Consider the following 115,343-nt stretch of genomic DNA (forward strand, 5'->3'; position numbering starts at 1 on the left):
GTAATGGCCAATACAGCATCTGTAACACCGCAGAATTTGAGCGCATACTATCAGAGAGAATATATGGAATGGGGAGAACCGCTGGATACCATTACAAAATCAACCCATGTGACTTTATCGGCAGCGCAATATGATGATCCGTCTGAGAAATATGCAGTAAAAATAGTTTCTTCAAGTAATCCAAATGAGATATTTGTAGTGGAATTTCGAAATTTGTCAGGAAATGATCAGGTATTGTCTTCCTATTGCACTGGCGGTTTGCTTGTGTATCGGATGGTAAATGATGTGAAGCTTGGGGTGTTTGCATCATCGGGAAATGCAGGAGATTATGATGCGATGTATGTGTTCCGCCCAGGGGAGACTGGATTGAATGCAGGAAAGGGCAATATCTATGATGCAGCTTTATCAGCACATAAGAGCAGCTGGAATTCTATTGGAATTGAGAAAGGGAAAGAGGGTATTGATGAAGGAACGGCCTTAACATACTATGATGGCAGCAATAGCGGTATTTGCATAAAAAATGTAACACTGGGTTCTGCAGATACAATTTCTTTTGATGTGGAATTTACAGAAGAGACAATAGAAAAACAGCCAGAGTTTGATGTGACTGTAAATAGTAGCGGAACTGGATTCACAGGAATATTAAAGAATTATAAGGCGCAGATTAACGAAAATGTAAGTGTGGGTGTGTGGAGTAAAGAAAATGGACAGGATGATTTGAAATGGTATGAAGCAAATCTGCAACAGGATGGAATCTGGAAAATAGAAGTAGATATTTCTGACCATGAGAATAATTCTGGCATATATTATTTCCATGTATATGTTGGGAACGGAACAAAAAAGCGTTTTCTTGCAGGAACAATTGCGTCTATTGAAACGACAGTGCAGCCTGTCTTGGATGTGCAATTAAATGCGGAAGAATCCGCAGGAAATTTAACTTTAAAATATTTAAAACAGGAAAGTGACGCAGATGTACGTTTTGCAGTGTGGAGCCAGACCGGGGGCCAGGATGATTTAAAATGGTATCATGCTGAAAAACAGTCAGGAAAATGGGCGGCTTCTTTTCAAATTAAGAACCATAAAAACGATACAGGTATTTATTATATACATGCATATCAATATATAGGTGGCAGCGCCAGATTTTTGGCAGGCGCGGCAATGAATATTGAAGGGATAAAGGCTGAAACAGTTCATCTTCAGTCAGGCGATGCCTATACAGGGAAAATTCTCTTAAAAGCAGGACAAGTAAAGTCGCCTGCAAGCGTTCAAACTGTAAAAGTTGCAGTATGGACGACTGCGAATGGCCAGGATGATTTAAGATGGTATGAAATGCAGAAGAATGGAGATGACTGGCAAGGACAGGTCAATTTGTCAGATCATTTTTATGAGTGGGGAACTTATAATTTTCATTTTTACGCGAAAGATGAGCGCGGAGTAGAAAAATGTATTGGAACATTATCAAAGGATATAACAACTCAAAAAACGAAATTAAAAATACAGCTGAATGACAGTGAGTCCCGAGCTGACATTTGCTTGGAAGGAGGAATGCCGGCAGGAGTAAAAAAAATAAAATATGCAGTATGGAGTGCTATAAATGGACAGGATGATCTGCAGTGGTATACGCCGGAAAATCTGGCATATTTATCATCGGCTGATATTTCAAATCATAATAATGATACAGGTGCATATTATGTGCATACTTACGTGACAATGGAGAATGGGACAAGTCGCTTCCTTACAGGAGGAAGTTTTGCTGTAACTGGAATTAGTTGTGATTCTGTTAATATAGAGAATAAAAATGAGCAAGATGGAACTTTTGAGGTGAAAATTAAAAATGTAAAGTCTCCGGCAAACATTGAGCGGGTCAGAGTTGCGGTATGGACCAAAAGAAACGGTCAGGATGATATTTTATGGTATTTTCCGATTGTTGATGAGAATGGAAACTGGAATGCACATATAGACACTTATATGCATGACTATGAATCGGGCGTATACTATGTGCATGTATATGCAAGAGATGCAAGGGGAATGGAAACATATATTGGCGGATGTGCTTTTGATTTCCGGCAAGATACATCGATGGTAACATTGACGATGCAAAATATTCCGGAAGAAAATCTGTTTGATATTTCTTTTGTCAGCAAAAAAATCGGGAAAAATGTGAGAAAGATTAAATTTGCAGTCTGGAGTAAAGTGGATGGGCAGGATGATCTAAAATGGTACGAAGCAGTAAAAAATACTTCAGAAAATAAATGGAGTGCACGCGTTTATACAACAGATCATAAAAATAATTCGGGTGTTTATTATGTGCATGCCTATGGTGTGTTGGAAAATGGCGGAACAGTTTGCCTGAAAACGGCAGAGACTACTATTTTGACAGATTATATGCCTAGCGTAAAAACACAGGCAATACAGGTGGGGGGGCTGAAAAAGACTTACAGATTTTTATTTGTATCCGATACCCATGTGATCGTTCCTGATGCGCAGGATGAATTGCGTGTACAGGAGTTAGGCAGTTCGAGAATGAACTATTTCAGAAACAGAAAATGGATGACTTCGGAAGAACAGTTTCCCTATTGGATGGAATATGCCAATAAGAATCATGTGGATGGTTTGCTGATGGGAGGAGACATTATTGATTATCCTTCTTTCGCAAATATACGATACATGAAAAATAATCTGGATACGTTGCAGATGCCATATTTGTATGTGTTTGGAAATCATGATTGGACATACCCGTGGGAATATATGACGCACACGGCGTCTAAATTGTACAAACCATTACTGAAGCAGTTTATAAAAGGAAATGATGCAGCACAAATATCAGAATACGAAGATTTGGTTATTCTTGGAATTGATGACAGTACCAACCGGGTTGATGAAGAAGCGCTTCCGATTGTTCAACAAGCACTGGAACTTGGAAAGCCCGTGATCGTCATGCTCCATGTTCCTTTACAGACAGATACTCTGATGGAGAAATCAATAAAGGGCTGGGGGACTGCACTTATGATAGGAGAAGACGCAATTAAACCTGATGAGGCAACGCAGAAATTCCTAGATATGATTTTAAATGAGAACAGTCCTGTATGTGCAGTCCTGGCAGGTCATGTTCATCTTGAAGATACCAGCCCGCTGAATGACAGGATAACGCAGTATGTCGTGGAAATGTCTTCCAAAGGAAACGGGATATTGGTAGAGGTAAAAGGGAAGTAGATAAAATAATAGAAATGATAGAAAATAGTAAGAAAACTTCATTTTAAACGTAAGGAAAATATGATATGATTTACTAATTAAGTACAAATGGAGGGAGAAAAATGAAAAGGATACTGGCTCTGCTTCTTACGGGGGCACTCGTTTTTTCGAATGCTTCACCAATGACAGCACAGGCATCAGAAGTTACGCAGAATAATGTGATTGAAGGGGTTGCGGCGGAAGAAGATAACGGTAGGGATGGGATGGAATCGGATCAGAATGCCCTTGTGGAAGATAAGTCCACGCAGGATGATGTAAGTCTTGATCAAAACAACCCAGAACAGGACGCAGTGGATAACAATGCAGGAGATCAGAAATCTGATCCGAATGAAACGAAAGATGATTCTCGAAATGAGGAACAGATAGGGGATAATATTTTATCAGATTCTGAAGAAAATAGCACAGCACCAGAGATGAATGATAATTTGTCAGAAGAAGAGACTTTGCTTGAGGAAGAATCTAAGGATGCAGAAGCTCCTGAGCTGAATTATGTATATTTGGATTATGCAGAGTTTGCGCCGGGCGAGGAACAGAACATTGTTGTATCCGCAGGGGATGATGAGACAATTTTCGAAAAAGCAGTATTATCTGTTGCAGGCGAGAATGGCATAAAGACCATAGAGGCACAGAATATTGTCGGAAATGCAGCTCTTTTTACAGATGTATATAGTGCAGATGAAGGGGGTACCTATACACTGACGAAGGTTGAATTTGTTGTCGATGGAAATTCGTTTGTCATTGATCTTCAGTCGGGCGACATGGATCCTGTTCAGTATAGGGTGGCGGAACCAGATAGCGGGAATGCGCTGGAAATTGTGTCCCTTGATGATGACGGAAATGCAACGGCCGCAGCCAGTATAGAGGACGCTATTCAGGCAGCAGAAAAGGACGTAGTACCTGGAGAAGATGATGATAAATTTCGTTCAGCCAATGGACAGGTTGTTGTTGTACTGGATCCGGGACATGACAGTAAGCATTTAGGCGCACATCAGAGTGGATTGAAAGAAGAAGACCTTAATCTGAAAATAGCACAGTATTGTAAGACTGAGCTGGAAAAATATAATGGCGTAAAAGTATATATGACGAGAAGCGGCTCAGGTTGCCCTTATCCGGGAACTTCTTCTACAGATGATAACAGAAAGCGGGTAGAGTATGCAAAAAGCGTAGGTGCTGATGTATACGTCAGCATTCATTTGAACTCTAGTAGTTCCGGTGCGGCAAATGGAGCGGAGGTTTATTATCCTAACAGTCATTATATTTCCTGGATAGGAACAGAGGGAAAGGATCTGGCTGGAAAAGTATCTGCAAAACTGGCAGAACTGGGATTATATAATCGGGGAATCACGATTCGAAATTCTCAGGATGGAACAAAGTATGCTGATGGGTCACTTGCGGATTACTACGCAGTAATTCGCCGAAGCAAAGAGTTGGGTTTCCCGGGAATTATTGTAGAACATGCGTTTATGACAAATGCATCGGACGTATCAAAGTTCCTTTCTTCGGATGCTGGACTCCAGAAGCTAGGTATAGCTGATGCAGAGGGAATTGCAAAATATTTCGGACTTATAAAGGGGCCGGTGGACTTTAAAATTTCCGGGTTGAAAATTTCCGATATGAATGCCCTGAATGGAGATTTTACCGTGTCATTAACCGGAGTCACTCCGGCAGAAAGTGTTGATAAAATCAACATGTATATCTGGAGCAGCAAAGATGGCCAGGATGATTTGAAAGTTTATTCTTTTGATGGGAATACAACAGGTACATATACGTTTACGGATAATATAAAAAATCACAAAAATGATACCGGAATTTACAATATTCATGTGTATGCAACGGATAAAGGCGGAAATTCCAAAATGCTGGGATCCACCACCTGCGATATGACATACAAGCCTCTGGGCAGGGCAGTAGTGACTGCGGTAAAGAAAGATGCGCAGCAGAAACAGTTTGTTTTAAGCGCAGCCGGGGTGGCAGATGCAGTAAGTCTTCGATTCGCTGTCTGGAATACCTCTAATACCAATAATATAAAATGGTATTCTGCAGTAAAAGATACAAACGGAAAGTGGAATTATACAGTTCCTGTATCAGACTTCAAACAGGACGGAACCTATTGTGTGCATGTATATGCGGTAGATAACGGGAAGAAAGAGACCTTTGCGGGAGGAACAACTTTTTCTGTAGAGGGGCCGAAAGCGACGGGAATCACAGTTTCCAATAAAGATTATTCTTTGGGAAAAATGAAGGTTACTGTTTCAGGGGTGACGTCTCCTGCAGGGATTCAAAGTGTAAAAGCCGCAGTCTGGACACAATCAGACATGAAAGATTTGAAATGGTACGAGGCATCTAAAGAAGCGGAAGGTGTTTATTCTTATTGGGTAGATATTTCTAACCATAATAATAATTATGGAACATATATTATGCATGTATATTTGACTGATGGCAATGGTATTTACAAGTATGGAACCGGTTTGAGAGAGAACTTAGAAAAGCCGCAGGCAGCTGTCAGTGCAGTGATAAATGCTCCCAATACATGGTTTACAATCACAGCACGGAATTTTCCACAATATGGTGGCGTGAAATCAGTAAAAGCAGCAGTTTGGAGTGCGGAAAACGGTCAGGATGATTTGAAGTGGTATGACTTAGGAAAGCAGACGGATGGCAGCTGGCAGGTTCCTGTGCCGGTATCGTATCATAAATCAAAAGGATTATACTATGCGCATGTATATGTAGAAAATCTGAAAGGAAGCAAAATCTTTATAGGAGGAGATACCTTTACTGTTGCGGGCGCCAGCGCAGATGTTGTAGAGTGTACAGATCAAAATAATATAAACGGAACATTTGATATAAGAGTTACCGGAATAAAATCTTATTCAGGAGTTGCCGCTGTAGATGTTGCTGTCTGGAGCCAGGATAATCAATCTGACATGAAGTGGTATTCTGCAAAATGGGATGGTGGTCAGAACTGGAATGTACATGCAGATATTGCAAATCATGGATATAATTATGGTACTTATCGAGTGCATGTATATATCACAGGCGGAAATGGGGTTCGTAATTATGTGGGAGGAACGAGAGTAACCATAAATCTTCCGCACGCAGAGATTTCCAGTTCGGTGAACTCTTCTAACACCTGGTTTGCAATTTATGCTAAAAATATAAGAATTCCCAGTGGAGTAAAAAATGTTAAGGTTGGTGTCTGGAGCGAAAAAAATGGACAGGATGATTTAAAGTGGTATAATCTTGGGAAAAACTCTGATGGAAATTGGTCAGTTCCCGTTCCGGTATCTTATCACAAAACAGAAGGAAAATATGATGCTCATGTTTATGTAGAGGGAAACAATGGGATGAATGTTTTCATTGGATCCACAAGTTTTGAAATAAAAGGGCCCTCTGCATCTGGTGCTGAAGTAACCAATCAGAGTAGTTTGACAAGTATATTTACGGTGGTTCTAAAAGAGGTTAATAGTCCCTCTGGCATTTCCAGTGTTTCCGCGGGAGTATGGAAAGACGGAAAAAGTTATGTCAAGTGGTACAATGCGTTAAATGCGGGAAATGGAAACTATTATGTAACAATGAACGCAGCTGAAGTCGGAAATGGAGTCGGAAGATATAATATTCATTTTTATGCGACAGATGGAAATGGAATTTCCAAATTTGTTACGGGCTTGTCGCACACGATTGAAGGGTATTCCATCATGGGGTTTCCCCAGGTTAATGTTCAGCAGATGGTAAACTACTATAATGCAAATGCAACGTATCCAAGCTATTATGCCAATACAGAAGTGCCTACTATAGAAGCCTTTTGTCAGATGTATGCGGAGGAAGCGGGTGCAGAAGGCGTAAGAGTTGAGGTTGCCTTCTGTCAGGCGATGAAGGAAACGGGGTTTTTGAGGTATGGGGGCGATGTTGATATCAGCCAGTACAACTTTGCCGGAATTGGGGCGACCGGAAACGGGGCGAGAGGTAATGCTTTCTCTTCCCCTAGAGAAGGTGTGCGGGCGCAGATCCAGCATTTAAAAGCTTATGCCAGTACAGATGATCTTGTACTTGGATGTGTAGATCCGCGATTCAAATATGTTAGAAGAGGAACTGCTCCTTATGTGGAATGGCTTGGGATACGAGAAAATCCGAATGGAACAGGTTGGGCAACTGCGGTAGGATATGGAAATAATATCGTCCAGCGGATAAAAACTTTAAAGACTTATTAGGAGATAGAACGGGCTTTGGTGAAGGAACTTGGCTGAAGCTCGTTCTAAATTTATAAAAATAATTTTCAAGATGGTATTGTTGAATGAGAAGTATTGAATAATATGGCTTATAATGGTATAATGTTACGGAATTGTTAAATCAAAATGGAGGAATAGAACAATGAGAACATATCTGGTTACCGGAGGTGCCGGCTTTATCGGATCAAACTACATTCACTATATGTTTAAAAAATATAAAAATGATATTCGGATTATCAATGTAGATTGTCTGACGTATGCTGGTAATCTTGAGAACTTGAAAGATATTGAAAATCTTGAGAATTATACATTTGTAAAAGCAAATATTTGTGACAGTGATGCAATTAATAGAATTTTTGAAGAGAATGATATCGACAGAGTGGTTCATTTTGCGGCAGAGAGCCATGTGGACAGAAGCATCAAGAACCCGGATGTATTTGTAAAAACAAATGTATTGGGAACATTGGTTATGCTGAATGCCGCGAAGAATGCCTGGGAGTTACCGGATGGAACTTTTAAAGAAAATAAGAAGTTCCTCCATGTGTCAACAGATGAGGTATACGGATCCTTGGAGGAAGACGGTGGATTTTTCTATGAGACAACACCATATGATCCGCATAGCCCGTATTCTGCCAGCAAGGCATCTTCAGATTTCCTTGTGAAGGCATATATAGACACTTATCATTTTCCGGCGAATATCACAAATTGCAGTAATAATTACGGACCGTACCAGTTTCCTGAGAAGCTGATCCCCTTGATTATTAACAATGCTCTTCATGGTAAAAATCTTCCGGTCTATGGAGACGGCAAGAATGTTCGTGACTGGCTGTATGTAGAAGATCACGCAAAGGCAATCGATATGGTACAGGAGCTTGGACGTCTGGGAGAGACTTACAATGTAGGCGGACATAATGAGAAGCAGAACATTGAAATTATTCATATTATTTTGGATACTTTACAGGAGATGCTTCCTGATAGTGATCCTAGAAAGAAATTGGTCAGTGAGAAATTAATTACTTATGTAGAAGATCGAAAAGGACACGACCGGAGATACGCGATTGCGCCCGATAAGATCAAGGCTGAGATTGGCTGGTATCCGGAAACAATGTTTAAAGAGGGTATTAAGCTGACAATCAAATGGTATTTTGAACATGAAGATTGGATGAATCACATTACAAGCGGTGATTACCAGAAGTATTATGAGGATATGTATCATACGAAATAAGCAGTATATGGTAGGGGCAGATACAATAAATATCTGTCCCTTCATAAGGTTTAGAGAATACGGAGGAATGAAAGAATGAAGGGAATTATATTGGCCGGTGGATCCGGAACCAGATTGTATCCATTAACAAAAGCGATTTCCAAACAGATCATGCCGGTGTATGACAAACCGATGATCTATTATCCGCTTTCTACATTGATGCTGGCGGGTATTCGTGAAATCTTGATTATTTCCACACCGAGAGATTTGCCGGTGTTTGAAGAATTATTTGGAACAGGAGAACAGCTTGGTCTGAATATTTCGTATGCAGTACAGACAGCACCGCGCGGTCTGGCAGATGCATTTATTGTAGGTGAGAAATTTATTGGAAATGACAGAGTTGCACTTGTACTTGGTGATAATATTTTCTATGGTCAGAGTTTTTCTGCCGTCTTAAAACGAGCTGCTGAAAGAGAACATGGGGCAACTATTTTTGGCTATTATGTGAAAGATCCAAGAGAGTACGGCGTGGTAGAGTTTGATGAAAATGGTAAAGCTCTTTCTATCGAAGAGAAGCCACAAAATCCAAAGTCCAATTATGCAGTTCCGGGGCTCTATTTCTACGATAATGATGTGGTGGAAATTGCCAAAAACGTGAAGCCTTCTGCCCGTGGAGAAATTGAAATCACCAGTGTAAATAACGAATATCTGAGGAGAGGAACGCTTCAGGTTGAAACCCTTGGAAGGGGATTTGCGTGGCTGGATACAGGAAATCACGATATGTTGCTGGATGCAGCTGATTTCGTTGCAGCTTTTCAGAAACGTCAGGGCTTGTATATTTCATGCATTGAAGAAATTGCATATCGAAGAGGTTTTATAAACAGAGATCAGTTGATTGAATTGGCACAGCCATTACTGAAAACTGCGTATGGTCAGTATCTGATGGATATTGCGAATGGTCTGTAATTGAAACGCTTAAGTGAAAGGATTGAAAAATAATGGGAAAAATAAAGATTGAAACCTGTGAAATAGAAGGATTAAAAGTTATTACGCCAACTGTATTTGGAGATGAGCGTGGGTATTTTATGGAAACGTATAACTATAATGATTATGCAGCAGCAGGGATAGATATGGAGTTTGTACAGGATAATCAGTCAATGTCCAAAAGAGGAGTACTCAGGGGCCTGCATTTTCAGATTAATTATCCACAGGACAAGCTTGTCAGGGTTACACGGGGCAAAGTGTTTGACGTTGCGGTAGACCTGAGAGAAGGTTCTGCAACTTATGGAAAGTGGTTTGGCGTACTGCTCTCGGACGAGAATAAAAAACAGTTTTTTATCCCTAAAAATTTTGCACATGGCTTCCTGGTTCTTTCTGATGTGGCAGAATTTGTATATAAGTGTACAGATTTTTATCATCCAAACGATGAAGGTGGACTTGCATGGAATGACCCGGAGATTGGCGTGGAATGGCCGATAGAAGAAGGCGTTGAGCTTACAATATCTGAGAAGGATCAGAAATGGGAAGGCATTCGATCTTACAAAAAAAGTAAGTAATAGAGGAGAGGCTAAATGTCTAAGAAAAAAATTGCGGCTGCTTTTGTGACAGTATTAGTATGTGTTGTTTTAAATGTTTTGATTATGCGAAGACATGAAGTGCGCGAGGCAGCAACAGTTAATATGACCGTAGAATTAAATGATGAAGCCTCTGGTAATTTTCAGCTATTCTATAAGGGAAATAGTGAAAGCGAGTTTTCCGAAGAAAAAAAGAGTGAAGATGAGCTGCAAGCAGGAAAGCTGGATTTGAATTTTGCCCTGGCAGAAAATGAGCATTTCTTGAGATTGGATTTCCCAGATGAGAAAGCAGAATATGTGATAAAAAAAATTACATTTCGCTATCAGGATATAGAGGTGGAATATCCTCTTGAAAATCTTGCATTTTCTGCGGGGCCAGGCATTGAGTCACTTTCCTGGGATGATGCAAGTAAACAAGTAATTGTGAAGACAACGGAAACAGATCCGTTTATTACTTTTGAAATCGCAGATACGGGAGTATCTGCTGCAATTACAGCGCATGACAGAAAGATTGATAACGTCAAAAACATACTTGTATGCCTTGCGCTGGATATTATCGTGCTTGGAACATTAATCATGTGGAATAAAATCGCCATTCTTCCGAAGGAATTGTATGGCAATAGAAGATTGATTATCAAACTTGCAAAAAATGATTTTAAAACTCGATACGCGGGTTCCTATCTTGGAATTGTCTGGGCCTTTATTCAGCCGATTGTCACGGTAGTGGTTTATTGGTTTGTGTTTCAGGTAGGGCTGCGAAATGGAAATGTTGGAAATTTCCCATTTGTTCTTTGGCTGATTGCCGGATTAGTTCCGTGGTTTTTCTTTTCGGAGGCCTGGAATTCAGGAACCAATGCACTGATCGAATATAGCTATCTTGTAAAAAAAGTTGTGTTTAAAATCAGTATTTTGCCGGTGATTAAGGTGCTTTCTGCGCTGTTTGTACATTTATTCTTTATTTTATTTACACTGGTATTATATTCCTGCTATGGCTATTTCCCGGATATATACACGTTACAGGTGTTTTACTACACTGCTTGCATGATCATATTAACACTGGCGCTTTCTTATATGACAAGTGCACTGGTGATCTTTTTCCGGGATCTGACGCAGATTATATCTATCATACTGCAGGTGGGCGTATGGATGACGCCGATCATGTGGCAGATTACGATGGTCCCGGAGAAGTTCCGCTTCCTGTTTGAGATTAATCCCATGTATTATATTGTCTGTGGGTACAGAGATGCGTTAATTAACAAAGTGTGGTTTTGGGATAATTTTTATACAACAGCCTGGTTTTGGTCAATTACACTCTTTTTGTTTGCGGTGGGCACTTTAATATTCAAACGGTTAAAGGTTCATTTTGCAGATATTTTGTAAAAGGAAAGATTTCATGGATAATATTGCTATTAAAGTAGAAAATGTAACCAAAATATATAAACTATATGATAAACCGTCAGACCGATTGAAAGAGTCCCTGGGATTAACTCACAAAAAGTGTTATGTGGAACATTATGCGCTGGATCAGGTGAATATTGAGGTCAGAAGAGGCGAAACCGTCGGCATTATTGGAACAAACGGTTCTGGAAAATCAACAATTTTAAAAATTATTACCGGTGTTTTGAACCCTACATCAGGAAATATTGTTATAAATGGAAGAATTTCTGCATTGCTGGAGCTGGGCGCAGGCTTTAATATGGAATACACCGGTATAGAAAATATTTACCTGAATGGGACAATGATCGGTTTTTCTAAAGAAGAGATAGATGCAAAGCTGCAAGATATTTTGGATTTTGCTGATATCGGAGATTTCATTAATCAGCCGGTAAAAACGTACTCCAGTGGTATGTTTGTTCGGTTGGCTTTTGCAGTTGCAATTAATATTGAACCGGAGATTTTGATTGTTGATGAAGCTTTATCTGTAGGTGATGTGTTTTTTCAGGCAAAATGCTATAGAAAATTTGAGGAATTTAAAGAACAGGGAAAAACAATTCTGTTTGTAAGTCATGATTTGAGCAGTATCAGCAAGTATTGTGATCGAGTAGTGCTTTTGAACAAAGGCAAAAAGCTTGCTGAGGGCGAACCGAAAGAAATTGTTGACTTATATAAAAAGATTCTTACCAATGCAGACGAATTGGAGAGCGCAGCAGAAGCTTCTGCGGAAGAGGAAGAAGAACAGAAGGTGGATGAGAATATTGTATGGAAAAATCATTTTCCGGTAAATCCTTCTGTTTTGGAATATGGAAAAAAAGAAGCAGAGATTATTGATTTTGCACTCATGGATGATAGGGGAAATTATACAAATAATCTGGAAAAGGGAAAAGAATTTGTTGTAAAAATGAAAGTCCTTTTCCATGAAGAAATCAATGATCCTATTTTCGCATTTACAATCAAAGACTTACGAGGAACAGAGATTACCGGAACAAATACCATGTTTGAGCATTCCTGGGTTGGTCCGCAGAAAAAGGGGAATATTCGTGAGGCATGGTTTCGACAGAAAATGTCTTTACAGGGTGGAGAATATTTGCTCTCATTGGGATGCACAGGATTTCGAAATGCAGAATTTAACGTATATCACAGATTATATGATGTGTGCAGCATTACTGTTATTTCAGATAAAAATACGGTAGGATTTTATGATATGGAATCTGAAGTGATTGTGCGGTAAGGAAAATGAAGGAGGGCTGTTTGTGTCAGAGCTCAATTTGCAATATTATAAAAATATCGATGAATATTCCGATGGAGACGTTGAAGATGATATTTATCGAATTGTAGAGAATGGTGGAAAGATATCGGAAAAGGAAAACAGATATGCAGTGCTGTATCATCTTTCTCCTATTCGTGAAAATATCTTGAATTGGTATCCGTTTAAGCCAAATTGCCGTATTTTGGAAATTGGTGCGGGATGCGGAGCGATTACTGGGATGCTCTGCCGTAAAGCAGGAACAGTTGTTTCTGTAGAATTATCAAAGAAAAGAGCTTCTATTAATTACCTGAGACATCAGGAAAATCAGAATCTTCAAATATTTGTAGGAAATTTAAATGATATGGAGTTCCAGACACCGTTTGATTATGTAGTGCTGAACGGTGTATTAGAGTATGCTATGAGCTTTACCCCAGGAGAGAATCCTTATGTTGATTTCCTTAAAAATATCAAAAAATATCTAAAAGAAGATGGAAGAATATTAATTGCAATTGAAAACCGTCTGGGCTTACGATATTTTTCCGGGTATCCGGAAGAACACACCAACCAGGAATTCCTTGGGTTACGATCCTATGAAGGAAACAATCAGGTTCGCACATTTTCCCGATATGAGTTGCAGGGTTTACTAAAAGAATCAGGGTTTGGTTATCAGAAATTCTATTATCCGTATCCTGATTACAAATTTCCGAATGAAATCTTTACAGATGAAAGAACAGAAGGATATGGGAAACCGTATTTGAATCTTTGTAAAGAAAGATATGAGATTTTTGAGGAAAACAAACTGGCACCCTTGCTTGAAAAAGAAGGTGTGGCTGGCTGTTTCTCAAATTCTTTTTTGGTGGATGCGTGCGGCAAGGAAATGGAGAAAACGAACATACAATATGTGAAGATGAACAATGATCGTTTTCGTCAATTCAGCACAGCAACGATTGTCGGAGAAAAACGGGTAAAAAAAATACCGCTTACAAAAGAGGCTGAAACGCATCTGAAAAACATGCAGGAAAAAATGGATCTCGAGCAAGAAAAGAGAATTCATTATGTGGCATTGGAAAATACAGAAGATGGATTCATTATGCCATTTATTCAGACAGAAAGTCTGGATTATGAAGTGGAACAATTGATTGCCGAAAATAAAGCAGATAAGGCGCTAGAGATTGTTCAGGCATTTTTTGAAGATTATTTTAAAGAAAAAGAGAAGGACTGCAGTGTCAGACGTGACTACTGCAGCAAAGAATTCAAAACTGTTTTTGGTGAAAAAGAATTTTCCAAAGAAATGGTTTGTGTGCGGAATGTCAATATTGATTTGATTTTGGATAATATTTTCCGAAGCGAAAAAGGATACCTTCTGATAGATGGAGAATGGATTTTTCCTTTCGATGTTCCGGCTCTTTTTGTTATCTGGCGAACTTTGAATGAATTGTACAGCCGGCATGCTAAAATAAATGAGCTGATTTCAAGGGCAGATGCCATGATGCAATTCCAAATAGACGCAGAGATGGAAAGTATATTTTGGAATTGGAGTACATTTTTTGTACAGGGGTATGTCGGCGGCGGAAATCTTGACCGTTTTGTGAAACCAATGCAGTGGTTGGACATACAGAAAGCGAAACCGGTGAAAATGTGCAGCAGCTTATACATTGATGCCGGAGAAGGGTATTCGGAGGACACAAAGCTTTATCAGGAATGTTTGCTTGGAAAAGAAGGAGAGTATGAGTTCGTTTATCAGATTCCTAATGCAGAATCTCTGAAAAGGCTTCGCTGGGATCCGGAAGAGGAGATGCCCTGTATTTGTGATATGGAGGTGTTTTCCGGAGAAAAGCAAGTTTCTATTACAAACCATAATGCGGATGCTATTCTTGAAGGGAAAGAACTGTTTTTAAATGCGGATCCACATTATGAGATCAGTGTTTCTGGCCTGAAAGAAGAAACTCTTCGAATAAAGGGGAAGATCCGGTTTCTGAAATCACAGGAAACAGTTACTGCAATGCAAAAGTGCGAAAAGTGGAACCGGCGATTGAAGGCAACTCTTGACGTGAAACTGGCGCTTCCAGATGGGGCAGAACAACTGGAATCGTTTTGCCAAGTGGCGAAACTAAAGGCGGAGTCTTATGAGTTTGTTTATCAGATTCCTGATTGTGGGACTCTGAAAGAATTGAGATGGCATTTAAATAATGAAGGGATTCCATGCGTCTGCAGTGTAAATGTAAGTGATGATACGGGAAAAACTGTTTTTACAAGATGCGTGGGAGAGTCTGAACGAACGGAAATGGGTGATGTGCTTATTTCCGGAGAAGCATATTATCTGATTTTAGGAAAAGGGCTGGAAGGGAAGCAGTTGAAGATATGTGTTAAAGTGCATCTCTTTAATGTTCAGGAAGCAATAGATTTTATAAAAAGCCGGCTGGAACTGGAAGCCCAGCGCTACCGTTGGTTAGCAGAAGAACAGAAAGTGATCGGAGAACAAAAACTCCAGGAAATGAAAGAAGTTTTTGCAGAAAAAGAAAGGCGAATGCAGGAGCAAAAAGACACTGTGGAACGGTTATATATGCAGCAGAAGGAGTTGCTTCAGCAAATGCAGCAGACCAGAGGATGGAAAATCCTTGAAAAGTTGCGGAAAGTAAAGCATAAGCTTGCCGGAAAATAATGAGGTGCTGATATGCAAAATGGAATCGATATTGTCATACCGATTTACAATGGGTATGAGGATATTCAGATGTGTATGGACAGTATTAAGAAATATACAGATCTTGAGAAAAACAGAGTATTATTAATTAATGACTGCAGTCCTGATGAAAGGATTTTGCCATATTTACAGAGCATAGTAGAAGAAAATATTGTGTTGATATCTAACGAAAGGAACATGGGATTTTCTGCCAATGTGAATAAGGGTATGCGGTATTCGGACAGAGATGTGATACTTCTTAATTCGGATACTATTGTAACTAAAAATTGGGTGGAAAAAATTGTAGCCTGTGCCTATCGAGAGGCCGAGATTGGTACAGTAACACCACTGTCAAACAGTGCAACTTTATGTTCTATCCCTATTATGTGCCAGGACAATCTTATCCCCGATAATTGCACGATTGATGAGTTAGCGGATATCGTAGAGAAGTACAGTCTGAAAAAATATCCGAGAATTACTGTGGCTGTTGGATTCTGCATGTTCATTAAGCGGGAAGTCATTAATCTTGTAGGAACATTCGATGCCGAAACCTATGAGCGGGGATATGGAGAAGAAAATGATTTTTGCAATCGCGCAGAACAATATGGGTATAAGCATGTAATGTGCGATGATACTTTTATATATCATAAAGGAACAGCTTCTTTTAACACGGAAGAGAAAAGAAAATTGTGCGAGGCACATGACAGAATTTTGCAGGAACGTTATCCAATGCAGATGCGGAAAAATCATATTTATTGCGTGACGAATCCTGATCAGGATATTCGTGATAATATTCATCTGCAGCTGAAATTCAAAAATGGAAGAAATAATATTTTATATGTTCTTCAATCAGATTTCCGACAGGAAGGTGCTGACCATATTGGCGGAACGCAATTTCATGTAAAAGACCTTACCCAGGGTCTGAGAGATGGATATAATATATTTGTACTTGCACGTGAAGGTAAATACATGCGTCTTACAGGATATTTGGGAGAAGAGGAATATGTTTTTCTGTTTTATGTGGGAGAGAAAAGCCTGTTTCCGGTATTTACAGATGGATGCCTGAAAAAATTGTATGATGATATTCTTGTATATTTTAATATACAAATGATACATATTCATCATACGATGAATCACAGTTTTGATTTATATGAAATGGCAGAAAAATATAAGATTCCTGTGCTTCTCACAGTACATGACTACTATTATGTATGCCCAAACGTGAAGTTATATGATCATGAAGGAAAGTTTTGCGCACATCTGGGAAAAAAAGATTGTGCCAGTTGCCTGAAAAACACAATGGGAATCGCGAAACAAGTTCCATATATTGCGTATTGGAGAGAAAAATGCAGAAGTGTATTGAAAAAATGCAGAAAAATTATTTTCCCTTCAGAGGCAGCTCGAAACATTGTGTTAGGATTTTATCCTGAATTAAAAGATAAAACGACAGTTATTGAACATGGATCAGATATAGAGATATCTACAATAAAAGAAGGTATGTTGATAGAAAGCTCTGCACAGGTAAAGTTTTACTTAGACGCAATTTTCGGAGATGCTGAATATGAAAATATAACAAAGGGTTGGGTGTACCTCGAGGGAGTAGATAATAGTAATCTGAAAAAATATCTTTATGTGCGAAATGAAGAAGGAAAAGAAGTTGTAATTCCTGCGGAGTCTGAAATTCGTGAGGATGTGTGCCAAGTATTAGGAGAAAATCCCTGGTATAAAAATTGCGGATTTTGGCTAAATGTGGTAAAAAGCAAATTTCCGGAAGGGCGCTTGTATGTATCTGCAGCGGTCGAAAAAGATGGAAAAATTTTAAAAGGCACGGAAGAAATTGAAATCACAAATTTTCAAGAAAATAGGCAGGAAAAAACTTTCAGAGTAGCGTTCCTGGGTGGTCTGGTCCCCGCCAAAGGCAGTAGTGTCGCATTGGATATGATCCGCCAAAATGCGTCCGGAATCGAATGGTACGTATTTGGTCAGATAGGAGATGCAGAATTATCTCGGTATTACGCACCGAATCTTCATAAGATCGGCCCATATCGTCGGGAAGAGATTGGAGATTTACTGAAAGAATATCAAATTGATCTTATTTGTATATTACCTAAATGGGCAGAAACCTTTTGCTATACTTTGTCGGAAGCAGTGTTGAATTCGATTCCGGTGCTTGTATTTGATATCGGTGCGGTAGGGCCGAGAGTGCAGAATGCAGGATATGGATGGAGCATTCCAGCGGATACAGATGCACCACAGATTGTAGAACTTATAGGGATGATAAAAAATAATCCTGATTTATATCAGGAAAAGAAAAAAAATGATAACGGAATCTTCTGTGAAAAGTATGCAAAAAATGATAGAAGAGTACAATGCATTATATAAGATTGAGGTAGGAGAAAAACCCGAAGGAAATGGTATTTTCGATGCGAAGAAGATGCTGGAGGCGTATATTTACTAGTAATCCTCATTGAATGGAGTTGTTGATAAATGTGGAATCGTATAAAGCAAAAGTATAAAAGCAAAAGAAATGAGAAAAAACTGGAGTTTTGTGCGATTCCTGATACGCTTTTCAAAAATTTAGAAGAATTTCAGGTGGAACAAAATCAGATTCATCTAAAGGGCTGGATTTTTCCACCGGAAGGAAAGCTAGAAGCTGTGTATATACAATTTTCTGATGCAATTGGCAATTCTCGTCAGGAGTTACTTTATGGATTCCACAGGCCGGATGTTGCGTCTAATTTGGGAAATCCCAATGGAGAGAATAGTGGTTTTTGCTTTGAAGGCATCTATGAAAATGGTATAGTCGATACAGCAGTTTTCCTGTGCTTTCAATGGAAAGGCGTTGTATATGGATGGTATCTTGGAACAATCCCAGGAATGCAGGAACACCAGGAAGGTTCAAACAAGAGAATTCAAATTCAGAATGTAACCCCATTTATGCTGGATGTTTTCGAGGAAAACATCCAGTCTGTTCATATTCGGAAAATATATACCCATCCTATAAAAGTTATGATATGGGTAAGAAAGAGGATACAACAATGGGAACAACTACTGGAAATTTTATTGCAAGATGCAAATGTGAAGGAAATTATTTTTCTTACAGAATATAAAGAAATTTTACCGCCCAAAGATTATAGTAAAAAAATAAGATATATTTGCTGTGAAGTGGGAAATGGAGAAAAATATATAGTAAATTATTTGAAAAAAAATCCGTTTTTGTTATTGATAGAAGCAGATACAAAGTTATCAGAAAATACAATTGCACATTTGCTTTATACCCGAAAAAAATATGATGGCTGTAAGCTGGGAACCGTTTCCGCAATGGTTTTAAATGAGGATGAAAAGAAATCTTTTCATGGTGCAGATGATTGCGTGCAATATAGTTGCGGTATTATGGAAAGGGAATCCAACGAAAAATGTATTTTATTTTGTGGGAAAAGCCCGAAGAAAGAGAAATATGAGACACTTGCAGAATATAAGCAAGCACTTAGGACAGAGGGATATCAGAATGTGATATCAGAATATGCGGTGGTGTATGCAAAGGATACAATATCGGTGTTGTTTATTTCTCAATATTTCAAAATTTACAATTATAAAAAAAATATGGAGCATCCAGGTATTCTTGCCATATGCCATGAATTGGGTGGTGGGGCTCAAAAATTTCTTTTGGGAAAGAAAAAAGAATGGTTGGAATCGAATGTTATCTTTGTCTCTGTGACATATCAAATCAAAAAAGGGACTTATAAGATTCAGATAGAGCATGGTATGTCTACAATGGAGTTTGATTTGCAGCGCTGGAGTAAGATACCGGAGCTTATTGAAGCGCTTGGTATAAATAGAATATTGGTTAATGAGCTGGTAACGTATCTTTATTTGGTTGACAAATTACATGAAATTTTGAAATGGAAAAAGGAATATCAGTGTAAAATCGTATATTATTTTCATGATTATTATGCGTTGTGTCCAAGATTTAATTTGATGAATGAAAAGGGGCAGTATTGTAATATACCCGATTTATCCTATTGCGAATCTTGCGCAAAGCCTGTTCTATTGGGAATTGGAGAAACTGATATTTCCATTACGCAATGGAGAGAAGAATGGAAGAATTTCTTAAAACGGGCTGATCAGGTTATCGTCTTTTCTGAGAATACAAAGGAAATTATACAACGCGTATGGGGGGATCTTGCAGATAATATTTTGGTACAACCACATAAAGTAGGATATCTTAGAAAAGTAGAGATGGATCAATTGAATAAAGACGAAACTTTGCGGATTGGCGTGCTGGGAACAATTAATCAGCATAAAGGAAGCGAAATCATAAAAGAGATGTGCCGATTAATAGAAAGAGAAAAATTTCCGGTAAAGGTAATTTTGGTCGGAACGGGACAGGAATTACGAGAAACGAAAGTTCTTTCTATCACTGGACCGTATAGCAGAGAGCAGTTGCCGGATATAATAGAAGCTGAAAAGATAGATCTTATCTTTATTCCTTCGGTATGGCCGGAGACATTTTCTTATACGGCGCAGGAAGCAATTGAGATGGGGATGCCTGTAGCTGTATTTGATCTGGGGGCCCCGGCGGAGAGAGTGAAAAAATATTCCAAAGGGTTGATTATTGAAAAAATAGATGCGGAATATGCGCTTCGAAAGATATTGGGATTTACAAGTGAAATGAGGATATAAAAGGATGATAAATAAACTAAAAAAATTGATAGTGAATCCCATATGGATTATGGTAGTTTTTGGGTTTTTGATAATGTCATTTGCAACCACAGGAACCACTATTTTATTTGAATACGATTCGGATGCTTTTTCAAATGATGTTGCGACTTTATATTGTGATTATGGCGAAGGTTTTTCGGAATCGCAATCAAATTATTCTGTTATAAATGGGAATACAGTAACATTTCCGTTAAAAGATTATAAGAGAATAAAGCAGCTGAGGTTTGTACCATTCCAGGAAAGTGGTATAAAAGTTCAACTGATTTCGTGTGAGATAAGAACGGGGATCTTTAAAATAAAAGACCTATCAACAGGGCAATTGATCAATTGCCTGACGGAACCCTTTAAACAAGATTATAAAAATGGAAGGCTTTCGCTTGAAAAGATAGATGATGGAACGAATTACTATTTGGACTTTTCGAAAACATTGTTGGAAAGTGAAAAATATGGCTATTTAAAATTCATGGAAAGTCTTCGGAAGGCTTTCAGTTATATTGTATTAATTTTAGGAGGGATGCTGGTTTACTGGAAGGGCTATAATAATCAAATAGAGGAAAAGTATTTAAAAATTACGTACTGGATATTAGGCGCAGGAGTCTTTGCTGAATATTTAATTGCTGTAAACCTTCCGTGGTGGATTGCGGTTATTGGTTTTTGGGTATTGCTTTGGGGATTGGGAAAGCAGGGATTTTTTTGGAAATGTGGGAAAATATCCTATATAAATTTATTGTTCCTGATATTGTATACTTCTGTAACGGCTAAAACTGTTATTCAGAGGGGAATTCTTTTTGAGGGGTATTTGATTCAACAGTTTTTAATTTTATTATTACTGATAGGAATATTAAATCAGGGCACGGATCAGGAGGTTCAGGGCTATCGAAATATAAATTTAAATGTGACACAATATACCTTCCTATATGCAGAGATTGTTGCCATATATGTATCTTTTTCGATAATGAAAAACGTGTTATTAAATAATAATTACTATATCGGAGATGCATTATGCAGTGGGATTACACAAATTGCGCTTATCAATATTTCATGGATGTTCTTTTTTGCCAGCCTGTTATATTTTCTTTTGGGAAATGGAATTACTAAACTTTTTTTGGGACTTTTTTGGGTAATATTATTTGGCGGAAATTATATAAAAATTACATATCATGATACGTTTCTGACTCCGATGGATTTTTGGCAGATAAGAGACATGCTGAGGATATCTCAAAGTGTGATTGGAGAAGCTCCTTTATTTGTTGGGATGATTGTAATTTTACTGGCAATCATCTTGATTATAAAATTTCGACATCGAATAGGAGCATTTTTAAGACCACATATAAGTGCGATGCCGGCAGTTTGTATTTTCTTTATAGTGTTCTTTTTTACCACAGATTTGTTGAAGGACAGATATTTCGCTGATTATAACATAGGGTACAAGTGGTATGTTACTGAGTATGTGGGCGAGGATACAAGCGGGACATATTTGTATAATATGTTTAATGTTGCTCATGTCAGTGATACTTCAATAAAAAAACCGACCCCGTATACAGAGGAGTATGCGAATCATTTAAAACAGGAATTTGAAACTTCTGCTGAATATAAGGTCTCGGATATAAAACCTAATATTATCTGTATTATGGCGGAATCGTTATTTGATATTGAAAATATCCATTCTTTGACGTTTAATCAGGAGATTGAACCAACTATTCATAAAAATATGAAGAGTACATTAATTTCACCGCGATTTGGAGGGTATACAGCAGCGGTTGAATACGAGGCACTTACGGGACATAGTTTGTATTTTTATAAAGAAGGAACAATGCCGTATACAACTTATTATACAGGGAGGGCCGTAAATTCTGTTGCAAGTGAATTAAAAAAGAGTGGATATGAGACGCTTGCGTTCCATCCGAATACAGGGTCTTTTTATGCAAGGCAAGCGGCTTACAATAAAATGGATTTTGATAAAATGTATACGATTTCAGATTTGATTCCATCAAAAGATGAGTTAACTGTTGCAGGGTACTATAGAGATATTCCTTTTGCGCAGAAAGTAATTGATATTGTGGATGCTGCGGAAGATCCAGTATTTTTGTTTGGGGTAAGTATTGCGGCGCATTATACGAATGAGGATCACTATCCATATACAGATATTACCGTAGATGGGAATGGTTTGACGGATGAAGAGAAGCACGTAATTGAACAGACTGCAGCGGCTTATCAAGAATCAGATGAAATGGTTCGTATGCTCATGGAATATGTAGATAATTGCGAAAAACCTACAATGTTGTACATATTTGGAGATCATCTTCCTCCGTTAAATATGTATGATAAATTGAGTTATATTGATGATCCAGTGAATAAATATGGGACAGTGCTGTTGGGGTACAGTAATTTTAAAGATATAGAATTTCCGGAATATATGACACCAAATCAACTGGGCCCGCAGATGTTACTTGATGCAGAGGTAAAGCACAGCGGTTATTGGGATTATATCTATTCTCTTAGAAAAAGGTATCCCGTGATTCAAAAAGAATTTATTTCAGATAATGATAGTGAGAACTTAGAAAAATACAGATTTATTCAGTATGATTTAATGTTTGGGAAAAAGTGGTTACTTGAACGTGAGTAAAGACATTTTTACACGGAGACGAAAGAAAAATGAGGGAAAGAAATCGCAATATAGATATTATCAGGGCGATCATGATTTTGTGGATTGCATTGTATCACGCATGGGTAGTATGCGGAGCAGTTCCTTTTTCAAATTCAGTTGCAGACACGTTGATTAGGCTTGGAGGAGAAATTGGAGTTACAGGCTTTTTCATGCTGAGCGGATTTGGCATTTATTATTCTTTGTCATCAATGGAAGGTGCGGGAAAATTTGATTTTAAAATTTTTATGAAAAAGCGTTTCCAAAGAATACTGCCACAATATTATATTTCGCTTATTTTCGTTATTCTTTTTATGGGTGGAGCAGAATATCTGGCTAAAATGCATGTGTGGAATCTGGTTAGTCATGTGTTTTTAATACATAATTTATTCCCCAATGCTTTCGGAGCAATTAATGGGGTGCTGTGGACGATGGGGGTTATTGTGCAATTTTATATAGTTTCCATTTTTCTGTATCGAGGAATAAAGAAATGGAAACTGGGATTTGTTGGAATAGCGATTGTGATAACTGTGCTAAGTAAAGCGCTGGTAATTAATTATTTGATACCTAATATAGGTGATCAATATATGTTATATGGTAGCCGACAATTATTGTCGGCATTGGATAACTTTGTTTGGGGAATGTTTATTGCTTTCTGGTCTGAAGGGATAATAATTAAAAAAAAATGGAGATATGGGATAATTTCTTTCACTGGAATTGTATTACTTGAGTTGTGGGGAAATTTTGGTTTGAAAAACGGTATTTATGTCAATCGTTTATCGGGCTATATATGGCACAGTGTCGTTGCGTGTATATTGACGATAATTTTTCTTTCCTTTATCTATCTACCATTGAATTATGAAAAGGAAATTGTAAAGCGGCTGCTTTGGATTTCCAAATATGAGTATGGTATTTATTTGTGGCATTTGGTGATGTTTAGAAATTTATATGAAAGAGCACCGATTATTCAGAGTTTACTTCAAAAAGGAATGCGATGGATAGTTTTTGTTGTTTTCTTGGTATTATCAGTATTTGTAGGATGGTTATTTTCGGTTATTATTGATGAGTGGGGAAAAGATAAATGGGTAATTAAGCGGTCGATATGATGTGCATTGACGGAATAGCTATTTTAAAATTTTGATGCTAAATTTTAGAATGGATGCAGTAATAACGAATGAATGAAATTTGGGGAGAAATCAGTTGAAACTTCAAAATATCAGAATCAATCATTGGCGAAAATACATGAACGAAAATTATTCCGAAGAACTCTTAGATGTACAGCATCTGGGCGGCAAGTGCGCAGTGCGCGCCATGCGTGCACATATTCCGCCCAGGAGTGCTTATGAGAAGTGGACTTATGTAAATGAGAGTTCTCGCTTCCTGAAAAAACATGAACAAAAGATTTGTTTTCTGGTGATGCTGTATGACCCAAACGGACTGACCTCAGAAAAAGAAATCCTGGGAAAATACCGCAATGGCAAGGTGAAAAAATGTGCATCCTTACGGGAAGAGTTTACCATTGTTGATGTCACAGGAGCAGATTATGTTATTTTCCTGGATGCAGAGCGGCAGGGGCTGGCAGCGGACGCATTGGCCGAGCTGGCAGATGTTTTGCAAAAGACCGGTGCGGATATGGTATACAGCGATGAGGACGAGTGGGATACGGAGGAAGGCTGCAGAAAGAATCCGTTCTTCAAACCAGACTGGTCACCGGATACCTTTGCTTCATTTTTCTATACGGGCAATCTGGCGGCATACCGGATGGATGTGGCACGGGAAGTACAGACGGATGGGGATTTTGCTCCTGACGGCGAAAGTTTTGATGCGTGTCATTATCGCTTTGCACGGGCATTTGTAAAAAAAGCAGGAAAGATCGAGCATATCCCAGAGGTGCTGTGCCATATCAACGGCGGTTATACTTATGTAGAGGAACGGGGGCTGGAGGAGAGAAAGCCAGAGCATGAGGAGGTAAGTGATTGGAAAACGGAAAATCTGCCTCTAGGAACTTTGGACAAAGATGGAAAAGGGGAAAAAATCAGCATCATTATCCCTTCCAAGGATCATGCACAGATTCTCGAACAGTGTCTGGAATCGCTATATAAGTATGACAGAGAATATGTGAAAATCGAGACGGAAATGATTGTGGTGGACAATGGAAGCTGTGCAGAAGCGCGACAGAAACTGAAGCAGTTGTCTGTCCGGTATCATTTTCAATATCTGTATCGTCCCATGGATTTTAACTTTTCTGCCATGTGTAATCTGGGAGCGGAAGTGGCCACAGGAAAGTATCTGCTTTTCCTGAACGATGATATTGAGGCATTGGAAAGTGGATGGCTGCAGAAAATGAAAGCGCTGGCAGAGAAACCACATGTAGGAGCGGTGGGCGCCAAGCTTTACTATCCGGGCGGTCGCAAATTACAGCATCTGGGTGTGGTGAATCTGGCCATTGGGCCGGGGCATTGTTTCCTGGAGCAGGAAGATGAGGGGGACCTTTATTACGGCAGAAACCGATACAATTACAATTATCTGGCGGTGACGGCGGCCTGCCTGATGGTGCGAAAAGAAGTGTTTGCTCAGGTGGGGGGCTTTGATGAAAGCCTGCGCGTGGCCTATAATGATGTGGATTTCTGTTTTTCTGTTTATGAAGCTGGATATGATAATGTGCTGTGTAATGAGGCTGTTTTGTGTCATCATGAATCTCTGAGCCGTGGTTCCGATGAAAACGGAGAAAAAAAGGAACGGTTGTTGGCAGAGGCAGATTATCTCTACAAAAAGCATCCGGCGCTTGATCAGCGTGATCCGTTTTACAGCCCGAATCTGACACCGTACCTTGGCCGGTTTGAATGGAATCTGGATGATTACGGCAGCAGGGAAGAGCATTTGTCGGATTTGTCGTCTTCAGAAGTAAAGGAATTTCGCTGGGATATTTGCCAGGAGTGGCTGGATCCGGGGCTGGTTTTACAGATTGACCAGGTATACAAAGAAAATGGAAAGGTTTGTATTGCTGGCTGGGCGTATCTGAAGGAACAGGATAATTTCGCCTATATTCGGCGGATTTTACTGCGGGATGCGCAGGGAAAATGCTGGTGGGTTGGCACCAGAAGCCGTTATCGCGGTTATCTGAAAGAACAGTTTCCGGAAGTGAAGGGCATGGACATGCTGGCTTTTTCCTGCGTGTTTGATAAGGCGGCGCTGCCGGGAGGGAGACGGTAGAAGCTATCAGATCGGTATGGCGGCGGAATCGAAAGACGGAAGAGAATTGCATGTGATTTTCAGTGAGAAACAGCTGGAAATATGAAAACGGAACGGAATAACAGATAGAAAGGACGTCCATACATGGAAAGAAATGACGAACTGGAAGCGTATAACAAGATGCTTTTTTACCTGATCAAGGATCAGACAGAGCAGCGGGAGCGCCTGGAGAAGGAGATCGAGCGCCTGTCGGTGGTGATCGATGAGAAACAGCAGAAGATTGATTACTACGAAGGCACGTATTTTACCATTGAGGCAGCGGCGAAGGAGCGGATGGCGATCATCCAGCAGCAGCAGGCGCAGCTGGAGAAGTATCGGAAGGAAAGTATATTTCGGCCTTTGCGGAAGATCAAAAGCCTTTTTCAGAAGGAGAAATAGTGTTGCAGAATCAGGATTTTTCTTATTTATATACGGAAGAAGAGCGGGTGCGATTTGATTGGTGCCGCAAGGAGCAGGGGAGCTGGAATTACCGGCCGCTGATCAGCATTGTGGTGCCGGTGTATAAAACGCCAGTTCGATTGCTGAATGAGATGATCGGGTCTGTGGTGCGGCAGAGCTACCCGCAGTTGGAGCTTTGTATTGCCAACGCAAGCCCGGAGGACGGGAAGCTTTGTGAGGCGCTGGCGGCATGGCAGAGAGAGGATGGTCGGATTCATGTACAGGAGCTGGCGGAAAATGGAGGTATTTCAGCCAATACCAATGCCTGCTTTGCTATGGTACAGGGGGAGTATACGGCTATGCTGGATCACGATGATATGCTGACGGAAAATGCCCTGGCCGAGGTGGTGTGGCTTTTGCAGAAGCAGCCGGAGACGGATTTTATTTACTCGGATCAGGACATGCTGGAGGAGGACAGCAGTAAGCGGTTTAATCCGCTGTACAAGCCTCAATGGTCGAAAGACTGTATGTATTCTGGAAATTATATCACCCATTTTTCCGTGCTGCGGACCTCGTTGATTCAGAAAATTGGGGGCTGGGATCCGTCCACGGATGGCGCCCAGGACTGGGATTTGTTTCTGAAGGCGGCAGAGCATACGGATCAGATTGTGGGGATTCCGCGTATTCTGTATCACTGGCGGATGGCCAGCACCTCTACCGCCTCTTCCATGGCCACCAAGACCTATGCCCTGGAGGCACAGCTGCGGGCCATTCGGGGGCATTTGCACCGGGCTGGAGAACCCCAGGCGGATGTAGAGTTCTACAGCCAGGATATATTCAAAATACAGGTGAAGTGGAACCGTACCCATGACAGAGATATTTCTGTTATTTTTCTGGATGAGGATGAGACCGGGGATCTGGCTTCTCAGATTGCCTTGGTGCGTGTCATGCTACAGCTGCGGGAAAGAGAAATTGTGGTGGTGAGCCGATCTCTGCAGCGGCTGGATAGTCTGAAAGGAAAAGAAGCACTGGTGGGAGAGCACTGCCGGGGGCTGTGTGTGGCATTTGCAAACCGGGCAGAAGGATATCAGAATGGGACTACGGCGCTGGAAAGCAGAGCAGCTGGGACGGCGAATCAAAAGAGCGAGATTTTACTATTTTTGACAGATGGCCTCACTGCCCTGCGCCGCAAGAGTCTGCTGGAACTGGCAGACTGGGCACTGTATGATCAGGTGGCAATCACAGCGCCAAAATACGAGGAAGAGAACCGCGTTATCCGGGAGATGGGACTTGCCCTGACGACAGATGGCCCGGTGTCTATGTTTGCGGGGTGTTTCACTGATGGCACCACAGACTGTGGAAAGAATTACTGGTACCGGGATGTGACGGCAGTGGATGATCACTGTTTTGCCATTCGACGGGAACTGTTTGAACAGGTGGGCGGATTTTTCCCGGAAGAAAAAGCTGTATGGGGAGAGAAACTGACATCTGAGGAGAAGCCGATGCCCGGAGCAGAACGGATGCTGGATTTCTGTCTTCGTCTGCGAGCGCTGGGCTACCGCCACATGGTATCCCCTTATGCTCCAGTGCATCTGGATACGACTGGCAGAAAGATGATGATGTGTGACCAGTTCAGAACCCATGTATCGGAGAATGCGTGGAAAGCATTTTGCGAAAAACATGGGATCGGGGAGCAGGATCCCTATTACAGAAAAGCATAGAAAATAGAAAAATGATGAAGGAAAGTACTTGTTGACCGAACCGGACAAAGATATAATAAAAGCAAGAGAAGTTCTTTTCTGCTGTATGCAGGGAGGATAGCAGTTGAGAGGAAAATTTTTCTGAGTACCAAAGGGAAAAATGCTGCACAGGTGCCGGCGTTACTGGTGGACTTTTTGGGATATGTGGAGAACAGCACGGATGCGTATGTGCAGCACATTTCAGACGGGCCGGTGCGCAAAATTCACGAGAAGATCGGCATCCTGAAGAAGAACAGAGAATGGGAGAGACGGTATATGAGGTTTGAAGAATTGCTTCAGCAATCGGAACAGCAGGGGATTCGGCAGGGACGTGAAGAAGGAAGCCGGCAGATGCTTGCTTTGGTGGAGGCGATGCTGGCAGCCGGAGAAGTATCGGAGATTCCGCGGCTGAAAACGGAACCGGTATTTTTGCAGCAAATGCTGGAAAAATATTATCTTCAGGAGAGATAAGTGAAAATAAAATATCTACAATGTCTGCCCGCACTCTGTGGGCAGATTCCCGTTCGGGAGACCGGAAATTTCGGATGGCAGTATCCTGGAATTTCTTTCGGTAAAAAGATCTGTTGATATTGGTAAAATATAAAAATAAAAGAAATCGTACAGCAGCAGGGGACTTCTCTGAAAGTGCAAGTAGCCCATATTTTTTAAATGATGGCTTAAAATTTGCTTTTCTCCCGCCAATAGAGTATAATATATAACCAAATGTGCATGAATCAGGAGAGTACGTACGATGGATGAACAGAAAGGTGATCTCACCGCGTATTATAAAGAGCTTTATGACTGCGAGTGTGAGAAGAATGACCAGCTGGTGGCACAGCTGGAGGAAGCGGAGAAGCATATCGAGGAGCTGGACTACAAGCTGGGGCGGATCAAGAACAGCTTTGCGTGGAAGCTTTCGAAACCGCTGCGGGGCGTGATGCATACGTGTGTGCGGGTGCGGGATGTGTACCGGCAGTATGGCAGCCCGGTGGGGGTGGCGCGGAAGGTGCGGCTGAAAATGCGCCAGAAGAACGCACAGAAGCAGCACGGCCTTGCCAGCTTTCCCAATGCGGAGGAGCGGAAGCGCCAGGAGGAGACGGTATTTCCGAAGGATATTACGTTTAGCGTTCTGGTGCCGCTTTACAATACACCGGAGAAGTTTCTGCGGGAGATGATCGATTCGGTGCAGGCGCAGACGTACCGGAAGTGGGAGTTGTGTCTGGCGGACGGCAGTGATGATGCGCACCCGGAGGTGGGGCGGATCTGTCAGGAGTACATGCAGAACGACAGCCGGATCAAATACAAGAAGATTGAGAAGAATCTGGGCATTTCGGGCAACACGAATGTGTGCTTCGGTATGGCCACCGGCCAGTATATCGGTTTGTTTGACCATGACGACCTGCTGCATCCGTCAGTGCTTTATGAGTATATGAAGGTGATCTGTGAGCAGGATGCGGATTATATTTACTGTGACGAGGTGACTTTTGAGGGAAACAGCATTGATAACATGCTGACCATTCACTTCAAACCGGATTTTTCCATTGACAATCTGCGGGCGAATAACTACATTTGTCATTTCTCTGTATTTTCGGAGAAATTGCTGGAAGAGACGGGGCTGTTCCGGTCGGAGTTTGACGGCAGCCAGGATCACGATATGATCCTGCGACTGACTTCCCGGGCGAAAAAGATTGTCCATGTGCCGAAGATCCTGTATTACTGGCGATCCCATCCCCAGTCTGTGGCAGCGGATATCAATGCCAAGACGTACGCCATTGACGCGGCCAAGCGGGCAGTGCTGGCGCACCTGAAAAGCTGCGGTCTGGAAGGAACGGTGGAGAGCACCCGGGCGTTCCCGACGATCTTCCGGATCAAGTATAAGCTGAAAGCGAAGCCCATGATCTCGATCATCATTCCGAATAAGGATCACCGGGACGACCTGAAACGGTGCGTGGATTCGATTCTGAACAAGTCCACCTATGAGAATTACGAGATCCTGATCGTGGAAAACAACAGTACTGAGGCGGAGACGTTTGCCTATTATAAAATGCTGGAAAATCAGCCCAAGGTGCGGGTGATCACCTATGAGGCGGAGGGCAGTTTCAACTACTCGAAGATCAACAATTTTGCGGCAAAACAGGCGAAGGGCGAGTATCTGCTGCTGCTGAATAACGACACCAAGGTTATCACCCGGGAGTGGATGGAGGAACTGCTCATGTATGCCCAGAGAGATGACGTGGGGGCGGTGGGCGCCAAGCTTTACTATGCGGACAACACGATCCAGCATGCGGGCATTGTCATCGGCCTGGGTGCGCACCATGCAGCGGGACACACCCATCATCTGCTGCCCAAGGAGAACCTGGGGTACATGGGGCGGCTTTGCTATGCCCAGGATGTGACGGCGGTTACCGGCGCCTGTCTGCTGGTGCGCAAGAGCCTGTATGAGCAGGTGGGCGGCCTGGACGAGAGCTTTACCGTGGCGTTGAATGACGTGGATTTCTGTCTGCGGCTGCGGGCGCTGGGACTTTTGAATATTTTCACGCCTTTTGCGGAGCTTTACCACTACGAGTCCAAGTCCAGAGGGCTGGATAAGGATGGGGCGAGTGCCGAGCGATACAACAAGGAAGTAGCCCATTTCCGGGAGAGATGGAAAAAGGAGCTGGATGCGGGGGACCCGTATTTCAACCCGAACTTCTCACTGGAGCACGCAACCTACGAGCTGAAAGTTTGAGAAGCGGCGGAAGCAAACGATAAAACAAACGGAGAACAAATATGAAAAAATTAATCAGCCAGATCATCAAGTTTGGCTTTGTGGGATTTTTATGTTTCTTTATTGATTACGGGATCATGGTGTTCCTGACGGAGGCACTGAAGATCAATTACCTGATTTCCAGCGGTTGTTCCTTCTCGGTTTCCGTGATCGTGAATTACATTTTGAGCATCAAGTTTGTGTTTGATGCCGACAGGGATGCCAACAAGGTGAAACAGTTCCTGGTGTTTCTGTTTTTCAGCATCGGCGGTCTGATCATCAACCAGATCGTCATGTGGGTGGCAGTGGATCTGCTGGGTATTTTCTATATGATCAGTAAGATCGGCGCCACAGCCATCGTGATGGTTTACAACTTTATCACGAGAAAACTGTTTATTGAGAAGAAATCATGATACCAATATGAGCATAAAAGTGGGATGTGAATATAGGGATCATTAAACGTTAGGAATCTATATGAAAAAAAAGCTCTTTTTTGGTATGAATCTGGTGCTTCTTCTGCTGGTGGCCGTTTTTTTCCTGTCTCAGCACACGGCGGCGCAGATGTTTCCCCGCTTTTCTGATAAAGCGATTCATAAAATTAACAAAAATTTTATAGTTACGGATAAAGACATTTTGGAAGTTCTTCGCTATAATGGGAAAGAACTTCCTTTTGATGCCGAAAAGGGGATTTTTTACCTGCCGCTGTCCATGGATGATCCGGACTGGGAGCAGGGGGCGATCACATCGGGCACGAAGGGGTGTGAGATCACCTTCCTTTCGGATGTGGAAGCCCAGAGCAAGGAAGAATTGATGGCCAACGGGACGGAAATCCCGTTTCTGGCGGTATCGGGCAACACGTACCGGCAGTATGCGCTGGTGATCACCGGCCTTCCGGTGATTGAGATCACGACGACAGAGGCACCGGCGGAGGAAGACGGGGAAGGCCGCTATCACATCCGGGTGCTGTCCACGGACAGTGCAGAGGGCGTGGTGGAGTCGGATGCGCGGATGCATGTCCGGGGCAACACGAGCCGCACCTACCCGAAGAAGGGCTATCGGCTGCAGCTGGTGAAGCAGACGGCTTCCGGCGGGGAGACGGCCAACAAGCAGAAACTTCTGGGCATGCGTAAGGATGATGACTGGATCCTGTACGCCATGTACAATGACGGGACGAAGATCCGGGATAAACTGAGCATTGACATCTGGAATGCCTACGGGGCGGATAACAATGATTTTAAAGGAAAGCTGGGCACAGACCTGACCTATGTGGAGGTGGTCTGGGACGGCGCTTACTATGGAATATACGGACTGATGGAGCCGGTGGATGCCAAACAGGTGAACCTGAAGAAGGATAACGGGCTGCATTTGTCGGAATATATATATAAGAGGAAACAGCCCTCGGATCTGTCTCTTTCGAATTTTGAGGAGGAGTCGGATACGACCATACGGGCCGGATTTGAGCTGAAAGGAAGCCGGGAGAGCATTTCCCTGGCGGACTGGGAGCCACTGCGGGCGCTCATCGCCTGGCAGGAACAGGACAGCGACCAGGCATTTGCGCAGGAGGCAGAAACCTACGTAAACATTGAAAATACCGTGGATTTCTGGATTTTTGCCAATCTGATCACCGGGTACGATCAGCTGGCGAAGAATGTGTATTATATTGCCCGGGTGGAAAATGGGGCTTACCGGTTTTATTTTGCTCCCTGGGATATGGATCTGACCTTCGGGTACACGTCGGATCCGGATTTTCCCTGGGGAACGAAATATGAATCCTACCTGTATGAAAATTATATCTGGTGGGAGCCGGGCAACCGGCTGATGAAAACCGATGCCGCCGGGGCCAGAACCCTTGCCCAGGAGCGGTATGCATCGCTTCGGGAAACGGTGCTGACGGATGAATGGTTTGCCCGGGAGCTGGAGAATTTACAGCATACGGTGGTGGATTCCGGTGCGTTTGAGCGGGACCGGGCACGCTGGCCGGAGGGTAATCATGAGGGCGATTATGCGTCGCTGTCTGCGTACACGCAGAAACGGCTGGCCTGGCTGGATGCGTTTATGAGTGATATCGAAGCCGGACTGAAAAATTGGGAGTGAGAAGACGATGGATGAGGCAAAGGTAAAATACCGCCATGAGCTGAAATATGTGAGCTCGGAGATGGAGCTGGCGCTGGTGAAAGGGCGGCTGGATCATCTGATCTCGCTGGATTCGCATGTAAAGGAAAAAGGAATCTACAGTATTCGAAGTCTGTATTTTGACGATTATGACGGCAGATGTTATGATGAAAACGAGTCCGGCAGCGATCCGAGAGAAAAATTCCGCATCCGGATTTATAACGGCAGTGCGTCGAAGATCACGCTGGAGCTGAAAAAGAAGGAGCGCAACAAGACGCTGAAGCTGTCCTGTCCGCTGACGGAGGAGCAGTGCCGGACGCTGATGAAGGGCGTGCCGCTGCCCATGCGGCCGGATTACCCGCCGCTTTTGCAGAAGCTTTTATTGCAGATGCGGACAAGGCTGCTGCGGCCGGTGATCATTGTGGATTATGACCGGGTGCCTTATGTGTGCAAAGACGGCAATGTCCGTATCACCATGGACAAGAACATTTCGGCTTCCCGGCAGCTGGATCAGTTTCTGGAGCCGGTGATCCCCAAGCGGCCGGTGATGGAGAAGGGCAGTCACATTTTGGAAGTAAAATATGATGAGTTTCTGCCGGATTATATCAAGACATCTTTGGAACTGGGAACGCTGCGGCAGACGAGTTTTTCCAAATTTTATCTGTGCAGACGGTTTGGATAAATACTTTTTGAGAAGAGAGGGAAAAGAACATGAGTTTTAAAGACATTTTTAAGAAATCATTTCTGGAAGGCTTTACGGCAATGGACATCAGTACGTCCAAAATACTGGCGACACTGGCTATGGTAGTCATTCTGTCCCTGTACATTTTCTGCATTTACCGGGTAGTGACGAGAAAGACGTTCTACTCCAAGACCTTTAACATTTCACTGGCAGCCATTGCCATCATCACCGCCAGTATCATCCTGGCCATGCAGTCCAATCTGGTCATCTCCCTTGGTATGGTCGGTGCACTTTCCATCGTGCGTTTCCGTACTGCCATCAAGGATCCCATGGACCTGATCTTCCTGTTCTGGTCCATCAGTATCGGCATCATCTGCGGCGGCGGCCTGTATGAGGTGGCTGTTATCACATCTGTCATCGTGACAGTGTGCATTCTGGGCCTGGATCTTCTGCCGGTGGCAAAGGCTCCTATGCTTCTGGTGGTGAACGCTTCCAGTACCGCAGCGGAGGACGCGGTGATGGAGGCTGTGAAGAAATACAGCCATCTGTGCCGGGTGAAATCCAGAAACATTTCCAATGGAAGAGAGGATATGATCCTGGAGCTTCGGGTAAAGGAAGAGAAGAAACTGGTGGAAGAGGTGAGCGCAGTGAGCGGCGTGGAGTATGTTTCCCTGCTGGCTCATGACGGCGAGGTGACCTTCTGATTATGAAAGGGAAGGATCTGATCGCACGTGCAACTGCGTATGGAAAAGAATATGGCACCGGCCGTCTGGTGAGAAAGACGCTGGAGCATGAGAAAATCAGAAAGGCAGAGGCTGGCTATGAACGCTGGCTTTCTGCCCATTTGCCGTCTCAGGGAAAACTGGAGCGGCAGAGAAAAGAAAGTGAAAATCAGGAAGGACCGCTGATCTCCGTGCTGGTGCCCATATACCGGACGCCGGAACGGTTTCTGCGGGAAATGATCGAATCTGTGTTGCAGCAGAGCTATCCGCATCTGGAGCTTTGTCTGGCGGACGGCAGCGGAGACGATACGGCGGCGGAAACTGTGATCCGGGAATATGCCGAAAAGGATGCCCGGGTGCGGTACGCCCATCTTCCGGCCAACGGCGGCATTTCGGGAAACACCAATGCGGCGCTGCAGATGGCAGAAGGGGAATTTGTCTGCCTGCTGGATCATGATGATCTGCTGGCACCGGATGCCCTGTATGAGCTGGCAGCGGTGCTTCGAAAGGATCCGGCCCTGGATGCGGTGTACAGCGATGAGGACAAGGTGGATTTCGAGGGAAAACAGCATTTTCAGCCTCATTTTAAACCGGATTTTAATCTGGATCTGCTGCGGAGCAACAATTATATCTGTCATCTGTTTTGCGTGCGCACGGTGCTGGCACGGAAAACCGGCGGATTCCGGCGGGCCTATGACGGTGCCCAGGATTATGATTTCATCCTGCGTTGTACGGAACTGGCAGGAAAGATCGGCCATGTATCCCGGATCCTCTACCACTGGCGGTGCCATCCGGCATCTACGGCGGCCAATCCGGACAGCAAGCGCTACGCCTACGAGGCCGGGAAACGGGCCGTAGAAGCCCATCTGGAACGGTGTCATGTGCGGGGGCTGGTGGCTTACACCGACAATCCGGGCTTTTACCGGGTGCGGTATGCGCTGCCGAAGACACCCCGGGTGCAGGCCGTCATTCCGGGTGAGTTTTCTCACGCTGAGCGAAGATGGCTGGAAGCGAGACTGCAGGCGGCCACGGCGTATCCGGATTTTCACGTATGTGTGGGCCGGGAGGCGGAAGGTCTGATCGAGGCGCTGGCTGCGGGCAGCCGGGAGCCGGAGGGATTTGTTCTGTTTTTAAATCCATCGGTCTACCCGATGAACCGGGGCTGGCTGCGGGAGCTGGTTTCCCATGGCCTGCGGACGGATGCGGGCTGCGTCACCGGAAGGATTTATGATGAAAAACACCACCTGCTCCATGCAGGGGAGGTGACCGGCATGTTCGGGCTGGCGGCGGCGTGTCCGTTTAAGGGAACGCGCAGCGGCTTTTACGGATATATGCATAAGATCGGCCTGCAGCAGGATTTCACCGTGGTGACCGGGGAGTGCCTGCTTATCCGGGAGGAAGTGCTGGCAAAATTACTGGCCGGACGGAAGCTGAACGGTTCTGTGCCGGGCCTGGAAGAAGCGTCGGCGGAAAGCTGGAATCTGCAGGAACTGGACCGGGAGGGCTGGAACATTGAGCTCTGCCTGAAAACACAGCTTCTGGGCCTGCGCAATATTTACACACCCTTTGCGGTGCTGGAGCTGCGGGGGGCTGAGCGGGAAGTACCGGGATACGCAGATTATCTGGTGGTGCACCAGGAACGATGGGCCGAAGCACTGGATGCCTGTGACCAGGCGTACAACAGCAATCTTTCCCTGGAGAGAGGCGGCTGGGTGTGCCGGTGAGGCCGGATTTCCCGGAGACGGAGAAAAATAACAACAGAGGGGCAAAAAGAATGGATGTTTCGATTGTAATTCCCAATTACAATGGAATGAAATATATGGAAAACTGTCTGCGTGCGCTGGAGAAGCAGCGGGTGGAGGGAGAACCGGAGACGGAGATCCTGGTGGTGGACAACGGGTCGAAGGATGGCAGCCGTGAGCTGGTGGAAGAAAAATTTCCCCAGGTGCGCGTCATCGCCCTGGATGACAATTACGGTTTCTGTGGAGCGGTGAATGCGGGCATCCGGGCGTCGCAGGCGCCTTTTGTGATCCTGCTGAACAATGACACCGAGGTGCGAAAAGGCTTTGTGTACGAGCTGTACCGGGGCATTCAGGTTTCGGATCGGATTTTTTCCGGTGCGGCCAAAATGATACAACTGCATGATAAAACAAAGTTAGACGATGCGGGAAATTACTACTGTGCACTGGGATGGGCCTATGCCAGAGGCAAGGGGAAAGCCGGTGGAGCGCTACACGAAGGCGGAAGAGATTTTTGCCAGCTGCGGCGGCGCGGCCATTTACCGGAAATCCATCCTGGAGGAGATCGGTCTGTTTGACGAAGAACATTTCGCCTATCTGGAGGATGTGGACATCGGCTACCGGGCAAGACGCCACGGCTATGTGAATATGTTTTTCCCCAGCGCCCAGGTGTATCACGCGGGCAGCGGCACCAGCGGTTCCCGGTATAATGAGTTCAAGGTGCGTTATGCCTCCCGCAACAGTGTCTACCTGATCTACAAAAATATGCCACTGTTTCAGCTTTTGCTGAACCTGCCGTTTCTGGCGGTGGGATTTGGCATCAAGTTCCTGTTTTTCCTGCATAAGGGCATGGGACGGGAGTATGCGGCCGGGATCAAGAACGGGATTTTGCTCAGTGTAAAGTATTCGAAAGAAAAATTTAATTGGAATTATCTAGGCAACCATGTTAGAATTCAATTAGAATTATGGGTCAATACTATACGTAGGGTAGCAGGATAAAAGAAGTAATGGCAGCTCATTTTTGCTCATCAGCGGGCGCTCCCTTCGTACATCCACAAAGTCGGATTTTCATGCGAGCATGAAATCCTCCTTCATGTATGTACGAGTGAACTGTTACGAGATATTAATAAAATATTAAATAATTATTGCGAAAAGTCTGTTGCCCTTTGCCGCATTTTATTGTATGATATACCGTATGAAGTTCTGCGGAAATTCATGGTGAGAGTATACAGAAGTTGGGTGATAACGATTGATTCGTGATAATCAGAAGTTTTTGAATCGCCTGCACGTCTTGATAGATGCATTTGTGATTGTTATTGCCTATGCAGCCGCTTACTGGATCAAGTTTTCCAGCGGGTTGTTTATCAACGGGCCGCACTGGGATTTTGAGAGTTATGCGACCTATCTGGCGGCGATCGTGCCGGGTTATCTGATCCTGTATTTTGCTTTCAATATGTATACGCCCAAGCGTGTACAGGGCAGAAGACTGGAATTTTCTAATATTATGAAGGCCAACGGCATCGGTGTCATGGTTTTTATCGTGGTGCTGTTCGGCATGCATCTGGATGATTTTTCCCGTGGTATGATCGGTATTTTCTTCGGCGTGAATATTGTGCTGGAGACGCTGGTCAGAAACGCGATCCGGATGTTTCTGCGGGATATCCGCAAGAAGGGATTCAATATCAAGCAGATTCTGCTGGTCGGCTACAGCCGGGCGGCGGAGGAGTACATTGACCGTATCCGCGCCAATCCCCAGTGGGGATATGTGGTCCGGGGCATCCTGGATGACAATGTGGAGAGCGGAACCGAGTACCGGGGCGTCAAGGTGCTGGGCAGGATTGAGAATCTGTTCATCATCCTGCCGGAGAACGGGCTGGATGAGATTGCCATTACGCTGGGCCTGGATGAATATTCCAAGCTGGAGCACATTGTGGCATTGTGTGAAAAATCCGGTGTACACACCAAGTTTATCCCGGATTACAACAATATCATACCGACGAAGCCTTATACAGAGGACCTTCTGGGACTGCCGGTCATCAACATCCGGTACGTGCCGCTGACCAATACATTTAACAGCATCGTGAAGCGGATTATGGATATCGTGGGTTCCCTTGTGTGTATTGTACTGTTTTCGCCGGTGATGCTGGTGACGGCCATTGCGGTCAAGGCAAGCTCGCCGGGCCCGCTGATCTACAAGCAGGAGCGGGTGGGGCTTCACAACCGGCCATTCCAGATGTATAAGTTCCGTTCCATGGGTGTACAGAACCCCAAGGAAGAGAAGAAGGCTTGGACGGTGCCGGGGGATCCGCGGGTGACGCCTGTGGGAAAGATCATCCGCATGACGAGCATTGATGAGCTGCCTCAGCTGTTCAATGTGCTCAAGGGGGATATGAGTCTGGTAGGGCCACGTCCGGAGCGTCCACTTTTCGTGGAGAAGTTCCGGGAGGAGATCCCGCGGTATATGATCAAGCATCAGGTTCGTCCGGGGATGACCGGATGGGCGCAGATCAATGGATATAGAGGGAATACATCGATCCGCAGAAGGATTGATTATGATCTTTATTATATAGAGAACTGGTCGGTAGGACTGGACATTAAGATTTTGTTCCTGACGATCTTCAAGGGCTTTATCAACAAGAACGCCTATTGATTTTACAGAATCGAAAGTGAGAGGAAATGTAGCTATGGCACAGGATACAAGGAGAAGAAGCAGTTCATCGGCAAGCGGCCGGACGAAGAAGAGCAGCACATCCAGAAGCGGCTCGTCCAGAAGCAGCCGTTCCACGGGTGCAAAGTCATCTGCATCGCGGACACGGAGCCGAAGCACTTCCGGAAGACATCATAAAGGAAAGCGTGCGGCGGCGAGAAAGCGCAGGAGGATCCTGCTCTTTGCAGCAGAGGCACTGGTGCTTGTCTGCCTGGTGGGCGTCCTTTATGTGGTGTCCAAGATGGATCGTATGCAGGGACAGGATCTGGCATCTGCAGCCAGCAGTGAGGATACGGAGGATCTGTCCCAGGTAACAGTGCAGGAGAACCAGAACCTGAGCGCGGAGACGACGCAGAAGCTGGAGAAGTTTACGAATATCGCGCTGTTCGGCGTGGACTCCCGGACGGGTATCCTCGGCAAGGGAAGCCGTTCCGATACGATCATCATTGCCAGCATCAACAATGAGACAAAAGAAGTCAAGCTCTGTTCCATTTATCGTGACACATACCTGAATCTGACCAATGGCAATTACAATAAGGCCAATTCGGCTTATGCGTTCGGCGGCCCGGATCAGGCCATCAACATGCTGAACCTGAACCTGGATCTGAACATCAGCAAATATGTGTCTGTGGACTTTACGGCCATTGCCAATGCGGTAGATGCGCTGGGCGGGATTGAGATGGAGGTCAACGAAGCAGAGTATGAGCATCTGAACAACTATACCGTAGAGACCTCTGAGGTGGTTGGCAGAACGACCACAAAGCTGCCGGGACCCGGAACATACAATCTGGATGGAATCCAGGCGGTATCCTATTGCCGGATCCGTTACACCAAGGGTGATGATTTCAAACGTGCGGAGCGGCAGCGTACCGTAATCGCGAAGATCGTAGAGAAGGCTAAAGAGAAAGCACAGTCCGGTGACCTGGCAACCATCAACAAGATCATCACGGACATGTTCCCACAGGTGGCAACGAACCTGAAGGTGGACGATGTGCTGAGTATGACAACGGATCTGCTTTCCTACAACATTGTGGACAGCAGCGGATTCCCGTTTGACAAGACGACGGGAACATTTGGAAGTAAGGGCTCCTGTGTTGTGGCAGCTGACCTGGTATCCAATGTGGAGCAGCTCCATACCTTCCTGTTTGGCAGCGATGAGAACTACACTGTGTCCGATAAGGTAAAGGAGATTAGTGCAAAGATCACCAATGATACAGGCGTAACTGCCAAGGAACAGTAGAACAAACCAAGATAGATGAGAGAAGGCGTGTTTGTCAACGGGGAAGACAGATACGCCTTTCTTGCGAAATGCAGGCCGGGCAATGCCGTGAGAATGACAGATGGCGAGATGGGTGGCTGCCGCATTTATCAGATGAAAGATAAGGGGATCGTGTGATATGAAAAGACCGGAGTGGAATAAAATAGGCAGCTGTGTGGTGACGGCAGTGTTTGTGGTGTTGCTGGTGGCTGTGGGGGTGCTGCAGAAAACCGCGCGGACCGAGGTGGATGTGATCCTGTTTGCCGGTCAGAGCAATATGAGCGGTGTGGGGGACGCTTCTCTGGCACCTGTGGTACCGGAAGGTGTGGGCTATGAATTCCGGGCCATCACCGATCCCACCAGATTGTATCCGCTGGCGGAGCCCTTTGGTGAAAACGAACACAATCCGGGCATGTGTGATGACCGGGGGCTGCTGGAGCGCACCGGTTCTCTGGTGTCAGCCTTTGTGAACAGCTATTATGCCCAGACCCGGACGCCGGTGGTGGCGGTGTCCGCTTCCCGGGGAAGCTCCAAGATGCATACGTGGCTCAAGGAGAACGGCCTGTTTCTGGACGCAGGTCAGCGGCTGGACGCCTGCCTGAAATATCTGAACGCAGATCCGTCCTATAAGATCCGGCATATTTATATGGTGTGGCTTCAGGGAGAGAGTGACACCAGCGCAAAGAAGACACCGGAGGACTATGAGGAAAAATTGACCGAGCTGTTTGACAATTTTAAAATACTGGGTGTGGAGAAATGCTTTGTCATCCGCATCGGTCTGGATCTGGAGCGGGATTCGGAAGGCATCGACCATGTGATCGAGGCGCAGACCGAACTTTGTCGGACATCGGAAGATTTTGTTCTCGTCTCCACCCAGGCGGTGACATTGAATGACAGGGGCATGATGCAGGACCGGGTGCATTACACCCAGGAGGGCTACAATTTCATCGGGGAGGAAGCGGGCACCAACGCCGGAAGCTACGTGGAAACTGGCGTGGAGCCCTCCATGGAGGATCCCTACTATGGAAATACATACGTGCCCGGGGAGGAAACCAAATGACAGCAGATGTGATCATTCCGGTGTATCGGCCGGATGCACGGTTAAAGGAGAGCCTTCGGCGGCTGGAGGCCCAGACGGTGAAGCCCACGAAGATCGTTCTCATGAACACGGAGGAGCGCTATTTCGATCCTTCCGTGATGGATGGTATTTCCCATATTGAGGTGCACCATCTGACGAAGGAGGAATTTGACCACGGAAAAACGAGGCATGAGGCCACTGCCTGGTCCCAGGCAGATATTTTGATCTTCATGACCCAGGATGCCCTGCCCAAAGACAAATATCTCATCGAGCATCTGATCCGGCCCATCGAAGAGGGAAAAGCCAGCATTTCTTATGGCAGACAGCTGGCGGCGCCGGATTGCCGGGAGCTGGAGCGGTATACGAGGCAGTTCAATTATCCGGTGGAGAGCTGTTATAAGACGGCGGCGGATCTGCCAAGGCTTGGCATCAAGACCTTTTTCTGTTCGGATGTGTGTGCCGCTTATCTCAGAAAAGATTATGACGCTTTCGGCGGATTTATCCGGAAAACAATTTTCAATGAGGATATGATTCTTGCCGGAAATATGATAAAATCAGGAAAGACAGTTGCTTATGCGGCGGATGCCCGGGTCATCCACTCCCACAATTACACGGGACTGATGCAGTTCCATCGGAACTTTGACCTGGCAGTGTCCCAAGCGGATCACCCGGAGATCTTTGAGGGGATCCGTTCGGAGACAGAGGGCATCCGGCTGGTGAAGGAGACGGCCCGGCATTTTCTGAAAGAAGGAAAACCGTGGATCCTTGTGGAGCTGGTGTGGAAAAGCGGCTGGAAGTTCCTGGGCTATCGCCTGGGAAAGCAATATCGCAGATTACCGGGATGGATGATCAGAATGTGTACCATGAGTCCGTCCTACTGGGAAAAACAATAGAGTTGATTGGAGGAAAGGATTATGTGTGGAATTGTAGGTTACATCGGAGAAGAGCAGGCAGCGCCGATCCTTCTGGACGGACTGTCCAAGCTGGAATACCGCGGATATGATTCGGCGGGTATCGCTGTATACAATAACGGAGAAATCAAGGCAGCCAAGGCCATGGGACGGCTGAAGGTGCTGGATGCCCTGACCCAGGGCGGTCATCTGCTGCCGGGCAGAGCAGGCATCGGCCATACCCGTTGGGCCACCCACGGGGTGCCGTCCAATACCAATGCCCATCCGCATTTTAACAGGGATGCGTCTATCGCTGTTGTACATAACGGGATTATCGAGAACTTTATGAAGCTGAAGAAGCTTCTGGAAAGCAAGGGATATACATTTGTGTCTGATACAGACTCAGAGGTGGTGGCGCACCTGCTGGATTACTATTATAAAGGGGATCCGCTGGAAGCGATCACCAGGATGATGCATCGGGTGGAGGGCTCCTATGCGCTGGGCATCCTGTTCAAGGATCATCCGGATCAGATATATGCGGCCCGGAAGGACTGCCCGCTGATTGTGGGAAAAGGAACCAACGGCAATTATATCGCCTCGGATGTGCCTGCCATTTTACACCGCACAAGAACGGTGTATTTCATTGAAAACGAGGAGATCGTGGAGCTGACTGCAGACGCCCTTCATTTTTATAATATTGACGGTGAAGAGATCGAAAAAGAATCCACAGAGATTACCTGGGATCTGGAAGCTGCGGAGAAAGGCGGCTATGACCATTTCCTGTTAAAAGAGATTTATGAGCAGCCGAAAGCTGTGGCAGATACGCTGAATCCCAGAATCAAGGATGACCAGATCGTCATCGAAGAGCTGGGTATGAGCGATGAGGATATCCGGGCCATCCAGAAGATTTTCATTGTGGCCTGCGGTTCCGCCAGCTACACAGGTATGACGGCAAAATATATTTTCGAGGGCATGGCACGCATCCCGGTGGAAGTGGACGTGGCCAGTGAGTTCCGTTACCGGAATCCCATCTTGACACCGGAGACGCTGGTCATCGTGGTGAGCCAGTCCGGCGAGACCGCGGATACACTGGCGGCGCTTCGTCTGGCCAAGAGCCAGGGCAGCCGGGTGCTGGGCATTGTCAATGTGGTGGGAAGCTCCATTGCCAGAGAGGCAGACAACGTGCTGTATACATGGGCAGGGCCGGAGATTTCCGTGGCAACCACCAAGGCGTACAGCAGCCAGCTGGCGGCCTTCTATCTGCTGTCCATAAAGTTTGCCCAGGTGCGCGGCGTCATTGATGATGCCCAGGTGGCAGAGTACATCCATGACCTGAAAGAGCTGCCGGGACAGATCGAGCTGACGCTGGGCTGCAAGGAGAAAATGCAGCGCTTTGCCAACCGGTATCTGGCTGCCCGCGATGTATTTTTCATTGGCCGCGGCATTGACTACGCGATTTCCATGGAGGGCTCTCTCAAATTAAAGGAGATTTCCTATATCCATTCCGAGGCTTACGCAGGCGGAGAGCTAAAGCATGGCACCATCGCCCTCATCGAGGAGGGAACGCTGGTGACAGCCATCCTGACCCAGGAGGATCTGTATAAGAAAACCATCAGCAATGTGCAGGAGGTCCGCACCCGCGGTGCTTTCGTCATGGCAGTGACCAACGTGGGCAATGTGGATCTGGAAAAGATCGCAGATTTTGTTGTGTATGTGCCGAAGACCAACCGGTTCTTTACGAATACACTGGCGATCATTCCGCTGCAGCTGTTCAGCTACTATATTTCTCTGGGCAAGGGGCTGGATGTGGATAAGCCGAGAAACCTGGCGAAATCAGTAACCGTAGAATAAGGATGAGGAAACATGATCAAAGTATATGGATGCCCGGTATGCGGGAAGCTGACCATCGGTTCCATGCGGACAGGCATGAACTGCGCGAACTGTAAGCAACCGATGGAGCGGCTGACGCTTACCTTTCTGGAATACACACAGATGACAGAAGAAGAGCGGGAAGACTATGGTCAGAGAAACGTGAGAAGGTAATCGTAATTCCTACAGTTCACACGCGCCATTCGCAAAATCACATCTGCGATGTTCTCCGCTGCTTCGCAGCTCATTTTTGCTCATTGCAAGGCGCTCTCTTCGTCTGTTCTTGAGGACAGATTTTCATGCAAGCATGAAATCTGCCTGTAAAAACAGACGAGTGAACTGGTTCCTTCAATATTATTTAAAATATTTATCACAGTTTAAACACAATTTGCTGGTATTCTCTAAGAGAAGTTAAGGAAAGGGAGCATTTCAGAAGAAGGAAATGCGATTGTGATAGATAGACGGAAGGAGAAATGGATATGTATAACGATTACAGTGATACCGCCCGTTACAGTGGCGGCACAGAGAATAACAACAGCTACGGGGAATACCATTACAGCAATGGTTCCAATTCCGACAAGCATGACAAGAAGGACGGCGGAAAGAACAAGTTCATGAAGAGCCTGGCGCTCTGCATCGTCCTGGCACTGGTATTTGGCGTGGTGGCAGGGGCCGCTTTTCAGGTTACCGGCTACATTGGCAGGAAAGTGACCACCTCAGAGGCCTCTTCTGATCAGGTCATCACGGACAGTGATGAGGTAGAGAAGGCACTGGGTAGCAGTCAGGCTGAAACGTCCGGTTCCGGTGACAGCGTAAGTACCGTGTATGACGTATCTGCTGTGGCAGAAGCGGCGATGCCCAGCCTGGTGTCCATCACCAACATGGGAGAGCAGGAGATCCAGAGCTTCTTTGGTACGTATACGCAGCCCAGTGAGAGCAGTGGTACCGGCATCATCATCGGAAAAAATGACGATGAGCTGCTGATCGCTACCAACAACCATGTGGTAGAGGGAAGCGAACAGCTGAATGTATGCTTTATTGATAACGAGGTTGCCAGCGCACTGGTAAAGGGCACGGATCCATCCAACGATCTGGCGGTCATCGCAGTCAGCCTGTCTGATATTCCGGAAGAGACATTGGATAAGATCACCATCGCGCAGCTGGGGGATTCTGACAGCCTGAAGATCGGAGAACCTGTGATTGCCATCGGGAATGCCCTTGGGTATGGACAGTCTGTCACCACTGGTGTCATCAGTGCACTGGATCGGGAAGTAACCATCGAGAACATGACAAGCAGCCTGATCCAGACAGATGCAGCCATCAATCCAGGCAACAGTGGCGGTGCACTGCTGAACCTGCAGGGACAGGTCATCGGCATCAACTCTGCGAAGCTGGCATCCAGCCAGGTAGAAGGTATGGGATATGCCATCCCCATTTCCACAGCAGAGCCCATCATTGATGATCTGATGAATCGGAAAACGAGAACGGCTGTAGATGAAGATAAACGCGGTTATCTGAGCATTTCCGGTGTGGATGTGACTTCTGACATTTCCAAACAGATGGGGATTCCCACCGGCGCCTATGTGGCAGCCGTGGTAGACGGTTCCGCAGCCGATAAGGCCGGTCTGAAAAAGGGCGACGTCATCACCAAGTTTGACGGTTCCGGTGTCAGCTCCATGACTTCCCTGAAGGAGCTCATGAGCTACTACGAGGCCGGTGAGACCGTGGACATCACCTTCAAGCGGGCAGACAACGGCGAGTACACCGAGCAGACGGTACAGATTACCCTGAGTGACCAGTCGGCTGTCCAGCAGGACAGTGGCTCTCAGAATAATGGGAATGCTGGCAGACAGGGAAAATAATGGTGGATCACCGGAAAAAGAATTGCAAGAGTAAGATTTGAAAAAGAGCTTTCGTACTGGAGAGTGGGATGTTTCCCAATCTCTGATGCGGAAGCGATAAAAAGAACTCTCTCATCAGCGGCGGGGAAATGTCCCGATCCTGGATGAGAGAGTTCTTTTTATGCTGTGAACATATTGATGGCAAAGATATGGGGGGAGTGGAACAGATTGGCTCTGCTGAAATTATGTATGGATCCCAGTTTTGGCGGCTTTGTATTGTTCCCACAGAACCAGCAGGACTCCAACCTCCACCGCCAGCAGCAGAATACAGATCCCGGCCCAAGCTACAGGCCGCATCCATACATCCTCATAGGAGCGGTAGACCATAAAGTTCAGGTCTGCATGTTCCTGTTTTTCGCCGTTTCGGGACAGGGCGCCGGGAGCATAGGCGTCATGATTGCCGGTGTCGTAGGGCAGGAAAGCCACGCTGTCATCGGCGGTTCCCTGGATGCAGGTGATGGTGATGCTGTACCGGGTGGCCTGTGTCGGGGCGGCTACGGTGTCCAGTCCCAGATAAAAGTAGTCGTAGTCGAAAACGTCCTGACCGGTAACGGTTCTGTTCATATAGCAGATGCCGCTGTCATCGGTAACGGTGATCTGATACTGGCTGTCCTTTTTGTCAGTGTTGACATTCTTTACACGGACAGCCACCCGGTTAAAGGGCTGGTCGGCCACAAAGGTCTGGGTCAGGGTGTTGCCTGCGGTGAGCCCTTCCGGGAACGCATCGGTGTACGTTTTCTGACTGATGAGGGTATCGTGCCGCTTGACCGGCGTCCGGATGAAATCACCGGTGTGCCGGAACAGGCCTGCGGCGGTCACCAGAAGAAGCAGGATAGCAAGAATAACTGGCATCCATTCGCGGGAGATTCCCTGGGATATTGCATGACTATCCTGTGCATCATCGTTGAACTTTGCTACATAATCAACCCTGTCAAATGTGGAATGTTTCCCAGCCTCTTCCAATCCTGCAGCGGCCAGCGCAAACAGCAGGAAGGAGAAGCACAGGCTGTACAGCTCGCCCGTTTCCCACAGCACATGGAAAAAAGAACCGCCGATGAGGTTCAGCTGCAGCAGGAGCAGCGGGCCGGTGGGCGTCCTTTTTCCGAACAGGAGAAAGGCAGCGCCGATGGCGGTGAACAAAAACAGGAAGCAGCGCATGCTCTGCATGAACAGCACCACGAAGTCTTTTTTGTCCTCCAGCAGCCAGGTGTGCAGCTTGCCGGTGCTGCTGTACTGATTTAAATAGGACGGATAATCGTCGGTGCCGTCTGCCCAGGTGCGGACAAGCTTGCGTCCGGCCAGATCCAGCCAGCCCCGGATGCCCAGCTTTTCCAGCCGGGTACGGAGCTTCTCTTCGTTGACGGCTTTTTTCTCCTCTGCGGTGGCGGCATTTTTCGTGTCATAGTAATCCTGGGTATTGAACATGCCGTCCCCCTCCAGTCCCATGGCCAGCCAGCTGACAACGGGAAAGGCGGTGTCAGTAGTGTCAAAGTTCACGTACTGTCTCTGGATGCCCTTCCAGGCAGAGAAGGTGACTGCCATGGACAGGAGCAGGATAACAGCGCTGGAGGTCGTGCTTTTCCATGTTGGGGTATGTTTCGCATCAGGTGCTGTGCCGATGGAATCCCTGTCTGCGGTTTGCGGCAGTACCCCAAGAACGAAATAGATGATTCCTGCGATCAGCGTGATGAGCACGGTTGCCCGGATCTGGAAGCCCAGCACCAGCACGATGCCAAGACCAACCGCCAGAAAATTTTTCCGGTAGGGTCTTTCTTCCTGAAACAGTTCCAGAAACAGCAGCAGTCCGCCCATGATAAAAGGCATGGAAACGGTGCTGGTGTAGACAAAGCCCGGCCACAGATAGACCAGCGGATTGAGCAGGCAGATCACCAGGAAGAGCCGCATGGAAAGAACGCTGACGTATTTTTTCAAAAGGATAGCGGTGAAAAAAACAGCGGCATCCATGCACAGGGCGTTGAGCATCTGCAGAAGCACCATGAGCCCGGTGTCGGTAAGCCCAAGCCCGGCGCCCAGCCGGACGCTCCAGTAGATGAGCAGGGTGAAGGGGATGTTATTGGGATAAATGGCATAGTAACCTTCCATGGCCGTGCCTGAGACGGTGTGGGTGGTCTGCATGTGCAGTGCTTCATCAAACACCCGGTAGGGGTCATACATGAACGTGCTCTGGTGGATGCCGAAAATCAGCACCAGCTGCCCCAGAAAAATGACCGCCAGAACGCCAAGAAGAAGCAGGCGTTCCTGCCTTGCGGACAGTTTTCGCAGCAGCGGCAGCAGAGCCAGAAACAGCAGAAAGAGAAGCAGCGAGCCTGCCCCTATGGCGATGACCTGCCCGGGAACGGACAGCATCTGGGACAGAAACGATGCCTGCTGCATGTCGGTAAAGGTAAACCAGGTGATATACCCGGTGACAAACAGAAACAGGATCAGAAATAGCCGGGAAAGCCGGTCAGTGATTTTATTTTTCAAGAGGAAGCCTCCTTCGGATGTTGTCATAATGATAGCATGATAATCCACGATCTGCATGCACATAAAACAGCGCGCAGATGCGGTGTTATTTTGTATGATAGGAAAGTTCATTCTATCATACAAAAGCGCTCCGCGTAGATGCGCACTCGGCATCATTGGTAGATGGTTGCTGAAGCAACCGCGCCTCGGCGCGAGAATGTGCCGAGGCACATTCTATATTTTATTATAGCATGTGGGTTTTGCCTGTGCCAGCAGTTTAGAAAAACTTCACTTGTGATGGAAGAGGCGCTATATTATAATACAGGTATGACAGCAACATGATTTAAAGGAGAATTTATATAATGGAAGATAAAGATACAAGAGAGTTTGACGATAAAGACACAGAGGTGGTGGACGCGCAGGTGATCGAGCCGCCCCAGGATGCGGACGATAACGACGATGAGTATGAGAAAGTCTGCTTTGTCTGCCGCCGTCCGGAGAGCAAGACAGGGAAGATGATCACCATGCAGGGCAACCTGCACATCTGCCCGGACTGCATGCAGAAAACCTTTGACACGATGAAAAATGCAGGATTTGATTTTGACGGCGCCATGGGGGACTTAGGCAGCGGCATGCCGGACATGAGCAAGTTTCCCAACATTGGGATGATCAATCTGGCGGATCTGCAGAATATGGTACCCAAGCGCCAGAAGGTGAAGAAGAAAAAAGCCGAGGAGAAAAACGTGCCCAAGGCCTTTGACATCAAATCCATCCCGGCGCCCCATAAGATCAAGGAAAAGCTGGACGCTTATGTGGTGGGGCAGGAGCAGGCCAAGAAAGTGATCTCCGTGGCGGTGTACAACCATTATAAACGGGTAGCCACCAATTCCATGGACGACATCGAGATCGAGAAGTCCAACATGCTCATGATCGGGCCCACCGGTTCCGGGAAGACCTATCTGGTGAAAACGCTGGCGAAGCTTCTGGATGTGCCGCTGGCCATCACGGATGCCACCTCCCTGACGGAGGCCGGTTACATCGGCGATGATATCGAGAGCGTGGTGAGCAAGCTGCTGGCTGCGGCGGACAACGATGTGCAGAAAGCGGAGCAGGGCATTATTTTCATCGATGAGATCGACAAGATCGCCAAAAAACGCAACACGAACCAGCGGGATGTGAGCGGCGAGTCGGTGCAGCAGGGGCTGTTGAAGCTGCTGGAGGGCAGTGAGGTGGAGGTGCCGGTGGGCGCCAACAGCAAGAACGCCATGGTGCCGCTGGAGACGGTGAACACGAAGAACATTCTGTTTATCTGCGGCGGCGCGTTCCCGGATCTGGAGGAGATCATCAAGGAGCGGCTGAACAAGCAGTCTTCCATGGGCTTCCAGGCAGATCTGAAAGACAAATACGACAAGGAAAAGAATCTCATTCGCCGGGTAACGGTGGAGGATATTAAGAATTTTGGCATGATCCCCGAGTTTATCGGCCGTTTGCCCATTATTTTCACCCTGGACGGCATGACAAAGGAAATGCTGGTAAAAATATTGAAAGAACCCAAGAACGCCATTTTGAAGCAGTATCAGAAGCTGCTGGCGCTGGACGAGGTGTGTCTGGAATTTGACGACGATGCGCTGGAGGCCATTGCTGAGAAAGCGCTGGAAAAAGATACCGGCGCCCGGGCGCTGCGGGCTATCATTGAGGACTTTATGCTGGATATCATGTACGAGATCCCCAAGGACGACAATATCGGCAAGGTGACCATCACCCGGGCATACATTGAGAAAACCGGCGGCCCCCTGATCCAGATGCGGGGCGTCCCGGCGCTGGAAGCATAAATCCGGGAGGAGAACCATGGATAACCAGAGCAGACATGCTTATCTCATCATTGCCCACACCCAGTTTGGCCAGCTGAAAAAGCTGCTGCGCATGTTGGATGACGGGCGCAATGATATTTATGTACACATAGACAGCAAGGCGAAGGATTTTCGCAGGGAGGACTTTGACGGGATCATGTCCCAGGCCGGGTTGTTTTTCACGGAGCGGACATCGGTGATCTGGGGCTCCTACAGCCAGATCCGTTCGGAGCTGGTGCTGCTTCGGGCGGCGGCCCCAGGACACTACGGCTATTATCACCTGCTTTCCGGGGCCGATCTTCCCATCAAGAGCCAGGATGAGATCCATGCATTTTTTGATGCCCACGCGGGCCGGGAGTTCATTGATTTTGAAGGGCCGGTTTTCCGGGAGGAAAAGAAAATCCTGCTGCAGTATTATTACCGTTTTCAGGAACGCCATGCCGGGCGGAGCCGCTGGCTGGATTTTCTCGATCAGGTGTCCATCCGTTTGCAGAAGCTGCGGGGCGTAGACCGGCTGAAGGGAAACACAATGGTGCTCCAAAAGGGCGCAAACTGGTTCAGCATCACAGATGCGCTGGCCCAATATGTGGTGGAGAAGGAGCCACAGATCGCGGCCATGTATGCCCATACGAAATGCTGCGACGAGGTATTTTTGCAGACGCTGGTGGTGAACAGCCCGTTCCGGGAAGCGCTGATGGACCCGACCATGAGCGGCGGCAGCCAGGGCTTTGCAAGGCTTATTGACTGGAACCGGGGCAGCCCGTATACGTTCCGGCAGGCGGATTTTCAGGAGCTGATGGCGTCGGACTGCATGTTTGCCAGAAAGTTTGACGAGACGGTGGATGGGGCTATCATTGACGAGATCGGGGCGCAGGTGTGTCCCACATGGAACAGGTAACTGCAATTTTTTATTATATAATTTTCAGAAAGCGAGGAATGGAACATGGCATTTTTTAATGATTTAGGGAAAAAGATCACCGACACAGTGGATGTGGTGGGCAAGAAGACCAATGAGGTGGTAGAGATCCAGAAGCTGCGTGGACAGATTTCCAGCCTGGAGCGGGAGACAGCAGGCTGCTACGAGGAGCTGGGCAGGATTCTTTTTGAAAAATATGAGAATCACGAGGAGCTTCCCGAGGAGGCAGAGGCACTCTGCGATACCATTGCGGCAAACATGGTGCTGATCACCGAGTATGAAAATGAGATCGCAGACATGAAGGGACAGCAGAAATGCCCGTCCTGTGGCGCAGTGGTAAAAAATGATATGAATTTCTGTCCGAAATGCGGTGCAAAGGTGAAAGAAGAGGAAGAGGCATCCGAATCCTGCGGCTGTGAGGCAAAAGAAGAGGAATCCTGTGGCTGCGAGGAAAAGGAAGAGGCAGCGGAAGCCTGTGGATGTGCACAGACAGAGGAAAAGGCTGCTGACTGCTGCTGCGGCGCCAAAGAGGAAGAAGAACAGTGATCTGGCTTTTGCTGGTCATCGGTATTTTTGTGGGGGACGGTCTGTGTAAAACATACATGGACCGTTCTCTTCAGGAGAAGGAACAGCGGCCGGTGCTGGGCGGCCATGTGATCCTGCGAAAATTTCACAATCCCGGCGCCATGCTGGGGCTGGGACAGAACCGAAGGCCGGTGCTGGCGCTGCTCTCCGGGCTGATGACTGGGGCGCTGGCCATTGGCTGGCTGCGTGCGCTGCAGGAAAAAAGCGGGATGTTGCTGAAGCTGGCCATGAGCTTTCTGCTGGGCGGCGCCCTCAGCAACGTGTGGGATCGGCTCCGGCAGGGCTTTGTGGTGGACTATTTCAGCTTCCGCGTGCCGCTGGAAAAACTGCGCCGCATCGTGTTCAACCTGTCTGATCTGTTTATTTTCGCAGGGGCAGGACTGATGATCGTGTACAGCTTTTTCAAACGAAAGTAAAAATAAAAGTTGAGGAATTGTGATGAACAGTCGATTTGATGAAGTGATAGATCGAAGCCATTCCATGTCTGTCAAGGTGGATATGAAAGCGGACTTCCATGTACCGGAGGACGCGCTGCCCATGTGGGTGGCGGATATGGATTTCCGGTCGCCGGACGGGGTGCAGGAGGCGCTGGGCCAGATCGTAGAGCGGGGCATTTACGGGTACTCCAACTGCAAAAAGGAATATTTTGACGTGCTGTCGGACTGGTATGCCAGACATTACGGCTGGCAGCTGCGGGAAGAATGGCTGGTGCGTACGCCCAGTGTGGTGTATGCACTGTTTGCGGCGGTGAAGGCGCTGACAGCGCCCGGGGAAGCGGTGATGATCCTGCGGCCGGTGTACGGCCCCTTTACCCGCTGCGTGGAAAAGACCGGACGACGGCTGGTGACCCATGCCCTGCACATCCGGGACGGCCACTATGAGATGGACTTTGAAGCGCTGGAGCGGCAGATCGCAGAGGAACAGGTCAGACTGCTGCTGTTCTGTAATCCCCACAATCCCGGCGGTCGGGTGTGGACGAGGGAAGAACTGGAGCGGCTGGGAGCCATCTGTCTGGCCCATGGTGTGAAGATCGTGGCCGATGAGATCCATCAGGATTTCATCTATCCGGGGCACACCTTCACCTGCCTGGCTTCCATCAGCCCGGCGCTGGCAGATATCACGGTGACTTGTACTTCCCCCAGCAAAACCTTCAATCTGGCGGGGCTGCAGATTTCTAATATCTGGATCCCCAATGGAGAAATGCGTGCGGCTTTCCGGGAAGTGGTGGCCCAGACCGGCTATGACGGGCCGGGGCTCATGGGGCTGGCGGCAGCCATGGCGGCCTATGCCACCGGGGAACAGTGGCTTGTGGATTTAAGGGCGTATCTGTGGGAAAATATCCAGTATGTAAAAAATTGTGTGGAAAACCATGCACCGAAGATCCGGCTCATGATCCCGGAGGGGACCTACCTTCTGTGGATGGATTTTTCTGCGTATGGCTTGTCTGAAAAAGAACTGGATCGAAAGATGAAAGAAGAGGCAAAGCTCTGGCTCAACGCCGGGGACGCTTTTTGGAAGCGAGGGCGCAGGCTGGATGCGCATGAACATCGCGTGTCCGCGGGCGACGGTAGAAGAAGGCTGTCGGCGGCTGATAAGTGTATTTGGAGAGCAATAATAAAAAGGGATCGTATCTATAGTCAGGTACGGTCCCTTTTCACTGCGATTATGCTGCATCTGACGGAAGCTGACTGCAGCAGGTGTCGTAGATTTTTCAGTCTAAAATACGACGGTCAGCAGCATTTTGAAGCGCTCTTCCCCGTATACGGCGTGGGGAATGTTGACGGGCATGACAATGCTCTGGCCCTCAGTGAGCACATGGGGCTTGTCGTCGATGGTAAAACGGCCGGTGCCCTCCAGCACAGTTACCATGGCGTCTCCGCCTGCTGCGTGGGTGCTGATCTCCTCGCCTTTTTCAAAGGCAAACAGCGTCAGGCTGACGGCATCGTTCTGTGCCAGTGTTTTGCTGACGATCTGGCCGTCCTGGTATTCCACCTGATCTGCCAGGCGGAGAACTTCTGCTTTTGCGATATTTTTCATGGGTGCATCCATTGATATAGCCTCCCTTATTATTTTCCAAACGCACGAACCCGCACGGTCGTGCTCTATTTCCTGCTGCGCAGGCCGTTCGTTCGTTAATGACGCAGGAAAAGAAAATGCCGTCTTCGACGTCGCTTTCTTTTCGCTTGCTTATATATATTAATATACCATATTTTTAATTAAAATACTGTTGTTTTTCCAACAAATCTCGTAGTTGATTTTGCTGATCTTTTTCCTGCATTGTTTTCGCGGGGCAATTCCGATTTCGTTTCTCTTTATAAAAATTGTTTGCCAGGATTTCCGGGAGACTCTGTGCATATATTTACAGTAAATGAGAAAAAGCAGGGAATGCTTTGAAAAAGAAAAAAAATATTTTTGTGGCTGCCGATGGTATTGTTTGTGCTGGTGCTGGCGGGCGGCATATGGTCAGGCACGGTGCCGGTGCGTGGGCTGCGGGAGGTGCTGTCGGTGAGCGCTCATCTGGGAGAGATTCTGGCAAACGGGAAAAAGCAGCGGCAGCTGCCCATTTACAGTGTGGAGACGAAAGATGCGGTGGTGGCGCTGACCTTTGACTGTGCCTGGGGAACGGAGGATCTGGATGAGGTGCTGCGGGTGCTGGGGGAGCATGGGGCGAAGGCCGCCTTTTTTATGACCGGCGGTTTTATCAGTGAGCACCCGGAAGCTGTGCAGAAGCTTGCAGCGGCAGGACATGATCTGGGCAACCACGGCGATCACCACAAGCAGATGTCCCAGCTTTCGGAGGCGGCGTGCCGGGAGGAGATCACAGGCGTGCACACAAAGATCAAAAATCTGACGGGAACGGATATCCATCTGTTCCGGCCGCCCTATGGGGATTACAACAACACCGTGCTGGAAGCGGCGAAAGCCTGCGGGTACACGTCCGTGCAGTGGTCGGTGGATTCCCTGGACTGGAAAGACTATGGCGCGGAGGACATTGTGGATCGGGTGTGCCATCACAAAAATCTGGAAAACGGTGCCATCATTCTGTTACATACCGGAACAAAATACACCGCAGAGGCGCTGCCGAAGCTGCTGGAGGGGCTGGAGCAGGCGGGCTATGGATTTGTGTCATTAAGTGAGATGCTGCTGGAGGAACCGTACACCATCGACCATGAAGGAAGGCAGAGGGCTTTTGTAAGATCTTCGCCTGAACCTGTCATACGAATTACCCGAATTGCTCCGTGCGTTGCACTCCCGCAATTCTGCCCCAATATTCGCATATCGGTAAGTTTCACTTACCTTTTATGCTCATATCAGGGCGCGTTTCAAGGTCTTACGTCCATTTTTGTGCGAGCACAAATGGCCGAAGACTTTGAAACACTGTAATTCGTATAAATCTTTGTCAGAAAATACATACTATAACAGAAATATATGTAGAGGACAGTTCAGGAGGAAGAAAATGAAAGACAGGATGTTTGAGGTACTGCAGCGTGTGGGGCGCTCTTTTATGCTGCCCATTGCGATTTTACCGGTGGCGGGGCTGTTTCTGGGGATCGGCGGTTCCTTTACCAATGAAACGATGCTGAATACCTATGGGCTGACGGGGATTTTGGGGCCGGGGACACCGGCCAACGCCATTCTGACGGTAATGAATGCGGCGGGCAATATTGTATTTGCCAATCTGCCGGTACTATTTGCCATGGGCGTTGCCATTGGCATGGCGCGAAAGGAAAAAGAGGTGGCGGCGCTGTCGGCGGTCATCGCTTTTTTTGTCATGCATGCATCTATCGGCGCGCTGATCACCCTGCGGGGCGGCGCCCAGGAGATGCTGTCCGGCGCGGTGGAGGATGTGTGCGGCATTACTTCCCTGCAGATGGGCGTTTTTGGCGGCATTCTGGTAGGGCTGGGGGTGGCGGCCCTGCACAACCGGTTTTACCGGATTGCGCTGCCCCAGGTGCTGTCCTTTTTCGGCGGCACCCGGTTTGTGCCCATCATCAGTGCCATTGTGTATCTGGGCGTGGGCATTCTCATGTTTTTTGTATGGCCGCCGGTGCAGGCGGGCATTTACCATGTGGGGGATCTGGTACTCCGATCCGGCTACGCGGGTACCTGGCTGTATGGCCTGATGGAGCGGGCGCTTATTCCGTTCGGGCTGCATCATGTGTTTTATCTGCCGTTCTGGCAGACGGCGGTGGGCGGCACGGCACAGGTGGGCGGGCAGCTCATTGAGGGCGCCCAGAACATTTTCTTCGCGGAGCTGTCTCAGCCGGGCATTGCGCATTTCAGTGTGGCGGCTACCCGATTCATGTCCGGAAAATTTCCACTGATGATTTTCGGACTGCCGGGGGCGGCGCTGGCCATGTACCGCTGTGCTGATCCGGGCAAACGAAAAGAGGCCGGAGGCCTGTTGCTGTCCGCAGCGCTGACATCCATGCTCACCGGCATCACAGAGCCGCTGGAATTTACGTTTTTGTTCGTGGCGCCGGTGCTTTACGGCATTCACTGTGTGTTTGCCGGGGCGGCGTACATGTTCATGCATATGTGCAACGTGGGTGTGGGCATGACCTTTTCCGGCGGCCTTATCGACTTGTTCCTGTTCGGCATTTTGCAGGGCAATGCGAAAACCGACTGGGTGCGGATCGTTTTTGTGGGCATCGGCTATTTTATCGTTTATTATTTTCTGTTTTCTTTTCTCATCCGTCGGTTTGATTTCAAAACACCGGGCCGGGAGAGCGGAGCAGATGAGGTGAAGCTCTACACCCGGGCGGATGTCAATGCCAGAAAGCAGGCCGAGGCAGACGGTACATCAGTGCATCTGTCGGGAAATGGCAAGGGGACGGAAAACTCAGGACAAAAGGACGAGGGAAAGCGCCGAACTGGAGCTACAGGTCATTTGGATGACGGCAGAACCCAGACCGGAGCGGGAACAGCCCGTACTTTTGGGGATGCCATGGAAGTCAGTGCCCTCATCACGGAGGGGCTGGGCGGCCGGGACAATATCAGTGATGTGGACTGCTGCGCCACCCGGCTGCGGGTGACGGTGCATGATGAGGCAAAGGTGGACGAGCTGCTGTTAAAAGAGAGCGGTGCTGCCGGGGTGATCCGGCGGGGCAAGGGTATCCAGGTGGTGTACGGACCCCGAGTGACCGTGATCAAATCCGATCTGGAGGATTACTTGAGCCGATGAACAAAATGAGTTGCAAAGCGGCGGAGAGACGAAAATGTAGGTAATACGAACTTTGGGGCTTGCAGGAATGTCTGTTTGAAAATACAATAGACACAAAGGAGAAAACAGATGAAGACTTTACTGATTGCAATGGACCTGGACGGTACCCTGCTGTCCGAGGATCACGAGACCATATCGGCCCGGAACCGGGAAGCCCTGCGGGCGGCGTCGGAGCGGGGCGTGAAGATCGTCATTGCCAGCGGCCGCACTAGGGGCGTCATGGGCAGTGTGTACGCGCAGCTGCCCTTTGCGGATTATGCGGTGACGTCCAATGGCGCGGCAGTGTATGATCTGAAAACCGGGGATCGAGTGTGCTATCAGGGCATCCCCTATGAAAAATGGTGTAAGGTGTACGATATTTTCCGGCGGCACGGATCGGTGTTTGAGGTGTATGCGGACGGCCGGGCCCACATGGAGCGGCGGCTGTTTGTCCATTATGAGAACGACCTGCTGCCCAGGGATTTCGTGGAGAATCTGAAGAAATCCATCGTGCCGGTGGAGAATGCCAGAGAATATCTGAAAGGAAAGAGCATTGAGAAGATATGTGCCCTGACCACGGACCCGGTGGAATATCCCCAGGCGCTGGCAGAACTGAATGCGCTGCCGGGGCTTTGTCTGACGTCCTCCATTCCGGGCAATGTGGAGATCAACGAGGCAGGCACCAACAAGGGAAGTGCGCTGGCAGCGCTGTGTGAGACACTGGGCATTCCACGGGAGGCGGTGATGGCTTTCGGAGATGCAGGGAACGATGTGGAGATGCTGACCTTTGCCGGACAGTCCTACGCCATGGAAAACGGAACCCCGGAGGCGAAGGCAGCGGCAAAAGCGGTGACACGCTCCAATGCCGAGGATGGAGTTGCCGCCGCGGTGGAGCAAATCCTGTAAGGATCATGCAAACATTTCTTGACAAACCGGAACACCGTTGGTATCATCATCAGTAGAACAAGGGGGTTCCGACAACGGGATACCCCTCTTTTTTATTTCATTACAGTGAACCAAAGTCTGCTTCCGCCTATGACTGCACGGAGGCGGGCGAAAGACTTTTGGACACGCCCAGACATGAGCAGCAAATAAGCAGTATCACAGGGAAGGAGCAATGATATGAGTAAATATACGAAGGAAGACGTCATTCGTCTTGTGGAGGAAGAGGATGTGGAATTCATCCGTCTGCAGTTTACAGATATTTTCGGCACTTTGAAAAATGTGGCGATCACGTCCAGCCAGCTGGAGAAGGCGCTGAACAACGCCTGCATGTTTGATGGTTCTTCCATCGAACGGTTTGCGCGGATCGAGGAGGCAGATATGTATCTGTACCCGGATCTGGATTCTTTTGCCATCTTTCCGTGGCGTCCCCAGCAGGGAAAGGTTGCCCGTCTGATCTGTGATGTGCACCGCATCGACGGGGCACCCTATGAGGGAGATTCCAGGTATGTGCTGAAAAAAGCGGTGGAGCACGCAAAGGCATGCGGCTATGTGTTCCATGTGGGGCCGGAACTGGAATTCTTCTTATTTGATACGGACGACTCCGGCCGTCCCACCACAAACACCAGTGAAAAAGCAGGCTATTTTGACCTGGGCCCGCTGGATCTGGGAGAAAATGTGCGCCGGGATATGGTGCTGACACTGGAGGATATGGGATTTGAGATCGAATCCTCTCACCATGAGGTGGCACCGGCCCAGCACGAGATTGATTTCAAATATGCAGACGCCCTTTCGGCAGCAGACAATATCATGACCTTTAAGCTGGCAGTGCGCACCATTGCCAAGCGTCACGGTCTGCACGCTACCTTCATGCCCAAGCCCAAGGCCGGCGTGGACGGCTCCGGCATGCATATCAATATGTCCCTGTCGAAAAATGGCCAGAACATTTTTTATGACGGAGCGGATGCCAACGGACTGAGCCAGGAGGCATACTATTTCCTGGGCGGCATTATGGCCCACAGCAAAGCCATCACGGCCATTACCAATCCGCTGGTGAATTCCTACAAGCGTCTGGTGCCGGGCTATGAGGCACCGGTACATATTACCTGGGCAACGTCCAACACCAGCTCTCTCGTCCGGGTACCGGGCAGCCGGGAGCCGGGAAGCAAGCGCATTGAGCTTCGAAGCCCCGATCCGTCCTGCAATCCGTATCTGGCATTGGCTGTCTGCCTGGAGGCCGGTCTTGACGGCATCCGCAGAAAGCTGGAACCGGCGGACTGTATCAATGAAAATATTTATGCCATGAGCAAGGAAGAGATGGCTGCACGGCACATCGACGTGCTGCCGGGAACATTGCGGGAAGCGCTGGATGAGTTGCAGAAGGATGAACTGATCTTCTGGGCACTGGGCGAGATCGGCCCGAAATTTGTGGCTGCCAAGAAAGCAGAATGGGAGTCCTACAGTGCAGCGGTGACCGCGTGGGAGCTGGAGCAGTATCTGTATCGGGTATAACTGCCGCCTTATGGGGAGAACACATAAGGAGGTAGGAATATGGCGAATATTATCGTAGTTTTTCCGAAGATCGAGGATGCGAAAAACATCCGGAATCTTCTCGTGCGCTACGGTTTTTCCGTGTCGGCTGTCTGTACAACGGGGGCGCAGGCGATCAGCACGGCGGATGGGCTGGACGATGGTATCGTTGTGTGCGGCTATCGGTTCCCGGACATGATCTATTCGGATCTGCATGCAGACCTGCCTTCTCATTTTGAGATGCTGCTGGTGGCATCGCAGAAATATCTGAGTGAATGTTCCAATCAGAACATCGTGACGGTTTCTATGCCCATCAAGGTACATGACCTCATCGACACGCTGCAGATGATGGCGGACGCCATTGCCAGACGACGGCGGAAACGAAAGGCGGTGCCCAGAGGACGGAGCGACGAAGAACGGGCGCTGATCACCCAGGCCAAGGAGCTGCTCATGGAGCGGAACAACCTGACCGAGGAAGAAGCGCACCGGTACATACAGAAGTGTAGTATGGACAGCGGCACCAACATGGTGGAAACTGCCCAGATGGTATTAAGTATTATGAACGTATGATTACCAGTGTCGAAAGCCGCGCTGCGATTCATGCTTGCATGAAGGAGCAGACAAGGCCTTACGACACGCCCCACGCATGAGGAAAAAAGAGTGGAGAAGCCACTCGATTTCCGAATGCGAGGGAGGATTGCGGGAGCTGTGTGCAGCGGAGCAATCCGGTAATCTTAGTATGAAAGGAGAAAGCCGTGCTGCGCCGCATGCTTGCATGAAGGCGCGGGTAAGGCTTTACGACACGCCCCGCGCATGAGGAAAAAAGAGTGGAGAAGCCACTCGATTTCCGAATGCGAGGGAGGATTGCGGGAGCTGTGTGCAGCGGAGCAATCCGGTAATTCTGGTATGAAAAGGAATGAAAAGTCGAAAGCCGTGCTGCGCCGCATGCTTGCATGAAGGAGCAGACAAGGCTTTACGACACGCCCCACGCATGAGGAAAAAAGAGTGGTGAAACCGCTCGATTTCCGAATGCGGTAATCTTGGCATGAAAGTGGAAAAGAGAAAGAGGAGAGAAACAATGAAATTTACAAAAATGCATGGTCTGGGCAATGACTATGTGTACGTCAACGGGTTTGAGGAGAAGGTGCCCAACCCGGAGAAAAACTGCCCAGTATGTCAGTGACCGCCATTTCGGCGTGGGATCGGATGGCCTGATCCTCATCAATCCGTCAGACAAGGCGGATTGCGAGATGGCGATGTACAATGCGGATGGCTCCAGAGGCGAGATGTGCGGCAACGGCATCCGCTGTGTGGCAAAATATGTGTACGACCACGGCATGACGGACAAACGGCGGATCGCCGTGGAGACGCTGGCCGGTGTGAAATACATTGATCTGGAAGTGGAGAATGGCAAGGTAAAAAAGGCCGAGGTGGATATGGGAGAGCCGATCCTGGATCCGTCCCAGATCCCGGTGCTGGCGGAAGAGAACCCGCCGGTAAACATCCCCATCGAGGTGGAGGGAACGGTTTACCACATGACCTGCGTGTCCATGGGCAACCCTCATGCGGTGGTATTTTTACCGGAAGTGGCCTCACTGGATCTGACGAAGATCGGGCCGGTTTTTGAAAGCCATCCCCGGTTCCCTAACCGGGTCAATACCGAGTTTATCCGTGTTATTGACCGGAAAACGCTGGAAATGCGCGTGTGGGAGCGGGGCTCCGGCGAGACGCTGGCCTGCGGTACCGGTGCCTGTGCGGCGGCTGTGGCGGCCATTTTGAATGATCTGGCTGACCGTGAGGTGACCATCCACCTGCTGGGCGGCGATCTGGATATCCGCTGGGATGCCGAGACGAACCATGTGTTTATGAAAGGACCGGCCACCACTGTTTTTGACGGAGAGATTGACACCTCTCATATTGATGATGAAATGCACAAGTGTCAGGAATGGCATGAGAGCATCCAATAGATTATTTTTGCGAGGAGGATATTATGTTCAAGGTAAATGAGAATTATCTGAAATTGCCCGGCAGCTACCTTTTTTCCACTGTCGGCAGAAAACAAAGAGAGTATGAAGCTGCCCACCCGGATAAAAAAGTCATCCGTCTGAGCATCGGCGACGTGACCCAGCCGCTGGCACCGGTGATCATTGATGCCCTGCACAAGGCAGTGGATGAGATGGGGGTCAAAGAGACCTTCCACGGCTATGCACCGGATCTGGGCTATGAGTTTCTGAGAAATGCCATCGCCAAGAATGATTATGCCGACAGAGGCTGTGATATCGCGGCGGATGAGATCTTCGTATCTGACGGTGCAAAATGCGATTCCGGCAACATTCAGGAGATTTTCAGCCTGGACAATAAGATCGCTGTGTGCGATCCGGTTTATCCGGTGTATGTGGACACCAACGTGATGGCCGGAAGAGCAGGCGATTACAACCCGAAGACCGAGCGCTACAGCAATGTGATCTACATGCCCTGTGTGGCAGACAATAACTTTGCACCGGAGCTGCCCAAGGAGACCCCGGACATCATTTACCTGTGCTTCCCCAACAACCCCACCGGTTCCACCATCACCAAGGATCAGCTGCAGGAGTGGGTGGACTATGCCAACCGGGTAGGCGCTGTCATCATTTATGATGCGGCTTATGAGGCGTACATTTCCGAGGACAATGTTCCCCACACCATCTATGAGTGCGAGGGCGCCAGAACCTGTGCCATCGAGCTGAAAAGCTTTTCCAAAAATGCAGGCTTTACCGGTACCCGTCTGGGTTACAGCGTTGTGCCCAAGGATCTCAAGAGCGACGGCGTATCCCTGCATTCTCTGTGGGCACGCCGCCACGGTACCAAGTACAACGGCGCACCGTATATCATCCAGAGAGCCGGAGAGGCAGTGTACTCTGATGAGGGCAAGGCCCAGTTAAAACAGCAGGTGGCTTACTACATGAACAATGCAAAGGTTATCTATGAGGGATTGAAGGACGCTGGCTACACCGTGTCCGGCGGCGTCAATGCGCCTTACATCTGGCTGAAAACCCCGGATCATATGACATCCTGGGAGTTCTTTGATTATCTGCTGAACAATGCATCTGTGGTAGGCACCCCGGGATCCGGCTTTGGCCCCAGCGGCGAAGGCTACTTCCGTCTGACCGCCTTCGGCACCTATGAGAACACCGTAGAGGCCATCAACCGGATCAAGGCACTGTAATTCGGTGCGGCATCTGAAACTGTAATCATTTCGCAAGAAAAACATAAGGAACCATCGGCCTTTCCGGGTAGATGGTTCCTTTCTTTTATGTTACACTGATGCTAGGAAGAATTGTGAGAGTGCGAAGCACGGAGCAATTCGTAGGGTATCAGTGTTATCATATGTGAAATTCATGAAAGGAGGCAGGCATGAAAAAATACGGACTTATCATAGGCTTCACATTTCTGATGGGGGTGCTGGCAGGTTGTGCCGGCACAGGAAGTACCACGCAGGATCAGGCAAAAACGGATGCGGCCCATGAGGTGGAGGCGCAGGATGGCGCAGACGGTGTACAGACCCAGGATGCGGCCGGCGCAGGGGACGCGGTGACGCTGCCGGATCTGACGGAGCAGCGGCCGGTGGCTTATCCGCCTTGCGTGCGGGTGGACGGCGTGGTTTATCAGGATACGGGCTTTGTGAGCTCCATGCCGGGCTGCGGCAACATGGACGGGGAGATCACCTCCCAAGTGGACGGCACGAAGCTGCCAGACCAGGACGATCAGTCCAACTTTGGCACGGGCTATGCCTATCAGAGAGGCGGTGACGGCCTGCTTCTGGTGAAAATGGACGAAAGAATGGAAATTTTCCGGGATATGGATTCCACAGACAGCAGTATCCCGCCGCAGGTACTGCATTTTACCGCAGAGGTCAAAGCAGTGAACGAAGGCTCTCTTCTGGTGACCTACATTTCCACAGCAGAGGGTTTTTCGCCTCTGTCGGAGGGAGAATACACGGCGTCCACAGACAATCTGCTGGATGAGGTGCAGGTGGGCGATCAGGTGGAAATCTGGTGCGACGGAAACATTCTGGAAACCTATCCTGCACAGCTGGGACTGGTGTATCGGATCGCGATCATCGGTTAGTGATGCAAGGAAGGCAGTATTGTGTAAAAGCAAAGAAAAGGCGGGAACCCGAAGAGAGGATTCCCGCCTTTTGCGGCTATTGTATGAATCGGAATCATATGTGCAAGGTGCTCAGCCACAGAATCTGCGTCTGAAACGCGGGGATGATTTACAGCAGGCACACGCCGTGTGCCTTTGCCTCCTCGCGGATCTCATCGGGCCATACGGACACCTGGATCTCGCCGATGTGGGCTTTGCGCAGGAAGAACATGCAGATCCGGGACTGGCCGATGCCGCCGCCGATGGTGTAGGGCAGCTGCTGATCCAGAATGGCTTTCTGGAAAGGAAGTTTTGCACGATCCGGGCAGCCTGCAGCGTCCAGCTGGCGCAGCAGGGCGTCTTCATCCACACGGATGCCCATGGAGGACAGCTCCAGGGCAATGTCCAGCACCGGATAGTAGACAAGAATATCACCGTTTAAGCTCCAGTCATCGTAGTCCGGGGCGCGGCCATCGTGGGGCTCTCCTGTGGAGATCTTGTCGCCGATCTGCATGAGGAAGACAGCGCCCTTGTCTTTTGTGATCCGGTATTCCTTTTCCTTGCTGGAAAGGCCGGGATATAGATCCTCCAGCTCCTGGGTGGTGATGAAGAAAATATCCTTGGGCAGGATTTCTTCGATGTAATCATAGCGGATGGCCATGTATTTCTCTGTTTTTTTCAGTGTTTTGTAAATCTTGCGCACCGTGTCTTTTAACGTCTCTACGTTCCGGTCTTCCTTGGCGATGATCTTCTCCCAGTCCCACTGATCCACGTAGATGGAGTGGATGTTGTCGGTGGTCTCATCCCGGCGGATGGCGTTCATGTCGGTGTACAGGCCTTCGCCCATGGCAAAGCCGTATTGCTTCAGGGCGTAGCGTTTCCATTTGGCGAGAGAGTGCACCACTTCGATGATCCGGTCGTCCTGTTCCAGCACGCCGAAGGAAACCGGGCGCTCCACGCCGTTTAAGTTATCGTTCAGGCCGGACTCGGGCGTCACGAAGAGCGGGGCAGTCACACGCAGCAGGTTCAGCTGTTCCGCCAGCGTCTGCTGAAAAAAGTCTTTGACGGTCTTGATGGCTGCCTGGGTATCGTGGAGGTTCAGTTCCGAGTGATAACCGGCAGGAATCTGTAAATGTTCCATGGTTCGATTGCCTCCTTTAAAAGTGAAAAAATATATAACTCAAAATAAGAATGTTTGCACCGGAAATAAGTATAGCAGAAAATAAAAAACTATTCTACCCTAAAAAAGGGGTTGCATTCTGTTTTTTCGTGTGCTAGAATGTCCCCAAAATAAAGCAAATGCGAGGAACAAGACTCTTGTTTTCAGAAATCGACAGGAATACGGCGTCACCGACTGAGAGCGCTGTTTGACGGAGAAGACGAAGGGAACACTTGGGAGCAGACAGCCTGAACAGGCAGAGCAGATCTGGAAGTAGGGCTGTACGGGGCACACGTTACGTGCAGAAGAGAGGAAGTCTTTCCCGGAGCGGGGGAGATTTCAATGCGGGTGGTACCGCGGGTTTTCTTTTTGAATTCAAAGAGATCCGTCCCGGAATGTCTGATGCATTCCAGGGCGGTTTTTTGTATTACAAAAAAGCACGGAGCAATCCGTGTAATACAAAAACGGTAGTTCTGAGAAAGTCGCATCGGACAGCAGCTCATCAACTCAAAACGGGAAAAGGAGAAATGCAAAATGGAATTTATCAAAGGTGTGAAGGAAAAAGATCTGCTGGAGATCAGCGATGTGTGTGAAGGCGCTTACGAAGGACAGGATATCCGCATGAACGGCAGTGTCCACACGATCCGTGACATGGGCGATGTGGCATTCGTTGTCTTAAGAAAAAGAGACGGCCTGGTGCAGTGTGTATTCGAGGAAGGCGTCACCGCTTTTGATCTGAAAGCCCTGAAAGAGGCTTCTGCCGTGGAGGTGTGCGGCACCGTGAAAAAAGAGGAGCGTGCGCCCCACGGATTTGAGATCCGGTTAAAAGAGATCAAAGTGCTGTCAGAGCCAGCAGCGCCGCTGCCGCTGGCCATTTCCAAATGGAAGCTCAATACTTCCCTGGAGGCCAAGCTGAACATGCGGTCCATCTCCCTTCGAAATGTGCGGGAGCGGGCAAGATTCCGCATCCAGGAGGGCGTGGTGAGAGGCTTCCGGGAGTTCCTTTACAGCCAGGGCTTCACCGAGATCCACACACCGAAGATCGGCGCCAAGGGCGCAGAGGGCGGCGCAAACCTGTTCCGTCTGGAGTATTTCCACCGTCCGGCTGTGCTGGAGCAGAGCCCGCAGTTCTACAAGCAGATGATGGTGGGCGTGTTTGACCGGGTATTTGAGACCGGCCCCGTTTTCCGGGCAGAGAAGCACAACACCAAGCGCCACCTGAACGAGTACACCAGCATGGACTTTGAGATGGGCTACATCGACAGCTTCGAGGACATCATGGCCATGGAAACCGGATTTTTACAGTATATGCTGGCACTGCTGCAGAAGGATTACGCCACAGAGCTGAAAATGCTGAACATCACCCTACCGTCGGCAGAGGCGATCCCCCAGGTGCGGTTCGATGAGGCAAAACGGCTCGTATCGGAAAAATATGACCGGAAGATCCGCAACCCCTACGATCTGGAACCGGAGGAGGAGCAGCTTATCGGCCGTTATTTCAAGGAAGAGTACGACGCGGATTTCGTATTTGTCACCCATTACCCGTCCAAGAAGCGTCCGTTCTATGCCATGGACGATCCGGCAGATCCGAAGTTTACGTTAAGCTTTGACCTGCTGTTCCACGGTCTGGAGATCACCACCGGCGGTCAGCGGATCCACGATTATCACCAGCTGCTGGATAAGATCGAAGCCCGGGGCATGACCACAGAGGGCATGGAGCATTATCTGGATACGTTTAAATACGGGATGCCGCCCCACGGCGGTCTGGGCATCGGCATGGAGCGTCTGACCATGCAGATCCTGGGCGAGGAAAACGTCCGTGAAGCTTGTCTGTTCCCGAGAGACCTGTCCCGGCTGGAGCCTTAAGGGCCGCCGATAAAAAGGAGGAAAATCATGGCAAATATCATCAGCGATGAAACCATAGAGTATGTAGGCATTCTGGCCAAGCTGGAGCTTTCCGGGGAAGAGAAGGAAGCGGCCAAGAAGGACATGGCGCGGATGCTGGATTATATTGACCGGTTAAATGAACTGGACACCACCGGCGTAGAACCCATGTCTCACGTATTTCCGGTGAACAACGTGTTCCGGGAGGACGTGGTCATGAACGGCGATGACAGCGAGGATATGCTGAAAAACGCACCGGCAGTGAAGGACGGAAGCTACAAGGTTCCGAAAACAGTAGAATAGGAGGCACGGCCATGGGACTGATGAGTCTGACAGCGGTAGAGCTGGGAAAGAAAATCCGATCCGGTGAGGTGAAGGTGCTGGACGCAGTGAATGAGGCACTGGCGCGGATCGAAACATTTGACAAAGAATTAAACTGCTACGTGACCGTGGACGCCGAAGGGGCGAGAAAACGGGCGGAAGAGGTACAGAAGGCCATTGATGCCGGGGAGCTCACCGGCCCGCTGGCGGGTGTACCGGTGGCAATCAAGGACAATATGTGTACCGAAGGGCTGCTGACCACCTGCAGTTCGAAGATTTTATACAATTTCAAACCGACTTACACGGCAGAAGCGGTGAAAAATCTGGAAAAAGCCGGTGCCATCATCATCGGTAAGACCAACATGGACGAGTTTGCCATGGGAAGCACCACGGAAACATCCGCTTTTGGTGTGACGAAAAATCCCTGGGATACGGAGCATGTGCCCGGCGGTTCCTCCGGCGGCTCCTGCGCGGCAGTGGCAGCCGAGGAGTGCAGCTTTGCCCTAGGTTCTGACACCGGCGGTTCCATCCGCCAGCCCAGCTCCTTCTGCGGCGTGACCGGCATCAAGCCCACCTACGGCACGGTTTCCCGGTATGGCCTCATCGCCTACGGTTCCTCTCTGGATCAGATTGGGCCGGTGGCCAAGGACGTGACCGACTGTGCGGTGATCCTGGAGGCCATCGCCTCCCACGACGTCAAGGATAGCACTTCCGTTGCCCGGGAGGATTATGATTTCACTTCCGCCCTGGTGGAGGATGTGAAGGGACTGCGGGTCGGCATCCCGCGGGATTACTTTGGAGAGGGCCTGGATCCTGAGGTGAAGGCGGCTGTCCTGGCAGCGTCAGAGGTGCTCCGGGAAAAGGGCGCCATCGTGGAAGAATTTGACTTAAGTCTGGTGGATTACGCCATCCCTGCTTACTACGTCATCGCTTCTGCGGAGGCCAGCTCCAACCTGGCCCGGTTTGACGGTGTGAAATACGGCTACCGCACAGCAGAATACGAGGGTCTGCATAATATGTATAAGAAATCCCGTTCCGAGGGCTTTGGCCCGGAGGTGAAGCGCCGCATCATGCTGGGCTCCTTCGTGCTGAGCTCCGGCTACTATGACGCTTATTACCTGAAAGCCCTGCGGACGAAAGCGCTGACCAAAAAAGCCTTTGACCGGGCGTTTGCACAGTTTGATGTGATCCTGGGGCCTGCGGCGCCCACCACAGCGCCGAAGCTGGGGGAATCCCTGAGTGACCCCATCCAGATGTATCTGGGAGACATTTACACGATTTCCGTGAACCTGGCGGGCCTGCCGGGTATCAGCGTCCCCTGCGGTACAGACAGCAAGGGCCTCCCCCATTGGCCTGCAGCTCATCGGTGACTGCTTCCAGGAGAAAAAAAATCATCCGCGCGGCATACACTTACGAGAAGAGCCGCACCTATGTCCGGTGTGAGATCGCACAGAAAGGAGCAGAAAAGGCATGAGAAAACAATATGAGACCGTCATTGGACTGGAAGTCCATGTAGAACTGGCCACAAAGACAAAGATTTTCTGCGCCTGCAGTACCGCATTCGGCGGCGCGCCCAACACCCACACCTGTCCGGTGTGCACCGGCATGCCCGGATCCCTTCCCGTATTAAATAAGAAGGTTGTGGAATATGCCATTGCCGTGGGGCTGGCAACGAACTGTACCATCAACCAGTATTGTAAATTTGACCGGAAGAACTATTTTTATCCGGATAACCCGCAGAACTACCAGATTTCCCAGCTCTATCTGCCCATCTGCATCAACGGCGGTGTGGAGATTGAGACCGCCGGGGGCAAGAAAACCATCGGCATTCACGAGATCCATATGGAGGAGGATGCGGGCAAGCTCATCCACGACGAGTGGGAGGACTGCTCCCTGGTGGACTTCAACCGCTCCGGCGTGCCGCTGATCGAGATCGTATCCGAGCCGGATATGCGTTCTGCGGACGAGGTTATCGCCTATCTGGAAAAGCTGCGGCTCATCATCCAGTATCTGGGCGCTTCGGACTGCAAGCTCCAGGAGGGTTCCATGCGTGCCGACGTCAACCTGTCTGTCCGGGAGGTTGGCGCAGAGAAGTTCGGTACGAGAACCGAGATGAAGAACCTGAACTCCTTCAAGGCCATTGCCCACGCCATCGACGGCGAGCGGGCACGGCAGATCGAGCTTCTGGAAGAGGGGAAGGCGGTCATCCAGGAGACGAGACGGTGGGACGACAACAAGGAATACTCCTATGCCATGCGTTCCAAGGAGGACGCCCAGGACTACCGGTATTTCCCGGAGCCGGATCTGGTGCCCATCGTCATCAGCGACGCCTGGCTGGAGGAGATCCGTTCCCGGCAGCCGGAGCTTCGTACCGAGAAGCTGGCCCGGTATAAGGAGGAATTTGACATTCCCGAATACGATGCAAAAATCCTGACGGAATCCAAGCATATGGCTGACCTGTTCGAGGAGACGACGGCCATCTGCGGCAAGCCCAAGAAGGTGTCCAACTGGCTCATGGTGGAGACCATGCGGCTTATGAAGGAGCACGAGATGGAGCCGGAGGAGCTGGATTTTGCACCGGTGCATCTGGCAAAGCTCATCGACCTGGTGGATGCGGGCACCATCAACGGCACCGTAGCCAAGGAAGTGTTCAAGAAGATTTTCACAGAGGATGTGGATCCGGAAACATATGTGGAAGAAAAAGGTCTGAAGACCGTCAACGATGAGGGCGCCCTGCGGGCCACCATCCAGGAAATCGTGGCGGCCAACCCCAAGTCCGTGGAGGATTACCACAACGGCAAGGAGAAGGCGCTGGGCTTCCTGGTGGGCCAGACCATGAAGGCCATGAAGGGAAAAGCAAATCCCGGCATGATCAACCAGATTTTAAAAGAATTGCTGTAGAGAAAAATTTTTGTTGCCTGACGCCGGTTCTGTGCTAGAATAGGAACATGAGACAGTCAGGAAAAACGATAGGAAAAGCGGCGGCTGTGCTGACAGCCGTCGTTTTGTCGCTGTATGGATGTAAAAGTGCAGACAGGGAAAAAGCAGAAGCCGATACTGTGAAGACGGAAGAATCGACATCAGCTAGTGATTCTGAGAGTACAGATTTTCAGAAAATGAACCGCGATTCATTGTCGAGTGGTAGCGACGAAAAAGGGAACGCTGTCTGATTCAGATACCAATGGCAGCCAGCAGACCGATAAAACGAAGAATTTCGCGGCAGGCGCTGCGGATGCCCTCGGGAAAGTACAGGAACCGTTGACCGTAAAGGAGGAGGACGATATGGCGCCTGTATTTACCAGTGAGGAGATCCCCGACGAAGTCTTTGCCCGGATGGCCGGAAAATCTTACAAAGAAGACTGCACCGTTCCCCGGGAGGATCTGCGCTATCTGCGGATCAGCTGCGTGGGCGCGGACGGCAGCGCCTATATAGGACAGATGGTGGCAGCAGCCGATCTGGCAGAAGATCTGCTGGACATTTTCCGGCAGCTCTATGAGGCCGGATACCCCATCGAGCGGATGCAGCTCATCGACGACTACGACGCCAGCGATCAGGCGTCCATGGAAGCCAACAACACCACCTGCTTCAATTTCCGCCAGATCGCGGGAAGCACCAAGCTGTCCAACCACAGTCTGGGCCGGGCAGTGGACATCAATCCGCTGTACAATCCCTATGTGAAAAAGACGGCAAACGGCATCATTTACGACCCGCCGGTGGCAGAAGCCTATGCCGACCGTGACAAAGATTTTCCGTACAAGATCGACCATGACGACCTGTGCTATCAGCTGTTTACCGCCCACGGATTCACCTGGGGCGGCGACTGGAACAGCGTCAAAGACTATCAGCATTTTGAAAAATAAGAAAGAAGGAACCAAAAATGTTAAAACAGATTTCTGTATTTGTAGAAAACGTGGCAGGCAGCCTGATGAAGGTGACAAAAGAACTGGTGGCAGAAGGGATCAATCTCCGGGCCATTTCTTCCTTTGATACGCCGGAGTTCGGTATCCTGCGTCTCATCGTAGACCGGCCGGAGGAGACCGCGCAGCTGTTGAAGGACAAAGGCTTTTTCGTCCAGACGAAGGACGTCATCGCCGTGGAGATCGAAGACCGGAGCGGCAGACTGAACCAGATGCTGGAGGTGCTGGCCGAGGGCAACATCAGCATCAACTACATCTATTCCTTTGTAATCCGGGAAGATCAGGCGCCGGTGATGGTATTCCAGACCGAGTACCTGGAGGAAGCCGTGCAGATCCTGAAAAATCACGGCATCAACGTTATTGATTAGAGAACGGAAACCATAAAAATCCCGCATCGACTCTTTGGAAGAGCCCATGCGGGATTTTGTGCAGTTTGAATATTTGTAACAGATCCGCGAAAGCGTTGCCGCCTCCGACCGGGAACTGTTGGCTTTATTTTATAAAACACAAAACGAATAAAGGTACAAATACGGACTGCCGTGCGAGATTAGCACTTTGTTACATTAACTGCCTGAGGTCCTTTAGCGCCGTTGGTTACATCAAACTCCACAGCCTGACCCTCGTCCAGAGTCTTGAAGCCTTCCATGTTCAGACCGGTGTAGTGAACGAATACATCGTTTCCTTCCTCATCACAGATGAAGCCGTAACCCTTCTGGTTGTTGAACCACTTAACTGTACCTTTCATTATGCGAATACCTCCACAAATAAATATAATAGTTGCGTCCGAAGACACAATTTGAGAATATCACATCAGGGAATAAATGTCAATTCAGAGGTGTGAGCAAAAATGAGCTGCGAAGCAGCGGAGAGCATCGAAGATGCGGTTTTGCGAATGGCGCGGGTGAACAGACAGACGTGATTTCATTCTTGACTTTCCTTTTCAGGAAAAATATACTGAATTTATCAACATTTGAGAGGAAATGACCATGATCAAGATTGCGATGTTTAATGCAGCCAGATCGGAGGACGAGTATCTGGATATCTGCGAGAAAAAATATCCGGAGATTTCTTTTGTCCGGATTTATGAGAAGGTGCGGGTGGACAATGCGGCTCTGGCGAAGGAATGCTACGCGGTGGTGGTCAGCTCTGCCATGCCGCCGGTGAAGGAAATGCTGGAGATCTGGAGAGATTGCGGTGTCAAATATGTGGCGACCCGCTCCATCGGCTACGAATATATGGATGTGCCGCTGATCGAGAGCATGGGTATGCATGCGGCTCACACCACCTATTCCCCTGCCAGCGTGGCGGATTTTGCCATCATGCTCATGCTGATGGTGACGCGCAATATGAAAATTGTGGAGCGAAGATATGAGGCCCATGATTTCCGGGAGGCGAAGCTGCCGGGCAAGGAGCTGTGGAATATGACCGTGGGTGTTGTCGGCACCGGCGCCATCGGGGAGATGACGGCGAAGCACCTGCACGGCTTTGGCTGCCGGATGCTGGCGTACAGCCGGACGAAGCGGGAGAGCCTGGACGGGATCGTGACGTATACCGATCTGGATACGCTGCTGGCAGAGAGCGATGTGGTGACGCTGCACATGGCCTCCACACCGGAGACGTTCCATCTGCTGAACGCGGAGCGCCTGGCCAAAATGAAAAAAGGCGCCTATCTGGTCAACACGGCCCGGGGCAATCTCATTGACACGAAAGCGCTTATCGAGGCGCTGGAGTCCGGACACCTGGCCGGGGCAGCGCTGGATGTGATGGAAAATGAGACGGGCATTTATTACACGAATCACATGTATGAGCCCATCAGCAATCATGAGCTGGCGATCCTGGATTACATGCCCAATGTCATCGTGACCCAGCACATGGCCTACTATACGAGAGAGGCCGGGCTGGATACGATGGAAAATCTGGTCAAAGGGTGTCTCCACGACTATCATGGAGAAGAAAATCCCTGGAGAATCTGAGAAATTCAGAAGCCCCGCAGCATCCGCTCGATGTTGCTGCCGGGGAGCACGTTGCACACGGAGAAGCATTCCCGGTTCCATTTCCGGGAACGGAGCATAAAGGCATCATCCTTCAGAAAATACTGGAAGCCGATGGTGCCTTCTTCTGTCTGATCCCAGCACACATCCACATGGAACCAGCGGACGCCGGCACTCGTCTCGATGCCCACCAGATTCCAGTAATGGCGGGTGGACTTGGTGCGCACGTCATAATAGTATCGGTCACTGGCCGGAGTACCCTTTTCCCGCAGCACCGGGCCGGAGATGATCTGACAGGGGACACCTGCCATATCCAGCAGAAGCTTTAATGTCTGGGAAAAGCCCTGGCAGCTGGCTGCGCCGCCGATGAGGGCGCCATAGGCGTTGTTGCAGTTGGGATGGGCTGCAGTGTCATTTTCATAATGAACGGAAGCAGCCAGAAACGCGCACGCCCGGTAGAGCCGCACATAGTCCGGCATGGAGGCATGGAACAGCTGTCTTGCCAGAAAGGCGGCGGACTGCTCTGCTGTCTGGGCGCGGCCCGCGATCTCGGCAGCGTCCGTGGACGTGTAGTCCACAAGGAACGTCCAGTTCCAGTCTCCGTTTTCCTGGGTCGTGGTGGGGGTACACGTTTTTATATAGTAAGGAACCGTCGGATCAAGGCCCGCCAGCAGGCCGAACAGCTGGGCTTCTGCCAGGCCGGTCCGGTTGCTGTGGGGAAAAGACACGCGGTTTTTGAAATCATGTATATCTGTAAGCATCGCAAGCGCAGATTTTGTGATCAGAATTTGTTTTTGAAGATCAGCACTCACAAAAATCCCTCTTTCTTTCGTAAATGTATAGCATAGAAATCATACACTATTTTTCGGGTAAAAATCAATAGGATGGAGGGACTTTTTTGCGCATCAAAAGGACCCGCCAGAATTCGTGATGGAACTTGGATACAACATGGTGATACAATAAAAAGTAAGAATGGAGGATGAGGGGACATCATGACAAAAATACTGATCGTAGAGGACGAAAAACCGATTTCCAAGCTGATCGAGATGTCACTGACATCGGCCGGGTATGCGTGCACCTGCGTGTATGACGGCATGGCTGCGGCGGATCTTCTGGAGGAGCATCGGTACGATCTGGTGCTGCTGGATATTATGCTGCCCGGGGCGTCCGGCTACGAACTGATGGATTATATCCGGCCCATGGACATTCCGGTGATTTTTCTCACGGCGAAAACCAGTGTGGCCGACCGGGTAAAGGGGCTGCGGCTGGGGGCGGACGATTATCTGGGCAAGCCCTTTGAGATCATCGAGCTGCTGGCCCGGGTGGAAAGCGTGCTGCGCCGGTACCACAAGACCGAGGAGGTGCTGGAGGCCGGGGATCTGGTCATCGACGTGGTATCCCGGGTGGTGAAAAAGAACGGGGAGGTTGTGAACCTGACAAAGAAGGAGTTCGACCTTCTCGTCATGTTTGTCCAGAACCGCAACATCGCCCTTTTCCGGGAAAAAATATACGAGCATGTGTGGGAGAGCGAATACACCGGGGACAGCCGGACGGTGGATCTGCACGTGCAGCAGGCTGCGCCGGAAGGTGGGCTGGGAGGATAAGATCAAACCGGTATACAAGGTGGGCTATCGCCTGGAACTGTAGAGAGGCAGGAAACCTATGAAATTTTCGTGGAAAATATTTGTCAGCACGTTTCTCATTGTGCTTCTGTCTCTGGCGGCAGGGGGATATTTTCTTGTGGTGTCCGCATTTTCCTCAGGGCTGTCCCGGGAGACGGACAGCTCCCGGGAGGAGAACAGGATGCTGCAGCTTATGCTGGCTGTAAACCTGTCCGGCACGGAGGACAACGGCATTGATCTGTCCCTGCTCATTGAGGACAGCCTGAAAAATCTGGACACCCGGATGGAAAGTGTGCTCATCCGCTACCGGGTCAGCGGTAGCGATAAGCGGACGATTTATTCCAATTCCGGCGGCCTGGGGCACCGGATCGACGCCAAACGCTCTCTCATTTCCAAGATCCAGGAGGGCGGCATCGGCCATGCGGTACGACGGATGGACAATACCTACTGTGTACAGACGGCTTCCCTGCTGCTGTTTGAGGGGGAGCCCATTTATGTGGAAACTTTTCGGGATGTGACGGATCTGTTTGAGGAGAGGCAGACCCAGTTTGACAGCTTTCGGAAAATCATTGTGGTGGTGGGCAGCATCAGCGGCATCCTGAACTTTTTCATGGCGCTGTGGCTCACCGATCCGGTGCTGCGCCTGTCCCGGGTGACGAGGCGGATTGCGGGCGGCGACCTGAAAAGCCGGGCCAAAATTGACACGGAGGACGAGATCGGCCATCTGGCGGAGGATTTCAACGACATGGCCGACCGGATCGAGAAGGATATCGAGGAGCTGACCATGACGGCCAGACGGCAGGAGGATTTCATCGGCAGCTTTGCCCATGAACTGAAAACGCCGCTGACGTCCATCATCGGGTATGCGGACATGCTGCGCTCCAGCCAGCTGGACGAGGAGCATCGTTTTCTGGCGGCCAGCTATATTTTCACGGAGGGCAAACGACTGGAGTCTCTTTCCTTAAAATTACTGGATCTCCTGGTGCTGAAAAACGGAGAGATCACGAGAAGACCGGTGGAGGCAGGGCCGTTCCTCAAGGAACTGGAAGGGATGCTGCGGCCGGTGATGAAAGCGGAGGACATCCGTCTGAAGGTGAAATACGAGGACGGCGTGTTTGTGGGAGACCGGGATCTGGTGAAAACGGTGCTCATCAATCTGGCGGACAATGCCCGCAAGGCCATTGACGGCGGCGGTACCATTGTGATCATCGGCAAGCCGGAGAAGGAGGGCTATGCTTTTTATGTCCGGGATACGGGCAAGGGCATTCCCCGGGAGGAGATCCGGCGCATCACCGAGGCCTTTTATATGGTAGACAAATCCCGTTCCCGGGAAAAAGGCGGCGCGGGGCTGGGGCTGTCCATCTGCCAGGAAATCGTGCTGCTGCATAAGGGAAAGATGGAATTTTCCAGCGTGCCCGGAGAAGGAACAATGGTGCGGGTGACGATTCCCGGGGAAAAGGAGGCGACGGTATGAAGATGCGCAAAATCCGGTATGTGCAGCTGGGACTGATCCTGGCGTTCACACTCATCGTGGGCACCTGCCTGCCGCCGTTTATCTCCCGGATCCAGGAACGAAGTCTGCTGGATCAGGAGGCTGTGGAGGAAGCGGAAGTGGTATCGGTGTCCCGCACGGAACGGATGGAGAAAAAGGAGCCCATGGAGAAATTTCTTTTTTCTGCTGCAGCCGGGGGTGGAATATATAGAATACGCTGCGGGGGCAGGGGCAAGCCGGAATGCGGACATGGCCCGGGATCAGCTGGAAATGGAACTGGAGCTTTTGTGGGAACAGGGGATGCTGGAGGGCTCCAGCGTGGATATGGGGGATTTTTACGGCTCGTTTAACGTGCTGTCAGAGGGCGTGTACACTGCGGCAAACACGGAAAATCCGGCCCAGTCGCTGGTGGTGTGGCAGTATATGATCATGGGAAGCTATGGGGAGCTGTATGAGGTGACCATGGACGATGCGTCCGGGAAGATCATTGGTCTCCAGATGCTGGCCGACCAGACGGATGCCCTGCCGAACCTTCTGCTGGTGGGGTATGAAGAGTTTGCTTATCTGTGGGGCAATTATCTTGGCATGTCCCACATGGAGGTGCAGGATATTTCCTATGCGGAAGTGAACCGGAAGCTGGTCATGAAGCAGTGGAAGGAAAACTATCACAATTTTACGGAAATGATGGAGTTGTACGGGTTCACGGAAGATGAGTGGTACGGCTGGGGGCAGGAGATCGAGTCCCCCTATGAGGAAAACAGCTCCGGCAATGTCAGCATCGCCGACGGCAATTCGAATCTGTACGTGGAGAGTGCAGTGTCTGACACCCCCGGAGACTGGTTCGATACCGATTACAGCATTTCCGGCCGGGCGCGTGGGGTGATGGATGCGGACCAAGGCATCGTTCTGGATGTGAAATACTACTATGGGCAGACCGGGGAGGGCGCGGTGCGGCTGACGTGGAACGCCTATACGTGCGGATTTGCGGCGACAGAGTGAGAAGGCTGATTCCCGTTTGAGGAAAGCGTGGAGAAACTTGACAGGTGCGGCGGGGCATAGTACCATTTTTATTGCAATCTGTTTGACAGAAAATATGTAAAATGGGGGAGCAGCACATGGAAAAGGTTTCGCTGATCATACCGATTTATAATGCTGAAATGTATCTGAAACGCTGTCTGGACAGTGTGGTCGCCCAGACATATCCGGCGCTGGAGATACTGCTGGTCAACGACGGCAGCAGGGATCACAGTCTGGCCATCTGCGAGGAATATGAGAAAAAAGATGACCGGATCCATATCATAGATAAAGAGAACACCGGCGTGTCCGATTCCCGGAATGTGGCCATAGCAGCCGCCACGGGAACGTACCTGCAGTTTATGGACAGTGACGACTGGCTGACGCCGGATGCCACCGAGCGGCTGGTGACGCTGGCGGAAATGACCCGGGCCGATCTGGTCATCGGGGATTTTTATCGGGTGGACGGCGATCACTATGCGTTGAAATCGCACATTCCGGAGACGGGCGTCATGGATCGCCGGGCATTTGCAGAACACATGATGGAGGATCCGGCGGATTTTTATTACGGCGTCATGTGGAATAAGCTGTATCGCAGGGATCTTGTGGAAAAGTACCATCTGGGCTGCACTACGGAGCTGAACTGGTGCGAGGATTTTCTTTTCAATCTGGCGTACATCCGCCGGGCGGAGCGGTTCTGCGCCCTGCAGGCTCCGGTCTATTATTATATGAAGCGAAAGGGGAGCCTGGCAGGCTCCCAGCTGTTGAAAACCAACGTCATGCAGGTGCGGCTGCTGTTGCTGGAATATTACAAAGAGCTGTACCAGAGCATCGGCCTGTACGAGGACAACAAGGCGAAAATCAATGCCTTTGTACTGATGGTGGCCAGGGACGGCTCCGTGAACCGGCTGCCGCTGGTGGGGGATGCGGAGAAGCTGGATGAGGATCTGGTGCTGGAAGAACCATCCAGGAAAAAACTGTCGAAGCTGTCTGAAAAACGGGAAAACAAAGACCCGGAAACGGAAGGCAGAGGGAAAACAAAGGATGGCAGGCATGTGAGAAAAGCAGAAGACCTGCTGGAGAAACTGTCAGAGAAACCGAGAAAAGCCGGCGGTTCTGTGAAAGCACTGAAAGAAAAAGCGTTTGTTCATGTGGAACATACTTTCCAGCCGGTGTTTGACGACCGGTGCCGGGTGCTGATCCTGGGCACCTTCCCTTCGGTGAAATCCCGGGAAAACCAGTTTTACTACGGACATCCCCAGAACCGGTTCTGGCGGGTCATCAGTGCTCTCACCGGAGAGCTGCTGCCGGTGACCATTGATGATAAAAAGAGGATGCTTCTGTCCCATCACATCGGTATCTGGGATGTGGTACAGGAATGCGACATCCACGGCTCCAGCGACAGCAGCATCCGCAATGTGGTACCTTCGGACATCGCTTCCCTGGTGAAGGACTGTCCGGACATCCGCATTTTCGGCAACGGCGATGCGGCCTGCCGCCTGTACCGGAAATACTGTCAGGAAAGCGTCGGTAAAGATATCACAAGGCTGCCCTCCACCAGCCCGGCCAATGCCATTTTCACCGTGGATCGGCTCATTGAAGCATGGGAGGAGGCTGTTGGGCCGCTGTTGGAGAATGCGTAAGATCAGTGGATGAAATAAGTGCCCCGTTATCGGGGCATTTATGTTATAATGTTAAGTGCTAAAGAAAAATAAGCGACGTCGCAGACGGCATTTATTTTTCTTGCACTGACATCGAACGAACCGTCTGCGATAGCAGACACGGAAGCGCGGCTGCGCGTGGTTCGTGAGATTGGTTAATGAAAATTTAACGTTTCCCTGACAGGATCGTAACATCCGTCGATTAGACTGAACGATACGGGGAAACCAAAGATGGGAGAGTGGAATTATGCCGGCTGCTTATGCACATTATGTATTTGGACAAAAGGTTTTACGGGAACTTCCGAGAGATTTACAGGAGCGGATCAAGGATTATCTGCCCCTTTACCATATCGGCCTGCACGGGCCCGATATTCTGTTTTATTATGAGCCGCTGCACGCCAACGAGGTGAACCAGCTGGGAACGAAGATGCACAATGAGAATGCGGACGCCTTTTTTGAGCGGGCAAAGCAGCTGATCATGTCTGCATCCGGGGAAGAGAAGATGGCCATGGAGGCGTATATCGCCGGATTTATCTGCCATTTCATGCTGGACAGCGAGTGCCACGGCTACATTGCGGAGAAAATGGCGGAGAGTGAGATCAGCCATTCCGAGATCGAGACGGAATTTGACAGCATGCTCATGCGCAAGAAAGGACTGGATCCCCATACGAGAAATGCAGCGCTGCATCTGGTGGTGAACAAGAACTGCGCCCAGATCATCGCGCCGTTTTTTGATCTGAAACCGAAGCAGATCTTAAAGGCCGTGAGCTCCATGAAGCGGTATCATCAGCTGCTGCTTGTGCCGAAGAAACCCAAGCGCCTGCTCATCGACACCGCGCTGAAGATCAGCGGCAATTATGACACCATGCACGGCATGATGGTCAATGAGGAGCCCAACCCTCACTGTGTGGACAGCAACTGGGAGCTGTTCCGCCGCCTGAAAAATGCGGTGGAGCCCTGCGAGGAGCTGATCGAGGAGTATCTGGACGTGTGCAACGGCACCCAGACGCTGAACGAGCGCTTTTCGAGAAATTATGAATAGGAGACAGGGAGATGGAAAAAGACAGGCTGACGAAGCTGGAAAAATACTGGATCCTTTATGATGTGGGCAATTCGGCGTTCACCCTGCTGGTGGCAACGATCATTCCCATTTATTTCAATTATCTGGCGGGGCTGGAGGGCATCTCCGAGGTAAATTATCTGGCCTTCTGGGGCTATGCATCCTCCATTGCCACGCTGCTGGTGGCTTTCCTGGGGCCGGTGTTCGGCACCCTGGCGGACACGAAGGGGTTCAAGAAGCCGATTTTTCTGGGCAGCCTGCTGGTGGGCGTGGGGGGCCTGTGCGTCCTTTCGGTGCCCATGGGATTCGTGGCGTTTCTCGTCATTTTCATCATTGCCAAGGTGGGCTATTCCTGCAGCCTGGTCTTTTATGACGCCATGCTTTCGGATGTGACCACGCCGGAGCGGATGGATCGGGTGTCCTCCCAGGGCTATGCCTGGGGCTATATCGGCAGCTGCGTGCCCTTTATCGCCAGCCTGGCGGTGGTGCTGTTTTCCGGGCTTCCCATGCAGACGGGCATGGGCATTGCCTTTTTCATCAATGGCGCCTGGTGGCTGCTGACGACGGTGCCGCTGCTGAAAAATTATGAGCAGATCCACTATGAGCCGAGAAAACCCCATGCGGTGGCAGAGAGCTTCCGGCGGCTGCTCCGGGTATTCCAGGAGATCCGTGGTGAACGGAAGATTTTCCTGTTCCTCATCGCGTTTTTCTTCTATATTGATGGCGTGTACACGATCATCGACATGGCGACGGCTTTCGGCAGTGCCCTGGGATTTACTTCCACGACACTGCTGCTGGCGCTGCTGCTGACCCAGATTGTGGCCTTTCCCTGCGCCCTGCTGTTTGGCTGGCTGGCGCCCAAGTATGAAAACGGCACGCTGATCCGTATCTGCATCGTGGCCTACGGTGCCATCGCGCTGTTTGCAGTCCAGCTGGACAAATCCTGGGAGTTCTGGTTCCTGGCGGTGTGCGTGGGCATGTTCCAGGGCGGTATCCAGGCACTGTCCCGGGCCTATTTTGCAAAAATCATTCCGGCGGAAAAATCGGGGGAATATTTTGGACTGTACGATATTTTCGGAAAAGGCGCCGCCTTTATGGGAACTACCCTGGTGGGTTTTGGCGCTCAGCTGACGGGCAGTCTGAATATCGGTGTCTCCGTGATCTTTGTCCTGTTTGTCATCGGTTTCCTGCTTTTTGAAAAAGCAGTGCGGGCATAAGAAAAACGAAAGACGGGGTTAAGGCTTTGTTCATGTGTCCTTAAGGATTTTCAGAAATTCATAAGTCTTTCCACACAGATTGGACACAAATTCCAGGTATACTGGAGGTACTTCAAGAAAAGGAGGAGTACCAATTATGAAAATGAAGAAAGTGAAAATATTGACTGCAGCCTGCGTGCTGACATTTGCCATGGCTGCCATGTATGGATGCGGAAGCAAGGATTCCGGTGCGGACACGACGCAGACGACGGAGAGCACTGATACGAAGGAAGACACTTCTGCAGACACCACCACGGACACCAAGAGTGACACGACAGCAGAGGACAAGACCACTGCTGACACCACCACCGAGGCAGGCAGCACGGAAAACAGTGCAGACACTAACGAGAGCACAGAGACTCCCGCTGACGGTGCTGCATCTGACACAGCAGCAGAGGCTGACAGTGCAGCTTCCACAGAGACCAATGCATCCGCAGATACTTCCGCGGACAGCGAGGCTGAGGTAACAGAGTCCGGCAGCAGCACTGCAAACTAACACAGGACCAAAACCCAAAACAACCACAAAATAACCACAAAATAACCACGAAGCAACAAGAAAACAATTCCCTACATTACATAAGTATTCTCTTTTTATCCCCCGGAGCTGCCCACTCGGGGGTTCTCCGTGCATGGTGTTCTGTGAAAAGTTCAGAATCGCCATATGGACAATTCGCAAAATCGCGTGTGCCACGCTTTCCGCTGCTGCGTAGCTCATTTTTGTTCATTATATGGCGTTCCGTCCATCCGTTTTCACAGACAGATTTTTGTGCAAGCCCGAAATCTGTCCGCGAAACGTATGGCTGAACTTTTTGAAAAAACGCTTGACATTCAATGAAAGGCAGGATATAATAATTTATGTTGTTGGGGAAACAACGAAGTGTGCGTTTAGCTCAGCTGGATAGAGCGTTTGGCTACGGACCAAAAGGTCGGGGGTTCGAATCCTCTAACGCACGTAAGACAGAGAAGCCGGGAGATTGTTGGAGATCTTCCGGTTTTTTCGATTATACAGGATATGAAGTTACAGTATACAAATATACAATATACAGGAGGCAGGATGGACAGACAGCAGTTTATCGATACACTGGAGCGGACGCTGCGGGGCGGCGGCACCCCGGAGCATATCATCGCGGATAACGTCCGGTATTATAACGGGTATTTTGCGGACGAGTCTGCCAAAGGCAGAAGCGAGGCGGAGATCGCGGAGGAGCTGGGAGATCCCAGACTTCTGGCAAAGACGATCCTGGAAGTGCAGGAGCCCGGCGGCACCGGTGCGGGGGGATCTGCCCGGGGCTGGTATGGAGAGCAGACGGAGGATGCGGCGGACAGCGCTGGTTCCGCATTCGACAGTTCTGCGGCCAATGGAACCAAAGGCTTTCATGCGGAACTGAATGAGAACGGCTGGGATGTGCGTTATGGAAAATTCAAGATCAATTCCTGGTACGGGTATCTGCTCATCGCGCTGGTGGTGCTGCTGATCTTAGGCATCATCGGGACGGTCATCGGCGGACTTGTGACGCTGCTGGCACCGGTGGCACTGCCGGTGATCCTCATTGTGCTGGTCGTGCGTTTTTTCTCTCAGCGAAGGTAGCTATGACAAAAACTGGGAAAATAAGGAAATCAGGATTGCCCGGTGTGGGTGTATATTTTTCCGGTGAGATGCCATACTAAACCTGTATCAAAAATACAGGAGGTAGACGACATGTCAAAGAACAACTATTCCAATAACACCGGAAGCAACGCTTCCAACAAAAGCACCAACAAAAATACCAACAGCATGAACAGCTACGGTAACTACAGCAATTCCGAGAAGAACAAGACAAACAACAAGTCCGCAGGCGAAGATACCTACGGCAACAAGAGCGAAGAAGACAGATATTAGGCAGCCAAAGCGGGCAGAGAGCATTGTTTCTCTGCCCCTTTTCCTGTGCGGCATCTTTATGATACATAAGCGCATGCGGGCTTAGACCTTTTGCCCCTGGCATCATATAATGATAGTGAGAAAACAGCAGGAGATGTGAGGTGTCAGGATGAATTTTGAGACAATTCCGGCAAAAAGTCTGGACGGGTATATCGGAAGACCCGACTGCATGATCATAGATCTTCGGGACTGGGAGGAATACTGTCAGGGGCATATAAAGGGTGCGGTCTGTGTTCCTTTTGAACAGTTTCAAAAAAGCGTTCCCTTGCGGAAAAACGTGCGCTATGTGCTGTACTGCGAGCGCGGTTCTGCCAGTCTGATGGCTGCCAAACGGCTGGCCAGTCTGGGGTATCAGGCCAGCACGGTCATCGGCGGCATTCTGTCCTACCGGGGGCGGCATCTGGTGCTCTGCGGGGAAGGAGAACGAAATAGACATTGACAGCGGGCGCATGGCCGAATTAATATTAGGTATAAGTGAAAAGAAACCTGAATACAGAGAAAATATGGAGAGAATACAAAAAATATGGATCGGATGGAATTTACGGCGCCCTGTCATTTCGGACTGGAAGCCGTTCTGAAAAAAGAAATTACAGATTTGGGATACGAGATCAGTCAGGTAGAGGACGGCCGTGTTTCCTTCTATGGGGATGCGGCGGCCGTCTGCCGGGCCAACATGTTTCTGCGGACTGCCCAGCGGGTACTCTGGAAGGTGGCGGAGTTTGAGGCGGTGACCTTTGACGAGCTGTTTGAGCGGACGAAAGCCGTTCCCTGGGAGGACTATCTGCCGGAGAATGCCAAATTCTGGGTAGCCAAGGCCAACTCGGTGAAAAGTGCCCTGTTCAGCCCTTCGGACATTCAGTCCATTATCAAGAAGGCCATTGTGGAGCGGCTCAAGCAGACCTACCGCAAGGAGTGGTTTGCGGAAGATGGGAATGCCTATCCTCTGCGGGTATTTTTGATGAAGGACCGGGTGACCATTGCGCTGGACACCACGGGAGATTCCTTACATAAGCGGGGCTACCGGCAGCTCACCAGCAAGGCACCCATCACGGAGACACTGGCGGCGGCGTTGATCCTGCTGACACCCTGGAAAAAAGACCGGATCCTGGTGGATCCCTTCTGCGGCAGCGGCACGTTTCCCATTGAGGCGGCCATGATCGCGGCCAATATGGCGCCGGGCATGAACCGTTCCTTCCTGGCGGAGGACTGGACAAACCTGATCCGCAGAAAATACTGGTATGAGGCGGCAGACGAGGCGGCTGACCTGGTGTGCACAGACGTGGAGACGGACATTCAGGGATATGACATTGATGGTGCCATCGTGAAAGCTGCCCGGGAAAATGCCAGGGAGGCCGGTGTGGATCACTTGATCCATTTTCAGCAGCGGGCAGTGAAGGATCTGAACCACCCGAAAAAATATGGCTTTATCATCACGAATCCGCCCTACGGGGAACGGCTGGAGGAGAAGAAGGATCTGCCGGAGCTGTACCGGGAGATCGGGGAGGCGTACAACCGCCTGGATGCCTGGTCCATGTACATGATCACAGCCTACGAGGATGCGGAAAAATACATTGGCCGCAAGGCAGATAAGAACCGTAAGATTTACAATGGCATGATGAAAACCTATTTTTATCAGTTTATGGGGCCCAAGCCGCCCCGCCGCAGTGCAGACGAGAAGGAGAGAAAACAGTATGATCGATAAAATTATATTTGCCACGGGAAATGAAGGAAAGATGAAGGAGGTCCGCATGATCTTGAAGGATCTGGGGCTGCCGGTGCTGTCCATGAAGGAGGCCGGCGTGCAGGCGGATATCGTGGAGGACGGCACCACCTTTGAGGAAAATGCGAAGATCAAGGCTGTGGCGGTACAGAAGCTCACCGGAGCCCTGGTACTGGCGGATGACTCCGGTCTGGAGATTGATTATCTGAACAAAGAGCCGGGCATCTATTCTGCCCGTTATATGGGGGAGGATACGCCTTATTCGGTGAAAAATGCCAATCTCATCAGCCGCTTGGCAGGTGTGCCGGATGAGCAGCGGACAGCGCGGTTCGTGTGCGCCATCGCGGCGGCATTCCCGGACGGGGAGGTACTCACCACCCGGGGAACCATCGAGGGTATCATCGGATACGAGGAGCGGGGCGAGAACGGCTTCGGCTATGATCCGATTTTTTATCTGCCGGAATATAAGAAAAGTACGGCAGAGCTTTCCCCGGAGGAGAAGAATGCGCTGAGCCACAGAGGCCGCGCCCTTCGCCAGATGGAAGAGGAGTTAAGAAAGAGAATCCGATAAACGGAGGCTGGAAGCGAATGAAAATTCTGATTGTCAGTGACACACATAAGAGGCTGAGAAATTTTGACATCGCACTGGATCGGGTAGGGCCCGTGGACATGCTGCTGCATCTGGGGGATGTGGAAGGCAATGCCGACTACATAGAGGCTGCGGCGGGATGTCCCACCTATATCGTGTCCGGGAACAATGATTTTTTCTCGGATCTGCCCAAAGAACGGGAGATCATGATCGGAAAATATAAGGTGTTTATGACCCATGGACATTATTATTATGTTTCCGCAGGGACGGAGACACTCAAGCAGGAGGCCAGAGCCCGGGGCGCACAGATCGTGCTGTTCGGGCACACCCACCGGCCGGTCATCGACTATACCGACGATGTGATCGCCGTGAACCCGGGCAGCATTTCCTATCCCCGGCAGGAAGGGCACCGTCCCAGTTTTGTCATGATGGAGCTGGACCGGTTCGGGGACGCGCATTTTACCATCAATTATTTATAATAAGAAAAAGTTTAATTTTTTTGAAAAAATGTGTTGACAATATAGGACTTTCTATATATAATATATTTTGCGTCAGGTCATTGGCGCTGGTGAAGCGGGGTGTGGCTCAGCTTGGCTAGAGCGCCTGGTTTGGGACCAGGAGGTCGCAGGTTCGAATCCTGTCACCCCGATGACTGTTATGCGGGTGTAGTTCAATGGTAGAACACCAGCCTTCCAAGCTGGACACGTGGGTTCGATTCCCATCACCCGCTTTGCATATGAATCATATGCAGCTAAGATACGTGTTCGTAGCTCAGTTGGATAGAGCAACGGCCTTCTAAGCCGTGGGTCGGGGGTTCGAATCCCTTCGAGCACGTTTTTGCCTGGTTCGCCCGGCAGATATGGTGGGTATAGCGCAGCTGGTTAGCGCGCCAGATTGTGGCTCTGGAGGCCCAGGGTTCGAATCCCTGTATCCACCCGAAGCAGTCGGAATACTCCGGCTGCTTTTTTTGTATGATAGGATAGGAAATGACAGGATTGGGCCATCGCCAAGCGGTAAGGCATAGGACTTTGACTCCTACATTCGTGGGTTCGAATCCCGCTGGCCCAGTTTTTCACAGCATCAGGCTGTGCGGATCATTGATGCAGGACATGCCTTCGGGCTGTTTTGGCAGAGATCAGCGGATATGGCGGAATTGGCAGACGCGCCAGATTTAGGTTCTGGTCCGAGAGGGTGCAGGTTCGATTCCTGTTATCCGCATGATAAGTCCGAGACGAAAGAAAACAGTCTTGGACTTTTTTACGAAATACAAGGAGGAAATCCGATGCCGATCAGAATTAACAATTATGCAGGCCGTTTTGGCTGGAATATGAGAAAGTACCTGCCCAAGCTTGCAAGTACAGGATATCTGACGCTTCAGTATATGACCCGGGGAAGGGGACAGCAGAAGTATATTGACTGGTTTATGAGTCAGGAGAAGACTCCGTATCCGAAGGTTGTGAACCTGGAGACCATCAATCGCTGCAACAATACCTGTGCATTCTGCACGGCGAACCGGAATGCGGAGAAGCGCCCGTTCAAAAAGATGGATGAGGAACTGTTCAAGAGCATCATCATCCAGCTCAAAGAGTGGGGCTACAAAGGCCGCCTGACCCTTTACGGAAATAACGAGCCCTTCCTGGATACGAGAATCGTGGAGTGGCACAAGTTTGCCAGAGAACAGCTGCCGGATGTGCATATTTTCCTGTCCACCAACGGCATCCTTTTAAATATCGAGAAGCTGGAAGAGATCTGTCCCTATGTCAATGAGCTGATCATCAACAATTACTGCATGGATATGAAGCTGTATGACAACATCCAGGAAATCTATGATTATGTGAAAAACAACGAAGAGAAGTTTAAGGATGTGGATATCAAGATCCAGATGCGCTATCTCCAGGAGGTGCTGACGAACCGTGCGGGCAGTGCCCCCAACAAGCAGGGCTCCCAGAAGGTCATCAAGCAGACCTGCCTCATGCCTTACACCGACATGTGGATCGTGCCCGACGGAAGAATGGGCATCTGCTGCTGCGACAACTATGAGGTGACGGAGCTGGCGAACCTGAACGAGACAACCCTGCAGGAAGCCTGGAACAATGAGAAATACCGGGATCTGCGGGAGAAGATCCGCCATGGACGGCACCACTATGATTTCTGCAAATACTGTGACTTCATCGATGCGGGACTGCGCTCAGAGATCACAGAGCAGTAAATGCGTGTGGAAAGAATTCATATCACGATCAGAATAACAGAAAACAGATAAAAGCAGATAGAAAGTGGAACCTTTGCTTCGTGTGGAGACAGAGGTTCCACTTTTTCTGCTTTCATACAGACAGCGAAATAAGGCTAAATGAATTTTAACAGCTGATGCAGGATATGCGGTCCTTTTCCGGAAAACGGAAGGGTGAGTCGTCGATCGAAAGGTTTGAAATGGTTTTCTTTGTAGAATTGCAGAAGAAAAGGATTGTCTTCGCATTCCAGAAATTCCATAACACCACCGATAGAATATTGCAGATTTGAAACTGTGTCCAGAGCAAGGTCAAGAAGCACAGATCCTGAGATTTGTTTTTCCTTTGGTAAGGAATAATTTTTGCCTAGCTGTGCGATCAGATAGGCGGAAGTGACATAACTTTGCGCATCTTTATCAAGAATACTTGTACGGGACAGTTTTTTGGCTGTCGTCTTACTGATATTTGCTAAAAGAACCGAAATAGGCTTGATCGCCAGAGAAAAATAGCCTGCCAGAGAATCATCGGAAATATCAAAGACCAGATATGTGACCGACTGGTCCTTTTTGGTAAATTCTATCGCGTGATGTCGCAGAAAATATTCTACCTGAGGATTCTGTGGACAGGAGAATTCGGAAAGCAGCATGCACAGATTATTTTCAGTATGCGCATGGCTCAAATATTCCCGAATGTTCACAACATAATGGTTAGCGGTTGTGATTTATTTTCCACCTTTTCATACGGGCTGCGATTTCCACCGGATCTTTCAGCTCCAAATAAGGAACATCGCTCTTGGGACGAGGATCAAGCGCAGACTGTTCAAGAGCATTCACAAAACGCTCAACGGCTTCTGGATCAGAAATGACAAAGTTATGTGTAATACTCGATTCGGCCATAAATAACACCTCCTGTGTTCTCTGTCTGTGAAATCAGTATAGGCGCTTATTTTAGAAAATGCAATGTCTAATTTTGTCGAATCAGTATTATTTCAGCCGAATGACCAGCACTGGTTTGGGTGGGTGATTGGGCCGGTTCAGGTAGGTGGAAGCGATGACCAGATACGTTTTGGGATCCAGGGTGGAAAGATAGCGGAGCACCGCATCGTGCTCCTCAAAGCCGGTATCACCGCCCTGATAAACGCAGATGGTCATGAGGCCGCCCTTTTTCAGCAGAGGAAGCCCTGCTGCGATGGCAGGCAGGGTCGTAGCAGCTTTGGTGGCGATGGCATGTCTGCCGCCGGGCAGATATCCCAGGTTGAAGGTGATGCAGCTGACTGTGCCGGGTATGGCGTACTGGTCTATGTGTTCGTGACTGTCCAGAATAAGACGCACCCGGTCGATGAGCCCCTGCGCACGCAGAAGCTTCCCGGCAGCGTCCAGGGCGCTTTGCTGAATATCGAATCCGATGACCTGACCGTCAGCACCGACGAGAGAGGCGAGAAATGCCGTGTCGTGGCCGTTGCCTGTGGTTGCATCGATACACAGGTCACCGGGAGAAATTTGCAGGGAAAGAAAATGATGACACCAGTCGGTGACAGAAAGATTGTCCATAATACCTCCGTTCGTTCGATAACGACACAAGAAAAGGAAATGCCGTCTGTCGACGTCGCTTCCTTTTCTTTTGCGCTCATTATATCATGAACCCGCACAGCCACTCAGGTTCCACGCGCTATCGCGCTCTACTGCCTGCTATCGCAGGCGGAACCTTCGTTAATGGCTTGTGAAAAACAAATGTCTGCTCACGCAGCCGCTTGTTTTTCCCTACGCGCATTATATCATGATTCGCACTATTTACTTAACACGATTTTACTGCGATGAAAAACGTCGAATAATGACACATAAAGCCGAACGGTTGTCGTTGACTACAGCGGGAAGTAGTTATACTATGGAATTAGAGAATGCCTTTTGCCTTGAATTGCAGGAATTCAAGATGGAGCCGGGCATCAGAGCGCAGCTGCTCAGGAAGATCGAAATAGATGTTCAGATAATCCAGATCCATCTGTGTGCAGGAACGCTTCTTGCCGCTCTCCTGTGCGCTCTTTTGAAGATAATCAGAAGTGGCGTCTCTTGCAATGTCAGAGTGATCATTCACGAGATCATCCAGTCTGATGCGGTACAGTTTCGCCAGGGCTCTGAGCGTTTTCAGATCCGGAGTTCGGGTTCCACGTTCATAATTGGAATAGGTTTGCCGCTGAATATTCAGATATTTTGCAATGTCTTCCTGCGTGTAATGATACAGCTTACGGTATTTTACCAGCTGTGATCCCAGAACTTCATTATCCAAGAGCTCACCTCCCTGTCGACAGTTTATCTTAAAGCATATCCGCTTTTGTCAGAATGTATCCTCCCACATTATAGCAACCGGGGAGAAAAATATCTTGGGAGGCAACGAAAAGTAGCTGAAATACAGGTAAAAGCAACGAAATGATGTGAAGGAGGAAATGATATGACGGAAAAGGAAATGGTAGATTTTGTAGTGAATCACGCGCATGATACAGATGAGGCGATAAGAGAACAGGTTCGGAAATGCTGGGAGCTGATCGTGGTCAGAGGCAGGCAGCTGGAGAAGAATGCTGTGCATGTTGTCGTGCCGGAAGGCGGGCTGACGCCGCAGCAGATGCTGGATGTGCTTCTTGCAAAGATTGAAAGAGACGGGATAGAATCCGTGGCAGAGACGATGTCTGCAGAGTAAACGGCCATACAGGGATGCTGCATGGCCGTCCCCCCGATCCTAAGTACGGCTTTTTCGCTGATTGTTATTTGTTCAGATACGCATGCATAAAGGCATCAATGATCAGACGCACAGATGGCGGCGTCTTCCGATAGGTGTCTATATGCGACTGCTCCGATAGATTCAGATCGCATGGATTCAGCTGCTCGTATTTTCTGGGATTGTCTGAATTTCCGATGAGATAATCCACAGAAGTTTCGAAAAAGCGGGACAATAAGATCAATGTCCGGATATCGGGCTCGGCCAGATCATTTTCATATTTATAAATCGCCTGCTGCGTGACACCGATCTGTTCACCAAGCTTTTGCTGACTGAGCTGGCGGTCTTCACGCAGTGTTTTCAAATTTTTGACCAAATGACACGGCCTCCTTCCTGCTACTGTTTATTGTAGCAAGAAAGGGGAATACTACGCAAAACTATAACGTTGTCGAATTCGACAACAAAAAAGATTTATCGACAAGAGATTCCCGGGGAAGCCTGCTTAAAGTACTGTTGTGATACGCCGTGGAAAATGTCACTTCCTGCCCGAACCAGTCGGGAGGCGTGAAGCGCCGGGCAGCCGTCTCGTCCGGGAACTCCACCTCGGCCAGGCAGAGTGGATCAAAGGGGGCATCGAAGACATCTAGTTCTGCGGTCAGACCATCGGAAAGGGGAATGAGATAGCGCTTTTTGCTGATCAGATTCCCGTCTGCTTTGGGGAGCAGGTGCTCGTAGGCTTCCGCGGTGAGAGGCAGGTTGTATTCTTCCCGTACCATAAGGCCTTTGGATTTATAAGTGAGATAATAGGAGTTGTCTTCCCGACGGATGCGGATCACCGGATCTGTATTCAGGTACGCCTGCTGGATCAGATGGAAGGGGTAGGATTCGGGGGAAAAGGGCAGCTGCCGAATCAGATATTTGCGTTCGATTTCCATAGAAAATCCTCCTGAAAATGGGGATATTCCTGCAGATAAATTTTTATGGGATCATAAGATCTGTCCGCAGGAACATACAAGTGAACGGTAACATATATGAAGTATAGCCTCAAAGACAGCATTTGACAAGCGCTTGGGCAGATGATATAATCATGTCATCTCATTTGCGGGTTCTCCGCAGATTACTTCCACAACAAACAAATAAATAGTGACAGGAGTAAGTATGCCCGAAAGAATCATAGCGGGCCGTTACGAGGTACTTGACATGTGCGGGAAAGGCGGCACTGCGCAGGTGTTTTTGGTGCGCCGCCGGAGGGATCAGAAGCTGTTTGCGGCGAAGGTCATACATGCCGGTATGCCTTTTACGGACGGCCAGCGGGAAGGGGCGCTTTTGCGCCGGATAAAGGATCGCGCTGTCCCAACGCTGGAGGAGTGCTTTGTCTGGGAGGGACAGTGCGTGCTCATCATGGAATGGCGCCCGGGAAAAACGCTGGAGCAGAGGGTACAGGAGGACGGCGGCCTGGGGCTGTGGGAGACACTGTGCCTGGGCATTCGTCTGGCCGGGCTGCTTCAAAAGCTGCATGGGCAGAAGCCTCCGATTTTTTATCTGGATCTGAAGCCCTCCAACATTTTGCTGAAGCCTGTAAGAGGAAAGGCAGCGCCGGTCATCCGGTTTGGGGCTCTTGTGGATTTTGGGTGCGCCAGGGAGGCAGACGAAGACGGTAACCTGCGGGCCACCGGCATGGGGACGGAAGGGTTTGCAGCACCGGAGCAGCGCCTGGCCGGGCAGACCGTGACAGCAGCGGCGGATGTGTACGGGCTAGCGGCAACGCTGTTCTATGCGGCGGCCAATCCGCACAGAAGCAAACGGCTGCAGGCGGTGGTGGAACGGGCGCTCGCACCAGATCCGAAGGATCGATATCCTTCCATGGAGGCATTTCGCCGGGCGCTGTGTCGATGTGTGCCGGATTGCTTTTTGCCGTGCCTTTCCGGGAAAAAGGGAATGGGCCTGCTGCTGACCGCAGTTGCCGTGTTCCTGCTTACGGGGGCCGGTGTTAGACAGTGGACGGTGAACCGATGGGAACAGGACATCATGGACTGCGTTGCCGGGGAGTTTGATGCAGACAGGGAAGATCAGCTGTACAGGCTGCTGGAACAGCCACCGTGGCCGGGAAGCACAGCAGCAGATGTGCTGGAGAAGGACAAGGCGTTTTGCCTGGAACTGGGGCAAAGACTCTGGCGGCAGGAGACGGGCGTTTCTGCCAGAAAAGAGAGCTGTCGGTGGCTGGAACTTGGTGCGGCGGGGGAAGCGGAAAAGGAGAGATACCGGTGTCTGGCAATCTATTATCGCTGCCTGGAAATGGGACAGAAGCCGGAAGTACAGGAGACAATGGAGGCGCTGGAAGCTCTGTCCTGGATGGTTTCCGTCCGGGAGGATGCACTTCTGCCGGTGACAGCGAAGGAATTGCTGCGCTGCGTGTATGCGCTGCCGGGGGAACAGCTGCAGACGGATCAGGTGGCTGCAATACTGGAGAAGCTGTGCCGGAGGCTTGCCGACGGGCAGCTGCGGGGAAAACAAGCGCAGGGAGAACAGGAGCTGGAAGAAATCAGAGCCACGGCGGAGGAACTGCTGGAACTGTCACGAAGGGGGGAGAAACACATTTGAATAAAAGAAGATGGAAAAGAGTGCTGATGGGCGGGATGCTGATGGTTTTTCTGTGGGGAAAGTGCGGCGCAGGCTCCCGGGCGGAAGCACCGGTTCCTTGGTTGGACGGGATGTGGCTGAACGGGAAAACCATGGAGGAGATCGAACCATATTTTGGGGCGGAACCCATTTGCCTGAATGTGCATATGCAGGAGGAGCAGGCAGTGAAGGCGGTAGTGCTTGCAGGAGAAGAGGAGACCACGGTTCCGCTTGTATATGAGGCGCAGGAGGATGGCTGGGCGGCAGAGGCGGTACTTTCTCCGGCAGAAGGCAGCTGGCGGTTTTGTCTTCTGTGGGAAAAAGAAGACGGAAGCGAGAAAATGCTCTATGAAAGTGAGAATTTTATTCTGGACCGGACGGTGCCGGAGGCGGAGGTGTGGATCACAAAGCAGGGAGCGGGTCAGACGGAAGATGGGGAAAAACCGGCAGATAACGGATCATCGGAGGATGGCGGACAATCGTCGAGAGGTGGGCAGTCAGTTCCTGATGCGGAAGCAGGCGCCGGAGAAGCCGCTTCGCTGTCTGTGGGGATCCGGGTGCGGGAGCTGCACTGGGACCCGTCCCTGGCGGCTATCTGTCTGAACCGGCTGCGCTGTGGGGAAGAGCAGGGGCAGCCGGAAGATCCTGACGGTGAAGCATTTGCCGGGGCAGCGTCTCCTGACGGAAAAGAGGAACCGGAACCGTCCGCGGACGGCGTCTGGCAGGAGGTTGAGGAAGGCGTCTGGGAGTGGCAGAAAAACATACAGGAGGAGGGAAACTGGCAGATTGATTTTCAGACGGTGGATCTGGCCGGGAATCTCTCTTCGCCGGTCAGCACCGGGGAGACATTGGACTGGAGCGCACCGCAGCTTTTTGGACACTGCTTTTACGGCGGACGGAACGCCTGTCAGTGCGGAAGTGCAGGAGACCATGGTGTGCCGGGAGCGACTGGAAGGGCGGCTTTTGCTGGAGGATCTGTGGAGCGGGGTGGCTGCCTGCCATGTCTGGATGCAGAAAGAGGGAGAAGAACGGCAGCTGGTGAAAGACTGGACGGCAGAGAACCCTGTGGCCCGGGCGGAGATTTCCTTTTCCCTGACAGAAGAAGGACAGTGGACGCTGTTGGCGCTGGCCCGGGACGGGGAGGGAAACGTCTGGAAGGAAGAAAGAGAGCTGGGCGTCGTACAGATGGATGCCCGGGCGCCTCTGGCGGGGCTGTCTGTCAGCGGCACGTCCGGGGAGAACGGCTTCTATACCGGGGAGGGCAGGCTGCATCTGGAGGCGTCGGACACCGGCAGCGGACTGGAGAAGATGCAGCTTCTGGCCGACGGCGATCCGGTGGCGACATTTTCCTGTGAGGGGAAAGTACGGCAGCAGGAGACGGTGGACATTCCGGAGGCTTATGAGGGGATCCACCAGTGGACGCTGCAGGTGTGGGATGTGGCCGGAAACCGCAGCACTGCGGCAGAGGAAGTGCGTCTGGATGGAACCGCGCCCCGGGTGGAGCTGGAGGCGGAAGCGCTGCCCTGTAAAACCAGGGGATACTATGCCAGTCCCCGGAAGATCCGGATCCGGGTGGGGGAAGCCTTTGCGGAAACACCCTGTCAGGTGGATCTGTACCGGCAGGGGACATACTGGCGGAGTGTGTCATGCGAAAGGACAGATGCGGACGAATACGAGGGGGCGGTTCTGGCGGAAGAGGAAGGCAGCTATGACGTGGAGGCTGTCTGCCGGGATCTGGCCGGGAATACGGGAAAAGCCGGGCTGGCGGAACCCTTTGTCATCGACCGGACGGCACCGGAGATTACGGTGACCTGGGAGGAGCCGCCGGAAGGCGGCCGGGAAAAGGACGGTGTTTGGTACTGCAGAGGGACGAGATATGCACGCATCTGTGTGACGGACGATTTCCCGGATGAGAAGGACATCTCCTGTGTGGTGGAAAAAGACGGCGTGCAGACCGTACAGCGGCTGTCCTTTGCCGGAAACGGAAGGACACGGCAGGCCAGGCTTCGGTTGGAAGAAGAGGGCACCTGCCGGCTGTTCCTGTCGGCCCGGGATCTGGCGGGCAATCAGGCGGTGCCTTATGAAAGTGAGCAATTCGTGCTGGACAACACCCCGCCCACGCTTTCTTTTGACCGGGGACAGACAGATACGGCTTCGGGAGAGCGTACCGTAGCGCCCCGGGTGCAGGCGGCTGATCTGCATGCAATGGAACAGGGACTGACGGTGCACCTGTACCGCACGGGAAATGCGCCGGGGCAGATTTGGCAGGAGGACAGCCCGCTGTATTTACCGGGGACATATGCGTGGGAGGAAACGGAAAATTCCTTTGTCTATGGCGCCTGGCCGCTGCAGCAGCGTCTGGACGGCTGTTATCGGCTGGAAGCCAGGGCAGAGGATCTGGCCGGGAACGTGCAGCAGGAAAGCTGGGATTTCACCGTGAACCGATTTGGCTCGGTGTTTGTGTTCGGACAGGCGCTCTTGCAGGCAGGACAGCAATATTATGTGAACGAGAAGCCGGACGTTGTGATCCGGGAATTCAATCCGAATCGTATCGTTTCCAGAAAAATCTTGCTGGAATGTGATGCGGGGATCCGGGTACTGAAGGAGGGGCAGGACTATGTGACAGAGCAGATGCACGCTGCCGGGCAGTGGAGTAGTTATCTCTATCGGCTGCGTCCGGAGGTGCTGGCCTGGGACGGCGGGTACCGCCTCAGCGTCCACACGACCGATCAGGCGGGCAACTCCATGGACACGCGCAGGCAGAAGGAGCTGGCCTTCTTTCTGGATCGGGAAGCGCCGGAGATCACGGTTGAGCAGACAAAAGAAAAGCATCTGTCGGGCGCCAGCACCCTGCTGGTTTCGATGAAAGATCTTTCCGGCGTACAGCGGGCCGCTTTTCAGATTGACGGCAAAGACAAAGTGGTCTATGAAAGGAAGGAGATTCAGAAAGTCGGCGGCCGGTTTGCCCTGACGGTACCTGCCGCAGGGAAAAAGCAGACGGTCACCATAACAGCACTGGATCTGGCTGGAAATGAGGGAGTTACCCGGCCATTTTCTGTGGCGGAAAACACTTTTACAGAAGAAACGAAACCTCTCTCACAAAGAAAAAGAAGTATCCAAAAGCGGGACAGAGACGGCACAGGGATCAGGGGATGCCGGTCGCCGGAGAACAGGCTCGCTGTTGTCAGGATGTCTGCTTCTTTTCCTTGCCATCCTGTTGATCATTGTGCAAATTTGTGCAAAAATTCAAAAAAAGAAAAAATGGGAATTGTTGACAATGATGGAAACTATGTTATAATTAAAACATACTTGTTGACAAATGAGGCAAGTATATATGGGTTGTAGGGATGTATGTATTGGCTGTGAGAAACAGAGGGAGAGCATCAGGAATGCCTGCGGAGCTTTTCGGAGACTGCGCGGACATTCCGGGTTGTTCTGCATGGAATGAAGAGATTGGAACAATTCTTTGTCATTGCATGGCATCCGTGAGAAGAGAGTTTCATGGGGGTGGAACTCTTTTTTTTAATGAGCGCAAAAGAAAAGGAAGCGCCATCAAAGATGGCATTTACTTTTCTTGCGCCATTAGTGAACGAACAGTCTGCGAGAGCAGACAGTAGAGAGCGCGTCAAGCGCGGGTTCGTGAGCTTATAGAGGAGGAACATTTTTTTAGCGCAAAAAAAAAAGAAAAGGAAGCGCCGTCGAAGGAGGGAAGCGATGGAACCGTTTGTAAGTCTGAAAAATGTGCAGAAGATTTACCGTATGGGAGAGGTGGAGATCCGTGCGGTGGACGGTATGGATTTTGATATTTGGAAAGGGGAGTTCGTGGTGATCGTGGGCCCCAGCGGTGCCGGGAAGACAACGGTGCTGAATATTCTGGGCGGTATGGATACATGTACTTCGGGCAGTGTCCGGGTAGACGGCCGGGAGATCAGCGGACTGAAGGAACGGCAGCTCACGGCATATCGGCGGGATGACATCGGTTTTGTATTTCAGTTTTATAATCTGATCCAGAATCTGACAGCGCTGGAAAATGTAGAGCTGGCATTGCAGATCTGCCGGGAGCCGTTGGATGCGGCGCAGGTATTGGAAGATGTGGGGCTTGCCGGACGGAAGGATAATTTTCCGGCGCAGCTGTCCGGCGGGGAACAGCAGCGGGTGGCTATTGCCCGGGCGCTGGCAAAGAACCCAAAGCTTCTCCTCTGTGACGAGCCGACGGGAGCCCTGGATTATCAGACAGGAAAGGCTATTCTCCGGCTATTGCAGGAGACGTGCCGGGAAAAGGGAATGACGGTGATCGTCATCACACATAATCAGGCCATCACCCCCATGGCAGACCGGGTGATCCATATCAAGAATGGAAAGGCCGTGCAGATGGAGACCCATGCGCACCCTGTGTGTGCAGATGAGATAGAATGGTAGGAGGCTTATGAAAAAACAGGCACTTCATAAGGATTTTACGATGGAAATACGCCGGACGCCGCACCGGTTTGGTTCTATTTTTCTCATTGTGGCGCTGGGCGTGGCGTTCTTTTCCGGCATCCGGGCCACGGAGCCGGATATGCGGCTCAGTGCGGATGCTTATTATGATCATTCGGCACTGATGGATATCCGGGTGCTGGGAGACCTGGGGATGACAGCCGGGGATGTGGAAGCTATCCGTGAGGTGGAAGGCGTGCAGTCGGCGGTGCCGGAGTACAGCTGTGATGTACAGTGGAAGCAGGAGAGTGATGTACGCAATGTGCGGCTCATGTCGCTGGATGAGACGATCAACCGGATTTCGGTGACGGAGGGGCGGCTTCCGGAAACGACAGCAGAATGTCTGATGGATCAGCGGCTGGCCCAGATGACCGGAACAAAGCCGGGGGATGTGATTCCGCTGAGCACCGGGGATGATACGTTACTGGAGGATCGGATTTCCGGGGATCAGGTGACAGTGGTGGGGATTGGTACAACGCCTCTGTACCTGTCACTGGAGCGGGGGACAACTGCCATCGGCGACGGGGCGCTGGACGGGTTTCTTGTGTTGCGGCCGGAGGCATTTACCATGGAGGCTTATACCCAGATCGCCGTGACGGTGGAAGGTGCTGCTGCAAAAACGTGCTACACAGACGCCTATGATGCGGTGGTGGATCGGGTGCAGGATCGGCTGGAGGCCATTGCAGAGGAACGCTGTGCCCTTCGCTATACCCAGGTGCAGACAGAGGCGCAGGATAAGCTCGCCCAGGGAGAAGCGGATATCGCAGACGCAAAGACGAAGCTTGCGGATGCCAGACAGGAGCTGACAGACGGGGAGGAGAAGCTGGCAGACGCAAAGGATACGCTGGCCTCCCATGAGAAGGATCTGGCAGATGGCAGGCAGAAGGTGAACGATGCCCGGACGCAGCTGGCGGACGGAGAGCAGCAGCTGGCGGATGGATGGAAAGAATATGAGGACGGTGTTGCCCAGGCGGTGGACGGGATGGATGCGCTGAAAGAAAGCCAGCAGCAGCTGGCAGATGCGCGAACGCAGCTGGAAAACGGGTATGTGCAGATTGACGGCGGACTTACGCAGATCCGGGAAGGCCTGGGGACACTGGATGCCCAGGAGCAGGCGATCCTCTCCCAGGAGTTGCCGGAAGAGCAGAGGCAGGCAGCCCTGGATCAGATCGCGGCAAGCAGGCAGGCGCTCCTGGAACAGCAGGGGGAACTGCAGCAGCAGCGGGCCCAGCTGGATACCCAGGAGACATTCCTGGCAGAGAAAGAAGCTCAGTGGAGACAGGGAAATGATGAAATCCACCAGGCACTGGAGAAACTGCGGCAGGCAAAGGCAACGCTGGAGGAGAAGGAGCAGGAGCAGGCAGACGGCAGGCAAAAGCTCGCGGATGCCGGAACAGAGTTGTCTGACGGGGAGAAGAAGCTTGCGGATGCCAAAGAAGAACTGGCCGATGCAGAGCGGGAGCTGGCGGACGGACAGCAGAAATTTGCAGAGAAAAGCCAGAATGCGGAAAAGGATATCGCAGACGGAGAGCAGAAGCTGGCCGATGCCCGGGAGGCATTGGAAGATCTGGAGGTGCCCGAGTGGTATGTGCTGGATCGCAATACGTTGGAAACCTATGTGGAATATGGGCAGAACGCAGACCGGATCGGTGCCATTGGCAAGGTATTTCCGGTGATTTTCTTCCTGGTGGCCGCGCTGGTGAGCCTGACGACCATGACGAGAATGGTGGAGGAACAGCGGACGCAGATCGGAACCATGAAGGCATTGGGATATGAGCGGACGGATATCGCCGAAAAATATGTCTGCTATGCGCTTCTGGCCAGTGTGCTGGGAAGTATGCTGGGCTGTGTGGTGGGCCAGAAGCTGCTTCCTGCGGTAATCATTCAGGCCTATAAAATCATGTATAACAATCTGCCGGACGTGCTGACACCTATGAATCCAGGATATTCCCTGCTGGCTTCTTTGCTGGCAGTGGCCTGTACGGTGCTGGCCGCACTGTCTGCCTGCTGGCGGGAGCTTCGCAGTGTTCCGGCAGTGCTCATGCGGCCGGAACCGCCAAAAGCCGGAAAAAGGGTGTTGCTGGAGCGGGTCGGCTGGCTGTGGAGGCGGCTGAATTTCAGCCAGAAGTCCACGGTGCGCAATCTTATGCGGTACAAAAAGCGGTTTTTCATGACAATCTTCGGCATTGGCGGCTGTATGGCATTGCTGCTGGTAGGCTTTGGCATTCGGGATTCGCTGGTGTGTATCGGGGACGTGGAATTCGGACAGATCCGAAAGTATGATGCCGTGCTCACCCTGGAGAAGGATTGTTCTGATGCGGCTGTGGAGAAGCTGGAAGGGCAGCTGGGGCAGGATGCGCGGATCACCGGGATGATGCGGGCGGAAGAAAAAGCGATCGATGTGAGCAGTGAGGCGGCACAGACAGAGCGGTCAGCCTACCTGATCGTGCCGGCGGATCAGAAGCAGCTGGGGGATTTTATCACCCTGCGGCAGCGGACGGACGGGACGGCCATTTCCCTGTCGGAGGAGGGCATTGTCATTACGGAGAAGCTGGCCAAATTGCTGCATGTGCAGGTGGGGCAGACGGTGTTCCTGAAAGAGGACGATACGAGCCGACATGCGGTGAAGGTCACCGGTATCACAGAAAATTATTTTATGCATTATATGTACATGAGTCCGGCGCTGTATGAATCCGTCTACGGGAACCAGCCGGATTTTCAGGAGATCTTCCTGGACACCACTTCCTCGGAAGCTGCTTTTGAGGATGTCCTGCGCACCGATTATATGCAGGAGGAAGCGGTGGCGGCGGTTTCCTTCTTAAGCGGAACGAGCGAGCGGGTGCGGGATATGCTGCGCAGCATGGATACGCTGATCTATGTGCTGGTGATTTCCGCAGGGCTCCTGGCATTTGTCGTTCTGTTTAACTTGAACCATATCAACATCACCGAGCGGCGGCGGGAGCTGGCAACCTTGCGGGTACTGGGCTTTTATGAGGAAGAGGTGTCCAGGTATGTATTCCGGGAAAATGTGGTGCTCACGGTCATCGGCGCCGGGGTGGGCGCCGGACTGGGCGTGCTTCTGCACCGGTTTGTCATTATGACGGCGGAGATCGATACGATGATGTTCGGGCGGCAGATCGCAGGCCTTAGCTTTGTATACAGTATTTTGCTGACATTTTTGTTTTCCGGCATTGTCAATGTGGGAATGCATGTTACACTGAAGAAGATTAATATGGTAGAATCACTGAAAAGTGTGGAGTAAGGAGATAGAAATATATGGCATTACAGCTGATCATCGGCGGTTCCGGTGCGGGAAAATCTTACTGTCTGCAGCAGCAGATCATCCGGGATTCCATTGCCCATCCCCGGGAGCGGTATGTGCTGCTCGTGCCGGAACAGTTTACCATGCAGACCCAGAAGGATCTGGTGACGCGCCACCCGGCGCACGGCATTATGAATATCGATGTGCAGAGCTTTCAGCGCCTGGCCTATCATGTGTTTGATGAAGTGGGCGGCAGCAGAAAGGTGCTGGAGGAGACGGGCAAAAGCCTGGTGATCCGGCGTCTGGCCCAGCAGAACCGGGAGAAGCTGACTCTGCTGGGGAGCAAGCTGGAGCGGATGGGCTATGTGGGAGAGATGAAGTCTGTCCTGTCAGAGCTGACCCAGTACCGGGTGGGGCCGGAGCTTCTGGAAAAGCTGCAAAAGGAGACCGGGGACAACCGGGTGCTGGCGGACAAGCTGCATGATATTCAGGTGCTGCAGGAGGCTTTCCAGGCTTATAAGGAAGAGACGTATATCACTTCCGAGGAAATCCTGGAGGCCTGCAGCCATGTCATCGGGAAATCCCGGATGGTGGCAGACAGTGTGGTGGCGCTGGACGGTTTTACCGGATTTACGCCGGTGCAGTATCTGCTGCTGGAGCGGCTGATGTGCTGTGCCCGGGAGGTGATCGTGACCGTGACCCTTCCGGCACAGGAGTATCCGTTTACCGCTCTGCACGCGGAGGAGCTGTTTGCCATGAGCAAGCAGACCATCTGGGAGCTGACTAGAATTGCCCGGGAGCAGGGGATTGCGATAAAGGAGCCACTGCTTTTAGGCAGGGAGGGAATGCCCCGGTTTGTAGGGGCGGACCATCCGCTGGCATTTCTGGAAGCGCATCTGCTGCGGTATGACGGGGCGGTTTACCCGGGAGAGCAGCAGGCAGTGCGTCTCATCCGGGCGGAGGAGCCCCGGCAGGAAGTACGGTTTGTGGCCGGGGAGATCTGGCGCCTCATCCGGGAGGAGGGGTACCGGTTCCGGGATATCGCCGTCATCACCGGAGATATGGAAGGGTATGCCGGGTATATCGAGCAGCAGTTTGCGGATAGCCGGATCGCCTGCTTCATCGATCATAAACGGGACATTCTGGCTAATCCCTTTGTGGAATTTCTGCGGGCGGCGCTCGAGATGCTGGAGGAAAATTTTTCTTATCCCAGTGTTTTTCGGTATCTTCGTTCCGGCCTTACCGGCATTCCGGAGAACATCATCGACCGGATGGACAATTACTGCCGGGCGCTGGGCATCCGGGGGTATCGTCGGTATGAGGAAACCTGGGAAGCTCTTTATCAGGGGGAGGATCCCGCAGAGCTGGAGGACATCAATGCAGCCAGAGAACAGCTGCTTTCTCAGGTGCGGGAGCTGAAAGAGACGTACAGCGGCGCCGGAAAAACGGTGCGGCAGCGGACGGAAGGGCTGTGCCGCTGGTGTGCCCGTCTGCATATCCAGCAGCAGCTGAAAGACCGGGAACTGTCCTTTCAGGCCAGGGGCGAGCTGGCGTTGGCCCGGGAATATGCCCAGGTGTACCGGATCGTGATGGAACTGTTTGATAAACTGGTGGAGCTTTTGGGGGATGAGGTCATTGCCCTGAAGGATTACGCCAAAATCCTGGATGCCGGTCTGGAGGAGGCCCGGGTGGGGATCATCCCGCCGGGGGCAGATCAGGTAACCGTGGGAGATATCGAGCGCACCCGCCTGAAGGATATCAAAGCGCTGTTTTTCGTGGGTGTCAATGAGGGCATCATTCCGACCAATGGCGCCCGTTCCGGCATTTTGTCAGAGCTTGACCGGGAAAGCCTGGGCAGACATCATCTGCATCTGGCGCCAAGCCGGAAGGAAAATGCCTATATCCAGCAGTTCTATCTGTATCTGAACGTAAGCCGTCCCTCCGAGCGGCTGTATGTGAGCTTCAGCGGCAGGAACCGGAAAGGGGAGGTGCTCCGTCCCTCCTATCTGGTGGGTATGCTGCGAAGTCTTTATCCGGGCTGTGTGCCGGTATCAGCGCCGCTGACGCCTGCTTCCCGCAGGCAGGGGCTGGAGCTGCTGGCCAGACAGCTGGGGATGGCAGAAGAGACGGAAAATCTGCCGGTGCTGGAAGGACTTCTGGCTTATTTTCAGGAGGAACCGGTGTCTGCAGGGAAGCTTGCCCGGGTGCTGCAGGCGGCGAAAGGACAGCAGCGGCGGACGGCACTTGACCGGGCTGCCGTCCGGGCGGTGTACGGGGAAACACTGGTGGGAAGTGTGACGAGGCTGGAAAAATATGCATCCTGCGCGTATGCCCACTTCCTTTCCTATGGCCTGCGCTTAAAGGAGCGGCAGGAGTATACCTTTGCGGCCATGGATCTGGGAAATGTGCTGCACAAAGCGCTGGAGCTGTATACCGGGGAACTGGAAAAGAGCAGCTATACCTGGTTTGACATTCCGACGGAGGAACAGGCGGCGCTGATGGATCGCTGCATCAGCCAGGTGGCGGAGGAATACGGCAACACGATCCTGCGCTCAACCGCCAGAAATACGTATATGATCGACCGGATGAAGCAGATGGGCCGCCGGACGGTGTGGGCCATCACGGAGCAGATCCGGTGCGGCAGGTTTGCCCCCAGAGGATTTGAAATTTCGTTTTCTGCGGCAGAGCATCTGGATGCGGTGACGTTTACACTGGGGACGGGAACGAAGATGAGGCTCACCGGCCGGATCGATCGGACAGATGTGTACGAGGACGACGGTCACATGTATGTGAAAGTGATGGATTATAAGACCGGGCGGAAGACCTTTGACGTGGGGGAGGTTTATCACGGCCTTTCCCTGCAGCTGGCGGTCTATATGAATGCGGCGCTGGAAATGGAGCAGCGCACCCATGCGGGAAAAGAGATCGTCCCGGCGGCCATGCTCTATTATCAGATCAAGGATCCGATCATTGACGCGGAGGATGATATTTCGCCGGAGCAGCTGGAGGAGGAGCGGAGAAAAGCGCTCTGCACGAAAGGGCTGGTCAACCGGGATCCCGATATCATCCATCTGCTGGATGGCCGGATCGGCGCCAGCTCCTGGGCGATCCCGGCGGGGGTGACCAAAACGGGGGCACTGAGCGCCCGGTCATCGGCGGCGGATACCGCCCAGATGGAGCAGCTTTTTGCCCGGGTGAGAACCCAGATGACCCGGTTCGGCACGGAGATCATGGAGGGAAGCATGGAAGCCCGCCCTGTGAAAAAGGGAGAGCAAACCGCCTGTGATTTCTGCCCTTACGGCGGCATCTGCGGGTTTGATCCCAAGCTCCCGGATGAGCAGTTCCGGCGGATCCCGTCGCTGGGAGCTGCCGATGTCTGGGAAAAGCTGGCACAGACGTCAGAAACCGGGGAACAGAAAACAGACATCCTTAGTCGGAAAGGAGATGCGTGATGGCAGTAACATGGACAGAAGATCAGCGGCGGGTCATCGACACCCGCAAAAAGAATATTCTCGTATCCGCGGCAGCCGGTTCCGGCAAGACGGCGGTGCTGTCACAGCGCATTTTATCGCTGATCATGGATCCTGAGGATCCGGCAGATATCGACGCGCTTCTGGTGGTAACCTTCACCCGGGCGGCTGCCGATGAGATGCGGGAGCGTATCCGGCAGGCGCTGGAGGACGCACATCGCCAGCATCCGCGTGACCGCCATCTGCTGCGGCAGCTGACGCTCATTCACAGTTCCTCCATTATGACCATCGACAGTTTCTGCAGCCAGGTGGTGCGCAACTATTTTCAGGAGGTGGATCTGGATCCGTCGTTCCGTGTGGGAGAGGATGGAGAACTGCGGCTCCTGCAGCAGGATGTGCTGGGAAACGTGCTGGAGGAAGCTTACGAGGAAGGGGAGAAGGATTTCCTGAAATTTGCGGACTGCTACGCCTCCGGGCAGAACGATAAAATGCTGGAGCAGCTGATCCTGCGGCTGTATGGCTTTTCCCAGAGCTATCCGTGGCCGGAGCAGTGGCTGGAGCAGTGCGGTGGAATACAGGACTGCCCAGAAGGAACGGGAAACCACTGGCTTGCAACCCTGATCGCGGGCATTCACAAAACCATCGAAAGCTATGAAGCTTACGCAGGGATGGCGCTTCGCATCTGCCAGGAGCCGGATGGCCCCTGGATGTATGACCCGATGGTGACATCGGATCTGGAAGCGCTGGAAGCCATGAAAGCGGCGGCAGATTATGGGGCTCTGTATGAAGCGGTGACCGGCTATGCGCCCCAGCGGCTTTCCGCCAAAAAGGATCCGGCTGTCTCCGAGGCCAAGAAAGAGATGGTGAAATCCTTACGGGAAACATGGAAATCAGGCATTGATGATCTGAAAAAGAAATATTTTACCCAGAATGAACAAAAGATGCAGGAAATTATGCAAAAAAGTACCTGGGCATCGTATGTTCTCGTGCGGATCACTCTTCGTTTCCTGCATGCCTATGAGGAAGCCAAGCGGGAGAAGAATCTGGTGGATTTTTCTGATCTGGAGCACGATGCTGTGCAGATTTTCTGCGGGGAGGACAGGAGGCCCACCGATGCGGCCCGGGCCTATGCCGCCCGTTACCGGGAGATCTTCATTGATGAATATCAGGACAGCAACCTGGTGCAGGAGATTTTGCTGAACAGCATTTCCGGGGAAAGCAGAGGGCTGCACAACCTGTTTATGGTGGGGGATGTGAAGCAGAGTATCTACAGCTTCCGGCTGGCAAGGCCGGAGCTGTTCATTGAGAAGTATAACCGGTATGGTGCGGGGGAGGAAGGCTGCCTTCGCATTGATCTGAAGCAGAATTTCCGAAGCCGGGAGGAGGTGCTGGAAAGTGTAAACTTCCTGTTCCGGCAGCTGATGCAGCCGGATCTGGGGGCCATTGCCTATGATGACGCAGCGGCGCTCTACCCGGGAGCGGTCTATGCGCCCGGGCAGCAGCAGGAGACGGAGGTGCTGCTGCTGGATGACCGGCCGGATGCAGGGGAGGATGGCCGGACGGCGAGAGAGCTGGAAGCGAAAATCTGTGCAGACCGGATCCGGGCACTGATGGGGCAGCTGCAGGTGACGGATAAGGAGACCGGACAGTTGCGGCCTGTCCGCTATTCTGATATGGTCATTCTCATGCGTGCCATGGATGGCTGGGCGGATGTGTATCAGGATGTGCTGGAGGAAGAGGGGATCCCCTGCCGCACTGTGCTGCGCAGTGGCTATTTCAACGCCTACGAGATCCAGACCATGCTCAACATGCTGCGCATCATCGACAATCCCAGACAGGACATTCCGCTGACCGCGGTGATGAAGTCCGTCATGGGCGGTTTTGACGAACAGGAGCTGGCACTGATCCGCGGCGCATTCCCGGACTGTAACTTCCATGAGGCCTGCCAGCGCTGCGCAGAAGCTGACACGACAGGAAGCAGCCAGAAAGTATCAGACGCGGACATAATGGGAAATGATCGGAAAGCGTCGAGAACAGATGGGACGGGAAAAAACTGGGAAGCGCTCTGCCGGAAAACGGCGGCCTTTTATGCCATGCTGGAGCACTACCGGCAGATGCTGCCCTATACGCCCATCCATCAGCTGATCGGTGTGATCCTGGATGAAACCGGATTTTCCGCCTGTGTCAGCGCCATGCCGGGCGGTGAGGTGCGGACAGCCAATCTGGCAATGCTGGCGGATCGAGCCATGGTATTTGAGAGCACCAGCTACAAGGGGCTGTTTCATTTTATCCGGTACATTGACCGGATGATCCGTTTCCAGGTGGACTACGGGGAGGCCGATGCGGGAACCGAGCGGCCGGATGCTGTGGAGATCCAGAGCATCCATAAGAGCAAGGGTCTGGAATATCCGGTGGTGTTTGTCACCGGCCTGGGAAAACGGTTCAACGAGATGGATGCCAGAAGTATGGCGGCGCTGCATATGGAGGACGGCATCGGCATGGACGCCATTGATCCGGTGCGACGGCTGCGGATGCCAACCTTGAAAAAGAAGGCCATCCAGCGGCGGATGAAGGAAGAAATGCTGGGCGAGGAGCTGCGGGTGCTTTACGTGGCTATGACCCGGGCAAAGGAGAAGCTCATTCTCACCGGTGCCGTGAAGGATCGGGAAAAACGGATTCTGTCCTGGTATCGGGAGGCGGGCAATCCGGCAACGACGATCACCTATGCCACCCGTTTTTCTGCGGGCAGCTGTCTGGATCTGATCATGCCGGCGCTGCTGCGCAACCAGTGCTGTGAGGAATTGCTGAAAGAGGCTGATCTGTGGCCGCCCTTTGGCCATGCACTCTACCGGGCGGATACCAGAACCCGGGTATATTGGGTAGAGCCCTTTTCTCTGGCCAGTCAGTCGGTGAAAAGGGAGCTGACCCGTCAGGATCGGACGAAACGGTGGGAAGCACTGCTGGGGCAGGAAGCAGCTGACAGCACATTATCCCCGGAGGCCCGGGCGGTGCGGGATCATCTGCGGGAGCTGCTGGATACGCCTTATCCCTGGGAAGCCCAGACACATCTGCCGGTGAAGCTGTCGGTATCGGAGCTGAAACGGCAGAAGCGGCTGCTGGAGGATGTGGAGCAGGAGGAGCTTTACCAGGAAGAGACGGTTATTCCGCTGATCCCCCGGTTTTTGCAGGAGCAGGAGGAAACGTCCGGAGCCCTGCGGGGAGACGCCTACCATCATCTCATGGAGCGGCTGGATTTTGGCACGGTGGAGCCAGAGGCCCGGGCCGTGCAGCAGGCAGCGGAGCAGTATATCGCGGCTGGTGTATACACGGCGGAGGAATATGCGCTGGTGGAACCGGCGGACATTGCCAAAATGCTGGGAAGTCCCCTGGGCAGGCGGATGGCGGCGGCAGCCGGGCAGGGGCCTTCTGTACCGGGAGCAGCCCTTCGTGCTGGGAATCCCGGTGGCATCGACTGTCTCATCGGAAAGCCTGCACGGGAAAGCGTTGCGGACGACACAGGAAGCCGTCGGATCCACCGACGAGTGGACGCTGGTGCAGGGAATCATCGATGCCTTTTTTTACGAGGACGGGGAAATCGTCCTCATGGACTATAAGACCGACCGGCTGTACCGGGAGGAGGATTTTCGGGAGCGGTACGGCATTCAGCTGGAATATTATCGAAGGGCACTGGAGCAGATCACCGGAAAACAGGTAAAGGAGACATGGATCTATTCCTTCACGCTGGGCAGAGCCATTCGCCTGTAAACAGAGCAGCTGTGGGGAAAATTGAAACTGACCGCAGAAGAATATGCGCGAACGGATTCTTTCGGAAATCTTCAGAAAAATTTCAGGGTTCTTCCCTTGTGATGCGCCGGAAACCGACCTATAATAGGAAACAGGTAGAGGAGGAAGAGCATATGGATAAGAAATTATATCGTTCGAGAAAAAATAAAATGCTGTGCGGCGTGTGTGGTGGCCTGGGAGAATATCTGGGGATCGATCCCACGGTGGTGCGTCTGCTGGTGGTGCTTTTGAGCCTTTCCAGCGTGGGAATGGGTGTTATCATTTATTTTGTGGCGGCTTTCATCATTCCTGAAGAATAAGCGCCGGGCAGACCGGGCATACTCTCTGACAGGCAGATGACGGAAGGGAGTATGGCAGGGATGACACAGAAAAAAGAGAAGAAGATCGATCTGGAAGCGCTGGAACCGGAGGAGCTGATGAAATATGAGATCGCCGGGGAGCTGGGGCTTCTGGACCGGGTCATGGAAAACGGCTGGAAATCGCTGACCGCCAAAGAGACCGGAAGGGTTGGCGGCATTCTGGCCAGACGGCGCAAAGCGATCCGCAGCGAGGGTGAAGCGGCGAAGACAGAAGCAAAAGAGACGGCGGAAGCAAAGTACGAAAACTGAGAAGCTTTTGAGAACAGACGGTTGCTTTCGGAAACCGGAATGGGACAACTGCATAAGAAGAAAAAAGACAAATACGATCATACAAGATACAATAGAAAATGCCGAAAGGGAAAACAAATTTCTCTCTCGGCATTTTTGTGGTATGACATATAAATTAATCTTTCAGGTATAGAAAATCCGGCAGGCCGTCTTTCATGGGCGGCACAGCATTGCCCTGAATGAGCGGGCGGATGTAGGCAGCCAGTGCCTCGGTGATATCACAGCCGTCAGCGCTGATCCATTCCCGGGGGATGCATTTCTCTTCGTTGCAGATGAGGTTCACATCCTCGGTGCCAAGGGTCAGTGTATAAGGGGCCCCGGCAGTCCGGTGGAAGGTGACCATGACGCCGGTTTTGCCAAGCAGGGCCTGTTCGACACCGAAGGTGCCGGCCTGAATGGCTTCCAGCCGGTCTGTCTCGGACTGCAGGTTGCCGGAGCAGCGCTGGGTGACGTTGAGCTCCACGGCCCGGGTCTTCACACCCAGACGGTGAGAGATCAGCTCCTCCAGAAATTTGCCGCAGCCGCTGAGTTTCTTGTGCCCAAAGCTGTCGGTGTGGGACTCGGTTTCATATTCGCACAGCAGGGTGCCGTTGGCGTCCTTGAGCCCTTCGGATACGCACACCACAACGGCGGGACGTCTGGCAAGGCAGCCCTGCACCTTTTCCACAAAGTCCTCCTGATCAAAGTCCAGCTCCGGGAAGCAGATGAGGGAAGGGTTGTCCCCCGGGAACTTCCGGGCCAGAGCGCTGGCAGCGGTGAGCCAGCCGGCATTGCGTCCCATGATCTCCACGATGGTGACTGCCGGAATGTCGTAAACCGCAGCGTCCAGACAAATCTCCCGCACGGTGGAAGCCACGAAACGGGCAGCACTGCCGAAGCCCGGGGTGTGATCGGTGAGGATCAGGTCATTGTCAATGGTCTTGGGAATGCCGATGAAACGGATGTCGCTGCCGATGGCGGCTGCGTGCCGGGACAGGCGGCTCACCGTATCCATGGAGTCATTGCCGCCGATATAAAATACATATCCGATATCCAGTTCCTGAAATTTTTCAAAAAGCTGGCTGTAAACCGGATCCTGCAGATCCGTCGGAAGACGGTAACGGCAGGAACCCAAGTACGCACCGGGCGTGTATTCCAGCCGGTTCACGTCCTTGCCGCTCATCCCGGTCAGATCGATGATGTTTCCTTTCAGAAAACCTTCAATGCCATTGCGCATGCCATATATCCGTCCGATCTCCTGGGAATGTAGGCTTGCTGCGGAAATCACACCGCCCAGGCTGGCATTGATGACAGCTGTGGGGCCGCCGGACTGGCCCACCAACAGATTCTTCATACATAACCTCCTAAATTGTTTGCGTTTGATATTGTGTCCTCAGCATAACACATATAATAAGGTATGTAAACATACAAATTTCAAAATAAAATAGCACTACTTTCGAATGAAAGTTGTTTGCATTTATTGTAAAAGCTTACAATTCATGATATAATGCGCGTAGGGAAAAACAAGCGGCTGCGATAGCAGACATTTGTTTTTCACAAGCCATTAACGAAGGTTCCGCCTGCGATAGCAGGCAGTAGAGCGCGATAGCGCGGGGAACCGCAGTGGCTGTGCGGGTTCGTGATATAATGAACGGTGAATGTGATCATGATAGCTGCGAAGCAGCGTCAAGCACGAAACGTGCGAATCATGAGTGGCTGTGCGGCGGGAGAATATAATAAGGAGGGACTGATCCGATGCAGATGAAGGAACGCCAGGACAAGATCATAGAGCTGGTCAGTGAGAACCACCGGATGGATGTGGTGACGCTGGCGAATATCCTGCAGGTGTCCCAGGTGACAGTGCGCAAAGACCTGGACGTTCTCGTGGAACGCAGGATCATCCAGCGGGAGCACGGCTACGCGGTGATCAACGAAACCGGAGATCTGAGTACCCGCATCGGACACAATTACAATCGTAAGAAAAAGATTGCCGCGCTGGCGGCCTCCATGGTGCATGACGGGGAGACGGTAATGATCGAGTCGGGAACCACCTGTGCCCTGCTGGCGGAGGAGCTGGCCACCCATAAGAAAAATGTGACGATCATCACGAATTCTGCGTTCACGGCTTCCTATATCAAGGAGGCGCCCAACGCCAAGATCGTGCTGCTGGGTGGGGACTATCAGCTGAAATCCCAGGTGGTGGTGGGCCCGGTGACGCGAAGATGTGCGGCGGATTTTTCTGTGGAGAAGATTTTCGTGGGAGCGGACGGCTACAAGGAGGGCGTGGGCTTCACCGGCGCAGACCTCATGCGCACAGATACGATGAAGGCCATGGCAGAGTCGGCCAAGCGGGTGCTGATCCTCACTGACTCCTCCAAGTTTTCCAGCAGAGGGCTGGTGACCTCGTTTACCCTTCCGGCCATTCACGATGTGGTAACGGATGAGAAGATTCCGGCCCGGATCGAGCAGGAGATGACACATTTTGGCATCCAGGTGCATAAGGTGAAGTTTTGAACATGGCACTTACGTTCGGAAAAGGTACCATTAAGGAGAAGAAAAAGCCCTTTACCGGGGCATTTTATCCGAAGGAAGCATGAAAAATTGCCGTAAAAAGTAGCGTTGACAAAGAAAATAAATGCGTGTATAGTACGTTAAAACGAAGCAAGGAAATACAGGAGGCATTCATCCGAGGCATGTGCGGGTGGATGTACCAGCAAGGGAGCTGCAGCGGAACCCCACCGCGCGGCTCCTTTTTTATTTCCTGATACAAGAAAAACGCTTCGAAAAAATCTGAACAAGGCGGGTGGATGTGTATGGTATTTATACAGCAGGTAATCAATGGTCTGGCCCAGGGCGGCATTTATGCGCTGATCGCCATTGGCTGGACGACGGTATTTGGAATTGTTGGCGTTATGAACTGGACACACGGCGAGGTATATATGCTGGGCGCTTATGCGGGCTATTTTCTCACGACGGCGGGGCATCTGCCGCTTGTCCCGGCGCTGTTGCTTTCCATGGTCATCGGTTCTCTCATCGCCATGCTGGTGGATCAGCTGGGGTATCGGCCTTTGAGAAAAGCGGGGACGCTTGGCACCTCGGGCTTCATCACCGCCCTGGGGCTTTCCACCTTCCTGCGGTATACGGCCAACGCTGTTTTTACGGTAAATCCAAGAGCCTATCCGGAGCTGGTGAAATATAAGCTGATCACCCTGTTTACCATGAACGGGCAGGCAGTGACCATCAGCTCCATGCATCTGATGATTCTCATCGGCACCGTGGTGATCATGATCGTCCTGGAGCTGTTTATCAAGAAAACGCTGGTGGGAAAAGCCATGCTGGCCGCTTCCCAGGATATGCAGACGCTGGGCCTCATGGGTGCGGATTCCGAGAAGCTCATCAAAATTACCTTTGCCATCAGTGGTGCCCTGGGGGCCGCGGCAGGATTTTTCATCGGAACGATTTACGCCATCAACCCGACCATGGGTGCGCTGGCCGGACTGAAGGGCTGGTCCTGTGCGATCCTGGGCGGTATCGGCAGCATCACCGGTTCGCTGGTGGGCGGCATCCTTCTGGGAATCGCAGAAAACCTGACAGCCGGATTTATCTCCACCGGATACAAGGATGCCATTGGCTTTGTCATCATGATCCTAGTACTGCTCATCAAGCCCACCGGCTTCATGGGATATAAATTCGAAGAGAAAGTGTAGGAGGTGCCCACGCATATGAAAAAATGGAAAGAAAAGAAAAAAAAAGCGTCCCGGGCGGAAAAAAGAGCGACTGGCTGTTTGGAATGAGCGGCCGCACCACCTTTCTTGCAGCACTCATTCTTGTCCTGGTGTTCTGTTTTGTGGATGCAGTGGTGCCGGGTGGTAAACTTATTCCTACTTATGCAAAGCATATTGTTGTCAGCTGCCTTATCTATGCAGTGCTGACACTGGGGCTGGATTTCGTGGCCGGTTATGTGGGGCAGGTGTCCCTGGGACATGCGGCGTTCTTCGGGCTGGGTGCTTACGTCACCGGTTCTCTGTCCGTATTTTTCGGCATGAATTTCTGGCTCACCATTCCCATTGGCATGGCAATCTCCGGTATCTTATCGGTGCCGCTGGCCTTTGCCTCCCAGAAGGTAAAAGGGCCGTTTCTGGTAGTCATTACTTATGGCTTCTGTGAAATTCTCCGGTATGTGGCCATCAATACACCGGCCTGGGGAGGTACCTCCGGTCTGCCCGGCATCAAGACGCCGAGCCTGTTCGGTTTGAAGATTTCCAAGATCGGCCCGTCCAACAAGGATGGCTATATATTGATCCTGTTTGCCATCGTGGCATTTCTGGCCTTCTTTACGTGGCGGCTGGTAAAATCCCGTATCGGCTATGCGTTTTCCGCTATCCGGGAGGATGAGATCGCAGCTGTCGCCATGGGCATCAATACGAAATATTACAAGCTGCTGGCTATTGTGATCTCTGCCTGCATCTGCAGTGTGGCAGGCAGCTTCCAGGCGGTATTCGCCAGCTTCATCAGCCCGGAGCTGTTTGCTTCTACCCAGTCCATTTCCATTTTCACCATGGTTGTGGTGGGCGGTCGCCGGAGCATCATCGGTATGATCCTGGGTGCCGGACTGATGACCATTCTGCCGGAGCTGTTCCGTATGGTACAGCAGCTGTTTTCCCTGCCCTTTGACCCGTGGATGATCCTGTACGGCCTCATTCTCATTGTCATGATGCGTTTCCGTCCGCAGGGTATCTGGGGAAAAGCGGAAAAATAACACAGGAAGGAGAATGCATATGCTTCTGGAAACGAAGAAAGTCAGCAAGGCCTTTGGCGGTCTGATGGCGAATAATGAAATAGATTTCGGGATCAACGAGGGAGAGATCGTGGCCATCATCGGCCCCAACGGTTCCGGCAAGACTACGTTTTACAATCTGCTCACCGGCATTTCCCCGGCGACCTCCGGCAGTATCACCTTCAAGGGAAAGGATATCACCCGGTGCAAACCGGAGGAGATCACAAAAATGGGCATTTCCCGTACCTTTCAGAACATCCGGCTGTTTGGAGACCTGACGGTGGCGGAGAATATCATCATTGCCAGACACTGCCGCAGACAGAGCGGGATGCTGGACGCGCTGTTCAACACGAAGCGGGTGCGGGAGGAAGAGGCAGAAAATCAGGCCTTTATTGAAAAATGTCTGAACTATGTGGGCATTTATGACAAAAAAGACTGGCTGGCGAAAAATCTTCCCTACGGCATGCAGCGCCGTCTGGAGATCGCCCGGGCGCTGGCCACGGAGCCCAGCCTGATCCTGCTGGATGAGCCTGCCGCCGGTATGAATCCCCATGAAAAAGACGAGCTGGTGGAGATCATCCATCATCTGCTGGCTGACAAATATTCCATCATCCTCATCGAGCACTCCATGAAGCTGGTCATGAACATTGCCGACCGGGTGGTGGTGTTCGACCACGGGGCAAAGATCGCCGAGGGGCTGCCCCAGGAAGTGCAGAACAATCCGACGGTGATCGAGGCTTATCTGGGAAAGGGGGCGTCCGCCAATGCCAAATCCTATGCTTAAGGTGGAAAATTTACACGTATATTATGGAAACATCCATGCGCTGAAAGGACTGTCCATTGAAGTCAACGAAGGAGAGATTGTTTCCCTCATCGGTGCCAACGGCGCGGGAAAAACCACACTGCTGACGACCATCATGAATCAGGTGAAAAGCAGTGAGGGAACGGTTTCTTTCCTGGGAGAATCCCTCCACGGCAAACATCCGGCGGCCATTGTCCAGAGCGGCATGACCATGGTGCCGGAAGGACGGCGGGTGTTCGCCCGGACGTCCGTTATCGACAATATTCGACTGGGCGGCTATTTCCGGAAGGACCGGGCAGAGATGAAGAAGGACATGGAGAAAATGTTCGAAATGTTCCCCCGGCTGTACGAGCGGAAGGGCCAGATGGCAGGCACCCTCTCCGGAGGCGAACAGCAGATGCTGGCCATCGCCAGAGCCCTCATGTCAAGACCCAAGCTGCTGCTGCTGGATGAGCCGTCCATGGGACTGGCGCCCATCATCGTGGATCAGGTGTTTGACACCATCCGTTCCGTCAATGAGGCAGGCACCACCGTCATGCTGGTGGAGCAGAACGCCAACCAGGCACTGCGCATCGCAGACCGGGGCTATGTCATTGAGACAGGAGAAGTGGTGCTGGCCGACACCGGAGAAAAACTGCTGGCCAATGCCCAGGTCAAGGAAGCCTATCTGGGAGGGTGATTGCGAGGCGCTCCCTTTGTATCTTCGTGTTAAAAGATACAAGTGAACAGTGGATAAAATACAAAAAGACGTCCGGTCTCTGTGGAAAACTCTCACAGATCGGACGTCTTTTTTTACGCTATCAATACTTCCTTATTATACTGTTTCATTTACTGCTTCTGTACAAACCGTCTTTGGAAGCTTTTTCTTTTACAGCACCTTATTCAGGAACTCTTTCAGTCTCGGGTTTTTCGGGTTGCCGAAGAATTCAGCCGGGGTTCCTTCTTCCTGGATCCTGCCGCCGTCGATGAAGATGACGCGGTCGGCCACCCTCTCTGGCAAAGCCCATCTCGTGGGTGACGACCACCATGGTCATGCCTTCCTCGGCCAGCTCCTTCATGACGTTCAGCACCTCGCCGACCATTTCCGGGTCCAGGGCGGAGGTGGGCTCATCGAAGAGCAGGATGTCGGGATCCATGGCCATGGCTCTGGCGATGGCTACCCGCTGGCGCTGTCCGCCGGACAGACGGACGGGATATTCCGGGGCCTTGTCTTTGAGGCCGACCCGGTCCAGCAGCGTCAGGGCCCGCTCCTCGGCCTGCTCCTTCGGCACCTTTTTCACATTGATGGGG

The 115,343-nt window shown here is 50.5% G+C and carries 90 protein-coding genes, 7 tRNA genes and 5 pseudogenes (2 of these 102 cut by a window edge); 89 read left to right on the forward strand and 13 right to left on the reverse strand.

Going from position 1 to position 115,343, the window contains the following annotated elements; genetic code table 11:
- The 32 genes from RJD28_04145 to RJD28_04300 all read left to right on the forward strand — a co-directional run.
- Nucleotides 1-3,213, forward strand: partial view of a GBS Bsp-like repeat-containing protein gene (locus tag RJD28_04145; GenBank protein ID WNV58722.1) — the 3' portion only. The gene continues 1,134 nt to the left of window position 1, outside the view; the window shows 3,213 of its 4,347 coding nt (coding positions 1,135-4,347); the start codon falls outside the window, past its left edge; the stop codon is at nucleotides 3,211-3,213.
- A gap of 101 nt (nucleotides 3,214-3,314) precedes the next feature.
- Nucleotides 3,315-7,460, forward strand: coding sequence for a GBS Bsp-like repeat-containing protein (locus RJD28_04150; GenBank protein WNV58723.1), 4,146 nt, complete (start codon nucleotides 3,315-3,317; stop codon nucleotides 7,458-7,460).
- Between the two features lie 160 nt (nucleotides 7,461-7,620).
- Nucleotides 7,621-8,703 carry a dTDP-glucose 4,6-dehydratase gene (gene rfbB, locus RJD28_04155; protein ID WNV58724.1) on the forward strand — a complete coding sequence of 361 codons (1,083 nt, stop codon included), beginning with the start codon at nucleotides 7,621-7,623 and terminating at the stop codon, nucleotides 8,701-8,703.
- A gap of 75 nt (nucleotides 8,704-8,778) precedes the next feature.
- On the forward strand, nucleotides 8,779-9,648 hold the full coding sequence (gene rfbA, locus RJD28_04160) for a glucose-1-phosphate thymidylyltransferase RfbA (GenBank protein WNV58725.1): 870 nt from the start codon (nucleotides 8,779-8,781) through the stop codon (nucleotides 9,646-9,648).
- A 32-nt stretch (nucleotides 9,649-9,680) separates the two neighbouring features.
- Nucleotides 9,681-10,238 carry a dTDP-4-dehydrorhamnose 3,5-epimerase gene (rfbC, locus tag RJD28_04165; GenBank protein ID WNV58726.1) on the forward strand — a complete coding sequence of 186 codons (558 nt, stop codon included), beginning with the start codon at nucleotides 9,681-9,683 and terminating at the stop codon, nucleotides 10,236-10,238.
- Nucleotides 10,239-10,253: 15 nt separating this feature from the next.
- Nucleotides 10,254-11,636, forward strand: a complete 1,383-nt coding sequence (locus RJD28_04170; protein WNV58727.1) for an ABC transporter permease — start codon at nucleotides 10,254-10,256, stop codon at nucleotides 11,634-11,636.
- Between the two features lie 13 nt (nucleotides 11,637-11,649).
- Nucleotides 11,650-12,924 (forward strand): ABC transporter ATP-binding protein, encoded by a 1,275-nt coding sequence (locus RJD28_04175; protein ID WNV58728.1) that lies wholly within the window; start codon nucleotides 11,650-11,652, stop codon nucleotides 12,922-12,924.
- A gap of 22 nt (nucleotides 12,925-12,946) precedes the next feature.
- Nucleotides 12,947-15,604 (forward strand): class I SAM-dependent methyltransferase, encoded by a 2,658-nt coding sequence (locus tag RJD28_04180; GenBank protein WNV58729.1) that lies wholly within the window; start codon nucleotides 12,947-12,949, stop codon nucleotides 15,602-15,604.
- Between the two features lie 12 nt (nucleotides 15,605-15,616).
- Nucleotides 15,617-18,004, forward strand: a complete 2,388-nt coding sequence (locus RJD28_04185; protein ID WNV58730.1) for a glycosyltransferase — start codon at nucleotides 15,617-15,619, stop codon at nucleotides 18,002-18,004.
- A gap of 105 nt (nucleotides 18,005-18,109) precedes the next feature.
- A complete protein-coding gene (locus tag RJD28_04190; protein ID WNV58731.1) occupies nucleotides 18,110-20,305 on the forward strand; it encodes a glycosyltransferase in 2,196 nt (731 codons plus the stop codon).
- Between the two features lie 4 nt (nucleotides 20,306-20,309).
- A complete protein-coding gene (locus RJD28_04195) occupies nucleotides 20,310-22,970 on the forward strand; it encodes an LTA synthase family protein (protein WNV58732.1) in 2,661 nt (886 codons plus the stop codon).
- A gap of 29 nt (nucleotides 22,971-22,999) precedes the next feature.
- Nucleotides 23,000-24,094, forward strand: coding sequence for an acyltransferase (locus RJD28_04200; protein ID WNV58733.1), 1,095 nt, complete (start codon nucleotides 23,000-23,002; stop codon nucleotides 24,092-24,094).
- Nucleotides 24,095-24,230: 136 nt separating this feature from the next.
- Nucleotides 24,231-26,201: a glycosyltransferase family 2 protein gene (locus RJD28_04205; GenBank protein WNV58734.1), complete on the forward strand. Its 1,971-nt coding sequence runs from the start codon at nucleotides 24,231-24,233 to the stop codon at nucleotides 26,199-26,201.
- Nucleotides 26,202-26,324: 123 nt separating this feature from the next.
- Nucleotides 26,325-26,618, forward strand: coding sequence for a hypothetical protein (locus RJD28_04210; protein ID WNV58735.1), 294 nt, complete (start codon nucleotides 26,325-26,327; stop codon nucleotides 26,616-26,618).
- A 2-nt stretch (nucleotides 26,619-26,620) separates the two neighbouring features.
- Complete coding sequence (locus RJD28_04215; GenBank protein WNV58736.1) at nucleotides 26,621-28,339, forward strand: glycosyltransferase; 1,719 nt, start codon at nucleotides 26,621-26,623, stop codon at nucleotides 28,337-28,339.
- Between the two features lie 150 nt (nucleotides 28,340-28,489).
- A complete protein-coding gene (locus RJD28_04220; GenBank protein WNV58737.1) occupies nucleotides 28,490-28,828 on the forward strand; it encodes a hypothetical protein in 339 nt (112 codons plus the stop codon).
- A gap of 280 nt (nucleotides 28,829-29,108) precedes the next feature.
- On the forward strand, nucleotides 29,109-31,085 hold the full coding sequence (locus tag RJD28_04225; GenBank protein ID WNV58738.1) for a glycosyltransferase family 2 protein: 1,977 nt from the start codon (nucleotides 29,109-29,111) through the stop codon (nucleotides 31,083-31,085).
- A gap of 41 nt (nucleotides 31,086-31,126) precedes the next feature.
- The gene (locus RJD28_04230) at nucleotides 31,127-31,516 is read left to right on the forward strand and encodes a GtrA family protein (protein WNV58739.1); all 390 of its coding nucleotides are present in this window, start codon (nucleotides 31,127-31,129) and stop codon (nucleotides 31,514-31,516) included.
- A 61-nt stretch (nucleotides 31,517-31,577) separates the two neighbouring features.
- A complete protein-coding gene (locus tag RJD28_04235) occupies nucleotides 31,578-33,197 on the forward strand; it encodes a CotH kinase family protein (protein WNV58740.1) in 1,620 nt (539 codons plus the stop codon).
- A 7-nt stretch (nucleotides 33,198-33,204) separates the two neighbouring features.
- Nucleotides 33,205-33,897, forward strand: coding sequence for a polyphosphate polymerase domain-containing protein (locus RJD28_04240; protein WNV58741.1), 693 nt, complete (start codon nucleotides 33,205-33,207; stop codon nucleotides 33,895-33,897).
- 29 nt (nucleotides 33,898-33,926) lie between these two features.
- The gene (locus tag RJD28_04245; GenBank protein WNV58742.1) at nucleotides 33,927-34,601 is read left to right on the forward strand and encodes a DUF4956 domain-containing protein; all 675 of its coding nucleotides are present in this window, start codon (nucleotides 33,927-33,929) and stop codon (nucleotides 34,599-34,601) included.
- A 2-nt stretch (nucleotides 34,602-34,603) separates the two neighbouring features.
- Nucleotides 34,604-36,343, forward strand: a complete 1,740-nt coding sequence (locus RJD28_04250; GenBank protein WNV58743.1) for a glycosyltransferase — start codon at nucleotides 34,604-34,606, stop codon at nucleotides 36,341-36,343.
- Nucleotides 36,344-36,393: 50 nt separating this feature from the next.
- Nucleotides 36,394-36,936 (forward strand): glycosyltransferase, encoded by a 543-nt coding sequence (locus tag RJD28_04255; GenBank protein WNV58744.1) that lies wholly within the window; start codon nucleotides 36,394-36,396, stop codon nucleotides 36,934-36,936.
- Nucleotides 36,818-37,357 carry a glycosyltransferase family 2 protein gene (locus RJD28_04260; protein WNV59559.1) on the forward strand — a complete coding sequence of 180 codons (540 nt, stop codon included), beginning with the start codon at nucleotides 36,818-36,820 and terminating at the stop codon, nucleotides 37,355-37,357. The genes RJD28_04255 and RJD28_04260 overlap by 119 nt, the downstream gene beginning before the upstream one ends.
- Before the next feature lie 250 nt (nucleotides 37,358-37,607).
- Entirely contained in the window at nucleotides 37,608-39,008 is a 1,401-nt protein-coding gene (locus RJD28_04265; GenBank protein WNV58745.1) for an undecaprenyl-phosphate glucose phosphotransferase, read from the forward strand.
- Between the two features lie 34 nt (nucleotides 39,009-39,042).
- Entirely contained in the window at nucleotides 39,043-40,305 is a 1,263-nt protein-coding gene (locus RJD28_04270) for an LCP family protein (protein ID WNV58746.1), read from the forward strand.
- 15 nt (nucleotides 40,306-40,320) lie between these two features.
- Nucleotides 40,321-40,461, forward strand: a complete 141-nt coding sequence (locus RJD28_04275) for a hypothetical protein (protein ID WNV58747.1) — start codon at nucleotides 40,321-40,323, stop codon at nucleotides 40,459-40,461.
- Nucleotide 40,462: 1 nt separating this feature from the next.
- Nucleotides 40,463-41,383 carry a sialate O-acetylesterase gene (locus tag RJD28_04280; GenBank protein ID WNV58748.1) on the forward strand — a complete coding sequence of 307 codons (921 nt, stop codon included), beginning with the start codon at nucleotides 40,463-40,465 and terminating at the stop codon, nucleotides 41,381-41,383.
- The gene (locus tag RJD28_04285; protein ID WNV58749.1) at nucleotides 41,380-42,294 is read left to right on the forward strand and encodes a glycosyltransferase; all 915 of its coding nucleotides are present in this window, start codon (nucleotides 41,380-41,382) and stop codon (nucleotides 42,292-42,294) included. Before RJD28_04280 ends, RJD28_04285 begins: the two co-directional genes overlap by 4 nt.
- A gap of 21 nt (nucleotides 42,295-42,315) precedes the next feature.
- Complete coding sequence (gene glmS, locus RJD28_04290) at nucleotides 42,316-44,142, forward strand: glutamine--fructose-6-phosphate transaminase (isomerizing) (GenBank protein WNV58750.1); 1,827 nt, start codon at nucleotides 42,316-42,318, stop codon at nucleotides 44,140-44,142.
- A gap of 12 nt (nucleotides 44,143-44,154) precedes the next feature.
- Nucleotides 44,155-44,334, forward strand: a complete 180-nt coding sequence (locus RJD28_04295) for a DNA-directed RNA polymerase subunit M (GenBank protein WNV58751.1) — start codon at nucleotides 44,155-44,157, stop codon at nucleotides 44,332-44,334.
- A gap of 305 nt (nucleotides 44,335-44,639) precedes the next feature.
- Nucleotides 44,640-46,022, forward strand: a complete 1,383-nt coding sequence (locus RJD28_04300) for a trypsin-like peptidase domain-containing protein (GenBank protein WNV58752.1) — start codon at nucleotides 44,640-44,642, stop codon at nucleotides 46,020-46,022.
- Nucleotides 46,023-46,244: 222 nt separating this feature from the next.
- On the opposite strand, the gene RJD28_04305 is transcribed toward RJD28_04300, so the two are convergent.
- Entirely contained in the window at nucleotides 46,245-48,548 is a 2,304-nt protein-coding gene (locus tag RJD28_04305; protein ID WNV58753.1) for a hypothetical protein, read from the reverse strand.
- A gap of 341 nt (nucleotides 48,549-48,889) precedes the next feature.
- Here RJD28_04305 and clpX point away from each other — a divergent pair, with 341 nt between their 5' ends.
- The 5 genes and pseudogenes from clpX (at nucleotide 48,890) to RJD28_04330 (ending at nucleotide 53,348) form a co-directional block, all read left to right on the forward strand.
- The gene (gene clpX, locus RJD28_04310; GenBank protein ID WNV58754.1) at nucleotides 48,890-50,359 is read left to right on the forward strand and encodes an ATP-dependent Clp protease ATP-binding subunit ClpX; all 1,470 of its coding nucleotides are present in this window, start codon (nucleotides 48,890-48,892) and stop codon (nucleotides 50,357-50,359) included.
- A 16-nt stretch (nucleotides 50,360-50,375) separates the two neighbouring features.
- Nucleotides 50,376-51,275, forward strand: a complete 900-nt coding sequence (locus RJD28_04315) for a beta-1,6-N-acetylglucosaminyltransferase (GenBank protein WNV58755.1) — start codon at nucleotides 50,376-50,378, stop codon at nucleotides 51,273-51,275.
- A gap of 45 nt (nucleotides 51,276-51,320) precedes the next feature.
- Complete coding sequence (locus RJD28_04320; GenBank protein ID WNV58756.1) at nucleotides 51,321-51,839, forward strand: zinc ribbon domain-containing protein; 519 nt, start codon at nucleotides 51,321-51,323, stop codon at nucleotides 51,837-51,839.
- The gene (locus tag RJD28_04325; GenBank protein WNV58757.1) at nucleotides 51,836-52,294 is read left to right on the forward strand and encodes a signal peptidase II; all 459 of its coding nucleotides are present in this window, start codon (nucleotides 51,836-51,838) and stop codon (nucleotides 52,292-52,294) included. The genes RJD28_04320 and RJD28_04325 overlap by 4 nt, the downstream gene beginning before the upstream one ends.
- Nucleotides 52,295-52,376: 82 nt before the next feature.
- Nucleotides 52,377-53,348, forward strand: a pseudogene (locus RJD28_04330) (PatB family C-S lyase).
- Between the two features lie 246 nt (nucleotides 53,349-53,594).
- Here RJD28_04330 and RJD28_04335 read toward each other — a convergent pair.
- Entirely contained in the window at nucleotides 53,595-53,927 is a 333-nt protein-coding gene (locus RJD28_04335; GenBank protein ID WNV59560.1) for a cupin domain-containing protein, read from the reverse strand.
- Nucleotides 53,928-54,290: 363 nt separating this feature from the next.
- On the opposite strand from RJD28_04335, the gene RJD28_04340 reads away from it, so the two are divergent.
- From RJD28_04340 to RJD28_04375, 8 genes and pseudogenes are all read left to right on the forward strand, one after another.
- Nucleotides 54,291-55,262, forward strand: a complete 972-nt coding sequence (locus RJD28_04340) for a polysaccharide deacetylase family protein (protein WNV58758.1) — start codon at nucleotides 54,291-54,293, stop codon at nucleotides 55,260-55,262.
- A gap of 73 nt (nucleotides 55,263-55,335) precedes the next feature.
- Complete coding sequence (locus tag RJD28_04345) at nucleotides 55,336-57,063, forward strand: PTS transporter subunit EIIC (GenBank protein WNV58759.1); 1,728 nt, start codon at nucleotides 55,336-55,338, stop codon at nucleotides 57,061-57,063.
- Nucleotides 57,064-57,171: 108 nt separating this feature from the next.
- Nucleotides 57,172-57,987, forward strand: a complete 816-nt coding sequence (locus RJD28_04350; protein ID WNV58760.1) for a Cof-type HAD-IIB family hydrolase — start codon at nucleotides 57,172-57,174, stop codon at nucleotides 57,985-57,987.
- 216 nt (nucleotides 57,988-58,203) lie between these two features.
- Entirely contained in the window at nucleotides 58,204-59,535 is a 1,332-nt protein-coding gene (gene glnA, locus RJD28_04355) for a type I glutamate--ammonia ligase (protein WNV58761.1), read from the forward strand.
- Between the two features lie 39 nt (nucleotides 59,536-59,574).
- Entirely contained in the window at nucleotides 59,575-60,123 is a 549-nt protein-coding gene (locus RJD28_04360; protein WNV58762.1) for an ANTAR domain-containing protein, read from the forward strand.
- 508 nt (nucleotides 60,124-60,631) lie between these two features.
- A pseudogene (dapF, locus tag RJD28_04365) lies at nucleotides 60,632-61,520 on the forward strand (diaminopimelate epimerase).
- Nucleotides 61,521-61,543: 23 nt separating this feature from the next.
- Entirely contained in the window at nucleotides 61,544-62,758 is a 1,215-nt protein-coding gene (locus RJD28_04370; protein ID WNV58763.1) for an LL-diaminopimelate aminotransferase, read from the forward strand.
- A gap of 188 nt (nucleotides 62,759-62,946) precedes the next feature.
- A complete protein-coding gene (locus tag RJD28_04375; GenBank protein ID WNV58764.1) occupies nucleotides 62,947-63,660 on the forward strand; it encodes a DUF3221 domain-containing protein in 714 nt (237 codons plus the stop codon).
- A gap of 148 nt (nucleotides 63,661-63,808) precedes the next feature.
- Here RJD28_04375 and asnA read toward each other — a convergent pair whose 3' ends face one another.
- On the reverse strand, nucleotides 63,809-64,819 hold the full coding sequence (gene asnA / locus RJD28_04380; GenBank protein WNV58765.1) for an aspartate--ammonia ligase: 1,011 nt from the start codon (nucleotides 64,817-64,819) through the stop codon (nucleotides 63,809-63,811).
- Nucleotides 64,820-65,371: 552 nt separating this feature from the next.
- Between asnA and aspS the strand changes: the two genes are divergently transcribed.
- The 6 genes and pseudogenes from aspS (at nucleotide 65,372) to RJD28_04410 (ending at nucleotide 71,328) form a co-directional block, all read left to right on the forward strand.
- The gene (aspS, locus tag RJD28_04385) at nucleotides 65,372-66,703 is read left to right on the forward strand and encodes an aspartate--tRNA(Asn) ligase (protein WNV58766.1); all 1,332 of its coding nucleotides are present in this window, start codon (nucleotides 65,372-65,374) and stop codon (nucleotides 66,701-66,703) included.
- Between the two features lie 27 nt (nucleotides 66,704-66,730).
- Entirely contained in the window at nucleotides 66,731-67,024 is a 294-nt protein-coding gene (gene gatC / locus RJD28_04390) for an Asp-tRNA(Asn)/Glu-tRNA(Gln) amidotransferase subunit GatC (protein WNV58767.1), read from the forward strand.
- A gap of 11 nt (nucleotides 67,025-67,035) precedes the next feature.
- Nucleotides 67,036-68,516 (forward strand): annotated as a pseudogene (gatA, locus tag RJD28_04395) (Asp-tRNA(Asn)/Glu-tRNA(Gln) amidotransferase subunit GatA).
- Nucleotides 68,513-69,943 carry an Asp-tRNA(Asn)/Glu-tRNA(Gln) amidotransferase subunit GatB gene (gatB, locus tag RJD28_04400; GenBank protein WNV58768.1) on the forward strand — a complete coding sequence of 477 codons (1,431 nt, stop codon included), beginning with the start codon at nucleotides 68,513-68,515 and terminating at the stop codon, nucleotides 69,941-69,943. The pseudogene gatA and the gene gatB overlap by 4 nt, the downstream one beginning before the upstream one ends.
- A 237-nt stretch (nucleotides 69,944-70,180) precedes the next feature.
- Nucleotides 70,181-70,903, forward strand: coding sequence for a M15 family metallopeptidase (locus RJD28_04405; GenBank protein ID WNV58769.1), 723 nt, complete (start codon nucleotides 70,181-70,183; stop codon nucleotides 70,901-70,903).
- Between the two features lie 17 nt (nucleotides 70,904-70,920).
- Nucleotides 70,921-71,328: an amino acid-binding protein gene (locus RJD28_04410; GenBank protein WNV58770.1), complete on the forward strand. Its 408-nt coding sequence runs from the start codon at nucleotides 70,921-70,923 to the stop codon at nucleotides 71,326-71,328.
- A 179-nt stretch (nucleotides 71,329-71,507) separates the two neighbouring features.
- On the opposite strand, the gene RJD28_04415 is transcribed toward RJD28_04410, so the two are convergent.
- Nucleotides 71,508-71,705, reverse strand: a complete 198-nt coding sequence (locus tag RJD28_04415) for a cold shock domain-containing protein (protein ID WNV58771.1) — start codon at nucleotides 71,703-71,705, stop codon at nucleotides 71,508-71,510.
- Between the two features lie 241 nt (nucleotides 71,706-71,946).
- Here RJD28_04415 and RJD28_04420 point away from each other — a divergent pair, with 241 nt between their 5' ends.
- Nucleotides 71,947-72,933, forward strand: coding sequence for an NAD(P)-dependent oxidoreductase (locus tag RJD28_04420; protein WNV58772.1), 987 nt, complete (start codon nucleotides 71,947-71,949; stop codon nucleotides 72,931-72,933).
- Between the two features lie 5 nt (nucleotides 72,934-72,938).
- Here the strand turns inward: RJD28_04420 and RJD28_04425 are convergent, their stop codons facing one another.
- Nucleotides 72,939-73,763: a transglutaminase domain-containing protein gene (locus tag RJD28_04425; GenBank protein ID WNV58773.1), complete on the reverse strand. Its 825-nt coding sequence runs from the start codon at nucleotides 73,761-73,763 to the stop codon at nucleotides 72,939-72,941.
- Nucleotides 73,764-73,943: 180 nt separating this feature from the next.
- Between RJD28_04425 and RJD28_04430 the strand changes: the two are divergent.
- From RJD28_04430 to RJD28_04535, 22 genes and pseudogenes are all read left to right on the forward strand, one after another.
- A pseudogene (locus tag RJD28_04430) lies at nucleotides 73,944-74,598 on the forward strand (response regulator transcription factor).
- A gap of 15 nt (nucleotides 74,599-74,613) precedes the next feature.
- Nucleotides 74,614-76,047 (forward strand): HAMP domain-containing sensor histidine kinase, encoded by a 1,434-nt coding sequence (locus RJD28_04435; GenBank protein ID WNV58774.1) that lies wholly within the window; start codon nucleotides 74,614-74,616, stop codon nucleotides 76,045-76,047.
- The gene (locus RJD28_04440) at nucleotides 76,044-76,415 is read left to right on the forward strand and encodes a hypothetical protein (GenBank protein WNV58775.1); all 372 of its coding nucleotides are present in this window, start codon (nucleotides 76,044-76,046) and stop codon (nucleotides 76,413-76,415) included. The genes RJD28_04435 and RJD28_04440 overlap by 4 nt, the downstream gene beginning before the upstream one ends.
- Nucleotides 76,315-77,064, forward strand: coding sequence for a hypothetical protein (locus RJD28_04445; protein WNV58776.1), 750 nt, complete (start codon nucleotides 76,315-76,317; stop codon nucleotides 77,062-77,064). Before RJD28_04440 ends, RJD28_04445 begins: the two co-directional genes overlap by 101 nt.
- Before the next feature lie 116 nt (nucleotides 77,065-77,180).
- Nucleotides 77,181-78,722 carry a DNA-deoxyinosine glycosylase gene (locus RJD28_04450; GenBank protein WNV58777.1) on the forward strand — a complete coding sequence of 514 codons (1,542 nt, stop codon included), beginning with the start codon at nucleotides 77,181-77,183 and terminating at the stop codon, nucleotides 78,720-78,722.
- A gap of 265 nt (nucleotides 78,723-78,987) precedes the next feature.
- The gene (locus tag RJD28_04455) at nucleotides 78,988-79,782 is read left to right on the forward strand and encodes a zinc dependent phospholipase C family protein (protein WNV58778.1); all 795 of its coding nucleotides are present in this window, start codon (nucleotides 78,988-78,990) and stop codon (nucleotides 79,780-79,782) included.
- An 11-nt stretch (nucleotides 79,783-79,793) separates the two neighbouring features.
- On the forward strand, nucleotides 79,794-81,017 hold the full coding sequence (locus RJD28_04460) for an MFS transporter (GenBank protein WNV58779.1): 1,224 nt from the start codon (nucleotides 79,794-79,796) through the stop codon (nucleotides 81,015-81,017).
- 136 nt (nucleotides 81,018-81,153) lie between these two features.
- Nucleotides 81,154-81,552 carry a hypothetical protein gene (locus RJD28_04465; protein ID WNV58780.1) on the forward strand — a complete coding sequence of 133 codons (399 nt, stop codon included), beginning with the start codon at nucleotides 81,154-81,156 and terminating at the stop codon, nucleotides 81,550-81,552.
- Nucleotides 81,553-81,935: 383 nt separating this feature from the next.
- Nucleotides 81,936-82,009, forward strand: a tRNA-Arg gene (locus RJD28_04470).
- 101 nt (nucleotides 82,010-82,110) lie between these two features.
- A complete protein-coding gene (locus RJD28_04475; GenBank protein WNV58781.1) occupies nucleotides 82,111-82,644 on the forward strand; it encodes a DUF1700 domain-containing protein in 534 nt (177 codons plus the stop codon).
- Between the two features lie 111 nt (nucleotides 82,645-82,755).
- A complete protein-coding gene (locus RJD28_04480) occupies nucleotides 82,756-82,935 on the forward strand; it encodes a hypothetical protein (GenBank protein ID WNV58782.1) in 180 nt (59 codons plus the stop codon).
- Nucleotides 82,936-83,083: 148 nt separating this feature from the next.
- Nucleotides 83,084-83,413 (forward strand): rhodanese-like domain-containing protein, encoded by a 330-nt coding sequence (locus tag RJD28_04485; GenBank protein WNV58783.1) that lies wholly within the window; start codon nucleotides 83,084-83,086, stop codon nucleotides 83,411-83,413.
- Between the two features lie 84 nt (nucleotides 83,414-83,497).
- Nucleotides 83,498-84,676 carry a class I SAM-dependent RNA methyltransferase gene (locus RJD28_04490; GenBank protein ID WNV58784.1) on the forward strand — a complete coding sequence of 393 codons (1,179 nt, stop codon included), beginning with the start codon at nucleotides 83,498-83,500 and terminating at the stop codon, nucleotides 84,674-84,676.
- On the forward strand, nucleotides 84,666-85,265 hold the full coding sequence (locus tag RJD28_04495) for an XTP/dITP diphosphatase (protein ID WNV58785.1): 600 nt from the start codon (nucleotides 84,666-84,668) through the stop codon (nucleotides 85,263-85,265). Before RJD28_04490 ends, RJD28_04495 begins: the two co-directional genes overlap by 11 nt.
- 17 nt (nucleotides 85,266-85,282) lie before the next feature.
- On the forward strand, nucleotides 85,283-85,762 hold the full coding sequence (locus RJD28_04500) for a metallophosphoesterase (GenBank protein ID WNV58786.1): 480 nt from the start codon (nucleotides 85,283-85,285) through the stop codon (nucleotides 85,760-85,762).
- Between the two features lie 95 nt (nucleotides 85,763-85,857).
- Nucleotides 85,858-85,932: transfer RNA gene (locus RJD28_04505), tRNA-Pro, on the forward strand.
- A gap of 10 nt (nucleotides 85,933-85,942) precedes the next feature.
- Nucleotides 85,943-86,013 (forward strand) — tRNA-Gly (locus RJD28_04510).
- A gap of 30 nt (nucleotides 86,014-86,043) precedes the next feature.
- Nucleotides 86,044-86,117: transfer RNA gene (locus RJD28_04515), tRNA-Arg, on the forward strand.
- Between the two features lie 28 nt (nucleotides 86,118-86,145).
- A tRNA-His gene (locus RJD28_04520) sits at nucleotides 86,146-86,219 on the forward strand.
- Between the two features lie 60 nt (nucleotides 86,220-86,279).
- A tRNA-Gln gene (locus RJD28_04525) sits at nucleotides 86,280-86,351 on the forward strand.
- Between the two features lie 70 nt (nucleotides 86,352-86,421).
- Nucleotides 86,422-86,501 (forward strand) — tRNA-Leu (locus tag RJD28_04530).
- A gap of 64 nt (nucleotides 86,502-86,565) precedes the next feature.
- Nucleotides 86,566-87,492 (forward strand): radical SAM protein, encoded by a 927-nt coding sequence (locus RJD28_04535; protein WNV58787.1) that lies wholly within the window; start codon nucleotides 86,566-86,568, stop codon nucleotides 87,490-87,492.
- Nucleotides 87,493-87,626: 134 nt separating this feature from the next.
- Here the strand turns inward: RJD28_04535 and RJD28_04540 are convergent, their stop codons facing one another.
- From RJD28_04540 to RJD28_04555, 4 genes are all read right to left on the reverse strand, one after another.
- A complete protein-coding gene (locus RJD28_04540) occupies nucleotides 87,627-88,154 on the reverse strand; it encodes a GNAT family acetyltransferase (GenBank protein WNV58788.1) in 528 nt (175 codons plus the stop codon).
- A 61-nt stretch (nucleotides 88,155-88,215) separates the two neighbouring features.
- Nucleotides 88,216-88,404 (reverse strand): hypothetical protein, encoded by a 189-nt coding sequence (locus tag RJD28_04545; protein ID WNV58789.1) that lies wholly within the window; start codon nucleotides 88,402-88,404, stop codon nucleotides 88,216-88,218.
- A gap of 87 nt (nucleotides 88,405-88,491) precedes the next feature.
- Complete coding sequence (locus RJD28_04550) at nucleotides 88,492-89,058, reverse strand: class I SAM-dependent methyltransferase (GenBank protein ID WNV58790.1); 567 nt, start codon at nucleotides 89,056-89,058, stop codon at nucleotides 88,492-88,494.
- A 340-nt stretch (nucleotides 89,059-89,398) separates the two neighbouring features.
- Nucleotides 89,399-89,791, reverse strand: a complete 393-nt coding sequence (locus RJD28_04555) for a helix-turn-helix transcriptional regulator (protein WNV58791.1) — start codon at nucleotides 89,789-89,791, stop codon at nucleotides 89,399-89,401.
- Nucleotides 89,792-89,953: 162 nt separating this feature from the next.
- Between RJD28_04555 and RJD28_04560 the strand changes: the two genes are divergently transcribed.
- Nucleotides 89,954-90,199 (forward strand): hypothetical protein, encoded by a 246-nt coding sequence (locus tag RJD28_04560; GenBank protein WNV58792.1) that lies wholly within the window; start codon nucleotides 89,954-89,956, stop codon nucleotides 90,197-90,199.
- A 64-nt stretch (nucleotides 90,200-90,263) separates the two neighbouring features.
- Here RJD28_04560 and RJD28_04565 read toward each other — a convergent pair whose 3' ends face one another.
- Together RJD28_04565 and RJD28_04570 are read right to left on the reverse strand one after the other, a co-directional pair.
- A complete protein-coding gene (locus tag RJD28_04565; protein ID WNV58793.1) occupies nucleotides 90,264-90,593 on the reverse strand; it encodes a helix-turn-helix transcriptional regulator in 330 nt (109 codons plus the stop codon).
- A 61-nt stretch (nucleotides 90,594-90,654) separates the two neighbouring features.
- Entirely contained in the window at nucleotides 90,655-91,152 is a 498-nt protein-coding gene (locus RJD28_04570) for a CYTH domain-containing protein (GenBank protein WNV58794.1), read from the reverse strand.
- Nucleotides 91,153-91,375: 223 nt separating this feature from the next.
- Between RJD28_04570 and RJD28_04575 the strand changes: the two genes are divergently transcribed.
- The 9 genes from RJD28_04575 to RJD28_04615 all read left to right on the forward strand — a co-directional run bounded on the left by RJD28_04575 (nucleotide 91,376) and on the right by RJD28_04615 (nucleotide 108,456).
- Nucleotides 91,376-92,818 (forward strand): serine/threonine-protein kinase, encoded by a 1,443-nt coding sequence (locus RJD28_04575; protein ID WNV58795.1) that lies wholly within the window; start codon nucleotides 91,376-91,378, stop codon nucleotides 92,816-92,818.
- Between the two features lie 981 nt (nucleotides 92,819-93,799).
- Nucleotides 93,800-96,181 (forward strand): hypothetical protein, encoded by a 2,382-nt coding sequence (locus RJD28_04580; GenBank protein WNV58796.1) that lies wholly within the window; start codon nucleotides 93,800-93,802, stop codon nucleotides 96,179-96,181.
- A gap of 369 nt (nucleotides 96,182-96,550) precedes the next feature.
- On the forward strand, nucleotides 96,551-97,255 hold the full coding sequence (locus tag RJD28_04585; GenBank protein WNV58797.1) for an ABC transporter ATP-binding protein: 705 nt from the start codon (nucleotides 96,551-96,553) through the stop codon (nucleotides 97,253-97,255).
- 7 nt (nucleotides 97,256-97,262) lie between these two features.
- Nucleotides 97,263-100,574: an FtsX-like permease family protein gene (locus RJD28_04590; protein ID WNV58798.1), complete on the forward strand. Its 3,312-nt coding sequence runs from the start codon at nucleotides 97,263-97,265 to the stop codon at nucleotides 100,572-100,574.
- 14 nt (nucleotides 100,575-100,588) lie between these two features.
- Nucleotides 100,589-104,026: a PD-(D/E)XK nuclease family protein gene (locus RJD28_04595; GenBank protein ID WNV58799.1), complete on the forward strand. Its 3,438-nt coding sequence runs from the start codon at nucleotides 100,589-100,591 to the stop codon at nucleotides 104,024-104,026.
- The gene (addA, locus tag RJD28_04600) at nucleotides 104,026-107,658 is read left to right on the forward strand and encodes a helicase-exonuclease AddAB subunit AddA (GenBank protein WNV58800.1); all 3,633 of its coding nucleotides are present in this window, start codon (nucleotides 104,026-104,028) and stop codon (nucleotides 107,656-107,658) included. Before RJD28_04595 ends, addA begins: the two co-directional genes overlap by 1 nt.
- Complete coding sequence (locus tag RJD28_04605) at nucleotides 107,648-107,809, forward strand: hypothetical protein (GenBank protein ID WNV58801.1); 162 nt, start codon at nucleotides 107,648-107,650, stop codon at nucleotides 107,807-107,809. Before addA ends, RJD28_04605 begins: the two co-directional genes overlap by 11 nt.
- A 152-nt stretch (nucleotides 107,810-107,961) precedes the next feature.
- The gene (locus RJD28_04610; GenBank protein WNV58802.1) at nucleotides 107,962-108,147 is read left to right on the forward strand and encodes a PspC domain-containing protein; all 186 of its coding nucleotides are present in this window, start codon (nucleotides 107,962-107,964) and stop codon (nucleotides 108,145-108,147) included.
- Between the two features lie 60 nt (nucleotides 108,148-108,207).
- On the forward strand, nucleotides 108,208-108,456 hold the full coding sequence (locus tag RJD28_04615; GenBank protein ID WNV58803.1) for a small, acid-soluble spore protein, alpha/beta type: 249 nt from the start codon (nucleotides 108,208-108,210) through the stop codon (nucleotides 108,454-108,456).
- Nucleotides 108,457-108,610: 154 nt separating this feature from the next.
- Here RJD28_04615 and RJD28_04620 read toward each other — a convergent pair whose 3' ends face one another.
- Entirely contained in the window at nucleotides 108,611-109,828 is a 1,218-nt protein-coding gene (locus RJD28_04620; GenBank protein ID WNV58804.1) for a 6-phosphofructokinase, read from the reverse strand.
- A gap of 401 nt (nucleotides 109,829-110,229) precedes the next feature.
- On the opposite strand from RJD28_04620, the gene RJD28_04625 reads away from it, so the two are divergent.
- The 5 genes from RJD28_04625 (at nucleotide 110,230) to RJD28_04645 (ending at nucleotide 114,732) form a co-directional block, all read left to right on the forward strand.
- A complete protein-coding gene (locus RJD28_04625) occupies nucleotides 110,230-110,988 on the forward strand; it encodes a DeoR/GlpR family DNA-binding transcription regulator (protein WNV58805.1) in 759 nt (252 codons plus the stop codon).
- Between the two features lie 299 nt (nucleotides 110,989-111,287).
- Nucleotides 111,288-112,181, forward strand: coding sequence for a branched-chain amino acid ABC transporter permease (locus RJD28_04630; GenBank protein WNV58806.1), 894 nt, complete (start codon nucleotides 111,288-111,290; stop codon nucleotides 112,179-112,181).
- A gap of 23 nt (nucleotides 112,182-112,204) precedes the next feature.
- Nucleotides 112,205-113,233, forward strand: a complete 1,029-nt coding sequence (locus RJD28_04635) for a branched-chain amino acid ABC transporter permease (protein WNV58807.1) — start codon at nucleotides 112,205-112,207, stop codon at nucleotides 113,231-113,233.
- A gap of 19 nt (nucleotides 113,234-113,252) precedes the next feature.
- Nucleotides 113,253-114,035, forward strand: a complete 783-nt coding sequence (locus RJD28_04640) for an ABC transporter ATP-binding protein (GenBank protein ID WNV58808.1) — start codon at nucleotides 113,253-113,255, stop codon at nucleotides 114,033-114,035.
- Nucleotides 114,028-114,732, forward strand: a complete 705-nt coding sequence (locus RJD28_04645) for an ABC transporter ATP-binding protein (GenBank protein ID WNV59561.1) — start codon at nucleotides 114,028-114,030, stop codon at nucleotides 114,730-114,732. Before RJD28_04640 ends, RJD28_04645 begins: the two co-directional genes overlap by 8 nt.
- A gap of 189 nt (nucleotides 114,733-114,921) precedes the next feature.
- Here the strand turns inward: RJD28_04645 and RJD28_04650 are convergent.
- Nucleotides 114,922-115,343 (reverse strand): annotated as a pseudogene (locus RJD28_04650) (amino acid ABC transporter ATP-binding protein) (it continues 302 nt past the right edge of the window).

This window comes from Oscillospiraceae bacterium NTUH-002-81, from assembly GCA_032620915.1.
Lineage (GTDB): Bacteria > Bacillota > Clostridia > Lachnospirales > Lachnospiraceae > JAGTTR01.

Coding starts and splice junctions, on each gene's coding strand:
- RJD28_04595 (WNV58799.1), top strand. CDS start 100,589: ATGGCATTACAGCTGATCATCGGCGGTTCCGGTGCGGGAAAATCTTAC.
- RJD28_04170 (WNV58727.1), top strand. CDS start 10,254: ATGTCTAAGAAAAAAATTGCGGCTGCTTTTGTGACAGTATTAGTATGT.
- RJD28_04445 (WNV58776.1), top strand. CDS start 76,315: ATGGCCCGGGATCAGCTGGAAATGGAACTGGAGCTTTTGTGGGAACAG.
- RJD28_04415 (WNV58771.1), bottom strand. CDS start 71,705: ATGAAAGGTACAGTTAAGTGGTTCAACAACCAGAAGGGTTACGGCTTC.
- RJD28_04315 (WNV58755.1), top strand. CDS start 50,376: ATGGATAACCAGAGCAGACATGCTTATCTCATCATTGCCCACACCCAG.
- RJD28_04620 (WNV58804.1), bottom strand. CDS start 109,828: ATGAAGAATCTGTTGGTGGGCCAGTCCGGCGGCCCCACAGCTGTCATC.
- RJD28_04495 (WNV58785.1), top strand. CDS start 84,666: ATGATCGATAAAATTATATTTGCCACGGGAAATGAAGGAAAGATGAAG.
- RJD28_04630 (WNV58806.1), top strand. CDS start 111,288: ATGGTATTTATACAGCAGGTAATCAATGGTCTGGCCCAGGGCGGCATT.
- RJD28_04490 (WNV58784.1), top strand. CDS start 83,498: ATGGATCGGATGGAATTTACGGCGCCCTGTCATTTCGGACTGGAAGCC.
- RJD28_04345 (WNV58759.1), top strand. CDS start 55,336: ATGAAAGACAGGATGTTTGAGGTACTGCAGCGTGTGGGGCGCTCTTTT.
- RJD28_04250 (WNV58743.1), top strand. CDS start 34,604: ATGAAAGGGAAGGATCTGATCGCACGTGCAACTGCGTATGGAAAAGAA.
- glnA (WNV58761.1), top strand. CDS start 58,204: ATGAGTAAATATACGAAGGAAGACGTCATTCGTCTTGTGGAGGAAGAG.
- RJD28_04640 (WNV58808.1), top strand. CDS start 113,253: ATGCTTCTGGAAACGAAGAAAGTCAGCAAGGCCTTTGGCGGTCTGATG.
- RJD28_04360 (WNV58762.1), top strand. CDS start 59,575: ATGGCGAATATTATCGTAGTTTTTCCGAAGATCGAGGATGCGAAAAAC.
- RJD28_04410 (WNV58770.1), top strand. CDS start 70,921: ATGTTAAAACAGATTTCTGTATTTGTAGAAAACGTGGCAGGCAGCCTG.
- RJD28_04150 (WNV58723.1), top strand. CDS start 3,315: ATGAAAAGGATACTGGCTCTGCTTCTTACGGGGGCACTCGTTTTTTCG.
- RJD28_04285 (WNV58749.1), top strand. CDS start 41,380: ATGACAGCAGATGTGATCATTCCGGTGTATCGGCCGGATGCACGGTTA.
- gatC (WNV58767.1), top strand. CDS start 66,731: ATGGCAAATATCATCAGCGATGAAACCATAGAGTATGTAGGCATTCTG.
- RJD28_04605 (WNV58801.1), top strand. CDS start 107,648: ATGGACTATAAGACCGACCGGCTGTACCGGGAGGAGGATTTTCGGGAG.
- RJD28_04615 (WNV58803.1), top strand. CDS start 108,208: ATGACACAGAAAAAAGAGAAGAAGATCGATCTGGAAGCGCTGGAACCG.
- RJD28_04560 (WNV58792.1), top strand. CDS start 89,954: ATGACGGAAAAGGAAATGGTAGATTTTGTAGTGAATCACGCGCATGAT.
- RJD28_04635 (WNV58807.1), top strand. CDS start 112,205: ATGGAAAGAAAAGAAAAAAAAAGCGTCCCGGGCGGAAAAAAGAGCGAC.
- rfbC (WNV58726.1), top strand. CDS start 9,681: ATGGGAAAAATAAAGATTGAAACCTGTGAAATAGAAGGATTAAAAGTT.
- RJD28_04185 (WNV58730.1), top strand. CDS start 15,617: ATGCAAAATGGAATCGATATTGTCATACCGATTTACAATGGGTATGAG.
- RJD28_04255 (WNV58744.1), top strand. CDS start 36,394: ATGGATGTTTCGATTGTAATTCCCAATTACAATGGAATGAAATATATG.
- RJD28_04320 (WNV58756.1), top strand. CDS start 51,321: ATGGCATTTTTTAATGATTTAGGGAAAAAGATCACCGACACAGTGGAT.
- RJD28_04625 (WNV58805.1), top strand. CDS start 110,230: ATGCAGATGAAGGAACGCCAGGACAAGATCATAGAGCTGGTCAGTGAG.
- RJD28_04200 (WNV58733.1), top strand. CDS start 23,000: ATGAGGGAAAGAAATCGCAATATAGATATTATCAGGGCGATCATGATT.
- RJD28_04420 (WNV58772.1), top strand. CDS start 71,947: ATGATCAAGATTGCGATGTTTAATGCAGCCAGATCGGAGGACGAGTAT.
- RJD28_04545 (WNV58789.1), bottom strand. CDS start 88,404: ATGGCCGAATCGAGTATTACACATAACTTTGTCATTTCTGATCCAGAA.
- RJD28_04435 (WNV58774.1), top strand. CDS start 74,614: ATGAAATTTTCGTGGAAAATATTTGTCAGCACGTTTCTCATTGTGCTT.
- RJD28_04300 (WNV58752.1), top strand. CDS start 44,640: ATGTATAACGATTACAGTGATACCGCCCGTTACAGTGGCGGCACAGAG.
- RJD28_04485 (WNV58783.1), top strand. CDS start 83,084: ATGAATTTTGAGACAATTCCGGCAAAAAGTCTGGACGGGTATATCGGA.
- RJD28_04455 (WNV58778.1), top strand. CDS start 78,988: ATGCCGGCTGCTTATGCACATTATGTATTTGGACAAAAGGTTTTACGG.
- RJD28_04280 (WNV58748.1), top strand. CDS start 40,463: ATGAAAAGACCGGAGTGGAATAAAATAGGCAGCTGTGTGGTGACGGCA.
- RJD28_04175 (WNV58728.1), top strand. CDS start 11,650: ATGGATAATATTGCTATTAAAGTAGAAAATGTAACCAAAATATATAAA.
- RJD28_04535 (WNV58787.1), top strand. CDS start 86,566: ATGCCGATCAGAATTAACAATTATGCAGGCCGTTTTGGCTGGAATATG.
- clpX (WNV58754.1), top strand. CDS start 48,890: ATGGAAGATAAAGATACAAGAGAGTTTGACGATAAAGACACAGAGGTG.
- RJD28_04575 (WNV58795.1), top strand. CDS start 91,376: ATGCCCGAAAGAATCATAGCGGGCCGTTACGAGGTACTTGACATGTGC.
- RJD28_04465 (WNV58780.1), top strand. CDS start 81,154: ATGAAAATGAAGAAAGTGAAAATATTGACTGCAGCCTGCGTGCTGACA.
- RJD28_04585 (WNV58797.1), top strand. CDS start 96,551: ATGGAACCGTTTGTAAGTCTGAAAAATGTGCAGAAGATTTACCGTATG.
- asnA (WNV58765.1), bottom strand. CDS start 64,819: ATGGAACATTTACAGATTCCTGCCGGTTATCACTCGGAACTGAACCTC.
- RJD28_04645 (WNV59561.1), top strand. CDS start 114,028: ATGCTTAAGGTGGAAAATTTACACGTATATTATGGAAACATCCATGCG.
- RJD28_04570 (WNV58794.1), bottom strand. CDS start 91,152: ATGGAAATCGAACGCAAATATCTGATTCGGCAGCTGCCCTTTTCCCCC.
- RJD28_04260 (WNV59559.1), top strand. CDS start 36,818: ATGCCAGAGGCAAGGGGAAAGCCGGTGGAGCGCTACACGAAGGCGGAA.
- RJD28_04440 (WNV58775.1), top strand. CDS start 76,044: ATGAAGATGCGCAAAATCCGGTATGTGCAGCTGGGACTGATCCTGGCG.
- RJD28_04190 (WNV58731.1), top strand. CDS start 18,110: ATGTGGAATCGTATAAAGCAAAAGTATAAAAGCAAAAGAAATGAGAAA.
- RJD28_04270 (WNV58746.1), top strand. CDS start 39,043: ATGGCACAGGATACAAGGAGAAGAAGCAGTTCATCGGCAAGCGGCCGG.
- aspS (WNV58766.1), top strand. CDS start 65,372: ATGGAATTTATCAAAGGTGTGAAGGAAAAAGATCTGCTGGAGATCAGC.
- RJD28_04590 (WNV58798.1), top strand. CDS start 97,263: ATGAAAAAACAGGCACTTCATAAGGATTTTACGATGGAAATACGCCGG.
- RJD28_04205 (WNV58734.1), top strand. CDS start 24,231: ATGAACGAAAATTATTCCGAAGAACTCTTAGATGTACAGCATCTGGGC.
- RJD28_04550 (WNV58790.1), bottom strand. CDS start 89,058: ATGGACAATCTTTCTGTCACCGACTGGTGTCATCATTTTCTTTCCCTG.
- RJD28_04500 (WNV58786.1), top strand. CDS start 85,283: ATGAAAATTCTGATTGTCAGTGACACACATAAGAGGCTGAGAAATTTT.
- RJD28_04335 (WNV59560.1), bottom strand. CDS start 53,927: ATGGATGCACCCATGAAAAATATCGCAAAAGCAGAAGTTCTCCGCCTG.
- rfbA (WNV58725.1), top strand. CDS start 8,779: ATGAAGGGAATTATATTGGCCGGTGGATCCGGAACCAGATTGTATCCA.
- RJD28_04240 (WNV58741.1), top strand. CDS start 33,205: ATGGATGAGGCAAAGGTAAAATACCGCCATGAGCTGAAATATGTGAGC.
- RJD28_04375 (WNV58764.1), top strand. CDS start 62,947: ATGAAAAAATACGGACTTATCATAGGCTTCACATTTCTGATGGGGGTG.
- RJD28_04460 (WNV58779.1), top strand. CDS start 79,794: ATGGAAAAAGACAGGCTGACGAAGCTGGAAAAATACTGGATCCTTTAT.
- glmS (WNV58750.1), top strand. CDS start 42,316: ATGTGTGGAATTGTAGGTTACATCGGAGAAGAGCAGGCAGCGCCGATC.
- addA (WNV58800.1), top strand. CDS start 104,026: ATGGCAGTAACATGGACAGAAGATCAGCGGCGGGTCATCGACACCCGC.
- RJD28_04275 (WNV58747.1), top strand. CDS start 40,321: ATGAGAGAAGGCGTGTTTGTCAACGGGGAAGACAGATACGCCTTTCTT.
- RJD28_04450 (WNV58777.1), top strand. CDS start 77,181: ATGGAAAAGGTTTCGCTGATCATACCGATTTATAATGCTGAAATGTAT.
- rfbB (WNV58724.1), top strand. CDS start 7,621: ATGAGAACATATCTGGTTACCGGAGGTGCCGGCTTTATCGGATCAAAC.
- RJD28_04210 (WNV58735.1), top strand. CDS start 26,325: ATGGAAAGAAATGACGAACTGGAAGCGTATAACAAGATGCTTTTTTAC.
- RJD28_04610 (WNV58802.1), top strand. CDS start 107,962: ATGGATAAGAAATTATATCGTTCGAGAAAAAATAAAATGCTGTGCGGC.
- RJD28_04475 (WNV58781.1), top strand. CDS start 82,111: ATGGACAGACAGCAGTTTATCGATACACTGGAGCGGACGCTGCGGGGC.
- RJD28_04245 (WNV58742.1), top strand. CDS start 33,927: ATGAGTTTTAAAGACATTTTTAAGAAATCATTTCTGGAAGGCTTTACG.
- RJD28_04295 (WNV58751.1), top strand. CDS start 44,155: ATGATCAAAGTATATGGATGCCCGGTATGCGGGAAGCTGACCATCGGT.
- RJD28_04225 (WNV58738.1), top strand. CDS start 29,109: ATGGATGAACAGAAAGGTGATCTCACCGCGTATTATAAAGAGCTTTAT.
- RJD28_04480 (WNV58782.1), top strand. CDS start 82,756: ATGTCAAAGAACAACTATTCCAATAACACCGGAAGCAACGCTTCCAAC.
- RJD28_04350 (WNV58760.1), top strand. CDS start 57,172: ATGAAGACTTTACTGATTGCAATGGACCTGGACGGTACCCTGCTGTCC.
- RJD28_04370 (WNV58763.1), top strand. CDS start 61,544: ATGTTCAAGGTAAATGAGAATTATCTGAAATTGCCCGGCAGCTACCTT.
- RJD28_04235 (WNV58740.1), top strand. CDS start 31,578: ATGAAAAAAAAGCTCTTTTTTGGTATGAATCTGGTGCTTCTTCTGCTG.
- RJD28_04195 (WNV58732.1), top strand. CDS start 20,310: ATGATAAATAAACTAAAAAAATTGATAGTGAATCCCATATGGATTATG.
- RJD28_04230 (WNV58739.1), top strand. CDS start 31,127: ATGAAAAAATTAATCAGCCAGATCATCAAGTTTGGCTTTGTGGGATTT.
- gatB (WNV58768.1), top strand. CDS start 68,513: ATGAGAAAACAATATGAGACCGTCATTGGACTGGAAGTCCATGTAGAA.
- RJD28_04540 (WNV58788.1), bottom strand. CDS start 88,154: ATGCTGCTTTCCGAATTCTCCTGTCCACAGAATCCTCAGGTAGAATAT.